Consider the following 115,343-nt stretch of genomic DNA (forward strand, 5'->3'; position numbering starts at 1 on the left):
GCAACTCGGCGTCGAGGCCCGGGCGCTGCGAGAAGGTGTCGAGCACGCTGCTGCGCACGACGGCGGCCGCCACGTCACCGCCACCGTGGCCGCCGGCACCATCGGCGACGACGCAGATGACGTAGCGGTCGTCGTTCCAGTGGCCGTAGGTGTCCTCGTTGTACGAACGCCCGCCCTGCTTGGACAAGGTCACGATTTCGATTTCCACCCCGCTCTCCTCTCTGTCGTTGTTGCCTCGTGGCTTTCGTGGGTACCTGCGCTATTTGCGACCCGCCTTCAGTCGCGCCATCTGCTCGTCATAGGCCTGCACGAAGGCCTTGCCGAACAGGCTGTGGAAGTCGTCCTCCGCCTCTGCCGCGATGCCGCCGTAAAGCGAGACGAATTCATCCCACAGCTTGGCCTTGCGATTGCTGAAGAAGGCGTCGAAGGCGGACTTGGAGACGATCTTCTTTTCCAGCTCCGCGGGCGTGAAGCGCGCGAGCACGTGCGCCAGCGCGGCGCGCATGCCGACCATCACGCCGAACTCGTGGGCGCGCAGGTCGTCGTAGGCGTCGCGCATCGCTTCCTCGGGGCTCATGAAGCCGCGCACGCCGGTGCCCAGCAGGTGCGCCAGCGCGACCTCCGCCGTGGGCGAGAACTTGAGCGGATTGTTGGCCTGGGCCGCGATCATGGTGAGCTCGGCCTGCACGCCGCGCTTGACCTCCTGGCGGGCATGCAACAGTTGCAAGGTGCCCTCGGCCGCGGTGCGCAGCAGCGCGCCGATGCGCTCCATGAGCTCGGGCGTGAGGGCCGTCGGCATCTGGTGGTTGCTGTTGACGCCGCGCAGGAAGGCGGCGAACAGGACGTCGTCGGAGGCGGGTGCGGCGGCGGGTGCTGCCGACGCGGCCGGGGCCATGGGCGTGGGTGCAGCGCGCGGGGTGGCGGCAGGCGGTGACGCCATGGGCGCGGTGCGCGGCGGCGCGACGGGCTTGGCGACCGGGGCTGCGGGTGGCGGCCCCAGCAGGTTGGCAAAGGGATCGTCGTCGGCATCGACCGGGAGCCTGCGGCCCGACGGGCTGGTGGCCGGCTCGTCGATCAGGTCGCCGAACAGGGGCGTGGGCACGGTGGGATTCGCGCCGAGGTCGTCCATCAATGAGCCACCGCTGGCGCCGCCGGGTGGGACGACGCCCTTGGGCGGCGTGTAGCCGAACTGGCCGATCGGCACATGGTCGCTGCGCGGCGCGGCCACCGGCTTGGGCGTGGCTTGCAGGGACGCGAGCGGATCGACGTTCGACGACAGGTTCGGTTGCACGAGCAGCGCGCCGAGCGGGCTCTCGCCGAACGGATCGCTGCCGGGGCCGCTGCCGCCGAGGCCGCCGAAGAGCTCATCGATGTTGCTGGCGGGGCCGGGCAGCAGGCCGAGGCCGGAGAGGTCCTGGTTCGCACTGCCGGCGGGGGGTGGCGGAGCGGCCGAGCCCAGCAGGTCGGCAAAGGGATCGGCTTCGAGCGCGTGGCCGCGCAGCGGGTCGTTCCCGCCCATCGGATCGGGGAAGAACAGCGGGTCCACCGGCGCAGCGCGGCCGGGTCGGGCCGCTGGCGGCGGCGGGGGTGCAGCGGGTGGCGACAGGCCTGCGAGCAGATCGGCAAAGGGGTCGTCGTCGGTGGGCAAGATTGCACCAGGCGACGGCGCCAGGCTCGAATGCGACGGAGGTGCAGCCGGGGCCTGCGCGGCGGCGGTGTCCTGGACGCTCAGGACGAAGCTTCCGACGACCAGTTTGTCGCCATCGGCCAGCGGCGCTTCCTTGCCGGCACCGACCGAATGGCCATTGCTTTGCAGCGGATTGGCGCCCCGATCGACGATGAAGAACCGGCCTTCACGCCAGAGCACCTGGGCATGCACGCGCGAGACGGTGCGGTCGGGATCGTCGAGCACCAGCGTGTTGGTGTCCGCCCGCCCGATGGTGCCTCCCGCCGGCCCGAAGCGGGCGGAAATGGGCCGATCTGGCGGCTGGCCTTGCCGCGAGACCACAGCGATTTGAATCATGGACCGGCTCCCGGGCGACGCCCAAACACCCCTCGCGCTCGCAGAGGCGAAGCTCTCAGGGAGTATTCATTTCAGGGAGGCGGTTGGCAATCTCGCCGTTAGAGGTATGCCGGGCCGGCGCATGGCGCGCGTCAGGGTTCCAGCGCTTGCACATCGAGAACCTGTGTCCGGTGCCACAAGGGCCCGAAGCTGCGCTCGACGTAGGTGACCCGCACCCTCTGCCCCACGCCCAAGACCCGGCTTGCCACGGTATTCGTTGAATAGAGAACGCGCTCGGCTCGCCCTTCCAGTGCAATTTCCAGGACGTCGCTTTCTGCGATGTTGATTTCCGTCGGCGTCCGGAATCCGCGCGAGGCGCCCGGTTGATGTTGCACGTACTTGTCGGCGGCCCGAGCGTCTTTATTCAGGATGGTGCCGTACCCCGTTTGCTGGTTGACCGGCCGGAGAAAAGCAAACCACACCGCGATGCCAATCGCACCAAAGATGATTGCCAGCACGACATACAACTTGATCATGGGACGGCCCGTCCAATCTCAAATCAATACCAACGCCATGCCTGCGGCACAGCCTCCGCGAGGTACCACTGCCAGAATGCCCGTCGCTTTCCTGCAGCGTTTTCCTGTTCCCATGGCGCAGCACCCGCATGCGCGATGGAGGCATAAAAACCTGCATCCCATTGATCTGGATCCAATTGCTGGTCGCACGAGGGCGCATTGAGAGACTGCGGCGTGAACTTCTCGTCGCCGAGCGCCGTAGCGAGCACCTGGCAAGTCGCAAATCCGGCGGCCGCCTCCACTGACTGGATGTTCGAGAGTTCGCTCCAGAATGAATTCCTCAGCATCCAGGCGGCCTGGAAGTCCGCATGGCCAGCCAACCATTTCTCGGCGACGGCCAGCATGTGCTGCGGCTCCTGGTTGGCGGGAAAGTCCTTCGCCCAGACAGGCAATACATGCTCGGCCGTCAATATCGCCAGCCTCAGCCTGCGCCTCGAACCCAAGGCCAGCACAGGCTTGCCGTTTTCGACAACTGTCGGCCCCATGGCCGCCCAGATGGCCTTTCTTTCTGGCAGTCGGAGTTCGCCATTGCGATCCTGACCGAGCGCATGGCGGGCGACCTGAATGGCCACTGCAAGTTCCTGCGAGGGTGCCATGCCGGATTCCATTGGATTTCACTCCGGCTCGCCCTGGTTCGGATAGTAGATGTGCGTTCCATCCGGGCTGGTGATGACCACGGGTTGCCCCGAGTTGTTGGCGAACTGCTGCAGCCCTTCGCGACAAGAGTCGCAGGGCGCCTTCGACACGCCCATGGGCTCACCCGTCGTCGCGCCTTGCATTTCCCCGTGGCATGAGTTGTAGCTTCCGGGGTCGCCCCGGTCCATGAAGGCCGGATTGGCGGGCGCAAAGTCGCTGCCGTGCGCGACCTTGACGTCGCCGGACGGCACATGGTCCTGGCCTGCCACGCGATTGGTGCCGCTGCCGAAACTCTGGTCACCCGCCACGCAGATGGTCTTGCCGCAATTGCTCCCCTCCAGGCCCTGCGCCATTTCCGTGGCCTTTGCAAAATTGATCTGCGACTGGTCGGCCTGCTCCTGGAGATGCGAAGGAAGACCCTCGTCGTCATGCGGTGCCGTCATCATGGCCTCCCACATGTTCTCGGCATCCTCTTCGGGACAGTGGAATCCGTCCTCGGTTTCCTCGCCCAGGCCCCGGACGTCCGCGACGAGCAGCGGATTGGTCCGATACGCATAGAGATTGAACCCACCCTTGAGGCCCCACGGATCGCTCTGCAGATACCGGCCCAGTCGGGCGTCGTAGTAGCGGAACCGGTTGTAGTTCAGGCCGGTTTCAGCATCGAAGTAGTGCCCGGGGAATCGCAGGTTGAATTCGATCTTTTCGCACTGGGTTTCCGTCGAGCCGAAGGGTGAGACGAGCGCACGCCAGACTTCATCGCCGGCATCGTCCTCGATCAGGCGGCACGCTCCGATCTGGTCGGAGAACAGCAGGTAGCGTCGCCCTGATGCGGTATCGGCGTCGATCGATTCGTAGTCCAGGAATGCAAAAGGACACAGGGCCAGGGAATCCGCATAGAGGTAGATGCGCAATTTGCCGGTCGGCCCGACTTCCGCGATCAACTGGTCGGTATTCCAGTAGAACTCGGTCGATCGATCCTTCCAGACCTTGCGGGTGCGCCTGCCGAGCGCGTCGTACTCGGCGAGCCAGTTGCCATCCGGCGTCTCCACGCCCGTCAGGAGATCACGGCTGTCATAGGTGTAGTGGATTTCGCCATCGAGCGTCCTCCTGGATTCGATGTGATTCCTGTGGCTATAGGAGAAGGCGCATCCATTGGCGGCCACGAGTCGATTGCCGTCGCGGAGCACCACGCCGTTCAAGCCGGGCTGGACCAGCAGGTTGTCCGCCAGGTCCATCTGGTATTCCTCGACGCGCCCCGCTGCGATTCGCCTTCTCAAGCGATGGGCGCGGTCGTACTCATGGCGGATCTCGCCGAGGCGGCTGTCTTCGACGTGCCGGAGTTCTCCCTCCGCCGACCAGCCATACCGGCGGCGCCATGCCTGTCCGTTCCTGCGCTGGGCGTACTTGAAGAGGCAGCGTCCCATGTTGTCGAACTGCGAAGTCTCCTGGCTGCCGTTGCAGAGCTTCTGAGTCACGAGGCCGCCTTCGCGGAATCGAAACTCGTGCCGGCCTTTCATCGGGTCAACGACCGTCCATGCGGTTTTTCCGTGCTGCTCGCGGCGAACCGGGAAGCGCCCGAACAGGAGCGATTGCGTGAACTTTCCCCATTCCCTGTCTGCCAGCTCCACGCCAAGCCCGTTGCGCTTGTCCAGCACGCAGTCACCGAGCACGTCGTACTTGAACTCGGCTCGATCCTTCTTCGTTGCGGCGACCACCTTGCGCCCGAAAAGGTCGTACTCGAAACTGTGCTCGTCGCCCGATGCAAGGGTGCGCTTGCTCCGAAGGTTGGCCGCCCCGATCTCGATCTTGAGCAACGGATTGCCGTCGCCGTCATGCTTTTCCAGCAGGTTGCCGACGGCGTCACGAACGTAGGTCTCGCGCACCACGCCATGCCGCCGGACTTCGATCAGCTTGTCTTTCAAGTCGTAGGAATACTCGCTGGTGGAACCTCCAGCGTCCGTGCAGGTCGCGACCTTCCCGCCCGAGGTATAGGTAAACCGCACCTTCGCGCCCATCGGATTCGTGAGCGCCGTCTTGAAATGCCAAAGGCCGCACTCCTGTGCCCAGGACGCGCCATCGAAGTCCTTGAACTGCGCGAGGTTGCCTGAAGCGTCGTAGCGCCACTCCCGTCGCGCCCCCGCGTCGCCGAATTGCGCGGTGAGCTTGCCCAGCACGTTGAACACCCTGCCCGCCTTCGGTTCAGGCCACCACAGCCCGCCCAGCGGGCGGACGTCGAATTGCGCTTCGAGCTCGTCACGCCGCAGCGGTTCCCGTTGACAGAGAACCAGGTCCAGGACTTCCGGAGGCAGCGGCAAGGCCCGTACCGAGGCTTCGCTGGCGAGCGTGATTCGCCGTGTGTTCAAGAGCTTGCCGAACGCATATTCCGCGGCGTTGCTGGCGACACGATGGAAGTCCGGGTCCGGCGAGTTCGGCCCTTCCGGCAATGCGATGCGTTGGCGCCTGGCGTTGATCTTCGCAATCGGCGCACCGGCCGCGTCGAAGATGTAGCGCGTGACGTTGCCATTGGCATCCACCTCCTGCGCAATCCGTCCGGCCTTGTCCCGCACGAAGCTCTGGGTGCCGCCCAAGGGGTCGACGATCCGGGTCAGGCCCGCGTCATCGAAGGAATAGGTCCAGATGCCGAGATCAGCGCGCGTCACGCGGGTCACGTGCTGTTGATCGTCGTAGTGGAGGGCCACGCCGTCGACCCGTTGATCGCCCACCGCCTTGATGCATCGGCCGCGTTGATCGTAGGCAAAGTGGAAGCTGAAGCCTGTGCGCCCCACGCGCCGGACCATCCGGTTCTGGTCGTCGTAGTGGAAGGCGTAGCCATGGCCGGCCCCGTTGCGCGTGGCGACCAGGTTCCCGCGCTCGTCGTACCGGTAGGCAACCAGCAGCTCCTGCGAGCCGTCTTTTTTCTGAAGGATCAGTCCGTCGATCCGGCCTTCCGGCGTTTCAAAGACGACGATTCGCCGACCTGCGGAGTCGTTGACGTGTTCGAGTCCGTTCTCCACGTTGTAGCGGAACTCGATCTGGTGCTGGCGCTGGAACAGGCGCGCGAGCCGGGCGGGCTCTGCCGGATGATGGAAACGGAATTCCATCGCCGGCTGCCCGTGATGAAACAGGTGGTAGATGCGGATCGACACGCGACGCAGCACGAAGCCGTGCGCCTTGCATTCCGCGCCGTCTTCGGTCAGAGGCGGAAAGCCGTGGATTCGCCCGAAAGGCGCGATGTAGCTGATGCCGTCCGCATCCAGGCGCAGCCTCCTGTCGAAGTCATGCGTATGGCCCCAACCCATGGCGCCGCGGCGATGGCATTGCGAACTGTCGTAGAGACGCTGCCACCAGAACTCCAGCGGGCCGGTGAGCCGGAAATCCAGTGTCTGGTCGAAGTTGGCGCCGGTGATGACGTCCACCGGATCGCCCACCGCCTGCGCGGCATGGCGCCATCCGACGGGGCAATGCGCTACGGACATGCCTTGGGCCCCACTTTCTCGCTCTCGGCGGGAGACTGCGCCTTGTAGCGCTTCAGCCGATTGAGCAGCGCATCGGCCGGATTGGGGATGTTGATCATCGGGAATCCGCCGATGAGCACGGTGGCATGGCTGGGATCGATGATGGCGCCGATGCTTCCTGTCGGCGGGAGCGTCGGGTCCTTCCACATGGTGGCCTCGACCGCCATCTTTGCGGCATCCGCCGCCATCTGGGCAGCCGCCATCGCGGCCGACAAGGCCTTCGCCGAAGCCATTGCGGCGTCGTCTTCCACCGCCGCCTCGGCGATGTCGGCGGCCATGCCCAGGCCGCCCGCGACGTAGCCACCGACGGCCACCGCCTTGCTGACGGCGCCGGCCGCCTTGCCGATCGCCGCCAGTGCCCTGCCTGCGGGGATGCTGGGCGCCTCCGGTATGTTCTTGCAGGCCTGGCAGATGTCGCCGATGCGTGCCGCGCGCATGCCGCCGATGAACACGTTGGACGAACCGGTCTTGATCTTGAACCACGCGGGCGGGATGCCGCAGCAGGTCGGCGCCAGGCCGATGTCCTCCACGCGGGCTGCCGGAAGGTAGTTGATGAGCACACGCGGCGTCACCCCCAGCGTGACCATCCCAAGGCTCGGGAGCGGCGTTGGAGGAATGGGTGGCGGGCCGCTGGGCGGATGGGTCGGGTGGCAGTGCGGCGTGCCGAGGTAGGGTGACAGCAGCGTTGCCGCGGGCAGGCTCGGAAAGATGGCCGCAAGGGGCGCCGTGAGGTTGGCAAAGCCCACGTCCAACATGTCCTTGCCCATGTTGAATGCACCCAGCAGCGCACCCACGGTCTGCTGCGTTGCCCGCAGCGTTCGCGCGGCCACCTGTCCGCCCGTGGGCGGCGGGCCGCCCGGCTTGCTCGGGCTGGTGAGGTTGGCCCAGGCGTCGCGGGTCTGGCCCAGCGAATGTGCCCAGCGCGTGCCGACGCCCATGACTTCGCCCGGCGTGCCAGCGGCGCGTGCCCAGGGCGACGTCTGGTCGCCCGTCACGCCGCTCGCATGCTGACTGACGGCGAGGCCGAGATTGCCGAACGAGCCGTCACCCATGCCCATGATCGTGGTCCCCCGCAGGCTCCGGCGTCCCTGCATCGCGGCCCAGCGCCGCCAGATAGGGATCAATCGCCAGTGCCTTGTCGTCCTGGCCTTGCGCCACGTACACGCCGCGCAGGCGCTCCAGGCAGTCGCCGCACAGGTCGGTCTCCTCGAGCTGCGCGGCGATCACCGTTCCCGCGAACCAGCTCTGCTCGGCTTCCGCGAGCTTGCCTTGCTGCTCCTGGGCATAGCCGCGCTGCAGCAGCGCTCGCGCCTTCAGCGGGCCGTCGCGCGACAGCACCGCCAGTTGCTGCGTCACGTCCCAGTAGCCTTCGGCCTCGTCCCACTGCTGGTGCTCGGTGCGCAGGTTGGCCAGGCTCAGGACGACGTTCAGCAGCACCTGGATCGACGGGTAGCTGCCCTGGCTCGCGGGAATGAGCGCGGCCTGGTAGGCATCGTTGGCCATCGAGGTCTCGCCCATGCGCTCGTAGACCTGACCCATGCCAAGCATGGCCAGCGCGGCCATGGCGTAGCTGTTCATGGCGCCGTGGTAGCGGAAGAGCAGCGCGTACTTTTCCAGCGCCATTGGATGGCGGCCGAATGCGAGGTCGTTGCCGGCGGACACCAGCAGGGAGGACATGCGTTCCGGCAGCGGCAGCGTTTCGTCGGCAGCCTCGTCCTCGATGCTTTGGCTGAGGGCCTGCACGCTCAGGTCGGGCGCGAAGTGCTGCACCCGCGGTGCGCCGCCCAGCGCGTTGGACAGTTCCGGGGCGGCGGGGTCGTCGCGAAGGATGAAGCGAAGGTGGTGGCACCAGGGCAGCGGGAAGCGGTGCGCGATCACTTCGCTCATCAGGTTGGCGTAGGCCAAGCCATCGTCGATCTTCAGCGGGAAGAAGCTGAGGACCGCCAGCGCACCATCCGGCACCGGCAACAGCGCGCGGCAGAACTTCGCGAGCTCGCGCAGGCGCAATGCCGGCACAGTGTCCGCAGATTCGACGACGGCCGGCATGGGTGGCCAGGGCGTCATGCCCTCCTTCTCCATCAACAGGCGGACCGCGCCATGCTTCGCCGCGAACGCGTTGTGGATCGCCTCGGCATAGGACACGCCGTCGACGAAGGCATCGGTGAAGGTCCAGAAGAAGTCGGCGCCACGCTCGGCCTCGATGCCGTCGAGCATCGTCAGCAGCGGCAGCGCGTCGGCCTCGGTGGCGCTCAGCACCAGCGCCACGTCATCGCGCTGTGCGATGAAGTCGCCGAGGCGGGACGAGACGCTCGCGAGCAGCTTTCTCATGGCAGTCGCTCATCAATTGATCTTCACCACCGCGCCGGTGATCTCGTGCATGCCGACCGCCGACGCATTGATGGCCGCGCCCGAGACGTTCACCTTGGCCTTGTCGCAGGTCACCTGCTGGTTGCCCACGCCGAGCTGAGCCTGGGTGCCGCCGCTGAAGACCACGTTGGGGGCCGAGCCCTTGAGCTCTGCATCGCCGATTTCCGTGATCTTCTTGCTGAGGATCGTGACGGTGCTGGAGCCGTCGATCGTGATGTTCACGCCCTTCAGCGTGATGGTCCCGTCCTTGGCCATCCACAGGTTGCTGGAACCCGTGTGCAGCTGGATGCTCTCCGTGGCATGGATGTAGACCGGGCCCTTGACGGTGGTCGTCTGCGAGGTGTCGTAGTCCTCGGTGAGCGCCGCCTTCACGTGGTAGTGCGCGGTGCCGGTGGCCACGTTGTGGTCGTAGGTGCCGGTCGAGATCTTGATGGCGGTGTTTCCCTTGATGGTCTCGGTGTGCGTGCCGGTCCGGACCTCGATGGTGCGGTTGCCGGTCTCGACGATGTGCTTCTCGTCGTGCTTCACGGTGGTGTTCAGGTCGTACTGGGCATGGACGACGATCTGTTCCTTGCCCGCGGTGTCGTTCATCGACATCTCGTTGTAGCCCTTGCCCTTGTGCGTGTTGGTCTTCAGGCCGCTCACCACCGCATCACCGGGCAGCGAGTACGGCGGCATGCTCTCGCCGTTGTAGAAGCGCCCGACGATGATGGGCTGGTCCGGGTCGCCCTCCAGGAAGTCGACGATCACCTCCTGCCCGATGCGCGGGATGCTGACCGAGCCCCAACCCTTGCCGGCCCACGGCTGCGACACGCGGATCCAGCAGGAGCTGTTCTCATCGCGCTTGCCGTAGCGGTCCCAGTGGAACTGCACCTTCACGCGGCCGTACTTGTCGGTCCAGATCTCCTCGCCGGACTTGCCCACCACGATCGCGCATTGCGGGCCGGGCATGCGTGCGCGCGGCGTCAGGCGCGGCGGGCGCCAGTGCATGTCGATGGGCAGCAGCGTGAGCAGGAACGCACTGCTCCCCTGGATGCCTGTGCGCAGTTCCGGCAGTTCGTCGATCAGGTCCTCGAAGGCGCGGCGCGAATCTGCATTGACGGCATCGTCGTCCAGCGCGCATTGCAGCACGGCCACCAGCGAACGTGTGGCATCGGTTGGATGGAGCCCCTCGTAGCCCGGGTGACTGGCCACGAAGGTGCAGCCGGCGATGACGTATTCGCCGTCGTTCGAGCCATCGCCATTGCCCTTGTATTCGAAGCGCTTGCCGACGGCCACGTCGGGCCAATGGGTGAAGGCCCAGTGCCGCTGGCGGCGGCCGACCAGTTCGTCGACGCGCACGGTGGCGATGCTGTCGGTGTCGTCGCCGTCGATGTAGCCGCCGGGAAACTCGAAGGCCTCCAGATCGGCCAGTTCGTGCGCGTCAGGGTCGCCCTTGTCCGCGCTGAGCTCCTTGCTGACGACGGTGAAGTCGTTGTCGCGCGAGGCGAACTTGCCGGTGTCGAACTGCCGCATGCTGGCAAAGCGCGTGACCTCGTTGAAGCGCGATTCGCTGCTGCCGTGCGGATCGAATTGCAGGGTGTCCGCGGCCGGCAGCTTGTCGTGCGCGAGGTCGATCGCGTCGGACAGGTGCATGGTGCCCGGCGCATCGTGGGCGTCGAACCAGTAGTAGATGCCCTCTTCCTCCAGCAGGCGCGACAGGAAGGCATGGTCGCTCTCCTGGTACTGAACACAATAGGTGTGCGGCTTGTGCGCGCCGATCACGTCCTTGGACTTGAGCTTCTTCAGGCGCTTGATGGGGCTGTCCTCGAGCACATCCTCCATCACGGCGAGCACCTCCTTGTCTTGGAGGATGCGCGAGTTCGTGCGCTTGGTGAGCAGCCAGAACCAGGAGCGCAGCGTGATGCGGTATTCGAAATGGCGCCCGACGCTGTTCAGCCGGATGAAGCGCGTCGCATGGCCCTGGCAATGGCGCTCATGGGCCGTGCCCTCGCTGTCCTGGAACTGGATGACGATGTCGAAGGCATGGCCGAGGATGTCCTTGGCGGTGATGGCGCCGCTCTCGGACAGCACCGTGAGTTCGTAGAAGGAGGCACGCGAGAGCCCTTCATGCCCAGCGATGCTCCAGAACATCAAGTCCGATGCGACAGGCGATTCGCTCCTGATCTGAAATTCGGCGGCCACTGCGTCCATCCCTTCGTGCGGAAGTAAGTGCACACGAGGTAACTATGGGCGGAGGTCCGGCGATGGTCCATACCGCCTCTGTCATTGGCCGATGAACGTACTCACGCAAGGGGATGACAGGCGCGGGGAACGGTGGTCCAGTCACATGCTGGACCACCACAGCCAGGCGGACACTGCGCCGAAGATCAGCGCGATGAGCAGCCAGGTGCGGCTCGCCGGGCCGAGCTTGAAGCCCTCGCGCGAGATGCGCCAGAGGGCGGCGATCAGGAACACCGCGGCCAGGGCCGGGAGGAGGAACTTTGCCGCCATGGGGTCAGCCGCTCATGGCATCCAGCCAGCGCTGCTGGCGCCAGGCGGGCGCGCTGGTGGGGAACAGTTTCGTCCCGGGATTCATCAGGCAAAGATGCAGGGCTGCGGCCTTGCGCTGGCGCTGAACGCCGGTCTTCAGGATGGACAGGCAGTGCGCCGATGTGGGCGGCGCGCCCATGAAGTACCGGGTGCCCTCGGTGAAGCGATGGCTGTTGGCCTGCCACCACCCCTGGACCTTTGCCGCGTCGGGCCACGGCAGGCCGTCGTCCTCGTCCATGGCGACGCGTTCGTCGTCAGGATCGTCGCTCGGCCCTGCGGCTTCCCCCTCGGGCGGCTTGCGATCCAGTCCGAGCGCCACGAGATCCACCCCGCACATGTCGCGAAAGGCCTCGCCCGCGAGGCGCGCGAGCGTCGCGTCCTCCATTTGCCGGATCAACCATGCAAGGTAGTGGACATCGCCCGCGGCGCCGACGCACTGCACCAGCAGGCGCGAGGCGACACCGCTGCGCGCCACCGCACCCAGCAGAGTGCGCACCTGGGCAGGATCCACCAGCCTGCACAGGCACTGCAGCGCCGCGCGTCGATGCGGCCCATCGGCCAGCGCCGATTCGCGCAGGGCGCCGATGGCGGCGCCCCGGTTGCCGAGCAACACCGCGGAATGCGCGGCTTGAAACCGGCACTCAGCATCTTCGTCGCCCAGGGCCTTGATGCAATCCGCGAGCAGATCGGTACGCCCCAGTTCGCCCGCCGTGCGCAGGCCGCGCGCGCGCAACACGGCAAGGTCATCCGACAGGGCCGCGTCCAGGAACTTCAGCGGATCGATCCGGTGCATCGCACTGGCGACGATGCCGGCGCATCGCCTGTCGGCATGGCTCGACGCCAGCAGTTGCCTGACCGTTCCCCGCAGGTATTGGGCGGAAACCCAGCCGAATGCCGAACGCAGGCCGACGCCGAGTTGCGGCATGGATTCGGCCGCCGGAAAAAGCGATTCCAGTCCCGCCGCGTTGCCGTCCTCGATCATGCGCACCGCTGTCGCGAACATCTGTCCGGCACTGCTGTTCGACAGGGCCGCCAGCGACTCCTCCGACTGCACGCAGTGGCGCGCAGCATCGCCCGCCAGTGACAGGGCCCGGGCATGGGCATTCAGGCGTTGGTCCAGGAGCGCAAGCGCCCTCAAGCCGGAATCCGGCGCATCGAGCCGCCCGGCCCGCAGGCCCCAGAGAAAACCCATCTCGTCGACGTGCTGGCCAAGGATGCGGCGATAGTCCTCGGACACCATCGCCTTGGACCGGACTTGGGGCGCGGGACAACTGCTCGCTCGGACGGCGGTGAGCGCGGCACGCTCGCCCGATTCGCTCGATGCGACGACCATGAATCTTGTCTCGGGAGGCGCGTCCCTCAGCCAGAAGGCACCGAGCCCGATGTTCATGGCCGCGGACACGGCCCCGACATCGCCGAGGCAGTCCGCCGGGTGCATGAGTTCGGGCGCCATGCCCCTTGCATCGAGCACGCGGATGCTGGCCAAGCCCCACTCCAGCGCGCGGATGTTTTCGCCGTTCAGGTCGCAGTAGATCCTGCCGATGGTGCTGTCGTAGCCTGAAGGCCCGGGTGGCAGCACCGCGCGCAATGCCTTCGACAACGCCACGGCGCGGGAATGGTCCGGCGGCGCATCCTGCGGCTCGGTCCCCTGGAAGCTGTGACGCTCGATGTGGCACAGGGTCGGCGCACCGCGCTGGACAGCGCCCGGCGGCGACTCCACCACGAGGAACGCCGCAGCCTCGCCCGGGATCAGGCCGTCCACCTGCAGCTCGGTCTTCAGGCGGTCGCAGCGTTGCAGCCAGCGCAGCACGCGCAACTGGATCAAGGTGTCGGCGCCCCCGACGAGGCAGATGGCCCGCTCGCGTCTGGACAGCACCTGGCCGGCCATGGCCAGAGCCGCCATGGCGCCCGCCGGCCCCGCGAACACCTCATGGCAGATGACATGGGCCGATGGCAGCGACAGTTGCCGCAGGAACTCTACGAAGTACGGTCCCTGCGGTTCCAGCCGGTAGCCTTCACGGTCTCGTGAAGGCTGCGTCCAGAAGATGTGGCACTCCAGCGGACCGAGCGCCGGGTCCAGATGCGCTTGGTCGAGCGCCTCCTTCGCAGCACGGAACGCGAAATCCCAGAGGCGCCGCACATGGCCGTGCCTGGGATCGACGTCGATCGCCGGGCAACCGACCAGTTCGTTGCCACCGCGATCCGGAATGCGCAGCACATGCATTTCCGAGATGCCGCACTCCAGCGATGCGGCGGCGCCGTGCGCATCGTCTCCCAGCGCGCTCACGAGCCCGAAGCCGGTGAGCGCCAGTTGCGGCGCGAATGCGAGGTCACCGGGGCGCATGCGACAACCTTTGCAAGGTGGAAAGGCGGATCGGGAAGGCCGTGACCGTCTCGACATCGAGGATCTTGGCCGGGCATTGAATGGGGTGTCGCCACACCATGTGGAACTTGTTGTCGTCCGGCATGAAGGTGAGCGTGTCGAGCGCCGCCAGCCTGCGCTGCGGCTCGCCGATGCGGAACTGCACGCTCAAGGCCAGGGCCTTGCCCGGCAGCGAGAAGCGCAGCGGGCCATGCGGCGAGACACCCACCAGCTCGACGGCTTCGTCGCCCTGGAGGTAGGGCGAACATCGAAGGTCCGGATGCGATGCCTGGAAATACCGATGGTCGAAATCATGCGGCGGAAGGGGAAACTGCTCCTCCTTCCATGCCTCGTCATAGGTCCCGACGAAGGACTTGCGCGGTTGCCAGTTGCCGGGCACGAACCCGAAGCCTTGTGGCGCCGGCCGATCGGACCAGCTCGAGATCAGGTGCGACGGATCCTCGATGTTTGGCAACGGCGACCCACTGTCCGGCGCGTCGACATGGAATCCGACACCCGCTGGGTTACGTTCCTCCTCGGTCTCTTCCGCGCTGCCGCCGAACGCGCGCTCGTAGACCAGCGGCATGCGCGTGAACGGCTGGGCCTCGGAGATCGACAGGCCGCCCAGGCCGCGTTCCCAGACGCGATCGCCGATCACCAGCAGGCGCTTGCGCACCGGGCCCACCGTCAATGTCACCGGCATCCGCGTGGCCGCGGTGCCGGCCATCGCGTGCGCGTGGCCGACCAGGCCGATATCGGTGGCCGCCTTGTACAGCGCCGCATCGGAGGCGGCGACGACACTGGAGCGGCCCGGCTCCCCCAGGAAGACATCCGCGAGCGTCACGGCGTCCTGCTCGGGCGCCAAGCTCACGTTGCCTTGCAGGTCCACCAGGCAGGTGGCCTTGATGACGACCACCAGCCGGAAGCGACCGTCCGCATCCTGCGCGGGCAGCATTTCTCCCTGGAAGCCGGTTTGATTGACGAGGACGGACACGAAGTACGCTGCCGCTGCTAGCGCTTGCGCCGGATGAGCCGCTTCAGGCGATCTCGTTGCGCTTCCAGCAACTTGACCAGTCCGTCGTAGCGCGTCAGCTCGCCATCGTCCCACCAGACCGCCTTCATCTCGCCGTTCTTCTTGACCGTGTTGGTGTCGAACAGCAGGGCATGATTGGTGTTCAGCGCAATCGCGAAGACGATGGCTTCGACCGGTACGGGCTCGCCCTCGGCCCATTGCTCGCCCTTCCATTGGTGGACGTACCGTGCGTACTCGCCTTCCATCTGCTGCTGCACCGAGAGCAGGTCCATGTCCGAGAAGAAGCCGGTCCATCCATTGCAGATTTCCAGCAGGTCGCGGTAGGACGGCGGCAGCTTCGTGCCGAGATGCGCCTCCAGGGCATCGATCTCGGCCGGGGTGGCCGGCGCATTCATGGTCTGCACCTCGTGGACGCCGAGTACCTTGTTGTACTTCTCGGTGAGCTGGAAGATCTCGTCGACGAGGGACTTGAGCGCTTGGTTCATGGCATTCGATCCAGGAGATGAGGGTCGTGGTCGCGGCCGCTAGCACTCGGGCGCGCAATTGGCCGCCGACACGCCGGTCAGGTGAGTGACGTTGCCCCGCTTGTTCAGCTGCGTGCCGATGGACTTGTTGACCGCGGCGTCGAGGATCATGAAGGGACCCTCCGGTTTGCCACCGAACTGGATCTCCTTGACGTGGTCAGCGTTGGTCGGTCGACCATTGTTTTCGGCCCGACCCGGCACGGGGCGCATGCATTCCGCCGCATAGTTCGTTCCGCCGGATTCCGCGTACTCCTTGGCGCACTTGTTCCCCTCGTACCGGGCATCTTCATAGCGCAGCCGCATCTTGGAACCATCGGGAGCCTTCGAGATGTTCCTCAGCCCCTTGCTACCTGCGGCCTTGGCTCGCGTGTTCATGCGGCGGATCTTCGAGCAGGCCTGCTCGCGCTGGCACTTCGTCCACTTCGAACTGCATCGGATCTCTATCGGCCCGACAACCTTGACGATTGTTCCTTGCGGCATGACAGTCCGTCCCTACAGCAGCGCCGGACCCATGGCATTGAACGAGGCGCTGCCGTTCTGCTTCATCGGGTCCATCTTTCGCGGCACGTTCTGCCCCTCGATCTTCACGTCGAACGAGTAGTTCACGAACATCGCCTTGCCCCGGTTGACGTTGGAGACCACGCCACCCGCCGACCCTGCCTCGTCGCCCTTGCTGGCGCTGAAGTTGGACCCCTTCAGCATGATGCCCTCGCCGTCGGCCTTGACCGTGGTGCTCGTGTCCGCGGCGTCCGAAGATTGCGCGATGTTCGGATAGGGAATCGGCACGGGACCGGCCGGCGATGGCGTCTTGCAGACGTCCGGGAAGGCGATCGACATGCCGTCGCTGCCCTTGTGCACCAGCGTCCACGGTTGGTTGGTTCCCACGGTCACCGACATCCGTCACCTCCTCAGTTCAATTGGATCGCACCGCCGCGGATCCTGTTGAGCCCCGCGGAATGGCTCAGGACGTATTCGCCCTGGATCAGCACCTTGCCCGCCTTGGTGAGCGTGATGCTGGCCTTGCCACAGCGCAGGACCATTTGCTCCTTCGCGCTGACGACCAGCCGTTCGCCGTCCACGTCGAGCGCCGTGCTCGAGGGCGTCGCGGCAGTCGACGGGCCGACGCCCGTGCGGACGACACCCATCACGATCGGCCGGCCCGCATCCCCATCCTCGTACATGAGCACGACCTGCTTGCCGACGTGGGAGGCATCGAGGTCGACCACCGAACGGGCGCGCATCGCGCGAGACGCGCCCTGTGCGCCGGCCCGGACCAAGGCGGTCCCGCCGTCGTTGCCCAACGCGACCAGTTCTCCGAGCGCGACGCCCTGGCCCACGGCCTCGGCCCGCAATGACGCGGGCGTCGCGGGTGCCTCCACCAGCGCGCGCATGATCTCGGCGCCCTCGTGCGCTTGCGGGATCGCCCATGGAAGTCCTGCTTCTCTCATGCTCATGGCTTCTTCTTTCAGTTCTGCAAGATCTTCGAGCCCTTCATCACGATCTCGCTGCTCGCCTTGGCGCTGATCTTTCCAGAGCCTTCGATCATGATGTCCTTGCCCTTGATGGTGATGGTGCCGTCCTTCTTCATCGTGATGCTGGCACTGCCGGTGGTGATGGAGATCGAGTCGCCGGCATCGATGACGAGGTTCTTCGCCACCTTCAGCGAATCGTCCTTTCCGACCTTGGACGAACGGGCGCCGGCCACCTCGCGCGACTCATCCGCGCCGATCTTGGTGGTCAGCGCGGCGCCGACCTCGAGCGAGCACGCCGATCCGACGCTCGTCGATTGATCCGCGCCCACGCTGACCGTCTGGCTCGCCCCCACGGTGACCGCCTGCGCCGCACCCACCGTGATCTCCTGCGCCGCGCCCACCGTGATCGTCTCGTTGGCACCTACCGAATGCGTGCGCTGCAATGCCACGGTCGCCGTCTCGTTCTTCGACACGGTGATGCTGCGATTGCCGCCGATCGAAATGGTCTCGTTGATGTCCACCGTCTCCGTCCGGTTCTGATGAATCGTGATCGTCTCGTTCTTGTCCACCGTCTCCGTCCGCATCCCATGCACCGTGATCGTCTCGTTGTTGTCCACCGTCTCGGTCCGGTCGTGCTTGATGTGCGAGGTCTCGTCGTGGTCGATGGTCTTGGTGCGGTCGTGCCCCACCCAGTGCGTCTCGTCGTTCTCGACCTCGATGTCCTGGTTCTTCTCCGCATGCAGGTAGACCTGCTCGCTGCCCTTCTTGTCGTCGAAGCGGAACTCGTTGCAGTTGGCCGCGCTGCCCTTGGGGGTGGAGCGCGTGCGGAAGCCGCTCTGGGTATGGGAGTCGAAGGGCTTGGGCTGGTCGTCGTTGTAGACGCGGCCGATGATGATGGGGCGGTCCGGGTCGCCGTTGAGAAAGTCGACGATCACCTCCTGGCCGATGCGCGGGATGAAGTAGCCGCCCCAGCCCTTGCCGGCCCAGGGCTGCGACACGCGCACCCAGCAGGTGGACTTCTCGTTGCTCTCGTCGTAGCGGTCCCAGTGGAAGTGCACCTTGACACGGCCGAAGTCGTCGGCATGGATCTCGTCGCCGGCAGGGCCGACCACGATGGCGCTTTGCGGGCCGGGCATGACCACGCGCGGCGTGAGGCGCGGTGGCCGGAAGGGCGTGTCGGCCGGCAGTGCGGTGAGCATGAAGGCGCTGTTGCCGCGCATCGGCGCGATGAGGTCCGGATGGCCGCGGATGAGGTCGTGCAGCGCGGCCTCCCACTTCGCATTGATCGGGTCGTCGTCCAGCAGCTCGAGCACCACATGGCCCAGGCGCTGCACGTTGCCGTCGTTCTCGCTCAGGCCTTCGTAGCCCGGATGCGTGACGACGAAGGTGCAGGCGGCGCAGAGGTAGTCGGTGTCCGCCTCGCCCATCGGATGGCCGTGGAAGGTGAAGTCCATGCCGGCCGCGATGTCGGGCCAGCGCGTGAAGGCCCAGTTCACGCGGCGGCGCGCGGCCAGCTCTTCCATGCGCACCTTGCCGGCGTCGTCGGTGTCGTCGTTGCGGAAGAAGCCGCCGGGGAATTCGAAGGCTTCCAGGTCGGCCAGCTCGTGCGTGTCGGGGTCGGCCTTGGTCGCCTTGAGCTGCTTCTTGACGGCCTTGAAGTCGCTGTCGCGCGCGTCGTACTTGCCGGTGTCGAGGCGTCGAGAATCGACCCAGTGGCTGATCTCGTTGAAGCGCACCTCGCTCGCGCCGAAGGGGATGTAGTTGAGCGTGTTGCTGACCGGCAGCTTCTTGTGCGCGACGTCGCTGGCGTCCGCCAGGTACATGGTGCCGGGCGCGTCGTGCGCATCGAACCAGTAGTAGATGCCTTCGTCCTCCAGCAGGCGCGACAGGTAGTCGTAGTCGCTTTCCTGGTGCTGCACGCTGTAGCGCAGCGGGTTGTGCGTGCCGATGACCTTGTCGGACTTGACTTTCTTGAAGCGCTTGATGGGGCTGTCCTCGAAGGTGGCGTCGAGGATGTCCAGCACTTTCTTGTCCTGGAGGATGCGCGAGTTGAGGCGCTTGGTGAGCAGCCAGAACCAGGAGCGCAACGTGAGGCGGTATTCGAAGTAACGGCCCACGGCGCCCTTGCGCATGAAGCGCACCGCATGGCCCTGGCAGTGCCGCTCGTGCTTGCCGCCGTCCTTGTCGAGGAACTCGATCACCACGTCGAAGGCGTAGCCGAGGATGTCCTTGGCATCGATCTTCTCGTTGGTCGACAGCACCGTGAGTTCGTAGTGCGAAGGACGCGACAGCGACTCCTGGCCGACGATGGTCCAGAACATGAGGTCGGCATTGGCCGGCGAATCGCTCTTGATCAGGAACTGGAGATCAGTCGCCATGGCATTGCCTTCCATGCGGGTGTGCCATCAGGACGAATGAGCCGGCGCGGTTTCGCATGATGTGTGTGTCTGCTGCTCAGGTTGGCGCGGTTGCGGGTGCCTTGCGCGCCGAGACCACGAAGCCATCGACCGGCTTGTCCGCCTCCAGGCGCAGGTGCGCCGGTTGCGCGTCGATGGAGGTGAAGCCGGCCGCACCCAGCACCGCGTGCAGATAGCTCGCGCGATGGGCATAGCGGCCATGCGGGTTGAGGTGGAAGTCCAGTCCTTCGGCGGCGTCGTCGGGGATCGCCTCGACGGTGAAGACCAGCCAGCCACCCAGCCTCAGCGCACGCGCGGCGGCGCGCGTCACGGCGGCCAGGTCGCCGAAGTAGCAGAGCGTGTCGGCGGAGACGATGAGGTCCAGCGACTCGGCGGGCTCGCCCTCGATGAAGGCGGTGAGCTCGGCCTTGTGCAGCGCGTGATAGACCTGTCGCGGCTCGGCCCGGGCCAGCATGCGGGCCGAAAGGTCGACGCCGACCAGGCGCCGCGCATGGGGCGCGATCAGCGGGCCGCACAGGCCGGTGCCGCAACCGGCATCGAGCACGTCGAGTGTGCCTCGGGGCTCGCCGAGCAAGGCCGGCAGGGTCTGCGCGATGAGTTGCGGCGCGCGATAGCTGAGCTTGGCCAGCTTGGCATCGAAGCTGTCGGCGAAGCCGTCGAACACGCTTTCAACGTAAGCATCGGTGGCGCGCTCCGGCACGCCCTGGCCGGAGCAGGCAGCCAGGTGATGCAGGGCCTCGGGGTTGCCGGGTTCGTCCTTCAGCCACTCGTGGTACACCTGCGCCGCTTCGTCGAAGCGGCCGAGCATGTAGTAGGCCAGGCCGAGCGCCTGCCGTGTCCGGCCGTAGCGCGGCTTCAGTTCCAGCGCCTTGCTGAGCGCCTCCAGCGCCTCCTGGCTGCGCAGCAGGTTCTGCAGCAGCACGCCGAGGTTGGTGTGCGCGTCGATGTACTTCGGATCGAGTTCGACGGCGCGCCGGTAGGCCGCCTCGGAATCCGCGAGGCGGCCTTGCTGGCGCCGCAGTACGCCGAGGTTGTTCCAGATGTCGGCACGGTCCGGCCCGAGGCGCACGGCCTCCTCGTATTCCGACGCGGCCTCGTCGAGGTGGCCGGTCTCGAGCAGCACGTTGCCGAGGTTGTTGTGCCAGTCGGGCAGGCTGCTGTTCATCGCGAGCGAGCGGCGGATCAAGGCGAGCGCCCGGTCGCTCCGGCCGCGCTGGTGCTGCAGTACGCCCATGAAATGCAAGGTGTCCGCATGGTCCGGCGCCACCGCGAGGATGCGTGCGTAGACCTTCTCGGCATCGTCGAGCCCGTTGGCGCGGTGCATGGCAATCGCGAGCTTCAGCGCATCGTCCAGGCTGACTTCCTTCGCGGGCGTGAAGCCCCGCGGAAGTTGCTGGACCTGCGCGACCGGGTGGCGCCCGATGTGTTTCTTCTTCGTCTTCATGTCCAGTCGTCGTCATCGTCGCCGCCGCCCGTCATCGCCTGGCGCCGCTTGCTCATGGCCTCCTTCAGCACATCCTTGACCTTCGGCTCGAGTGCGCTCGACTTGCCCGTCCACTTCTTGTCCTTGTCGATGGCGGCGCCCTTCGGATTGATGATGCCGGTGCTGAAGTTCAGGTAGGCGTATTCGGGGCGGATGGCCAGGCCGGTGTTGTCGAATTCGATGCGAAACCTGTTCTCGGTGAAGCGCATGTTCGAGAACGGCGGCAGCCCGACCGTCATCGCTTCTTCTTCCCAGCCGTAGTGGTACAGCACATGACCCGTCATCACCCGCCAGGCATGCGTGAGTTCGTGCGCGAGCACGACCGGCAGCGGCAGGTGCAGCGGGTTCTGCGACATCGGCAAGTGCTTGACATGGTCGTCGCTGTAGTTGAGCTTCTTGTGGTTGAAGGCGATGTGGCAGTCGCTGCCCGGGCCGGGCGTGAGGAAGTCGTAGAGGTAGGCCCGGACCTTGGCGTCGGTGTTCGGATCGATCGGCTTCTTGCCGTTCTCCATCTTTTCCAGGTCGCTCGACGACACCCCCAGCAGCTTGGCCACCGCGTCGCGGCTGAGGAAGCGGGGCCGGGCCCGGCCAATGCCAAAGAAGCGCTGCACCGTCGATCGCCCGCTCAGATCCTGGCAGGCGCGGTCGAGCACGCGCTTCAATTCGACCGCCTTGCCGTAGGGCTTGTCAAGGGCCACCACCATCGAGGCTACGACATCCTCGCCGCCCTGGTACGGACCATCGTCGAGGCCCCAAGTGCGGTAGATGTCGACCACGTGCCCGCTGGCGTTGATCTCGCTGAGCAACGAATTGCCCATGTTGGTCTGCTTGATGGCATCCAGCACCTTGCGGGTGGTGTCGACGAAGTCGGTGGCCTGCGTGCCGGTCAGGGTCCCATGACCGCCCTGGCGCGTGCGGCCGCTCTTGATGCAGATGCCGGTACTGTAGATAAAGGACATGCCTTGGCTCCTTCGCCCTCAGAAGGCGTAACTGAATTCGTTGTTCTCGACGCCTACCTTCACCCGCTCGATCGGCTTGCCTTCCATCATCCGGTTCAGGAACTCGCGGCTGATGTCGGGCAACATGGTGTTGGTGAGGATGGCGTCGATCATCCGGCCGCCCGATTCGCTTTCGGTGCAGCGGCTCACGACGAGCTTGACGACGTCGTCGCCGTACTCGAAGGGGATCTGGTAGCGCGCTTCCACCCGCTTCTTGATGCGCTTGAGCTGCAGCTCGACGATCTTGCCGAGCATCTCGTCGCTGAGCGGGTAGTACGGGATGGTCACCAGCCGGCCCAGCAGCGCGGGCGGGAAGATCTTGAGCAGCGGATCGCGCAATGCCTTGGCCATGCCATCCGGGTCGGGCATGAGTTCCGGGTCCTTGCACATGCTGGCGATGAGATCGGTGCCGGCGTTGGTGGTGAGGATGATGAGCGTGTTCTTGAAGTCGATGCTGCGGCCTTCGCCGTCCTCCATGAAGCCCTTGTCGAAGACCTGGAAGAAGAGCTCGTGCACGTCGGAGTGGGCCTTCTCCACTTCGTCGAGCAGCACCACGCTGTAGGGGCGGCGGCGCACCGCCTCGGTCAGCACGCCGCCTTCGCCGTAACCCACGTAGCCGGGTGGCGCGCCCTTGAGCGAGCTGACGGTGTGCGCCTCCTGGTACTCGCTCATGTTGATGACGATCATGTTCTGCTCGCCGCCGTACAAGGCTTCCGCGAGCGCGATGGCCGTCTCGGTCTTGCCGACGCCGGAGGTGCCCGCGAGCATGAACACGCCGATGGGCTTGCTGGGGTTGTCGAGGCCGGCGCGCGAGGTCTGGATGCGCTTGGAGATCATCTCCATCGCATGGTCCTGGCCGATGACGCGCTGGGCCAGCAAGGTGGGCAGCTTGAGCACGGTCTCGAGCTCGTTGCGCTGCATGCGGCCGACGGGGATGCCGGTCCAGTCGGCGACGACGGAGGAGACGGCCTGGGCGTCTACCGAAGGCAGGATGAGAGGCGTCTCGCCTTGCACTGCTGCGATCTTTCCTTGCAGTTCATGCAGTTCCTTGAGCAGCGCCTCCCGGTCTTCACTCCCTCCCCCGCTGGGGGAGGGAGTGAAGAGTCCACGGGCTTGTTGCCCGCACGCAGCTTGCCCCGCAGATCCAGCAGCCTGTCCACCAGGTCCTTCTCTTCCTTCCACCGCGCATTGAGCTTCTCCAACTCCCCCTTGGCCTCCGCCAACAGGCTCTGCGCCGAAGCCGAACGCTTGCTCACATCGATGCCGATCGCTTCCTCGCGCGAAATGATCTCGCTCTCCACCGTCAGCGCCTCGATGCGCCGCGTGCAGTCCTCCACCTCCGGTGGCATCGCATGCTGGCTCACCGCCACGCGCGCACACGCCGTGTCCAGCAAGCTCACCGCCTTGTCCGGCAACTGCCGCGCCGGGATGTAGCGATGCGAGAGCTTCACCGCCGCCTCGATCGCCTCGTCCAGCAGTTGCACGCGATGGTGCTTCTCCAGCACGCTGGCCACGCCGCGCAGCATGAGGATGGCCTTGATCTCGTCGGGCTCCGGCACCTGCACCACCTGGAAGCGCCGCGTCAGCGCCGGGTCCTTCTCGATGTACTTCTTGTACTCGGCCCAGGTCGTCGCGCCGATGGTGCGCAAGTTGCCGCGCGCGAGTGCAGGCTTCAGCAGGTTGGCCGCATCGCCCGTGCCCGCCGCACCGCCTGCGCCGACCAGCGTGTGGATCTCGTCGATGAACAGGATGATCGGCGTCGGCGATGCCTGCACCTCGTCGATCACCTGGCGCAGGCGTTGCTCGAACTCCCCCTTCATGCTGGCCCCGGCTTGCAAGAGCCCGATGTCCAGCGTCAGCAGCTTCACGTCCTTCAACTGCGGCGGCACATCGCCGCGGGCGAGCCGCTGCGCGAAGCCTTCCACCACCGCCGTCTTGCCGACGCCCGCCTCACCCGTCAGCAGCGGGTTGTTCTGGCGGCGTCGCATCAGGATGTCGACGATCTGGCGGATTTCCTCGTCCCGCCCGGTCACCGGATCCATCTCTCCCTTCTTCGCCTTCTCCGTGAGGTCGACAGCAAACTTCTTCAGCGCATCGCCCTTGCCCATCGCGGCCGGGGCCATCGCGCCTGTGTCTTCACCGGGGGCGCCGCTGCCCATGCCGGTGCCATCCTGCGCGCGCATCTTGGCTTCGGGCGAGGGGTCGCAGATCTTCACGAAGTTGTCGGCCAGGTCTTCCACCTTGACCTTCTCGAACTGCTTCGACAAGCCGAAAAGCGGATTGCGCAGGCTCTGCGTCTTGAGCATGCCGATGAGCAGGTAGCCGGTGCGCACCTGCGCCTCGCCGAACTGCAGCGTGGCATAGGTCCAGGCGCGCTCGATCGCATTCTCGATGTGCGGCGAGAAGTCGCTGATCGCCGTGGCGCCGCGCGGCAAGCGGTCCAGCGCGGCCGTCATGTCCTTGGAGATGGCCGAGATGTCCAGCGAATAGTGCTGGATCACGCGATGCAGGTCGGAGTCCTGCGCTTGCAACAGTTGCGCGAACCAGTGCTCCAGTTCGACATACGGATTGCCCCGCATCTTGCAGAACACCGTCGCGCCCTCGATGGCCTTGTAGCAAAGCGTATTGAGCTTGCCGAACAGGGCGGTGCGGCTGATTTCACTCATGGTGTATGTGCTCCGTGTCGAGTCATGACGAATGAGGTCATGGGTTATTGAAGAGCGACCGCGCGCGCAGTGAGCGCATCACCGTCGATGCGAACGTCGGCCGCATCGCGCTCGCGGGGCCGTTGGCCGAGCCAGGAGACCCAGCCCAGGCGCGGTGCATTGCCTTTCTGCCGGCCCAGCCGCGTGGCGGGCACGTCATCCTTCTTCAGGACCAACTGCGCGTCCCAGTACAGCTCGTTGCCGAGCAACTGTTGCATCCAGCGCAGCAACTCGGGCCGCGCTGCGCCGCCGGGCAGGAAGCCGAGGTAGCGCTCCAGCGACAACGGCCCCACATGCAGTCGCACGCGGTGCTGCCGGTCCCATGCGCGCTGTCCCAGCATCGTGCCCATGCCCATCGCGCAGGACACGCCGCCGCGGCCCAGTCGTGTCAATTCATCGGTGGGCAGGCGCATCCAGTGGCCGACCCACGGCTCGAGCTTGATCGGCACGCCGAAGTAGCTGCACAGCACCCGCTCCACGCCTTCGGCGCTGTGGACCTTGCGCGTGAGCCAGCCGGAGAAATGCAGGCGCGCATCGTCGGGGATCTCGTCGCGCTCCTGCCGCGTGGCGGTACCGATGCCGACCAGCGCACCCACGCGCTGGCGAAACTTGTCCTCGCCCGGCCGGTCCAGCCACACCGCCGGCCGCGACTCGGCCCAGGCCCGGTAGAAGTACAGCGAGAAGCGATGCAGGAAAGTGTCGAGGAAGGCCAGCCAGGTCGGGTCGGCATGGTTGTTGGTGCGCTCGCGGATGAAGTCGCTGAGGTGCACCGGCAACGGGCCGTTGGGGCCGAGGTAGCCGAAGAACTGCTGGCGCAGGCGCGGCGGCTGATGGGCGGTGGCGGGCTCGAAGCGGCTGAGGCTGGCCGGCGCGAAAGACAGCGAGGGCTCCTGCCCGACACGCACCGCCTCGGCACTGGGCAGCAGGGCGTGGCCCCAGCGCGGCTTGGGTGAGGCCAGCGCCTCCAGACGTCGCATCACCGCGAAGAAATCGTAGGCCCAGGGCTGGCCCGACATCGCATGCAGCCGCGCACCGACCGTCTCGCGCTGCGTCTGCGGCGTCGCTGCTACAGGATCTGGCGCGTTCCGCACATCGGCCTCCATCGCATGGTCTCGCCGCGCCCCTGCACGCTCAGCACCGTCTCCACAAAATGATTGACCTCCACATGCCGCGCGAGGAAGTGCGACAGCACCGCGCCGAACAGGAAGGCGCTGTGGCCATGGAAGGCCGTGCGATCCACTTCCAGCGTCACCTCCAGCCCGCGGCCGAAGGCGATCGGCCCGGGCAGCGGCAGGCGGCGCGCCACCGGCTTGGAACGCACCGACAGCAGCCCGCGCACCTGCCCCTGGCGCACGTCGTCGGCATGCACCGCGTAGAGCATCAGCATCTCGCGCAGGGCCGCGGCGCCCTGCTGCGGCGTGCTGTCGGACAGCGACAAATAGTTGAGCGCGAGATGGTCGATCACGCGCCAGCCCAGCCCCTGGCTCACCACCGGCGACACCGGCCGCGACGGCCCGCGCACCATGCGCACGCGCTGCACCGGAAACGAGTCGATGCAGTCGAAGTCGTTGTCGCGGCCCAGCGGCATCAGGAGCGGCAGGTCGCGGTTGGTGACCAGTGCCGTCACCGCCAGTTGCCGCAGCGAGCCGGCGAACGGCGCCTGCTGTGGATCGACGATCTGCATGTAGACCTCGGAACCGATGTGGCTGCTGCGATGGCCTTCGGCGCGCTGGCGCACCGACTGCATGCGCGGTTCGCGCGTGGTCGTGTAGTAGGCCGGATGCGTCTGGCGCGCGCCATGGAAGGCGGCATAGAAGGGCTTGAAGGGCTGCTCCGGCGCCTCGTCCGCGCCGGGCGTGCCATGGCCGACCACATCGGTCACGGTGTGCACTTCGAAGTCCTGCGGCCGCGTGCGGTCCGGCAGCAGGTGGAACTGGCTCACACCCTCGGTCACCGCCACGCGATCGAGCCGCTTGCTGAACAGGTTGACCACGGGCACGCAGTGCAGTTGCACGTTGTCCGCGCTCACCAGCCGCTCCAGCGCCGCATCGCCGCGCGTGAACAGCACCACGATCTCCACGTCGGGCACGGTGATGGTCGCGAGCACCTCGCGCAGGCCGGTGAGCCGCACGAACTGGAAGCGCTGCGGGAACGCGAAGTACTCCTGCACCAGCCGATGGCCGGAGAAGCCCGTGGCCGTCACCGGCAGCAGCGCCTCGTCGTCACCGAAGCCGACCGGCTCCACCACGCTGCCCGGCAGCCGGCGGATGGCACTGGCTGCCGCGCCGGTGGGCAAGCCGTTCGCGCCCAGCGGCTGCACCAGCACGCCGGCGGGCTTGCCGAGCAGGCATTCGTGCAGTTGCCAGGCCACATCCTCGGCGCCGCCGAGGTGGATCAGCAGTTCATCGAGCGGGAGCTGGTTGAAGTTGAGATTCGCCGAGGCATGCAGCGCGATGCGCAGCCCCCCACGGATGTCGCGCGCTTGCGGATGCTGGGCCAGTGGCAGGTCCGGCGCATAGGTGAAGTACTGCGCCCGCTTCACCTCGACGGGCCACACGCGCAAGGCGCTCGCGGTGCGGAATTCGCAATGCGTGTTCTGTCCCGCCGCTTGCCGTGCGCGCAGGCCGCTGCCGCGCGGCAAGGTGGGGCCGACAGCCAGTGCCGCATCGTCCGGGTCGATGGCCATCTGCACCACCGCCATCGAGGGCGTGGGCGCCATGAACTGCGGATAGACGATGTCGAGCAGGTGCCCGGTGAAGCGCGGGTATTCGGCATCGAGCTTGAGGCCCACGCGTGCCGAGAGGAAGGCGGTGGCCTCGATGAGGCGCTCGACGTAGGGGTCGGCCACCTCTTGCCCGTCGAAGCCGAGCCGGCGCGCGATCTTCGGAAAGGCCTGTGCGAACTCGGCCGAGCTTTCGCGGAAGTAGCGGAGCTCCTGCTCGTACAAGCCCAACAGCCGCGGGTCCATTGCTTACCGCCTGGTAACGTTCATGGTGCCGAGATGTCCTCGATCTCGAAGCGCCCTTCCTCCAGGTCGATCCGGCTTCGCATCAGGAACTCCAGCGGCACGGGCTGCGCCCAGAGCATGCCGCGGATCTTGAGCCCGATGCGGTTGTGCGATTCGAGGACCGAGCCTTCCATGACGAGTTCCACTTCGAGTGTGCGAGGCAGGATGCGCGGCTCGAACTGCAGGATCGCGTTCTTCAAAGCCTGTTCCATGCTGACACGCTGCACAGAGGAGGTGAACTGGCCGGACAGCATAGGCAATCCGTAGTTCAGCACCGAGCGTGCGGCGTTGGGATAGCGCTTGTCGTCGTAGGCGAGGCCAAGCGCCGTTGCATTGAACAGCCACGACAGGTCACGCAGCACCGCCTGGCGCAGCGCCTGCCGCGTGAGGGTGCGCTTGTCGTCGCTCTCGCGCTTCTCGTGGGGCGCGTCGTCGATCAGGCGGTCGAGCAGCGAGGGCTGCAGGCGCTCCTGTGCGATCTGCTGCTCAGTTGCCACCGCCTTCTCCCGGGCCTTGCGCCGCTTCGGTGCCGGATGCGGTTGCCGCAGATTCTTCGCCGAAGGTGATCTCGCGCACATCCATCAGCGCATGGTCGCCGGCATCGCTGCTCAGCATGCGTTGCCCAAGCCCGGCCCATACCTCGGGCTGCAGTTCGCTCCATTCGGTCTTGCGCGCCAGCAGCAGTTCGCCGTCGATGCTTTTCTCGGTGCCCTGGTAGCGCGTGGGAATCAAGGCCAGCGATTCACCGCCGTTCTCGAACAGCAGGTTGGCCGGCAGCCAGACGCAGTCGCGCAGGTCCACCGGTTCCTCGATGCGCACGGCCGAGAGCCGCGCGAAGGGCACCCAGTAGTACTTGCCATTGACGAAGGCCTCGAGCACCGGGCCGATGCGCATGTCGGCATCGGCCAGCCATTCGAAGGGCGCGCCGTCGATCGTGCCACCCACCGCGGGCGCGGCATCGAAAGCGCGCTCGCGCAGTTGCCCGGCCAGTTCCAGTTCACCCGTGCCACGCCGCAGCAGCGACTCGATCAGCAGCGCGAGCCACTCGTCGGGCTGGCCGAACACCATCGGCGTCTTCTTGCCGGCGAAGACGTTGGCGCGCAGGCCTTCGCATCGGATCGCGTCACCGTAGACCTGCTTCATCGGTATCGCCAGCGCATCGAGTTCGGCGGCCACGGTCAGTTGGTTGAGCGCGCGTTCCCACTTGCCGAGCACGCACAGCAGCTGGGCCATGAAGACACGCAGCTTGCTGTCGGCCGGCTTGGCCTTGATCTCGTCGGTGAGGGCCTTGAGCGCGCCGGCCGGGTCGTTGGCCAAGAGGAGTTCCGCGGAGCGAGTCATGTGTTGCCTTTCGATGGGATTCAGGAGTTCGCCAAGACGCAGGTGCGGACAGCGCCCCGTAGGCCGGTCTTCCCTTGCGGCGCGGAGCGGATCTCCAGCTTGCGATAGTTGAAGTAGATGATTTCGCGAGGTGCCCGAGGCGAACCGCCAGTGATGAAGGCCTGCGTGTCGATGCGTGCCTCGCTGAGCACGAACTCCAAGTTCGGCTGCAACTCGAACGAGCCGTCGCCGCTGGCCTTGAACACCGAGATGGTCGCGGTGATGTCGGTGGCCTGGTTCTTCAGCAGGCTGGCGATGGAGGCCGTGGCCGCATCGCAGTCGCGCGCCACGATGAACATGCTGGCGCGCACCTGGCCCTTGCTTGCGCCCGGCGGCGTGACGACGTGGGCATACGAGTAGTAGCCGCCGATGGGCAATCGCGCCTTGCCGTCCTCGAACTTGCGCGCACCGTCGCCCTCGATCACGGCGCCCTTGCTTTCGAGCAGCATGTGGTAGTCGGTCTGCGTGTCGCCGGCCATCGTCTCGAGCAGGCGCAGCGCCTCGTCGGGGTCGAGTTTTCCGTCCATGTTGAAGCTCATCTGGGTCTCCTGGTTTCGGGTTTGTTCGTGTGGGGTGCTACGGCCAGCGAACCATCGCGGCGTAGACCTGACGTTCCTTCGACGCTTGCGGCAAGCCGCGCACGCGGACCTCGGGCAGGGCCGCTTCCGCCTCCTGCCCGCGCAGGCCGAACATGCGCGGTGCGCTCCACGGCGCGGCCGGACTGGCCAGCACCAGCAGGCGCGCGCCGGCGTCGAGCGGCGGCAGGTCGAAGCGCTTGGCGGCCGGGGCTTGTGGCGTGCCGCGCTCGAAGCGGTTGGTCTCGCTGCTTTCCTCGGGGAAGACGGTTTGCGCGGCGCCGCGCGCATCGAGCGCGACGATCACCAGGTCGAGCGACTGGCCGCTGGTGTTGCGCACCGCCAGCGCGGCGCGTTCGGCGCCGGCGGGCGGCTGCAACTTCGCCTCGGCCTCGCGCACGGGAGCGTTGCGCACGAGGCGCGCGCCTTCGCGGATTTCGAGTTGCGCATCGAAGCCGTCGAGTTGTCCGTCGCCGGCCAGCGTGTGGAGTTGTAGCAGCCACTTGAGGTGCGCCAGGGCTTGCAGGCGTTGCCGCAACGCGGCTGCATCGGGCAACGTGGTATCGGTCGTGGTGGCGGCCATGCCGAGCATGGGCGACAGCAATTCCAGCCGCTGCCCCGCCGCGCCAAGATCGGTCCAGCGCACATCCGCATCCCCCTCGCGCACGGTGCGCAGCGCGGCCGGCCAGGCCAGGCTGATGCCGGCGGGCAGGGGCTTGTCGGCGCGCACGCGGAGCACGACAGACTCGGGCGGGTCCACGGGTGTGATGGCCCAAAAGGTCGTGCCGGTCAATGCGGCCAACGTGGGCGGTACGTCCAGGCGGGCATTGCCGAGCGTGGTCTCCGACAGCTCCGATGGCGCGACGCGCACGGTGCCGTCCGCCAGCGTGGCCAGCACGCGCACCGGCTGGCGCGGGTCCAGGCCATCGAGCCGACCCACCGCCAGCGTGAGCTTGTCGCCCATGCGCTGCGCGCTCCACACCGGCCGCGTCGACAGGGGCTGCAGGCTGTTGGCGAACAGCGGCAAATCGAGGTTGCCCTCGGCCACGGGGGACGGCAGCTCGCGTTCCGGAAAGCGTGTCTCCAGTTCCTCGATGACAGGCGGATAGAGCGCCAGCACGCCGTTGTAGAGGTCTCGCCAAGTTGCAGGTTTTCGCTGCAAGGCCTCGGCCACGGCCCAGGTCAGCAGGCCTTGCGGGCGCCCGCTGCGGTCCTTGCGCGGCAGGCGCAGTTCGGGCGTGACCTGGTGGCTTTCCGAGGCGAAGAAGGCGACGTAGCGGGCGCGCGGGATGTTGGTCACGGGCGGCACGGAGGACGACGGCGAAGGCGCCGCATCGCCACGCACCAGCCGGTCGGCCTGGATGCCCCGAAAGCGCACTTCGTCATCGGCCGGCTGCTCGACTTTCACGGCCCTGGAACTGCGCGTCAGCGATGCCGCCGAACAGGTATCGAACACCGACCACACGAACACGTTGCGCGCGAGGAAGGCGCCGATCCACGCATCGAATTCCACGTCCCGCACGCCGCCGGGCAAGGTCCTGTCGACGCCGACCTGGCCGCGCACGTCGCGCGCAAGGAAGTTCTCCGCCAAGCCGTCGGGCTCCTGGTAGGCCTTGGTCGCATCGCGCAGGCGCGTGCCGTGGCCGGAGAAATAGAGCAACACGAAGTCACCGCTGCGCGCCCGCTCCAGCAGACGGCCCAAGGCTTCATGGATGCGCTGCGCATCGGGCAGCCCGGCGCCCTCGATGCCGTCGGCCAGCACCGTGATGTCGGGCGCGGCGAAGCCTTGCTTCAGCAGCACCTCGCGCATCAGCAGGACATCATTGCGCGGCGCCTGCAGCCACAAGGCCTGCGGCTGGTTGACGAGTTCCGACACGCCCACCAGCAAGGCCCGTTGCGCGCTCCACGTTGGCATGCCCGCTGCGATCAGCAGCGCGCCCATGAGCCAACGTGCAAGGCGCGACATGGTCATCTCGCTGCCCGCCCCTCGGCCACGCGCACGGCCTGCACCAGCGCGGAGTCCTGCAAGGCGGCCAGCGCACCGACCGGGTCGGCCGCGTACAACTGCCACGCACCCGTCACGTCCGGCCCGCCGACCACGTCGACCGAGGCAGCGCGCATCGCACGGCCGGCTTCGTCGAGCGTGACGCCAGCCTTCCACAGCACGACCAGGTTGGCCGCAGGCGGCGCGGAGGGCTCGGTGGCCACGGAGCGAAAGCGCACCTCCTCGTCCTGCTCGGGCCGGTTGAACAGGCCCATGTTCTGCGCGACGAAAGCCAGCGCCAGCACGGCAAAGGCCGGACGCACCCATCGATCGGCAGAGAACCACTGGCGCAGCCGCGTGCCCCATCCGGCCTCATCGGCCCACGGGTGGGAAGACAGCGCCGGTCCGGCCGGCGCGGTGGCGGCCTGCGCCGAGTTGTCCGGCACGGACGCACCCAGTTGCTCGGCCGCATCGCGGTACAGCGCCTGGTATTCGCTGCGCGGATCGTCATTGCCGAGCGGCGTGCCCGAGAGCACCGAGAACACGCCCGCAACGGTGCGTACGGCGATGAGGCCCGGCGCGGGATCGATGGCCGGTGCCTGCTGCGTCGCCCATTCATCATGCACCGCGCGGATCGCGGCCAGCCGCGTGGCCGACAACTCGCCCTGCACGCGCGCGCAGAGCTGCGGCGCGGCCGTCAGCGTGACCGGGTTCCAGGCCTGCACCACGCCGAACAGCGGCTCGAAGGGTTCGTCGCCGGGCTCCAGCAGCACGTCGTGGGCCGACGCCCAGTCGGCCTCGCCGGCCGCGATCCAGCCCTGCCAGCGATCACCGCCGATGCACTTGTCCAGCAGCACGCCGAGCAGGCGCCCCTCATGCACGATGCTCAGCAGGCGGCCCGGCGCCCAGCGGGCCGGGAAGGCGCGCTGGGCCACGGCTTCGCGGCGCCGGGCGAGTTCTGTGAGGGGCATCAGCAGGTCTTCGGCGATGCGCGACGGCTGCGTTGCAGGTGGCGTCTGCGTGCCGGGCGGCGGCGCGACGGCCTGCACGGTGTCATCGGCCTGCGCCACGTTGCGCTCGAAGGCGCGGCGGATGAGGCCGAGCGGGGGCCAGAGTTCGGTGTGCGTCACGGGGTGGTGTCCTGAATTGGGTATGTCTTCAGGCATAAGACGCTTCAGCACCGAGGATTTCGAAGACCCGCAGGATGACGCCCATGTTGTCGGGCGCGATGGCGATGCCCAGGGTCTGCGTGAGCCACTGGCCCAGCGTGGTCTTCGCGTAGTCGGCCGGCAGCCCTTCGCGCTTGTGCACCAGGCCCAGCCGGCCCGCGCGGTAGTGATACGAGGCGATGGCATGACGCGAGGCCACGCCGGACAACGCGTTCTCGCGACCAAAGCCCTCGCACAGGAGGATGCGCTCCGGCTCGGGCAGCGAAGCGATCAAGGCGCGCGCCGCGGCCTGCACCGCCGGGCCGCTGAGCCCGTGATCGGCCAGCACCTCGAAGCCGACGCCGTCACCGTGGCGGTCGAGCTGGTCTTCGAGCTGCGCCTCCGTCACCTGGTCGCCGATCGACAGCCTGCGCCGGAAGCTGCTCGCGCGCGTGCAGTCGATGAGATAGCGACGGAAGTAGGCGCACAGCGCGAAGGCGCTCGACGGGGCGCTGTGGTTGTCGCCGGTGCTGCCGTTGTCCTCGGCTTCGTCGGGGTCGGCATCGAGGCGCAGCACCTTGACGTAGATGAACTGCGCCACCAACTCCTGCCGGCCTTCGCCGAGCACATTCAACTCGGGCGGATTGCAGCCTTGCAACGCCCCACCGACGATGACGTACATGCAGGCGATCTCCTTCGGCCCGAGCGCATGCCGGCGACGCCACAGGCGCACCAGTTCCACGCTTTGCTCGGGGGAGAGGGTTTCCTGCATGTCGATCTGTCAGTCATCGACGCAGAGGCCTTCTTCCGGCACCAGGCACTGCGGCAGGTCGGCCCCCGCCGCGCCGCCGCGTGTGCGGATGGTCGTGCTGGCGGCGGCTGCCACGGCCTGGCCGCGCGGCAGCAGGATCCAGAGCTGGCCGCGCTCCTTCATGCGGCGCGCGTTTGTCGCGGCCTGGGTGCCGTTGCCGAAGAAATAGTCGGCCCGTACCGCGCCCCGGATCGCGCCGCCGGTGTCCTGCGCAATCGTCAGTCGCTGCATCGGCTCGCCGGTGCCCGGCGTGCGCGTCGACACGAACACCGGGTAGCCCAGCGGCGTGCTGCGCGGATCGACCGCGATGGAACGGCCCGCCTGCAAGGGCACGCCGAAGGCGCCCACCGGCCCGGTCGCGCTCGCGCCGCCGGCCGATTCCTTGAAGAACACATAGCTCGGGTCCTTGATGCCGGAGCCGATGACCGGGCCGCTGGCGGCACGTCCCGGCACGATCACCGCGCCGCTCTGCTCCGGCCGCGCCAGCGTGAAGCCGCGCACGCGGATGCCGGCGGTGTTGTCGGTGCCCGCGTCGTCATCGTCGTTGTCCAGTTCCAGCTCGATCGCGCCGCCGCGCGTGCGCACCTTGCTCGCGGGCTGGCCGTTCTTGTTCTGCGCCAGCGTGGGACGGAAGGGCTGGCCGTTCTGCTCCGCATAGGCCACGCGGATGATCTCGCCATTGGACAGGCGGATGCGGCCGGAGCCCTGGATCTGCATCTCGTACAGCGCGGTGGCGCTGCTCACGAAGGCGAGCACCTTCGCGTTGGGCGCGCCGCGCGTCTCGATCTCCTCGCGCGTGAAGTACGGCAACAGTTGCCTACCCTGCGCGCGCAGGCGCACCTTGCGGTCCAGCGTGTCGCGGGTGATGGTCGACAGGTCGAGCGAATAGAGGCCGGGCGAGCCGAGGTCGCGCGTGTTGAATGAGCCAGTCTGGATCGTCACGTCGCGGCCCTGCACGCGCGCCGCGACGGTGGCATTGCCGGGCGGCAGCTTGCGTGCATCGACGAAGAGCATGTCCTCCGGCGTACCGTACACAGGATAGATGTTGGGCGGCGAATAGTTGCGGCTGCCGGTGATCTCGGGCTCGAAGTAGCCGGTGACCACGCCGTCGGGGCGCCGGTCGTCGTCGCGGATCTGGTAGACCGAGAACTCGCGTTCGTAGAAGCCTCGGATGGCGGCGCTGTTCTTCGGGTCGACCGAGGCGGTGCGGCTGCAGATCTCCTTCCATTGCGCACCGCGTCCGGTCAGCACCTTGCAGCTGCCGAGGAAGGCTGGCCAGCCTTCGGAGAAATCGTCGCGGCCCCATCCCGGCAACGCGTCGTAGCCGACCGATGTGTAGGTGGCCAGCTGGGTCGAGAAGGTGCGCGACTGGCCCGCCACGCTGGCGCCCGACGCCGCGCCGGAAGTGGTCGGGCGCGTGGCTGCGTCCGTCGTCCCGGCCGTTGTCGCGGGGGGCGTCGCCGGTGCGGGACCGATGTTGAAGGTGCTGCCCGTGGCCGGGGCAGGGCTGGCAGGCCTGGCCGGCGCAGCTGCGGGTGCGGACGGGGCGGCCGCCGTGTTGGCGGCGGGTGGCGCGGAGGCACAGCCCGCGAGCCAGGTTGCGGCGAGCGCAATGGCACCCAGGGCGAACCGGCACGCGGTGCTTCGGCCGACGGGCCGGGACAGATGCGAGGGCGGGAGTGACAGGTCTTTCATGGAAACCTCCTTGCTGCTGGAAGAGAGGCGGCCCGGGCTTCTGGCCACGGGCCGACGCTTTGCAGACGATTACTTCTCGGTGATTTGGAAAAGCCCGACGCCGTACACGTCGTTGCAGGTGGTGCTCGGCGGCGGACAGTTCGGCCGGCCGAGCAGGGGTGGCGGTCCGCTGCCGCGCGCGGCCTCCAGCGCGGCGAGCACCGACAGCGGGAACTTGGGAAACACGCCATCGGTCTGGATGCCGGTGGCGCTGAAGTCGCGCTCGTACTGGCTCACCAGCACCGCGAAATGGTCGATGCCGGCCGGACCGCCCGCATCCATCGGCCATGACGCGCGCGGCAGGGTGATGGCGCTGCCGGCCGAGACCTTGTTGTACTTGTCGAGCAGGTTGGGAAACAGCTGGTACATGCCGCCGTCGGTGGACAGCAGGAAGACGTACGCATAGCCGTCGCGCCTGCTGCGTATGTCGAAGGACAGCTTGTCCTTGCCGATGAGCACATCGGCCTTCTTCGGCGTGGCCGTCACGTCGAAGCCGGGCGTGGCGCCCTTCGCCAACGATTGCAGGGACTCCAGCGGCGTGACCGGCGGCGGCGGAGGTGGTGGCGGGGGCGGTGGTGGAGGCGGTGGCGGCGCGGGTTCCGGCGCCGCGCTGGTGCCCCCCGGTGGAGGGGCCGCGGCGATCTTCTCGGCCTCGCCGCCCTTGTCGCCCGTACCTTGCTGCGACCACCACCAGCCGCCGCCTCCGAGCACCGCCAGCCCGAGCACCGATGCGATCGCGATCGCCTTGCCCTTGCCGCCCGAAGGCGCCGGCACCGCCGACGCGGGCATCGGCGCGGGCGTGGTGCCCAGCGGCACCGGCCGGCTGGCGGGCGCAGGCGATGGCACCTGCGGGCGTGCACCGGGCTGCACGATGACCGTCTGCCCGCCATCGAGCCCGAGCATCGCGCGCATCTCCGCCATCGACTGCGGCCGATGCTCCGGGCGCACGGCCAGGCCGGCGTCGATGGTGGACAGCAGCTGCATGCTGTAGCGCTGGCGCAGCGTCTCGTTGTTGACCAGCGGCACATAGCTGTCGGCCAGCAGTCGCGCCACTGAGGGCGGCGGCGCACGGCCGGTCACCGCAACGTGCATCACACCGGCCAGCGCATACACGTCGGTCCATGCGCCCTGCGTCATGTCGGGCACCTCGGCGTACTGCTCGATCGGCGCATAGCCCGGCTTCAGGATCACGGTGATGGCATGCGTCATGTCGCTGATGACGCGGCGCGCTGCGCCGAAGTCCAGCACCACCGGGCGGCCCGATCCTTCGAGCAGCATGATGTTGTCGGGGGCGATGTCGCGGTGGTAGCAATGCTCCGCGTGCATCACGGCCAGCGCCTGCGTCACGCCGTCGAGGATGCGCAGCAGCCAGGCCTCGTCGACGCCACCCGGGGTGTCGCGCAACGCTTGGCGCAGCGTGTCGCCGCGATAGAGCGGCATCACCATGTAGGCGGTGCCGCGGTCGCGCAGGTAGTCGATCACCTTGAGCAGCGAGGGATGGTCGAACTTGGCGAGCAGCCGGGCCTCCTCCAGGAACTTGCTCATGCCCTCGTCGAAGGTCTCGCGCTGCCGCTCCGACTGCGGCGCCACGCTGCCGTCGAGCTGCCGCGTAGACAGCTGCATCGGCAGGTATTCCTTGATCGCGGCCACCCGCTCGAGCTTGTGGTCCCACACCTCGTAGACCGCGCCGAAGCCGCCCTGGCCGATCAGCCGCTTGACCTCGAAGTCGGCGATGCGCGCGCCGGGTGGCAGCACGCCGGCGTCCTGCGATGCGGGCGGCGCGGAAGCACGGGTGGCGGGCGGGATGGTGGTGACGTCCTTGTCGGGTGCGGGCGATGTGGCCGGCGGCACGACGATGGTCGTCGCGTCTTGCGGGGCGCCAGTGCTCAAGGTCGGGCCGGTCACGACCTGCGTGCGGTCGTCCGCATCGTCGTTGGGGCGCACGGTCTCGTCGCTCATGTCGGGCGAACCTCCGAAACCTCGAAGCCGAACAGGGCTTCGAACCGGTCGCCCAGCGGCAGCTCGCGCACGGTCATCGGCAGCACCTCGTACGCGTCAGGATCACAGCACCAGCTCGACTGGCCCGGGCGCGGGACACGTACCGGCTGCGCCGTTTCGGACACCGGCACCTCGGTTCCGAACAGGCGCGTCAAGGCTGCATCGAAGCCGGTCGCATCCAGGTCCTGTTCGAGGCCTTCCAGCGCAGCCTGGCCGGCCGAGGTCCACCACTTGCGCATGCGCGCGCTGGCCTCGTCCTCGGACAGACCGCCAGGGATGTCGAGTTCCTCCGCGATCGTGAAGGGAAAGTACCGGCCGACCCTGTCGACCGACGGCATCAGCACACCGATCCAGGCCTTCTCGCCGGCAATGCCCTCGCCCAGCAGGAAGAACCACAGCGGCCCTTCGAGATAGCGTTCGACCCAATCGGCCTCATGCTGCTCGCGCAACTGCATCAGGCCCTTCTGAAGCCAGTCGTCCCACTTGGCGAGGAAGTCATCGGGCCAGCGCCGGTGCGCGAAGTCGCCCATGCCCGGCAGCTTGCCGAACCAACCTGGAACGGTCGCGTCGTTCACAACCCCTCCGGGCATTGGAACTCGCGCAGCTCCTTCAGGCGGATCGGATGCTGCACGCTGTTGGTCGTCACCTCGAAGCGCGCGGTGCGGGCGCCGATCTGGAAGGTGATGAAGAATTTTTCCGGTGCATCGCCGGCCGCGAGCTGGCCGTCGTCGAGCGCGCGGAACAGCGCCCACGGGCCATCGACCGCCATGCCGGAAGGTCCGCTGGCCGACGGCGGGCTGACCTCGATGCGCACCGTGTTGCTGCCCTTCGGCCCCGGCCACTGGATGGCCATCGGCACCACCGGGCCGTGCGAGTACTTCACGAGTTGCCCGTCCACGTCGAGCGTGAACTGCGTGATGCTCGCGTCCATCTCCACCGGCTTGAAGTCCAGCCGCATCGACGGCCCCTTGCCGCCGGCGCGGAAGAAGATGTCGCGGATGCGCGCGGCCCGCTCGAACTGCGCCAGCGATGCGGCACTCACCGCAGGCCGCTCCGCCACCGGCTTGTAGCGCCACGGCTTGGTGCTCGTGTCGACGATGGCCAGCAGTCGCTTCTGGAAGAAGTCGTCCATCAACCCGCCCGGCCCGAAGAAGGTGCCGAAGTCGTCCGGCAGCACGTCGCGCTTGCTGCCCTGCACGAAGGGATAGCGCCCCGCGATGGCGCGCACGCAGAAGTCGGTGACCGGCTTCAGGTCCTGCGCGAGGTTGCCGATCTCGGCGGCGCGGGCCTGCACCGCGCCCGACTGGCTCAGGTTCTCGACCATCGAGCGCACCGGCTCCGGCAGGCGCGCGGCCGGCGCCTTGATCGCGGCCACCGCATCGCCGGGCGGCGGCGCGGTGCGGTTCTTGACCGCGGCATCCACGGCGGTGAGGTAGGTGTTGACGTCGGCGAACATCTTCACCGCGTCATCGATGGGCGCGGGGCCGCCGGGCGTGGCCGGCAGCACGAACTTGCGCAGCGTCTCGAAGTGGTCGTCGACGATGCTCTCGATGCGCTTGCCCGCCGCCACCTGCTGCGCCTTGGGATCGCCGCCGCCGAACAGGTCTTCCAGGCCCTTGCGCGTGTTGCGCACGGTCTCGGTCGCCTTGCTCACGACGTCCTTGCCGGCCTCGGGCGGGATCAGCGTGGTCTCCTTGACCACCGCCGTGAGGAACAGCACCAGCGGCGAAGGCTTGTTCGACAGGATGCGCGAGGTCTCGATGTTCTTGTCGAGCCCGCTGCCGCGCACCACGCGCACGTCGGCCAGCAGCGCGTCCCAAACCTTGTTGTATTCGTCGAGGTAAAGCCGCCGCACGCGGTCGGTCAGCGCGCCGAGCCCGGCCGTGTCGCGCGCGACGTCGGCCGCGCTGCGGTTCAGGCCCAGCACCCACGGGTCTTCGCTGGCGAGCAGCGCGGTCTGCACCGTGACCTCGGACTGGAAGCGCTTGTGATAGCCGTCGTAGGTGAACATGCCCGGCACGCCTTCGGTCAGGGGCTTGCCGCTCACGCGCTCCAGCACCAGCGGACCCGAGGGGCCGGCGGCATTGGCCGGGCTGAAGTCCGGGATGTCCTTGCCGATGCGCTTGCGCTTGAGCCGGCTGAACACGCGCTGCTCCAGCGGATAGCTCGCGAGCAGGGCGCGCACGTTGCGCACCAGGTTCTCGTCCATCTTGAGCGGCGAGCGCGGCGGGCCTTGGGCGATCAGCACGTCGAGCTGGTCTTCCAGCAGCTTGCGCTGGTCCTCGGGCACGCCGCGGTCGATGTTGCGGCTCCAGTCCAGCGTGATCCAGGCCTTGAGCGCATCGGCGTCGAAGCGATCCGGCTGGTGCAGCATCAGGTAGGTCTTGAGCGCCTCGTAGGTGAACTCGAGGTTGTCCTTCTGCGCGGTGCGAAGCTGGTCCTCGATGCGCTTGGCCAGTTGCGGCAGGAAGACTTCGTTGAGCGCGCGCTGGTGCGCGAGGTTGGCCGCCGCGTCGAGCTTGTCGCCTTGATAAAGGCCCAGGCCCATCGACAGCGGCGCATCGCCGTTGTTGTTCTCCTGCGTCTCCCAGATGTTGCGCAGGCCTTGCAGCACCGGCGCGACTTCGATGAGGTTCTGCACGCGCGAAGGCACCGCCGCCAGCGTCTTCTTCGCGGGGTCGATGCGCGCATCCACCGACTTCAGGTACTCGACGTTGCGCCAGCTGCTGTAGCCCCAGGCCGCCAGCAGGCCCAGCGTGACCAGCGTCATGGCCGAGACCGCGGCAAAGCGCAGCGTGTTGCGGCGGCGCTCCAGTTTCACGTCGGCGCCGGCCAGGCGTTGCTCGGGGAACACCACGTCCTTCAGCAGCGTGGTGAGGAAGTAGCTGCGCCCACTGCTCTTCTGCGGCGGCAGCATCGCGCGCTCCAGCCCGAAGTTGCGTGCCAGGCTGCCCATCACGCGATCGATCGGGCTGCCTTCCTGCGTGCCGCTGGTGAAGTACACGCCACGCACCCAGGGCGGCTGCGCGAAGCGCGAGCCGGTGAAGACCTGGTCCAGCAAGTCCTGCAGCAGCGGGCCGACCGATGCGAACTGCGCCGGGAAGCCGAAGATGGCGGCGCGCTTCGTCCCGTCGGTCTCCTGCTGCATGCGGTCGATGAGGCCGTTGTTGACGCGGTCGTGCAGCAGGCCGAACTCGCGCTGGAACGCAACGCCCACACCCTGCTCCGCGAGCTGTCCGCCTTCATCCGGCGGCAGCGTGAAGCCGAACACCTGCGCCCGCTGCTCCTTGCCGAGGTCGGCGAAGTATTCGGTGAAGCCGTACAGCAGGTCGCTCTTGGTGACCAGCACATAGACCGGCAGCCGCGTGGTGAGCTTGCCGTCCAGTTCCAGAAGGCGCGCGCGGATCGACGCGGCCAGCGTGCTGCGCGCCTCGGTGTCCTGGCTCAGCAGGTCCTGCACGCTCACGGTGAGGAACACGCCGTTCAGCGGCCGGCGCGGACGCACCTTCTTCAGCAGGCCCAGGAAGCCTTCCCATGCACCCTTGTCCTCGGCCTGGTGGCTGTCCTGCGTGGTGTAGCGGCCGGCCGTGTCGATGAGCACGGCTTCGTCGGTGAACCACCAGTCGCAATTGCGCGTGCCGCCCACGCCCTTGATCGCGCCCGGCCCGAACTTGTCGGCCAGCGGAAAAGACAGGCCCGAGTTGACCAGCGCCGTGGTCTTCCCCGCACCCGGCGCGCCGATGAACACATACCAGGGCAGGTCGTAGAGATAGCTGCCGCCCGAGAGCGACAGCCAGTCGCGCAACCCCGGCTTCTTGCCGGCCGCATGCAGGCGCATCTGCTTGAGCGTGGCCACCGCATCGCTGAAGCGGGTGTCGAGGATCTTCTGCTCGGCGCTGCCGGGCTCGGCGGCGGTGGCGGCAACGGGCGCCTGCATCAGGCCCTGGGTCAGCACCGCGCTCGCCTTGCGCGCGCGCCAGCGCCGCAGCACCGCGCGCAACAGCACGATGAAGACGATGACGCCGATGGTCACCCAGCGCCACAACTCCGGCTCCAGCGGCGCCAGCGAGCCGATGCGCACCAGCGGCCCCACCCACCAGATCAGCACGCCGACGATGACGAGCGCGAGGATGGTGAGCAGCACCGGATGAAAGATCCAGCCGAAGATCTTCTTCATGGCTTGGCCTCCACCTTCACCGCGTCAGGGTTCGGGGTCAGCAGCACGATCTCCACGCGCCGGTTGCGGGCCCGATTGGCGGGCGTGTCATTGGGTGCGACGGGCTCGGCATCGGCCTTGCCGTCGGAGCGCATGCGGGCCGGATCGACCTGCGCTGCCAACGCGGTCTTCACCGCATCGGCGCGTGCGGCGGACAGGTGCCAGTTGCTCGGGAAGCGCAGCGAGCGGATCGGCTGGTTATCGGAGTGGCCGGTGATGAGGACGTCGCCCTTGACCTCGGCCAGTGCGTCGCCGATGCGCTTGAGCACGGGCAAGGATTGCGGCATCGGCTCGGCGCTGCCGGAGCCGAAGAAGGAGTCGCCGCGCAATCGAACGGTGCTGCGGTCTGCCTCGTCGGTCACAGTGACCAGTCCCTGCTTGACCTCGGGCTCCAGAAATTTCGCGAGCCGAGGCGCCTTGGCGAGGATGGCCGGCGGCGCGATCTGCACATTGGGCACGCGCAGCGCGGACACGGCCGCGTAAGTGCTGTCCGAGCGGTTGTTCAGCGAGATGCGCAGGCCGAACCACACCAGCGCCAGCAGCAGCGCGAAGGCCGCGCCGAACACCCACAGCGGCAAGGCGTGCCGCAGCTTCGTCGTGCCCGCGCCCTGCCCGCGCCAGTGCGGCGACAAGTCGGTCTCCAGCGGCGGGCGGTCCTTCTTGATGAGTTCGGCGAGGCGCGCACGCACGGTGTCGAGCTGCGCACGGCCGTTCTCGATCACTCGATAGCGGCCCTCGAAGCCCAGGCCCAGCATGCAGTAGATGAGCTCCAGCAATTCGCGATGCTTGGGCACGTCCTGCGCCAGCTTGGCCAGCAGCTGGAACACCTTCTCGCCACCGACCGCCTCGTTGTGGAACTGGATCAGCAGGCCCTGCTTGTTCCAGCCGGCCTGCGCGCCCCAGGGCGTGTTGGCCACGGCTTCGTCCAAGGCGGTGCAGAGGACATAGCGCGAGGCCAGCACCGCTTCGTTGGACACGCCCGCGCGCCGCGCATTGGCGTCGAACTGGTTGACCGCCTCCGCCGTAGACGCCCGCAGCGCCGGCACGTTGGGCGCATGCACCAGCGTGCGCAGCCGCGCCATCAGTGCCAGCAGCTTGCCGGCCGCCGAGACCAGCGGATTGAGCAGCCCGAGCTCGCCGATGTCGACCGATGGCGTGTCGCCGCCCCCGCCACCCGGCGGTGGTGGCGGCATCTGCCCCGGCATGCGCGGCTTCGGCTTGATGACCGTGCGCTCGGACTCGAAGGCGGCAAACGGGTCGGGTGTGGACATGACGTTCAATGCCGATGTGTCTGTTCAAGGTGCGCACACCGTGCGCGGGGTGCGGGGGAGGCCATGAGCTATGACCGGATGGCCCAGAACGCCATGTCGAGGCCCGGGAAATCGCCCGCGATGTGCATCGCGACGCCGCCGGACTTTTCAAGCTGCCGCCACAGGTCGCTGTTGCGCGTTTCCAGCTCGAAATAGTTGGCGCCCGTGTGGAACGGAATCTGCCGCGGCGCCACCGGCATCGGCAGCAGCGCCACGCCTGGCAGCGCCAGCGTGACCAGGTCGCGGATGCGCTCGACCGGGCCGATCTTCACCTGCAGCGGGAAGCGCGCGCGCAGCGCCTCGCTCGGCATGTTCGACTGCACCGCCAGCACGAAGGTCGCGTTGCGCTGCAGTTCCACGTCCGGGATCATCGCCACCTGCACGCCACGCCCGCGGTCGTGCAGGTCGATGCGGATGGCCGACTGCTCCAGCACCATCGACAGGCTGCGCCGCAGGTCGTCCATCACAGGTCGAAAGCTGACGGCCAGGTCGTCATGGATGTACGGCCCGAAGCGCGTCACGCGGCGCGAATCGCGGAAGGTCGCGAGATCCCCGGCCAGCGCCAGCGCCTGCTCGAAGAAGTGCTGGGGGTGCAGCATCGCGCTCTTGGCCAGGTGCGCGAACAGCGGCTCGTTGCGATTCACGGTCTGCAACAGCAGGAAGTCCGCGATCTCCGACACGCCGCCCGTGCCACCCTGGGTCATGCGCCCGGCCAACGCCTCGCCGCGCTGGCGCAGCAGCCCCAGCAGTTCGTCGAGCCAGGAACGCACCACCGCATGGCCGGCCACGTCGAGCAGCGGCGGGATCAGTGCGCGGTCGAGCTGCACCTGGTTGTCCACGCGGCGCTCCGTCACGCGGGCGACGTTGATCGTGGTCCAGGCATCCGTGGTGTCGCTCGCGCGCATCAGGCGCGTGTGCAGCGCACCGAGCTGCACGGTGGCGGTGCGGTCGCCGGAGGTGTTGGAATCGGGCACGTCGACTTCCAGCACGCGGTGCCGCACCAGGTCCTCATAGCCTTCGGCATCGGCCTCGCGCGCGCCCGCACGGCGCAGCGGCAGGGCCAGCACCACGGCCTCCTCGCGCATGGTGGGCGGGATGTCGATCGGCTCGGGCAGCGGGTCGATGGCCGGCATGTCGAACACCGTGCCGTCGCCGAACACGCCCACCGCGCGCACGAGCGCGAGCTTGCCGAGCGTTAGCGCGGCCGCGTCGATTTCCAGTTCGGCGAACCCCCAGGCATAAGGCGTGGTGGTGCGCAGCAGCAGGTGCCGGGCATGGTCTGCGTGGCGCTCGCTCTGCTGAAGGTGCTGGGGTTGCAACAGCATCCCCTCGCTCCAAACCACTTTTGTTCGCCAACTCATCCGCGCTCCGTCCACGGCAGGGGTTGCCTAGAAGCTGGCAGTGTCCGACGCTTGGGCGGGACGGCAAATCTGGCTAACGGCTTAGCGGGTCCGGGTTGGTCTAGTGCGAAGGCACTAGCGGGAAAGCCCCCTCTTTCCCGGGCGCGGTCGACGGGCGCAGGTCTTGGAGTTCACTGCCACAAATCCGAAAATGACGCCACACATTCCTCAACACCCCACCCGGAGTTCGACGAGTCATGAAACCAGGTGTCTTCGTCAATCTGGACGATCTCCAGCATGCACTCGATGTCGTCAGCATGACGCCTGATTTCGGGAACGCAGCCTACGTTTCGCGGGTGACCGGCGAGGTGCACATGTGGTCGGACGCGGCCGATTTCGACCCCTTGCCCGTGGACGTCGAGGACGACAGCCTCTACATCGCCGTGCCTGACAAGCGCGAACTCGATCTCGGGCAGCAACTCGTGTTCTCGTTCGTCGAAGAGCACCTGGGTGCTTCGGCGGACGCCGTCCGGGACATCTTCCGCAAGCGCGGCGCCTACGGAAAGTTCAAGGACCTGCTCGATCGGAGAGGCCTGCTGCAAGCCTGGTACGACTTCGAAGCCGCTGAAACCGAGAAGGCCTTGCGTGCATGGGGTGAAGAGAACGGCCTTGCCATCGGCGACGCGCCGGGCAAGGATGCGGGCTGACGGCGCGTTGCGCCGCGGCCTCTGAAAGGCACCCGCGTCTGGAACATGTCACCACGACATCGACTCTGAGCACGATGAACCCCACACACCACCCCCGGGGCCTGCCGAGGCGCGCCCTCTCCGCCGCGATCGTCGCCCTGCCCGCCCTGTGGCTCGGCGCCCGCGCCCAAGCACCCACCGCCCGCCGCGCGACGCCCACGCAGACGGAGGGCCCGTTCTACCCGGTAGCCCTGCCGGCCGATTCGGACAACGACCTGCTGCGCAACGGCACGCTGACCTATGCCGCCGCCGAGCCGACCTGGGTCGACGGAACTGTCACCGACCTGGACGGCCGCCCGCTCGCCGGCGCCCTGGTGGAAATCTGGCAATGCGACGCGCAAGGCCACTACCACCACCCCGGCGACGGCGACCGCGCCGACCGCGCGTTCCAGGGCTTCGGCAAGGTCGCCGTGGATGCGCAGGGCCGCTACCGCTTCCGCACGATCCGCCCCGTGGCCTATTCGGGCCGCACGGCGCACATCCACGTCAAGGTCAAGCTCGGCACGCGCGAACTGCTGACGACGCAGCTCTACGTCGCCGGCGCGCCGGGCAATGCGCGCGACTTTCTCTGGCGCAGCATGTCGGAGGAGGCCCGTGCGGCCCTCACCGTTCCGTTCGAGAAAGGGGCGGATGGGTGGAAGGCGAGCTTTCCGATCAGCGTGCAGGCTTGAGCGAACACGTCAGAAGCCACCTCGCCGGCGCGGCTGGCACTTGGCACGGCCTTCAGGCTCTGGAGCGCCAGATGATGGGCCGACCGCTGGATGACCGGTTCGATACGCGCATGAGCATATTCACGGCATTATTGGCATAATGCCTCAATACGCCAACAGATTGCCTTTCATGCCCCAACTTGCCGCCCTCGCCGATCTGCCCCGTCACAACACCTCCATGGTCAGGAACAAGTGGGGTGACATTGTTCGCCAGGTCCATCAGACCGGCAGTGTTGCGATCACCAACCACTCCAATGTCGAGATGGTCCTGCTCGATGCGGAAACCTATCGGCAAGTCACGGATGCGTTGGCGGCCATCAAGGCGCGGGAACAGTCCATGCTGGACGAACTGGCGTCGCGGTTCGACGCGCGGCTCTCCGTGTTGCGCGAGCCGGACGCGCAGAGCAAGCTGGATGCGTTGTTGGCTTCGCGTGGCAGGTTGGCCCAGCCTCCGAAGGCTGGCGCCACGTTCTGACAGGGCGCCAAGCCTTCATGTCGACGTCGAAGAAGCCGGCGCCGCCGCGCCCGTTCATTTTCGTCCTGGCCGGCGTCAACGGCGCCGGCAAGAGTTCGGTCGGCGGCGCCATGCTGCTCGAGCACGGGCTGACCTGGTACAACCCTGACAGCTTCGCGCGCGAACTCGCGCAGTCGGGTGTGCCCTTGGAAGAGGCCAACGCCCAGGCGTGGCAGCACGGCAAGGAACTGCTGCAGAAAGCCATTGCCGAGGGCGCCAACCACGCGCTCGAAACGACCCTGGGGGCCAACACCATGCCGGCGCTGCTCGAACAGGCAGCGGCAAGCCACGCTGTCGTGATGCTGTTCTGCGGCCTGGAAAGCGCGGAGATGCACATCGAGCGCGTACGCCTGAGAGTTACCCAAGGCGGCCATGACATTCCGGACAACAAGATCCGTGAGCGCTGGACAGCGTCCCGACTCCATCTGATCAAGCTCATGCCCCACCTGGCGAGACTGCAGGTCTTTGACAACAGCGCCCAGGCGAAGACTGGCCAGAAGATACCGAACCCGATCCTCGTGCTGGAAATGTTGGACGGTGTGATCGTGCTCCCGGACCTTGAGAACAAGCGCGCCCTCGAATCGATCCCGGCATGGGCCAGGCCGATCGTCCAGGCGGCCGTGGAACTGCAAATCTCGTCCGGGCAGTCCGCACCGCCGAGACCGCGGACACGCCGCGCACAGAAGAATCAGTGATGCCGCGGGGGCTGCTTGTGTCCCCGGTTGCGCGCCAGGCGCGGCCTTGGCGCCTGCCCCGCTGCTCAGACCCAGCGCCTGACCGCAGCCACAGAATCCGTCGGCCCGGTGTTGAAGCAGATCCGCGCACTGCCAGCATGCCGGTGCACCACATTGACCAGCTTCTCGAACAGCAGGAAGTGATCCACCGAGGTCCGCACACCCGCGCCGATCAGCACCACGTCGAACTGCTGCGCCGCGAGCGTCTTGCGCACAGACTCCTCCGCCGTCGCGCCCAGGTCCACCAGGCAGTACTGCGCCTCGAACCCTGCCTGGGTAAAGCTCGCCAGATCCGCATCGAAGGCGGCGTACAGCTTCTCGGGCGTGAGGCCCGGCCACTTGCTGTAGTCCACGACGGACGGATCGAAGCCGATCAGAAGAACCTTTTGCGCCGTGCTCATGTCTGCATCCCTGTTTTGATTGGTGAGCAGCCATTCTGCAACGTCCTTAACGCACGATCTTGTCCGCCCGGTCCAGCAACGCGCGCGGCACCGCCAGCCCGATGCGGTTCGCGGTGTTCAGGTTGATCACCAGCTCGAAGATCGTCGGCTGCTGGATCGGCAGGTCGGCCGGCCGGGCACCCTTGAGGATGCGGTCGACGTAACGCGCGCCATCGGTGCCTTCGGTCGTGTAGCTGGGCCCGTAGGCCATCAGGCAGCCGTTCTCCGCGTAGTCGCCGCGCGCGCAGATCGACGGCAGCTTGCTGTCGATGGCCAGTTCCGCGATCAATCGCTGGTTGGAATTGGCGACCGGATTCAGCGTGATCCAGACCGCATCGTTGCGGGCCTTCACCGCCTCCTTGAACGCCCCCACATAGCCCTCGACGCTGCTGACCTGCATCGAATACAGCGCCATCCGCAACTTCTCCGCGGGTTCCTGGCTGGCCTCCCATTGCGGAATGGAACCCGGCGCCTTCGGGTCCCACAGCACGGCCACGCGTCGGGTCGCGGGCAGGAGTTCCTTGAGCAGTTCCAGCCGCTTGCCGGCCAGGATGCCGGCCACGTTGGTGACGCCGGTGGCATTGCCGCCCGGCCGCGCGAGGCTTTCGGCCAGCCCGGAACCGACCGGGTCGGTCACGCCCATGAAGACAATCGGCACCGTCGAGGTGGTCTTCTTCGCCGCCACCGCCGCGTTGGAGGTCACTGCGACCAGCACGTCGATGTCCATGCGCAGCAACTCCATGGCCAGGGTGGGCAACCGCTGCAGGTCGGCGCTTTCGTGGCGGTAGTCGATCTGGATGGTCTGGCCTTCGACATAGCCGAGTTCGCGCAGGCCTTGGCGAAATGCCATCAGGCGCGGTGCGTCGGCGGAGGCCGAGACGGCCGCAAGGTAGCCGATGCGGGGGACCTTCCGGGACTGCACCTGCGCCTGCGCCTCGGCGAGCGGGCCCGCGGCCAGCACCAGCAGGCAAAGAAGCAGCCACCATCGGTTCCAGCTCATCGGAGACTCCTTGCGGTCGACCGGTGTCTTTCCAGTGCGCTACGCACCGGTCGCGGCACATTTTCAGCCGGGAAGCCTCAGATGTGGATATCCCCTTTGGCGCAGAACGCCAGGCTCATCAGCCACCCGCGCGGTGCACGTATTGCTGATATGCCGGCAGCGCAATCGCCGCCAGGATGCCGATCCCCGCCACGCCAAGGACCAGCAGCACGCCCCAGAAGGACCAGCGCTTCTGCACGCGGTTGAAGTGCTCCAGGCTGTCCCAGCGCTTGTTGCGCCAGGCCAGTTCCCGGCCCTTGACGCCCAGGTAGATGGCCACGATGAATCCGATGTACGGAACCAGCGCCAGCAGGCCGATCCACGTCCGGTTGAACGGCGCCCAGATCCAGTTGAACAGCAGCGCACCCCAGCTCCAGCCCTTCACGCCCTCGGGCACCACGATCTGGCTGCCGCCGCCGGAGTTGTTCTCGCCGTCTGGCACAAGGTCGAGGTCTGCACGTGGGGCTGCGTAGGGGTTGCTGCTCATGGATCACCTTGTCATGACGGTTGCGAAATTGTCATTTGAAAGTGTCCCGGAAACCGCGCCCCGCCTCACTCCGGGAATGCTCCCGCGTTGTGCGAGCGCTACGCGGAGGCCATCCAGAGCATGCCGACGCCCAGGCCGATGAAGCACGCGGAAACCAGCAGGAACCACCACCAGAGGAAGGTCGGCCTGGCAACAGTTGCCGGCCTGCTTCTTTCGCGAACGACCGCCATCGCACCGAACAACAGCGCGACCAGCACGCCCAGCAGGAAGGCCCCCGGGAGCCATTCGTGCGGCATGCCCCGTGCGGCCAAAGCGCCGAGGATGACGCACCCCGCGAACGCAAATCCGCGGTGACGAAACTTCGCTTCTCCAGGGACGAGCGATAACGTGGTTGACACTGCCGACATTTCTTCCTGCGCCTTGATGGGGGTAAACCCAGCAATGTACCCGCCGCGAACGCACTGAACCCAGGCAAGGCCGCGGAGCTTTGCACGATCGGTGTGCCCATGAAGGCATGGGGACCGGGAGATGGCCTCGATCCCGCCGACCCGGTCCGCGGCTCAGCGCTCCAGCAAGATTTGCAACATGCGCTGCGGATTGGACAGGAAGTCCCGCGTCACCTGAAAGTGCTCCGTGTCCTCGTACGCGACCCTCGAGATGCCCTCATGGCCGCATTGGTAGATCCATGCGTTCGGATACGCCATCAGGATCGGCGAATGGGTGGCGATGATGAACTGGGAGTTGTCCAGGACCAGGTCATGCATGCGGGACAGCACCGCCAGTTGCCTTTGCGGCGACAGCGCGGCTTCGGGCTCATCGAGGATGTACAGCCCCTGACCACCGAAGCGCTCCGTCATCAAGGCGAGAAAGGATTCGCCATGCGACTGCTCGTGCAATGAACGTCCGCCGTAGGAGTCGACGATGAGCGGCCCTGCCGTTGGATCCTCGTCGAGCTTCTCGATCTCCGTAGCCACGTTGAAAAAGCTCTCGGCCCGCAGGAAATAGCCGTCGCGCGGCCGACGCACCCCCTTGGCGATGCGCAGGTATTCGTGCAACTCCGAATGCGAGCGGCGCGTGCCGAAGTTGAAGTTCTTCGTCCCGCCCTCCGCATTGAAGCCCAGAGACACCGCGATCGCTTCCAGCAGGGTGGACTTTCCGGAGCCGTTCTCGCCGATGAAGTACGTCACCTTCGGGTGCATCTCGATCTGCTCGAGCGAGCGGATGGCCGGCAGGGAGAACGGGTAGCGGTCGAAGGATTCGACCCTGTTCCTCAGGAGGGTGATGCGGCCGACGTACTGGGAAGCAATCATGCTTTCCGACGAGTTGAGCAAGCGACGCTCATACAAAGATCAAGTACAGCACGCCGTAAAACAGCAATGCCACAACAATGGAACAGACGACTGACGCGGGCAATCGAGAGAGCGGGATGGCCTTTTCACCGACCCTTCTCGCTGACAGAGTGCCAGCGACCAAGGCGATGGTGCCAACGAGTACAGACGCGATGCTCGCCAGCAAACATAAGACGAAACCACCCAATGCCAAGGTGCCACGCAACGGCTCATAGGCTTCATACAGGACCCAGCCAACAGCGGGCCAGAGAATCAGTACCAACGAAGGATCGGGCGATCTGCTGGGCGGCCGTCTTGAAGCGTTCATCGCGTCATGATTCATTTCGCTACTGACTCTGGATAGAAGGCACCTGAGCCGGCGGCCCTTCTACAAGAGACGAATCGAGCACCGCCTCTTCGATTGCCGTGCACAGCGTGCCGCAACCAACGATCGTTGGAAGCACGAGCAACAGGACGCTGAAGCGCATTGGCACGACCCGTCTGTTGAAGCTGCGCTGCGACTAACCAAAGATCGTGGGCCCCGCCAGTCCGGCTTGCGCTACCCCTTACGCAAACACATCCGACACATACCGCCCATGCTCATGCTCCATGCGATCGGCCCATTCGTTGGCGGTCGCATCGTCGCACTTGGTCGCACGCTGGTACATCTTGAGGAAGGTCTCGCGCACCGCGGGCGCCATGCGCTTGCCGTCGCCGCAGACGTAGAACTGCGCGCCTTCGTTGAACAGGTTGCCGATCTCGATGCGGTCCTGCCACACGCGGTGTTGCACGAACATGATCTCGCCTTCCGGCTTGGCCGAGAACGCGGGCCGCATCTCGACCACGCCAGCAGCTTCCCACTTGGCGAACTGGTCGCGATAGAGGTAGTCCACGTCCGGATCGTCCACGCCGAAGAACAGCAGCGCACGGCCCACCTCGCGGCCGGCGGCCTTCTGTGCGGCGCGCTCCTGCAGGAAGCCACGGAAGGGCGCGACGCCGGTGCCGGCACAGACCATCACGACCGGCGTGCGCGGGTCCGTCGGCGGATGAAAGCCCGATTGCGAAGGCCGCACCGCGACCGACAAGCGATCGCCCGCCTGCAGACGCGAAAGGTACGAGGACGCCACGCCCTCGAAGCGCCCCTGCCCCGACATGGCCGGCACATCGAGCACGGCCACCGTCAGGCTGGCTTCCGCCTCGTTGGCCAATGGTGAAGACGAGATCGAATACTGGCGCGGGCGCAGCGTCGGCAGCATGCCGAGGAAGCGCGCGAAGCCGATGTCGCAGGACTGTGCGCGTTCCAGCAGTTCCAGCAGGCTCACACGCTTGCCGAGCACTTCGCTTTCATAGACGTCCTCGGCGGCGAGCCGCTCCAGTTCCTTGCGTTCTGGCGGGCACGGCGTGGCCTCGGCCAGTTGCGCGACCTGCGCGCGCGTGACGGGCTGGGCCAGTTCCACGTAGCCCGACAGCACCTCATACGCGGCCACCGGATAGTCGCCCGGCAGCGTCGCGGCGGCGCCCGCTTGGCGATGGATGACGATCTGCGTGTCGCTGGCCAAGCCGAAGCGCTTGAGCGCACGCGCCACGATGGCTTCGGGGTTGCGCGGCAGCACCGACAGATAGTCGCCGGCCTTGTAGCGCATGCCTTCGGGCAACGCGATCTGCAGGTGGCGCTTGGAGCGTGCGCCGGCATGGGCGATGTTGACCAGTTCGCGGTTCTCGACGATCACCCCCTGTTCCAACTCGTGCAGTTGCAATGCCCGCTCGCGGCCGGAGGCGAGGATCTCCACGTCGAAGGTCGGCGGGGCGGTCTTCTCGGCCACGGCGTGGCCCAAGCCCTTGCCGAGGTCGGACCAGAAGCTGTCGTACCAGGCATCGAAGGCGCCGAAGAAGTCGCCGCCCGCATCGGCCTCGCCGCGCGCAAGCAGTTCCTTGCCGCCGGCCGCTGCCAAGGCCGCATCGATGCGCTTGGGAATCGCCTGGTAGGTGCGCGCCCATTGGCGGTTGCCGCAACCGAACACCGCGAAGTGCAGGCCCGCGAGCTCCCCGGCCTTGCGCGACTCCACCCACGAGAGGAACTTCTTCCCGTTGTCCGGCGCCTGCCCTTCGTAGGAGGCGGTGACGACGACGACCGTCATGCCCGGCGTCAGCGTGCCGACGAAGTCGTCCATCTCCGCCACCGTGGCGGCATAGCCCTGGCGTGGCGCGTCGGCCGCGATGCGCCGCGCGAACATCTCGCAGGAGCCAGTGTTGCTGCCGTAGAGCACGGCCAGGCGCGGCGCGTCGTCCTTCAGTTGCACTTCCTCGGGCTTGTCCTTGAGGACCGCTTGCGTCACCGACGGCAGCGCGCTGCGCATGGTGAGGCCGGTGCCACGGCGGCGCGCGCGCATGAACAGGCCATGCGGCTTGATGGTGAGCGTCTCGGCCACTTCCAGCTGGTAGCCCGGATCGTTCTGCACGATGTCGAAGCGCTGCAGCATCATCGCCAGCACGATCTCCGCCTCCTGCATCGCGAAGGGCCGGCCGATGCAGGCGCGCACGCCGTTGCCGAAAGGCTTCCAGGCATTCGGCGGCAGCTTCTCGGCCAGCTCGGGCGCAAAGCGTTCGGGCTTGAACTCGTCGGCATCGTCGCCCCACACCGCCGGGTCGCGATGCAGCATCGGCGCCAGCACCAGCGCCGTGTCGCGGGCGCTGAGGTCGTACTGGCCGCCCAGCTGGGTGTCCTTGATCGGCTTGAGCGAGAAGGCCGGCGCGGTGGGCCACAGGCGCAGCGTCTCCTGCAGGATCTGCTCGAGGTAGCGCAGCTTGGCCAGGTCTTCCACGCGCGGATGGTTGTTGCCCAGCACCTCGTCGACGATGGCCTGCGCCTTCAGCATCACATGCGGATTGGCCAGCAGCAGGTGGCAGGCGAAGGACAGCAGGCCGCTGGTGGTCTCGTGGCCGGCGATCAGGAAGGTGACCAATTGGTAGCGGATGTTCTCGTCCGACAGCTTCTCGCCGGTGACCGGGTCGACGCCGTTCATCATGACGTTGAGCAGGTCCTTCTTCTCCAGGCCCTTGGGGTCGGCACGCCGCTCGACGATGACCTGGTCGGCCACCTGGGCCAGCAGCTTCTGGTCGGCCTCGTAGCGGCGCTTGGTCGCGACCATGAGGCCGGACACCACGTTCGGCCGCCGTCCGCGCATGCCCGCCTCTTCCAGCGCGCCGGTCATCGCCGCGACGAAGGGATGCATCTCGTTCTGGTAGAAGCTGTTGAAGCGCACGTCGAAGGCACACAGCGCGATCGTGTCCAGCGTGAGGCGGGTCATGTTGTCGACCACGTCGATGGCGGCAGAGGGGCCGAAGCGCTCCCACTTGATGAACATCTGGTCGGCGATGTCCACCATGCGATCGAACATCGAGCGCACGCCCAGCGGCCCGAAGGCCGGCATCAGCAGGCGGTGCGCCTTGGCCCAGTTGGCCTCGCTGTTGTAGGCGGTGAAGAGGCCGTCGCCGGCGAAGTCGCGGATCTCCTTGAGCGGGCCGCTGATGCGCTTGACGAAGCGCGACTCGTCGCAGAGTTCATTGACCAGTTCCTGCGAGCTGACAACATGCACGTCCTTGCCGGCGAGCGTGAGCTTGTAGATCGGCCCGTACTCGCGGGCCAGGCGCATCATGCTCTGGATGGGCGCCTTCGAATCGACCTCCCCGAGGTTGCCCAACAGGAGCTTCATCGGTGGTTGCGGGACGGCGGTTTTCCCCGGGCTCTTGGTCTTCATGCAAATTCTCCGTTGGTGTGGCTTTCGGGCGTGATCATGCACCAACGGAGACCGCCCGGGCACCTTCTTACTACATCATGCCGCGCGACTTTCGCGACACACGAGGCCGAGGCGCGTGCAGTCAGGCGAGGTTGACGCGCATGCCGGCCGTCTCGGCATGGCGCTCGCGCACCCACAACACGAAGCCGCAGGCGAACACCACGACCTGCGTGCCGATCAGCAACGCGAAGCCCGCGAAGAACCCGGACCCCGCCGTCGCGCCCGCGCCCGTCGACATCGCGCTGATGACGCCGCCCATGAGTGCCGGCATGAAACCTGCCACCAGGCTGCCCGTGCCATTCACCACGCCGAAAGCGCTGGCCACGTGCTCCGGCCGCGAACAGTACTGCACCGTGCTGGGAATGGCCGGGCTCATCAGGCCCCAGAAGAAGTTGGCCGCGATCAGGCTGTAGGCGGCCGTGTACGGGTCGTGCACGTTGATCGCCAGCAACACCGACAAGGCCACGCCCGCGCTTGCCGCCATGAAGATGAAGGGCACGTGCCGGCGCTCGATCTTGTCAATGACCACGCCGCCGAGCAGCACCGCGAGCACCGTCGCATATTGCGGCAGCGAGGCCAGCCAGCCCATCTCCTTGAGCGAGAAGCCGCGCGCCTCCTTCAGGTAGGTCGGCAGCCAGTTGCTGCTGCCCCAGAGATAGGCCAGCGCCGCCGCCGTCAGCAGGGTGATGAGGACCAGGTAGCGCGTGTGCAGCGCGCCCTTCACGATGTCGCCGACCTGCGAGAAGGCCGCGCCGATCGACTCGGGCTTCTTCATGGCCGCATAGCTCGCCGGCATGTGCACGAAGGCCAGCACCAGCGGAATGCCGACCGCGATGTTGATCAGGCCGAGCACGTAGAAGGAGGTCTCCCAGTGGTAGCTGGCGAGCAGGTAGCCGATGAACGGATAGCCCACCGCCAGGCCCAGGCCGGTGCCCATGTTCACGAAGGAATTGGGCTTGCCGTTCTCGCGGCTTTCATAGTGGGCCTTGATGTACGAGGAGGCCAGCGAGAACAGCGGGCCTTCCGACACCCCCAGCAGGATGCGCGAGGCCAGCACCAGCCCGTAGCCGTCGAACCACGGCGTCATGAAGGTGACGACACCCCAGAGGATGAGCCCGTACACCAGGCTCCTGCGCACGCCGAACAGCGCCGCGCAGAACGGCGTCAGCACGAAGGCCGACACGCCATAGCCGACCATGAAGGCGGTGGCCAGCAGGCCCTGGCTCACGCGGTCCGATTTCTCGATGCCGATGTGCGCGAGGAAGCCCGGGTCGGTGATCAGCACCGCGATGTTGATCCGGTCGATGTAGGAAATGGCGACGATGATGAACAGCGTGATGACGCCGTACCAGCGGAATGTCCTGGCCTGCATGGCTGTGCTCCTTGGATGCTTAGAAGGCGACGCGCACGCCGGTCTCGCCGCCGGTGGACGCGTGGTTCGGTGAGGTCGTGACGCCGGTCAATGCCTGGCTGGCGCCATTGCTGTTGGTCAGCCGTGCGACGGTGGCGTAGACCGCCGTGCGCTTGGAGAAGTTGTAGACGTAGCCGAGCGCGAGCTTGGACGTCGTCGGGTCCGGCACGTTGCCCACCGGCTGTCGCACGTAGCGCGCATACGAGGCCTTGATCTCGCCGGGTCCGACCGGCAGGATGAAGCCCAGCAGCGCCCCCTTGCCATCGACGGCGCCCAGCGACTCGACGTAGTACTCGCCCATGACGCGCAGGCCCATGAGTTGCTCGAATGTCCAGGACGCGCCCAGGTTGGAGACGCGCAGGTCGCCCGTCGCGTAGGTCGTGAGGCCGGTGGCGATGGAGACATGGAACGGGCCCGACTGGTAGCCCAATCGAATGCCGCCGTAGCGGCCGTCGTTCTTGTTGGGCACCGGAAGGGCGCCCGGCGTTGCGGGCAGCGTCGAGTTCGAGATGTTCTCACCCATCGCGTACATCACGCTGCCGTAGAAACCACCGAGGTTGGCCGGCAGGAAGTAGCCGATGCTGTTGGATGCCCGGGTGCCGGTCGGCGCCTGCAGGCCGCCGAGGCCGGAGAAGTAGAGCTGGTTCGCGCCGATGCCGCTGCCGGTGCCGAAGGGGTCGAAGAGCGCGGTGTTCCAGAAGGTCGGCGTGTAGTCGCGGCCCAGGCGCAGTTCACCCAGCGTGCTGCTGGTGAGACTGACAGTCGAGCGACGGTTGAAGGTCTGGGTGCCCAGGCCGGCGGTGCCGTTCAGCTGGTTGTTGGTGTTGCTCGGAAAGCCGGTGCCGGTGTCGTTCATCAAACCCTCCTCCAGCCAGAACCCGGCCGACAGGCCGCCGCCCAGGTCTTCGTTACCGCGAAAGCCCAGCCGGCTGAACGAGTTGGCGCTGTTGGTCAGCTGCCACCTGCTCGTGGAGGCCGGTCCCGATCCGGTCGTGTAGGTGACGGCGGCATCGACCACGCCGAACATCGTCAGGCTCGACTGCGCGCAGGCAACAGACGTGACAAGGCCTGCGGCCGCAGCCGCACAAATCTTCTTCATGTTTTCTTTCAGTTCCTGGGAAGGGGACGCGGACTCAGATGTCCAGTACCAAGGGGCCACGCTGGCAGCGCGAGACGCAAATCATCATGGTCTTGTTGGCCGCCCGTTCGGCCTTGGTGAGGATGCCGTCGTGATGATCGACCTCGCCCGACAGCACCCGGGTTTCGCAGGCGCCGCAGACGCCTTCCTTGCAGCTGTGGTCGGGGTTGAGGCCGGCGTCGATCAGGCTGTCGAGGATCGATTTGCCCGGTGGCACTTCGACGCTCTTCTTGCTCTTCGCGCACTCGACCACGTAGCTCTCGGTCGCGCTCGGCGTCTCCACATGCACGGCCGCGAAGCGCTCGATGTGGGCGTTGGCATAGCCGAGCTTTTCACACGTCTTCTCGAAGTTGTCGAGCATCGGCGTGGGGCCGCAGCAGTAGTAGTGGCTGTCTGCGCCCTTGTCGGCGAGCAGCGCGGCGAGGTCGGGCGGCGCGCCCTTTTCCTCGTCGAAGTGCCAGGTGAGCGTGACGCCCTTCTCCGCCGCCAATGCCGCGATGGCTTCGCAGAACGCGGCTTCCTTGCGGGCCCGCGCGCAGTAGATGAGTTCCACCGGCCGGCCGATCGCGACCAGGCGCTGCAGCATGCACCAGATCGGCGTCACGCCGATGCCGCCGGACACGAGCACCGAGCGGCCCGCCTCCTCCTGCAACTTGAAGTTGTTGCGCGGCACCGAGATCGGCAGCGTCATGCCCACGCGCAGTTGCTGGTGCACGTAGCGCGAGCCGCCACGGCTCTTGCGATCGTTCAGCACGCCGACGACATAGCGCTGGCGGTCGGTCGACGGATTGCACAGCGAGTAGCTGCGCACCAGTCCGTTGGGCAGGTGCAGGTCGATGTGCGACCCGGCCTCGAAGGCGGGGAAATCCACTTCCGACGAAGCCGGGCGGAACTCGACGCTGACGATGCCGTCTGCCTCGTAGCGCATCGTGTGCACAAGGGCGTTCAGCGTGGGAGAAGACATGGCGGAAGACCTCGAAGGAAGGGGGTTCGCGGAAGCGGTGTCGTCGGCTGTGCGCTCAGGCCGTGGCCAGGGCCGGCTCCGACGCTTCCAACTGTTGCGTGGCCAGGCCGCGCAGGTGGCGGCGCAGGCGCACCACGCCCAGGTCGTGCTGGTAGAGCTGCTCGTGCTGGTTGGCATCGGGCTCCATGTTCTCGATCAGCACGCGGTCCTGCTCCAGCACATGCCAGTGGCGTGCCTCCAGGCGGTTCTTGTAGAGGAAGCGCCAGGTGTCGCGCTGCCAGCCCGGCGCCAGCTTTCGCACGCGCCAGTGGAAGGCGCAGGAGAGCGTGGGCGAGATCGGCGTGTAGCTGCCGACGATGATGAAGTTGCCGCCGGGGCCGCCGGTCTTCGGATACGGGATCTCCAGGCGCATCCAGTGCACGCCGGTGTCGGCCCATTCGGTCCAGTCGAAGTTGACGTTGCGCTGGCCTTCCTTCTCGAACACGAAGCCGGTGTCGGTCGCGCGGATGCCGAACTTGGCCGTCGAATCGCCCTCGGCCATCGAGTGCGACTGCTTGTGCAGGAAGGTGCCGTGCATCGGGTCCATCACGTTGTCGAGCACATAGCGGTAGTCGCCCTTCCACTCGGCATAGCAGAGGAAGCTGGAGTATTCGGCGTCGTCGGTGAGCTGCTCGGGCAGCACCAGCGGCGGCGGCGTGTCGACCGATTCCTTCGAGTTGTAGAGCCAGACGGCGCCGGCCCTTTCTTCCACGTGGAAGAAGCGCGTGGCCTGCGCGCCTTCGAGCTTGCAACCCGGGCTGCCGGGCACGCGCGTGACGACGCCGTCACAGCGCACTTCGACGCCGTGGTACGGGCAGGAGAGGCGGTCGCCGAGGATCACGCCCTGCGACAGCGGCGCACCGCGGTGCGGGCAGCGATCTTCCAGCGCATGCAGCTTGCCGCTGTGGTCGCGCCAGAAGGCGAACTTGCGGCCGAGGCGGCGCAGTGAAACGGGCGACTCCTTGATGAAGCTCGTCGGGCAGATCGGGTACCAGAGGTCCTTCAGGCCGATCTCGAGCAGCTGGTCGACCGGGGTGATGGGGATGGTGGTCATGGTTGTTGTCTCCTCAGGCGCCGAGCACGGCGATTTCTTCACGGTAGATGGCCTCGGTCCAGGCCTTGCCACTGGGGCTGGCCAGGCCGCTGTCGTTGAGTCGCTCGACCAGGCCGGGAAGGTCGTGCACACCCGCGGCAAAGGCGCGTTCGATCGCGTCGCCCAGCAGGTCTTCGTAGGTGGTGGGGGTGCGCGTGCGCGCCTGGTGGGGATCGAGATAACGGTCGGTCATGGTTCGCTCCATCGAGTGAGGTGGTGGGGTTTGTCTCTTGTGTTATTCGGCGACGATGTTCCGGGCCTTGATGATTCGCGCCCACACTGCGGTCTCGTCGCGCATGGCAGTGGCGAATTCGGCGGGCTTCATCGTGGCCTCGGTCATGCCTTGCGCCTTGAGGCGTTCGGCGACGTCGGCTTGGGCCAGGATCGCGGCGGCGTCCTTGGCGAGTTGTTCGACCACGGCGGGCGGTGTTCCTGCCGGTGCCAGCAGGCCGTACCACGAGGTCACGTTCACGCCCTGGATGCCCTGCTCGGCGAGCGTCGGGATCTCGGGTGCGACGGGGCTGCGCTTGGCTTCGGTGATGCCGAGCGCGACCAGCTTGCCGCTGCGGATGAAGGGCAGCGTGCCCGGCAGGTTGCTGAACATCAGCGGCACCGAGCCGCCCATCACGTCGTTGATGGCGGGTGCCGTGCCCTTGTACGGAACGTGCAGCAGATCGACACCGGCCTGCTGCTTGAACAGCTCGCCCGCGAGGTGCAGGCCGCTGCCGACGCCCGGCGAGGCATAGGACAACGTGCCGGGCTTGGCCTTGGCCATCGCGACGAGTTCCTTCGCGCTCTTGATGCCCGCGTTGGGCGCGGCCACCAGCACGTTGGGCGCCTTGGCGAGCATGGTGACGGGCGCGAAGTCCTTCTCGATGTTGAACGGGAAGTTCGGCATCAAGGTCGGGTTGATCGTGAGGTTGCCGGCCGGCACCACGAGCAGCGTGTGGCCGTCGGCCTTGGCGCGCTTGACCTTCTCGATGCCGATGTTGCCGGCCGCGCCCGCCACGTTGTCCACGATGGCCGGTTGGCTGTAGCGCTTGGCGAGGCCGTCGGACAGGATGCGGGCCAACGTGTCGACCGGCCCGCCTGGCGGGAAGGGCGAGACGATGGTGAAGCGGTCGGCGGCGAGTTGCTTCTGCACGTCGGTCGTCTGCGCATGGGCAGTGCCCAAGGCGGCGAAGGCGATCAGGGCGGCGATGAGGATGCGGCGGTTCATGGTCGCGTGCTTCATTTCTTTTCGGTCAGGAACTTGCCCTGCGGGCCTTCGACGTTCTTCTGACGGCGCGTGTTGCCATCGAGCCCGCCATCGACGGCCCATTCGGCGAACACGGTCGGACCGGGTTCGAACTCGCGCGGCTGCCAATCGGCCGTGAGCTGGTCTTCATCGGCGTAGTACTCGATGAGGCCGCCGGCCGGGTTCTTGAAGTACCAGAAGTAGGCGGACGACACCGGATGGCGACCCGGGCCCAGTTGCGTTTCCCAGCCGCGGCGCGAGAAGTGCAGGCCACCGCCGAACACTTCATGGATGTCGCGCACGGTGAAGGCCACATGGTTCAGGCCGCGCTTGCCCGAAGGCAGTTGGAGCAGGAACAGGTCGTGGTGGCCACCGTCCGGTGCGCAGCGCATGAAGGCGCCGCGGTTGGGATAGCTGTCGGAGGACACGAAGCCGAAGTTGTCGCGGTAGAAGGCGCTGGTCGCCAGCACGTCCGTCACGAAGAACACGACGTGGCCGACTTCGATGGGCGTGGCGCGTTCGTAGATGGGCGCAGGCTGGTTGATGCGCGCCTTGCTGTTCCAGGTGTTCATCGCGCCGCAGTCGATGTCGATGGCGTGCTTGCGCGAGACCTGCAATCGAACCGCGAGGCCGTTCGGGTCTATGCAGCCGATGCGGCGTGCGCCCTCCACGCTTTCATCGAAGAAGCCCGGCGCCTTCGCGATGGCGGCGGCGTAACGGTCGAGGTCCTCATTGCTTTCCACGCCCCACACGACTTCGCGCAAGGTCGGCCCCCCTTCCATGGCGGGCGGCAGGCCCGGCTTGTCGAGCGAGGCGACGACGACGCGGCAGCCGTTGAGGCATTCGAAGTTCAGCACGTCGGCGGCTTCGGACTTCAGGGTCAGGCCCCAGTCGGCGAAGAAGGTCCTGCACGTCGGCAGGTCGTCCGACACGTAGGTGATCTGGTCGATTCCAAGGACGCTCATTTCAATTGCTCCATGCGCGATGGGTCACGCCGGCCCACGGCAGCGGTTGCTCGTTCGTGCCCCAGTACATGCTCTTCTGCTCCATGTACTGGAAGATCCCTTCGCGGCCCTTTTCGCGACCCAGGCCGCTGTCGCGCCAGCCGCCGAAGGGCGTGGACACCGAGAACTGCTTGTAGGTGTTGACCCAGACCGTGCCGGCCTGCACCGCGCGGCCGATGCGCCAGGCGTGCTTGAAGTCACGGCTCCAGACGCCGGCAGCCAGCGCGTAGATGCTGTCGTTGGCCTGTTCGATCAGCGCTTCCTCGCTGTCGAAGGGCATCGCCACCAGCACCGGGCCGAAGATCTCTTCCTGCGTGGTGCGGGCGCTGTTGGTCAGGCCTTCCAGGATGGTCGGCGTGTAGAAGTAGCCCTTGTCGAGGCCATCGCCGTGCGGGCGCACGCCGCCGGTGCGGATGTGCGCGCCTTCGGACACACCCAGCGCCACATAGCGCTCGATGCTTTCGCGATGCTTGGCCGTGATCAGCGGGCCCATCTGCGTTTGCTCCGAGGCCGGGTCGCCCACGCGCAATGCGTTCGCGAATTCGGCCAGCCGCGTGACGAACTCGTCGTAGATCGAGCGCGCGACAAAAAGGCGCGAGCCCGCGATACACGATTCGCCCGACGAACTGAAGATGCCGTAGAGCACGCCGCTCACCGCATGGTCGAGATCGGCGTCTTCGAGCACCATGGTCGCCGACTTGCCGCCGAGTTCCAGCGAGACCGGCATCATCTTGTCGGCCGCGATGTGCGCGATGTGCTTGCCCGTGGTCGTGCCACCGGTGAAGGACACGCGCTTGACCAGCGGATGCTTGGTGATCGCATCGCCGATGACCGAGCCCTTGCCCGGCAGCACGCTGACGATGCCCTTGGGCACGCCGGCCTCTTCGCAGATGCGGGCCAGTTCCAGCGCCATCAGGGGCGTGACTTCCGCAGGCTTGACGACGACCGCGTTGCCTGCTGCCAGCGCCGGTGCCAGCTTCTGCGCTTCGCTCGCGATCGGCGAGTTCCACGGCGTGATCGCGGCGACCACGCCCATGGGCTCGTGCACGCTCATCGTGACGAAGGGGCCGCGCGAGGGCGTGATGCTTTCTTCGAGCGTTTCCAGCGCGGCTGCGAAGAACTGGAAGGTGCCGGCCGCGCTCGCCACCAAGGCGCGCGTTTCGTTGATGGGCTTGCCGTTGTCCAGGCGCTGCTTCTGCGCCAGCGTCTCACTGTTCTCGCGGATGAGGTATGCCACGCGATGCAGCACCGCGGCGCGCTCGTGCGGCAGCTTCTGCGCCCAGCCGCTGGTGAGGAAGGCATGGTGCGCGCGCTCAATGGCTTCATTGACGTCGGCCAGGCTCACGGCATTGAGGCGCGCGATCGGCTCGGCCGTGGCCGGGTAGAGGCTCTCGTAGACATCGCCGCCACCGAGGCGCCATTCGCCTGCGATGTTGACGGGAAGGAGTTCGGAAGAAAACATCGTGGTGTCCCGGTGATTCAGATCGCCATGTGCGCAACGCGATTGCGCATCGCGCGCACCGCGCTGTAGACGGTGAGTGCGGAGGTCTTGGGGTTGGCGGCCAGCGCCTTGTTGCGCATGGTCAGTTCGAAACTGCCGAAGGCGCCTTCGGCCTCGACCACATGCACGTTCTCGGTGACGGCCGGGTCGGCGATCAGGCGCACGCGGGTGAGGTCCAGGCCCAGGCCCGCCAGCGACACCGTGGCCGCGACGTTCGCGTTCTTCGGATAGAGCGATGCGGCCTCGCGGGCGCTGCCTTCGAAGATCACGGTTTCGAGTGCCAGCGTGGCGAGGTCGCGGCCCTGTTCGGCGGGCGTGCCGGTCCAGGCATGCGGCGGCTTGCGGCCGGTGTAGCGCACGGCGTCGAGGCCGCCGGCGCGGGCCGCAGCCAGTGCGTCGATGGCGCCGATCGCGCCAGCGATCAACTGCACCTGCGTGCCGCCTTCGCTGGCTGCGCGTTCGAGTTGTTCCGCGAGCCCCGCCGCCGACAGCGCGCCGACCGATGCCACGATGCACGGCGTGCCGCGCTTCAGGGCCGGCAGCACATGCTCCTCGATGGCGGCGTGACCGGCCGCCTCGACGACCAAGTCGATGCCGGCCAGCGGCACGCGCGTCACGATCTCGACGTCGGGCGCCAGATCAGCGACCGCCTTGCGGGCAGCCGCCAAGCCGACCTCCGGCACGACGATGGCCACGACCGCCAGGGTCGCATCGCCCTTGAGCAGTTCCAGCATCGAGGTGCCGATCGCACCGCAGCCGATGAGTGCAACGCGCATCATGGCCGTGCGCTCACTTGCCGGCGACCGCAGCCGCGCCGAGTGCGGGGATCTGCGTGACGGTGTTCGTCGGCGGGCCTGCGAAGGTGGCTTTGAAGCCGCCGATGGAGAGCATGTCGATCTCGAGCAGGAACGGGCCCGTCGTGCCGACGGCCTTGGCCAGTTGACCCGGCAGCTCGTCCAGGCTCTTCACGCGTGCATGCGGCAGCGCGAGCGACTTGCACAGCAGTTCGTAGTCGGGTGTGTGCAGTTCGGCATAGCAGCGGCGGCCGCCGTATTGCGCGTCCTGGATGTTCTTGATGACGCCGTAGCTCTTGTCGTTCATCAGCACGATCACCATGTCGGCCCGCTCCTGCACCATGCAGGCGAGCTCGCCCAGGTTGAGGATGAAGCCGCCGTCACCGGCCAGGCAGAAGGTCTTGCGGCCCGATGCGGTCTCGCTCGCGCCGATCGCCGCGCCGATGGCCATGGGCATGCCCTGGCCGATGCCGCCGCCGGTCGCATGCACGCCCGCGCTGGGTTCGAACACGCGCAGCTCCCGATTGCCCCAGGTGCTGTTCGACACGGTCACGTCGCGCACCCAGTTGAAGCTGCGACCAGCGATGGCCTGGATCTGCTTCACGAGTTCGGCATACGGGCCGAGTCCGTCGCGCAGCGTGGCGACGGCCTGGTCGTGCGCGGCGCGCAGGTCCTTCAGCAGCGCCGGGTCGGCCTTGTACTTCGCGGCTTCGAGGCGGTCTGCGAGGCCGTTGAGCGCAAGTTCGGAATCGCCGCAGACGAAGGCTTCGGTCGAATAGCCACGGCCTTCCGCGGCGGCATCGGCATCGATGCGGTACAGCGGGCGCGGCAGCTTGAGTTCGTACTTCAGCGTCTCGTTGCCGCGCAGGCGCGAGCCCACCACGAGCATCGCGTCGCAGCTCTGGTAGAGCGCCTCGACCGGCTTCTGGATGTTGTACGCGCCGAGCGAGCCAGCGTCGTCCTCCGGCACCGTGCCGCGCCCCTGCGTGGTCGTGACCACGCCGAAGCCCAGCTTCTGCAGGCGGCGGATAGCCGCACCGGCATGGCGCGCACCGCCGCCGACCCACAGCATCGGGCGCTTGGCATTCGCGAGTTGGGAAGCCAGCGCATCGAGCCCGGCAGCGGACGGCACGGCCGCGTCGATCGGCAGCGGCGACAGGTCGGCCGGCATCGTCGTGAGTGCCGACTGGATGTCGATCGGGATCTCGACACTCACCGGGCCGGTCGGCGCCGTCAGCGCGACCTGCACCGCGCGCTTCAGCGTGCCGAGCACCGTCTCCACGCTGCGCACGCGGAAGGCCGCCTTCGACACCGCCTTGAGCATGGTGAGCTGGTCCGGCGCCTCGTGGATGTACGACATGCCCTTGTCGAGGTACGGCGTCTCGATCTGGCCCGTGATGTGCAGCAGCGGCGCGCCGGCCGTCAGTGCCTCGACCATGCTGCCGGCGATGTTGCCCGCGGCCGGGCCGGTGCTGGTGATGCACACGCCCAGGCTGGCGGTCGAGCGCGCATAGGCGTCGGCCATGTTCCCCGCGCCGGCCTCGCCACGCGCCGAGATGAAGCGGATCGCGCCGCGCTGCGCGAAGGCATCGAGGATCGGCATGTTGTGGATCGAGATCACACCGAACGCCGCCTTGACGCCGCACTGTTCGAGGAAGGCCGCGACGACGGCGCCGACGGTGACATTGGTCTGCATATCAGAACTCCAGCGAGATGAATTTGAAGGCGCATGCGCAAGCACCGGCGCACGCGAGGCGGGAAACACCGTGGAACCGGCTTTGCCGGGCCACTGGTGTTGCCCCCTCGAGGGGGTACTCGGCGACACGAAGTGCGCCGATACGGGGGTGGGTCAATTCAGGCATGGCGGGAATGGCCTCCGGAAATGTCGAGATGGCTGCCTGTCGTGTAAGAGGACAAAGGCGTTGCAAGAAAAAGAATCGCGCGGGCGGCTTCGATCGGAAGCCCCAGGCGACCCAGCGGAATGTGTTTGTCGTGCGCGAGCTGCTGGCTCCAGGCCGCCCAATCGAGCGACTTGTCCTCGCGCGCATCGAAGCGGCGGCGCCATTGGCCGGACTCGATCAGCCCGATCAGGATGCCGTTGACGCGCACGCCTTGCGGCGCGAATTCGGTGGCCAGCGAGCGCACCAGGTTGAGCAGGCCGGCACGTGCGGCAGAGGTCGCGACCATGTGCCGCTCGGGCTGGCGCGCGAGCAGCGAATTGGCGCAGACGATGGCGGCATCGCCGAGCACCGCGCTTTGCGCCGTGAGCTGCGGCAGGAAGGCGCGCGTCGGGTGGATGACGGAGAAGAACTTCAGGTGCAGCTCGTCGGTCCAGGCCTTGTCGTCGGTGTCGGCGAAGGTGGAGACGCGGCCTTGGCCTGCGTTGTTGATGAGCATGGATGCGGGGCCCAGCGCGGCTTCGCACTGGGCCGCGAAGCTGCGCATCGCGCCGGCATCCAGCACGTCGCAGGTGCGGGCGAAGATCTTCGCTTGCGGCCGCGTCGCGCGCAGGCCGGCCACGGCGCTGTCGAGGCGTTCCGCATTGCGGCCGCACAGGGCGACGGCGGCGCCGCAATCGAGCAGCAGTTCGACGGTTGCCAGGCCGATGCCGGACGAACCGCCCGTCACCACGGCCACGCGGCCCGCGAGTGCATGCGGCGAGAAGAAGCTGGAGGAGATGAGCGGCGAGGTCATGTTGCGAGGTTTCTGGAGTCGACTCAGGCGCGGTCGCCGCCACGCAGCGAAACCACCTTGTTCGCGGCCATGGGCGAATAGTTCAGCAAGCCCGAGATGTCGTCGGCGGTGCTGCGCACGCGTTGCACCATCTCGTCGATGCGGCTTTCGTCGATGTGGTCGGAGGTGATCGTCGAGCCCAGTGCCGCGACGATGTGCCCCGTGTGATCGCGCACCGGCGCGGCCACGCTGGAGATGTTGGCTTCGAAGAAGCCTTCGCCCAACACATAGCCGCGCTGGCGGTCGCCTTGCACCATGTCGAAGAGTTCGTTCACCGTCTTCGGCGTGCTCGGGGAAAAGATCTCGAGCTTGTCTTCCGGGTACAGCGCGCGCAGTTGCGGCAGCGTGAGGTCTTCCAGCAGGATGCGGCCGAGGACCGTGGCATGTGCGGGCAGGCGCGTGCCCACCGAGACCTGGCTGATGAAAGGCGAAGGCGGCGCCACCTTGGCCACATAGACGATGAAGCGGCCGTCGCGCACCACCAGGTTGCACGGCGTGCGCAGGTCGTCCGACAGGCGTTGCAGCAGGGGCATGCCAAGCTGCGTGAGTTCGAGCGAGTTGAGGTATTCGAAGCCCAGGCGCAGCACCGCCAGGCCGAGGCGATAGTCGCGCCCGCCGTCGGTCTTCTCGACGAAGCCCATGTTCTCCAGCGTCGTCAGAAGACGGAACACTGTCGAGCGCGGCAGGTCGAAGCGCCGAGCGAGTTCGGGCGCGGAGAGCGTGCGGTTCTCGCGGCTGAATTCGCAGAGCACGCGCAGGCCGCGTTCGAGCGCGGGCACGTTGTAGCGGTCCGAGCCTTCGTCCATCGCATCGTTGGTCATGTCGTTTCCTTCTTGTTGTTCGTGTTCAAGCGGCGAGCACGTCGCGCAGCAGCGCGGCGACGGGTTGCGGTTGTTCGACGTAGCTGGCGTGGCCAGCGTCGGCGATCAGCTCGAGCGGCACGCCGCACTTGGCGGCGACTTCGGCACAGCCCTGCGGCGGGGTGACGATATCGAGCGCACCGCAAGCCACGCGCACCGGCATCGCAGGCGGCAAGTCGGCCAACAGGTCGCCGCCGCACAGCAGTTCGACCGCCTGCCTGTAGCCCGAATCGTTCAGCCGCGCCATGTTCCAGCGCACCCATTGGCGTGCCGTGTCGTCGGCGTGGGCAGACAGCAGGCGACGGTCGCCCTGCGCGGCCATGCCGGCGATGCCGATGTCGTCCAGCGCGGCAAGGCGCTGCTGGCGAACGCGGGCGCTGTCCGCTGCGCGCGAGCCGTAGCCGCTGGCGGGGCTGATGAGCAACAGTTGCCTGATGCGCGCGGCCAGGGGCGAGCCGGGGCGTGACGCGAAGCCCGCGGTGATGGCGCCGAGCGAATGGCCGACCAGCACGAGGGATTCGAGCCCCAGTGCATCGACCAGCGCATGCAGGCGATCCGCATAGTCCGCTGCTGTCGGGACCATCGAGGCCACCGGCGTCGATTCACCATAGCCCGGTGCATCCCATGCGATGACGCGCGCATCGGTTTCGAGCAGCAAGGCCGTCTCCAGCCATGACGCCGCACCCGATCCAATGCCATGCAGGCAAACGATGGCCGGGCCGCTGCCGCATTCGCGAACGCTCACGACCGCGCCACCGCGCACCGGCACCTTGCGCGCCGGAAAGCGCGCATCCAGGCGTGCCAGTTCCGAAGGCGCAAGGGCAGCGTGTGGGATCACGGTGGCGTCGTTCATCGCGGGCCTCTTTCAGCGCTTGATCTTCGCCAGCGGATGGTCCGCCGGATAGGTCGGCGTGACCGGCTTCTGCGCGCCGAGCATCACGCACATCAGCGCGTCCTCGTCACCGATGTTGATCTCCTCGCGATAGACGCCCGGCGGCACCGAGATCAGGTCGCGGTCGGTCATGATGGTCTCGAAGCGCTCGCCGTCCTTCTCGATGACGACCTTGAGCTTGCCGCGGATCAGGAAGAACACTTCCTCCACGTCGGTGTGCAGGTGTGGCGGGCCTTCATGGCCGGCGGGGATCACCATCGTGGAGAAGGTGAAGTTCTCGGCCGGCACAGTGTTGACGTCCTTGGCGACGCCGGTGCCGCCGGTGCCCACGTAGCGCATCTGTGCGCGGCGGAACTTGGGGTCGAAGTCGGCCTGGAACTTCAGCGCATCCCAGTCGTACTTGCGGGTCGAGTAGCGCGCGATGCGGGTGTTCATCCACGCTTCGAGGCTCGTGCCTTCGGGTTGCACCAGCGTGCTGCCGGTGGCCACTATCTTCTGTTCGGACAAATCGCTCATCGAAAACTCCTTGGGCTAAAAATCAGTTCATCACAAAGCCGCCATTGACGGCCAGCAACTGGCCGGTCACGAAGCGCGACAGGCCGGAGAGGGAGAACAGCAGCGCGCCGCAGACATCGGCCGCCTGCTGCTCGCGCGGAATGGCACGGCCTTCCAGGTACTTCTGGTGGCGCGCCATGGGCACGTATTCGGTGGCCTCGACCAGCGTGAGGCCGGGCGCCACGGCATTGACGGTGATGCCGTCGCCACCCCATTCGCGGGCCAGCGAACGGGTCATCGAGATGACCGCGCCCTTGCTCGAGGCATAGGCGAGCAGGTTCGGCGCGCCCCAGAGCGCGGTGTCGGAAGCGAGGTTGACGACGGCGCCGCGGCCACTCGCGGACAGCGCCGGCTGGCAGGCGCGGCTCATGAGCCAGGTGCCACGCACGTTGACGTCCATCACGCGGTCCCAGGTGGCGATGTCCAGCGCATGCGCATCCTTGCCGCCAGAGTTGGTGATGGCAGCGTTGTTTACGAGGCCGTCGAGGCCGCCGAGCGCCTGGACCGCGGCGGCGGCACAAGCTTCGATCGATTGCGGGTCGCACAGGTCCACGGCCAGCCCATGTGCGCTGTAGCCGGCATCGCGCAGCGACTGCGCCTCGGCCTGCGCCAGGTCGGCCAGGATGTCGGCCAGCACCACGCGGGCGCCGGCCTTGGCGATGCACTTCGCGAAGGCCAGGCCCAGGCCGCGGGCGGCGCCGGTGACGAGCACGCGGCGGCCGGCCAGCAGGTTGGCGGGCACCTCGTCCAGCAGGGCCTGCAGGGTGTCGAGGTTGGGGACGGCTTTGATGTCGGTCATGGGGTACTTGCGTGCTGGGAGGCGTTGCGGTTCAGTCGGCCTGGATGCCGAGGTCCTTGATGACCTTGCCGAGACGTTCGAAGTCGGCGGCGTTGGTCTTGGCGAGCGTCTCCGGCGAGCCGCCCAGCGGGATCGCGCCGAGGGTCTCCATGCGCGCCACCACGTCGGGCATCTTCAGGATCTCGTTGAAGTGCGCGTTCAGCGTCTTCACGATGTCGACCGGCATGCCCTTGGGGCCGAACAGGCCATGCCACGCGCCGACCTGCAGGCCCTTGTAGCCCAGCTCCTCGAAAGTCGGGACGTTGGGCGCGAGCGGCGAGCGCTTGCTGTCGGCCACGGCCAGCGGGACCATCTTGCCGGCCGGGAGGTAGGGCGCAACCGGCCCCAGCGTGATGTAGGTGAGCGGCACATGGCCGCCCAGCACGTCGTTCACGGCCGGCGCCACGCCGCGATAGGGCACGTGGCGCAGGTCGATGCCGGCGGCCTTGTTCACCAGTTCGCCGAGGATGTGCATCGGCGAGCCGCTGCCCGGGCTCGCATAGGAGAGCGGACCGGACTTAGCTGCGGTAGCGACGTCCTTGAAAGTCTTCAGGCCCGAGCCGGAACTCGCGACCAGGACCAGCGGCAGCGTGCCCGTCTCGATGATCGGCGTGAAGCCGTTCAGCACGTCATAGCCCGCCGAGCCGGGCTTCAGCACGAGCTGCGCGATCGAGAAGGTGCTGGGCGCGAGCAGCAGCGTGTAGCCATCGGCGGGCGCGCGGGCCACGAAGCTGCTGCCGATGACACCGCTGGCGCCGGGCTTGTTGTCGACCACCACGGGCTGGCCGAGGCGGCTGGACAGCTTTTCGCCGAACAGCCTTGCCAGTGCATCGGTGTCGCCGCCGGCCGGATAGGCCACGACCAGCGTGATCGGCTTGGAGGGATAGCCCTGGGCCACGGCCGGCGCAGCTGCACCAGCCGCAGCGGCGGACAGTGCGAGCGCGAGGACTTGGCGACGGGATGCTTTCATCATGTTTGGCGACCTGTGCGAAAAAAGAGTGCGAGCTGTGTGCCGATCTGCGGAAATCCGGGGCTGGGGCGTGGGCCGAAATCTTCCGAATCTGTCGACTTTGTGTTTTACTAATGAAACAGTGTTTTATTTGCGAAACGACAGGACGAAGTTTAGGGTCGACCCTGTGCGCCTGCATACGGGTAAACCCTTCTTTTTCGCGATGCGGCGGGGTAAAAAAAGTTGTAGGACAGATGGGGCGGAAAGAGCACCGGGCGCGCGCGTCAGGGCCTCGCCCAACCATCAGCGCAAGGAAATTGCCGCGCGGTCGCGGCGTTCAAACCGCGATCGCGTGACCCACGACGCATGAAGCCAGTGCAGGCAATGTCTGTTCGTGGGCACCCGCGGAACCGGCTTTGCCGGGCCGCTGGGTGCGCCCCCTCGAAGAGGTGCCGCAGGCGCTGCGGGGGTGGGCTACTCTTTCAGGCCTTGCGCGAGGAAACCTGTGCGCTCTGCTGCAGCAAAGCCATGTCGAGGATCTCGATGCGCCCATAGCGCACCGCGATGGCGCCCTGCTTCACCAGCACCTGCAGTTCCTTGCTGAGCGTGGGCCGGCTGATGCCCAGCATCATGGCCAGCGTGTCCTGCGAGGTGCTGATCACGCTGCGCAGCTCGGTGCTCTCGGTCATGTCGCCGTGCGCCAGCAGGACCAGGCGGCGCACGATGCGTTCATGCGTGCTCTGCAGCACCGAATCGCCCACGAGCCCCGAGGCCAGGCGCACGCGCATCGCCAACAGCCTGGCTACCGCCTGACTGAAGGCGGGGCGCTGCATCAGCTGGCTGAACTTGTCCGGGCTGACGACCAGCACGTCGGTGTCGATGGCGGCGATCGCCGTGTTGGTCCGCGGCGCGCCTTCGAGCACGGCCACCTCGCCGATCCAGTTGCCGGGCTCGATGATGGTCAGGATCGCCTCGTTGCCATCGGGGTGCAGCACGCACAGCTTGAGCAGGCCGCTGACCAGGCCGAAGAAGCCGCCCGTGGACGCATTCACGGCGTCGCCCTGCTGGTACAGGAATTCGCCCGCCGCGAGATGCCGCGGCGTGGTGGCGGCCAGCAACGCCTCGGCCTCGGCCGGGGGCAGGGCCTTGAACCACGGGTTGTCGGCGAAGACGTTCATGCGGGGACTGCGCGGGGACGCATGGAAATGACGCCGCTCGAGTTTGCATCATCGCGCCGCCATGCCGCCGCATGAATCGCCTGAAGATCCGTCGAGCCCGGGGCGCCGCCGGGTACGAGGACGCGGCGTGCGCCGCAAGGTCGAGGCGCCTACTGCACTTCGAGCTTGGCCGCGACCATCATGCGTTCGGTCGTCGCGATCTCTGCCTTCATCGCGGCAGTGAACTGCTCCGGCGTGCTGGCCGCGACGTTGGACGCGCCCGCGGCTTCGAGCTTGCCGCGCACCTCGGGCCGGTCCAGCGCCTGGCGCACCGCGGCATTGATGCGCGCCACGATCGGGGCCGGCGTTCCGACGGGCACCGAGAGGCCGCCAAAGGCCACGATGACGATCTGGCCCAGGCCGGCCTCGGCCATGGTCGGCACGTCAGGCAGCTTGGGGCTGCGCTTGGCGCCGGTCACCGCCAGCGCGCGCAGCTTGCCGCCTTGCACCTGCGGCGCGGCGACGGACAGCAGCGGCAGGCTGAAGTCGACTTCCTTCCCGATCGTGGCCACCACGATCGAGGCCGCGCCCTTGTACGGCACATGCACCGCCTTCACGTCGTTGGCGCTCAGCATCAACTCGGTGGCCAGGTGCGACGGGGTGCCGACGCCGCCCGAGCCGTAGCTCAGCTTGTCCGGGTTCTGCCGCAGGCTGGCCAGCAGTTCCCCGGCGCTGCGGATGCTGGAATCGGCCGGCACCACCAGCATCGCCTCGGCCATGTTGATGAGCGAGACATGCGTGAAGTCCTTCAGCGCATCGAAGCCCGGCGCCTTGTACATGCGCATGGCCGCCGCCGTCGGCGAGCCGGCAAAGAGCCAGGTGTAGCCATCGGCGGGCGCGTGCGCGGCCATTTGCGTTCCGACGTTGCCGCCCGCACCGGGCTTGTTGTCGACGATGACCGGCTGGTGGAGGATCTCGGCCATTGCCTCGGCCACGACACGGGCGGAAGCGTCGGGCGCGGAGCCGGCCTGGTAGGGCACGATCCACTTGATGGGCCGGGCGGGCCATGCCTCGGCGGCCTTCTGGGCGAGCACCGGACCGGCGGCCAGGACCAGGGCGGCGGCGAGGGCGCCGCCAATGAAGTTTCTGCGCATGGTGGCTTTCAGATGACGGGGTTCAGGCGATGACGCGGGGCGCGGGCGTTTCGCCGACGGCGCCCATGGTGGAGGCTGCCTCGGGGCCGCCGACGCGCTCGATCATCTCGGCCTGGTCGGCCTTGGCCAGTTCGTCCATCGCCTCGGGGTCGCAGATGGCGCGCAGGGCCTGCTCCATCACGCGCAGCCGGTCCGCGTAGGCGGGGTCGCCGGCCAGGTCGTGCAGCTCTTCCGGATCGGCCTCCAGGTCGAACAACTCGGGCTGGTAGCGCACGTAGTAGTGGTACTTCCAGCGACCCTTGCGCAGCATGAAACCGGCCGTGTTGCTGCCGCAGGCGTGGTATTCGCTGAAGATCGTGCGCTCGGGTTGGTCGGGCTGCTGCGACAGGTCGATCAGGGACAGGCCGCTGCGCTCGCCGATGTGCGGCGCGGGGTCGATGCCTGCGGCTTGCAGGATGGTGGGGAACAGGTCGAGCAGGTCCACCGGCGTTTCGCACACACCGGGCTGCACGTCCGGGCCGGCGACGATCATCGGCACCGAAACGCTTTCCTGGTAGAGCGTGCTCTTGCCCCAGAGGCCGCGTGCGCCGAGGTTGTCGCCATGGTCTGCCGTGTAGACCACGGTGGTGCTGTCGCGCAGCCCTGCCTCGTCGAGCGCGCCGAGGATGCGGCCCACGTTGTGGTCGAGGAAGCTGCACAGGCCGTAGTAGGCGGCGAAGGCGGCGAGGCGCTCCTCGGGCGAGTTGAACTGCGACTCGCTCGGCGCGAAGTCGTCGTACGCCTGCACCCACGGATGGCGGCGATAGCCGGTCGAGGGGTGTAGCTTGACGGGCGGCAGCTTGTCGAGCGGATAGAGGTCGTAGAACGCCTGCGGCGCGACCAGCGGGAAGTGCGGCGCCACCAGGCCCACGTAGAGCACGAAGGGCTCGTCGCGCGTGGCCGCCTCGGCCAGCCAGTCGGTGGCGATGTCGGTGATCTCTCGGTCGTAGTCGGTGTAGGGCGATTCGCCGGGGCCGATGTACTTGCCGAGCATGCGCCGGCCGCCGCCGGTCTTCTTCAGGAACGGATCGCGGATGGCGCCCCACACCATGCCGTGGCCGCCGACCACGTGCATCGGTCGCAGTTCGTTGTCGAAGCCGGCATGGTCTTCCTCGCTGCGGTAGTGCAGCTTGCCGATGCTGTCCACCCGCACGCCGCGCTGCTGCAGGATGTGGCCCCAGCCGGCCGGGTCGCCGGTGTAGGGCGCGGCATTGTCCCAGTGGCGGGTCTGGTGCACGCGCAGGCCGGTGGCGAAGGCGGCGCGGGCCGGCACGCAGATGGGGCTGGGCGTGTAGGCGTTGGGGAAGCGCGTGCCGCGCGCGGCGAGCGCGTCGAGGTTCGGCGTCTTCACCAGCGGATGGCCCGAGCAGCCCATGGCGCGCGGATCGTGTTCGTCGGACATGATCACGACGACGTTCTTGCTCTTCATTTGTCTCACTCCAGGCATTGGTGGCGAGGCCACTGCTACGGGCCCTCACGGTCGCTGGAGTATGGAAAAACGGCGCCGTCGCGGTCCAATACCGTTTGCACGGCCGCGCCATAGGTTTTTCGCTATGCCCCGAGCCAACGCCCTTGCAAGGTGCCCGCCTCCAGCAGGTGCGAGATGGTGTCGCGCAGGGCCTGGCGCGCGGCCTCGGCGGCGGGCGTGAGAGGCGCGCCGGCCGGCCACACGATCGATTGAACGCGCGCCAGCGCCGGTTCCTCGATCGGCACCGACTGCACCTCGTCGTGCGGCGCGGCCACCGCCAGGAAGGCGTTACGCGGCAGCAGCGCGAAGGCCAGCCCTTCGCGCACCACCGGGCGGATCAGTTCGGGCTCGTTGAACTCGTAGCGCACGTTGAGCGGACATTGCAGCGCGAGGGCGACGCGCTCGATCAGCTTGCGCAGGTCATGGTCGCGGCCGAGCGTGACGAGCGGTCGCGCGCCGATGTCGGCAAAGGCCATGCGCTCCAGTTCCGCCGGAAAGCTTCCCTGCGCGCCAAACAGCGCGAACTGCTCCTCGTAGACCGGGTCGCATTCGAGGCCCGGCAACTCGAAGGCATTGGGCATCAGCGCCAGGTCGATGCGGCGCGTCTCGACCAGTTGGCGCGCTTGCAGCGATGCGCCCGTCTGCAAGGACAGGCGTACCTGCGGGTACTGCGCCTCCATCAAGCGGTACAGCGGCACCACCAGCGCGCCGGCCACCGCGCTCGCGATGCACAGGCGGACCTCGCCCTGCGGCGTGCCGGTGGCGGCGGCCACTTCATCGGGCAGCAACTCGAGTTGCCGCAGGATCGCGCTGGCCCGGTCGAACAGGCGTCGGCCAGCCGGCGTGAGCGTCACGCCGCGCGCATGGCGCTCGAACAGCGGCCGGCCCAGTTCGCGCTCGATGGCCGACATGTGCTGGCTCAAGGCCGGCTGCGCGATGTGCAAGGTCGCCGCCGCCTGGCTGATGTTGCCGGCACGGGCGATCTCGACGAAGTAGCGGAGTTGGCGGGGTGTCACTGCGCGGGCAGTCTAGCGGCGCCGCTGGGATCACCACGGAAACTGCTACGCAGAAACCGGCGCGAACTGCCTCTGTTTTTCAACCGCCGTTCGCGCGATATTCAGGCGCATGTCAATCCTCCCCCGTTCCGTCCGTACCGTCCTCTGGAGCTTCATCGGCCTCGGCGGCCGCCGCGCGGATGCCGATGCGCGCACCGAGGGCGTGGGCATCCTGACGCTGGTCGGCGTCGCGCTGGTGCTGGTGCTGCTGCTTGTGGGCGGCCTCATCGCGCTGGCCCGGTTCGTCGCGGGGGCGTAGCGGTCCGCGGTACTGCCGGCCTGCGGACTGCGAGCCCTCCGCGCAGGTTGAACCCGCGCGGCTTTTGCGCTGTACTGCGAGACAGGCACGTTTGGTGCTGACACCTTTCCGCCGCCGCTCCGGCACACGAAAGACCCCATGCTGCCCAGACCCATCGGCTCCGTCCTCATCGCCAACCGCTCCGAGATCGCCATCCGCGTGATGCGCGCCGCCTCCGAAATGAACATGCGCACCGTCGCGATCTATTCGCGCGAGGACCGGCTGGCGCTGCACCGCTTCAAGGCGGATGAAAGCTACCTCGTCGGGGAAGGCAAGAAGCCGCTGGCGGCCTACCTCGACATCGACGACATCCTCGGCGTGGCGCGTGCCGCCCGGGTCGACGCGATCCACCCCGGCTACGGCTTCCTGTCGGAGAACCCGGACTTCGCGCAGGCCGTGCTCGATGCCGGCATCGAATGGATCGGCCCGCGCCCCGACGTGATGCGCACCCTCGGCAACAAGGTGGCCGCGCGCAATGCCGCCGTGGCCGCGGGCGTGCCGGTGATGCCGGCCACGGCGCCGCTGCCCTTGGACCTGGCTGAGTGCAAGCGCATGGCGGCGGAGGTCGGCTATCCGGTGATGCTCAAGGCCAGCTGGGGCGGCGGCGGTCGCGGCATGCGGGCGATCCAGGGCGAGGGCGAACTCGAAGGCGCGCTGGCCGCGGCGCGGCGCGAGGCGCTGGCCGCCTTCGGCAACGACGAGGTCTACTTCGAGAAGCTGGTGCAACGCGCCCGCCACGTCGAGGTGCAGATCCTCGGCGACACGCATGGCAACGTGGTGCACCTTTTCGAGCGCGACTGCACCGTTCAGCGGCGCAACCAGAAGGTGGTCGAGCGCGCACCCGCGCCCTACCTCGACGAAGCGACGCGCCAAAGCCTTTGCGACAGCGCGCTGAAGCTGATGCGCGCGGTCGACTACACGCATGCCGGCACGGTCGAGTTCCTCATGGACGCCGACACCGGCAAGTTCTATTTCATCGAGGTCAACCCGCGCATCCAGGTCGAGCACACGGTGACTGAACTCATCACCGGCATCGACATCGTCAAGGCGCAGATCCGCATCAGCCAGGGCGGCCGCATCGGCCTGCGCGAAGACGAAGCCGGTGCTGACGGCAGCGTGACGCAACGCGCCACCGGTGTGCCACCGCAATCGGAGATCAAGCTCAACGGCCACGCGCTGCAATGCCGCATCACCACCGAAGACCCGGAGAACGGCTTCCTGCCCGACTACGGGCGGCTCAGCGCGTATCGCAGCGCGGCCGGCTTCGGCATCCGGCTCGATGCCGGCACGGCCTACGGCGGCGCGGTCATCACGCCCTACTACGACTCGCTGCTGGTGAAGGTGACGGCCTGGGCCCCCACCGCGAAAGAGACCATCCAGCGCATGGACCGCGCGCTGCGCGAGTTCCGCATCCGCGGCGTCGCGTCGAACCTGCAGTTCCTCGAGAACGTCATCAACCATCCGGGCTTCGCCGCCGGCACGGTGACCACGCGCTTCATCGACACCACGCCGGCCCTGCTGGAGTTCACCAAGCGGCGCGACCGCGCGAGCCGGCTGCTCGGCTTCATCGGCGACGTGACGGTCAACGGACATCCGGAGATGAAGGGGCGCAAGCTCCCCGAGCTGCCCTTCATCAAGCCGGTCCTGCCCAAGGTCGACCTGGCCACACCCATCCCGCCCGGCTCGCGCGACCGCCTGCGCGCCCTCGGCCCCAAGGGCTTCGCGCAATGGATGCTGGACAGCAAGCCGGTGCTGATGACCGACACGACCCTGCGCGACGCTCACCAGTCGCTCTTCGCCACGCGCATGCGCACCGCCGACATGCTGCCGATCGCGCCCTTCTATGCCCGCGAGCTGCCGCAGTTGCTGTCGCTCGAATGCTGGGGCGGCGCGACCTTCGACGTGGCCATGCGCTTCCTCAAGGAAGACCCATGGCAGCGCCTGGCGCAGTTGCGCGAGCAGGTGCCCAACATCCTGCTGCAGATGCTGCTGCGCGGCGCCAACGGCGTCGGCTATACCAGCTATGCCGACAACGTGGTGCGCTTCTTCGTCAAGCAGGCGGCCGCCTCGGGCATCGACCTGTTCCGCGTGTTCGATGCGCTCAACTGGGTCGAGAACATGCGCGTGTCGATCGATGCGGTGCTGGAATCCGGCGCGCTGTGCGAGGGCGCGATCTGCTACAGCGGCGACCTGTTCGACCCGTTGCGGCCCAAGTACAACCTGGCCTACTACACCGGCATCGCGCGCGAGTTGCAGAAGGCCGGCGTGCACATCCTGGCCATCAAGGACATGGCCGGCGTCTGCCGGCCGCGCGCCATCACGGCGCTGGTCAAGGCGCTGAAGGAGGAGACCGGGCTGCCGGTGCACTTCCACACGCATGACACCAGCGGCATCGCATCGGCCTCTGTGCTGGCTGCTGTCGAAGCCGGCTGCGATGCGGTCGACGGCGCGCTTGATGCGATGAGCGGGCTGACCTCGCAACCCAACCTGTCGAGCATGGCCGCTGCGCTGATGCACAGCGAGCGCGACCCGGGCCTGTCGCAACACGCGCTGCATGCCGCGTCCACCTATTTCGAAGGCGTGCGCCGCTTCTACGCCCCCTTCGAGAGCGACATCCGCGCCGGCACTGCCGACGTCTATCGCCACGAAATGCCCGGCGGCCAGTACACCAACCTGCGCGAACAGGCGCGCTCGCTCGGACTGGAGCACCGCTGGACCGAGGTGTCGCAGGCCTACGCCGACGTGAACCGGCTCTTCGGCGACATCGTCAAGGTCACGCCCACCTCCAAGGTGGTCGGCGACATGGCGCTGATGATGGTCGCCAACGACCTGACGCCTGCCGACGTGGAGAACCCGGCGCACGAGATCTCCTTCCCCGAATCGGTGGTGTCGCTGTTCAAGGGCGAGCTGGGTTTTCCGCCGGACGGCTTTCCGGCCGCGCTGTCGCGCAAGGTGCTGAAGCTGGCCGATGGCATCGCGCCGCCGGCGGCCTACCGTCCCGGCGACGCCTTGCCGCCGGTCGACCTGGAGGCCGCACGCGCACAGGCCGAAGCCGATGCCGGCATGCCACTCGACGACTGCCAGCTCGCCAGCGCGCTGATGTACCCGAAGGTGGCGCGCGACTTCCACCAGCACCTGAACACGCACAGCGACACCTCCGTGCTGCCGACGCCGACCTTCTTCTACGGCCTGCGCTTGCAGGACGAGGTGGCGCTGGAGATCGATCCCGGCAAGACGCTGCTGGTGAGCCTGCAAGGCATCCACGACGACGAAGCGGCCGGCGCGGTCAAGGTCCAGTTCGAGCTCAACGGCCAGTCCCGCACCGTCCAGGTGGCCAAGGCCGGCGCCACCGCGGCGCTCAAGCGCGAGGTGGCGCAAGCGGGCAACCCGCGCCACGTCGGCGCGCCGATGCCGGGCGCCATCGTCACCGTGCCAGTGCAGGCCGGCCAGTCCATCCAGGCCGGCGCCACGCTGGTCTCGCTGGAGGCGATGAAGATGGAGACGCACATCGTCGCCGAACGGGATGGCGTGATCGAGCGGGTGCTGGTGAAGCCGGGGGATCGGGTGCAGGCGAAAGACTTGCTGCTGGAGTGGAAAGCAGGAGGCTGAGGCGGGCATCCGGCACGACCGGCGCAGGAAACTTCCACGGCAACCGTGAGAAATGTCGCAAAAAAGGCACCCCGGCGTCCTCGCAACGCCCCAATTGATAAGTTGCGAACAGTTCGACCGCCCCTGAGGCCGGCATTATTGGTACCTCCTCGTTTACTTTGAGGTCCGAAGCCCCGTCCTGAAGCCAGCGCTCTTGCGCCAGGGAACGGAATCACCCCGGGCCACTGCAACGCAAGATGACTTCACGCCCCTGGCTCGCCTCCTACGGGAGCCTCCCGACCGGGATCGATCCCGACATCCATCCTTCGGTCACCGCATTGGTCGAAGCCGCGATGACACGCTACGGCGGCAAGACCGCCTTCGTCAGCTTCGGCCAGCGCTACAGCTACACCGAGATCGACGCGATCTCGCGCAACTTCTGCGCGTACCTGCAGAGCATGGGCGTGCGCAAGGGCGACCGCGTGGGCGTGATGCTGCCCAACATCGTGGCTTTTCCGATCGCCCTGCTGGGCATCATGCGGGCCGGCGCGGTGCAGGTGAACCTGAACCCGCTCAGCACGCCGGACGAACTCCAGCACCAGTTGAAGGACTCGGGCAGCAAGTGCATCGTGCTGCTCGCCGAGGCCTTGCCGATGCTGGCGGAAGTCATCGCCACCACGCCGGTGCGCCATGTGATCGTGGCCCATCGCCCCTCGCAGGGCGACGCGCTCGGCTGGAAGCCCGGCACGCCGGATCGCATCGAGGGTGCCGTCGGCTTCCCCGACACGCTGCGCATCGGCTCGCTTCTGCCGCGCCAGCCCGTGGAACTGGACGGCGACGACCTGCTGTTCCTGCAATACGCCGGCGGCACCACCGGCCCGTCCAAGGGCGCGGCGCTGTCGCACCGCAACCTGGTCGCCAACACCGAGCAGTTGAAGGCCTTCCTGCCGCATGCCACGCGCGACTGCGAGGAAGTCGTGGTCACCGCGCTGCCGCTATATCACATCTTCGGATGCACGGTGAACTTCATGAGCTACTTCTCGATTGGCGCGGAGAACTGGCTGGTGAGCAATCCGCATGACATGGACGCCCTGGTCGGCACGCTGAAGCAGGCGCGGCCTACCGTCTTCGTGGGCGGCAACCCGCTGTATGTGGGCTTGATGCAGCACCCTGGCCTGGCCGAGGTCGACTGGTCGCGCCTGCGGCTGTCGGGCGCCGGCGGTGCGGCGGTCGTCGCCGACATGTCGGAACGCTGGCAGGCGATCACTGGTTGCTTCATCCGCGAGGGCTATGGCATGGCGGAGACCTCGCCGGCGCTGTCGGTCAACCCGCCCTCCATCGAGGCATTCAGCGGCCACGCGGGCCTGCCCCTGCCCTCCACCGACATCAAGCTGCTGGACGACGAGGGCCTTGAAGTACCGGTCGGCGAATCGGGCGAGATCTGCGCGAAGGGCCCGCAGGTCATGCGCGGCTACTGGCAACAGCCCAAGGCCAACGCCGCCGCCTTCACCGAGGACGGCTACTTCCGCACGGGCGACATCGGCCAGTTCGATGAACGAGGCTTTCTCAAGGTCATCGGCCGCAAGGAAGACGTGGGCCGCCAGTGGGTGCGCTGCGCTGCCGCGCAGCCCGCCTGATCGAACTGCGGCCTCCGCAGGCCGTCAGGTCACCGCGCCGCGCCGGTCGATCTTGCGGCTCAATACGATCGAGGTCTGCGTCTTCTTGACGCCCTCGATCTGGCCCAACTGGTCCAGCAGCGCGTCGAGCTGCTCGGGCGTGCCGCAGCGCAGCAGCACCATGTAGTCGAACTCGCCGCTGACCGCCCAGACCTCTTCCACCTCGGGCAGGCGTTCGAGCGCGCGCATCACCGCCGATGCGCCCTTGGCATTGACGCTCAGCCCGCAGAAGGCGCGCACCACTGCCTGCTCCAGCCGATGGCCGAGCCGCACGCCGTAGCCCGCGACGATGCCTTCGCGCTCCAGCCGCGCGATGCGTGCGACCACCGTGGTCCGGGCGATCTTCAGCTTGCGCGCGAGGTTGGCCGCCGGCTCGCGCGCGTTAGCCTGGAGCAGCGCCAGCAGGTGATGGTCGAGGTCGTCGAGTCGTGAATCCATGGGTCGGCCTTGATGCAACTGCGCCGATTGTGGCGTTGCCCGCACAGCTTCCGCGCACACCACCATCGACATGACGAAAGCGCTCGTCGATTCGACGAAGCGGCGCGCGCTTTCGACGTTCTGCACGCTGGCATCTGCCAGCACCCGCTTCCAGAATTCTTCCATCGGGCACGGTGCCTGAAGGAGAACGAACATGACCACCCGGAAGCGCAACGACATCCACAAGGTCCTGGTGCTGGGCGCGGGCAAGGTCGGCGGCACGGTGGCCGACATGATTGCGCAGCACCATCGCCTGCCGGTGACGCTGGCCGATGTGAAGCCCGGCGCGAGCCACGACAACGACGCGCTGGTGCGCCGCATCGCGCTGGACGTGGAGAACGACGAAGCGCTGCGCACGGCGCTGTCTGCACACCAGGTGGTGATCAACTGCCTGCCCTTCTACCTCGCGCAACGCGTGGCCACGGCGGCAGCGATATGCAGCGTCCACTACTTCGACCTGACCGAGGATGTCGCGGCCACCCGGGCAATCCGCGAACTCTCGCGCGAGGCCACCTCCTTGCTGATGCCGCAATGCGGACTGGCGCCCGGCGTGATCGGCATGCTCGGCGGCGAACTCGCACGCGACTTCGACGAGCTCTACGACCTGCGGCTGCGCGTGGGCGCACTCACGCGCAACGCGACCAACAGCCTGCGCTACAACTTCACCTGGAGCATCGACGGCGTCATCAACGAGTACTGCAACCCGTGCGATGCCATCGTCAACGGCCAGCTTGTCTCGGTGCAGCCGATGGAAGGGCACGAGACCTTCACGCTGGATGCGGAAGCCTTCGAGGCCTTCAACACCTCGGGCGGCCTCGGCACCTTGTGCGAGACCCTGAAGGGCAAGGTGCGCAACCTCGACTACAAGACGATCCGCTATCCGGGCCACCGCGACGCGATGGACTTCCTGCTGCACGACCTGCGCCTGATCGAGCGGCGCGACCTGCTGCGCCAGGTGCTGGAGCATGCGGTGCCACACAGCCGTGAGGACGTGGTGATCCTGTTCGCGTCGGCCTCGGGGCTGCGCGACGGGCGCTTCGAGCAGGAGACGCGGGTGTGCCGCGTGTTCGGTTCGGTGCTGCGCGGCAAGGAGCGCACGGCCATCGAACTGACGACGGCCGCGGGCGTGGTCGGTGTGTTCGAGTTGCTGCTGCGGGGCCAACTGCCGGCCAAGGGATTTGTCGGCCAGGAGCAGGTGGCGCTCGCGCAGTTCCTCGGGACGAAGGTCGGGCACTATTACGGGGGTCTGGGCGGCTCGCCCAAGGCCGTCGCGCAGCGGGATGAACCCGCGCATGCCTGATCCAATGCATCGAGGAAGAACCATGAGTGAACTGCTGTCCGTATTGCAGCGCTGCGGCATCGCGCCGGAAGAAATCGAGGGGGGCACGCTGGGCGTGCGCTCGCCGATCGATGGGGCCGAGTTGGCGCGAGTGCGCGAGACCACGCCCGGCGAAGTCGACGCGTTGATCGCGAAGTCGAAGGAAGCCTTCCAGCAATGGCGCCTGGTGCCCGCGCCGGTGCGCGGCGAACTGGTACGGCTGTGGGGTGACGAGCTGCGCCACGCCAAGCGCGACATCGGCTGGGTCGTGTCCATCGAGGTCGGCAAGATCACCGAGGAAGGCCTGGGCGAGGCGCAGGAAGGCGTCGACATCTGCGAGTTCGCGCTGGGCTTGTCGCGCCAGTTGCATGGCAAGACCATCGTGTCGGAACGGCCGGGGCATCGGATCATGGAGCAGTACCACCCGCTCGGCCCGGTGGCTGTCATCACTGCGTTCAACTTCCCGAGCGCGGTGTTCGCCTGGAACGCCGCGCTGGCGCTGGTGTGCGGCGATCCGGTGATCTTCAAGCCGTCGGAGAAGGCGGTGTTGTCAGGGCTCGCCACGTTCAAGGCGCTGGAGCGAGCCATCGCGCGCTTCGGCGATCGGGCGCCGGAAGGGCTGGCGCAGATCGTGATCGGCGGCGCGTCGCTGGCGGAAAAGCTCGTCGACAGCCCGGCGATTCCGCTCGTCTCGGCGACCGGCTCGACCCGCATGGGCCGGATCGTCGGGCCGAAGGTGGCGAGCCGCTTCGGCAAGCGCATCCTTGAACTGGGCGGCAACAACGCGATGGTCGTCACGCCCGCGGCGGACCTCGACATGGCGGTGCGCGCGATCCTCTTCAGCGCAGTGGGCACGGCGGGCCAGCGCTGCACCTCGCTGCGCCGCCTGATCGTGCATCGAGGCGTCAAGGATGCGTTGCTGGGCAAGCTGCTGCCGGCCTATGCGAGCTTGCGCATAGGCAACCCGCTGACCGCGGGCACGCTGGTCGGGCCGCTGATCGACCAGCGGGCCTTCGATGCCCTGCAACACGCGATCGCGACCGCGAAGGAGCAAGGCGGCAAGGTGTTGACGGGCGGCGAGCGCGCACTTGAAGATGAATTCCCGAACGGCTGGTACGTTCGCCCCGCCATCGTCGAGATGCCCGCGCAGACCGCGATCGTGCGCGAGGAAACCTTCGGGCCGCTGCTCTACGTCATCGCGTACGACGACTTCGACGAGGCCATCGCGATCCACAACGACGTCCCGCAAGGCCTCTCGTCCTGCATCTTCTCGAACGACTTGCGCGAAGTCGAGGCCTTCCTCTCGGCGGCCGGCTCCGACTGCGGCATGGCCAACGTGAACATCGGGCCGAGCGGCGCGGAGATCGGCGGCGCCTTCGGTGGCGAGAAAGAGACCGGCGGCGACCGCGAGAGCGGATCGGACGCGTGGAAGCAGTACATGCGGCGCACGACCAACACCATCAATTTCTCGAAGGACCTTCCGCTCGCGCAAGGGATCACTTTCGGCTGAATCCGACGCGCCCGTGCGCCGCCGAAGTCCGCCATTCCTGCATCGGACAATGGCGGCCCAATGAAGAACACAGTAGCCATCCTCGGCGCCGGCATCGTCGGCGTGTCCTGCGCACTCGAACTGCAAGGGCGCGGCTTCGACGTCACGCTGCTCGACCGCACGTCGCCAGGCCGCGAGGCCTCCTACGGCAATGCCGGCGTGCTCGCCCGCAGTTCGCTCGTGCCTTTCAACAACCCCGGACTCTGGGCCTCCTTGCCCAAGCTGCTGAAGAACACCTCGGCCAGCTTCCGCCATGACCCGGCGTTCATCGCCAGGAACCTGCCCTGGGCGTTGGGCTTCCTGTCGAGGGCGCGGGCGAGCGCCTTCGAGGAAACCGCGACGGCGCTCGATGCCTTGATCCGGCTTTCGGGCGAGGCGCACCGGCGGCTGCTTGTGGAGGCCGGTGTGGCCCATCGCTTGCGCGAGACCGGCTGGGTGTTCCTCTACCGCTCGGAGGAAGCGTTTGCCGGCACCCGCCTGTCGCGCGAGACCTACGAGCGATTCGGTGTCGCGACGCAAGCGCTCGACGCACACGAGTTGGCCGAACTCGAGCCGTCCCTGAAGCCGATCTTTCCGCGCGCGCTGTGGATCAAGGATGCGGCCTCGGTGGACAGCCCGGGCCGGGTGGTCGAGGCCTATGCCCAACTGTTCATCGCACGCGGCGGCCGCATCCGGCAAGCCCTCGTCGACAAGATCGAGCGATCGCAGGCCGATGCCTGGCGCATCGTCGAGGAAGGCGGCACGGTGCATGAAGCCTCGCGCGTGGTGCTCGCGCTCGGCCCGTGGACCCGCGAGTTCGCGAAGAAGGCGCTGGGCTTGCATGTGCCAATGGCCTTCGAGCGCGGCTACCACATGCATTACGGCGCGGCGGGCGGCGCATCGCTGCGGCGGCCCATCTACGACACCGGCGGCGGCTATGTGCTTTCGCCGATGGAGCAAGGCCTGCGTCTTTCCACCGGCGTGCAACTGACCGCACGCGATGCGCCGCGCAACCTCGTGCAACTCGAACTGGCCGAGCGTGCGGCGCGCGAGGCGTTTCCGCTGGACCAGCGCCTCGAAGCCGAGCCCTGGCTGGGCAGCCGCCCGACCCTGCCTGACAGCCGGCCGATCATCGGCGAATGCACGGGCCATGCAGGCCTGTGGCTCGCCTTCGGCCACCAGCACATCGGCTTCAGCACCGGCCCCGGCACGGCGGCGCTGCTGGGCGCCATGATGGCCGGCGAGCCTTGCGCCTTCGATCCGGCGCCGTTTCGCGCGTCACGCTTCCAGTTGTGAACTTTGGTTCTCGGATGCCGCGTCTTGGTGAATATTCACATTGAAAAGGGCGGGATTGTGCGTAGCAGTGGGCGCACGGAAGGCACTTGGGTCGGTACAAAATCGCGCCGGCGCCCTGACACATCCCCGCGAGCCGGAACCCGTCCACCGAGCATTCCATGACGATCGTCTACGAGTCCGCCCGAGATACGCACCATTACCAGGAGCGATTCCAGTTGCCCTGCGTGGCGCCCGCGCCGTTCGTCCGGCCCGGCGAACGGGGCCTGTTCGTGCGCCGTCCGCGCGGCGACCGGGGCGGCGCGTCACCGGATTCACGCTACGAGGCTGCGCTGGGACGCTGGGGGCTCATTCCCTTGTTCGCCGGCTCGCAGGACTATCCCGCCACCTTCGAGGCGCGCGGCGAATCGGCATCCCGCGAACGCGATTTCCTGCAACCCTGGAAGCGCGGCCACCGCTGCATCGTGCTGGCCGATGCGCTGTATCGCCGCGGCGAGAACGACCAGCGCATGGTGCGCGTGACCCGCGCCGACGGCGAACCGCTCGCGCTGGCCGGGCTCTGGAACGGCTGGCGCGCGCCCGACGGCCAATGCGTGGAAAGCTTCGCGCTGCTCACGCTGCCCTCGGAAGAGCAGCCGGGCGAACGCCGGGCCGTGTTCCTGCGCGAGGGCTGGCTCGACGACTGGCTGCACTGCCCGGTGGAAGAGGCTGCCGCCTGCCTGCGGCCCTACGACCTCGGCAAGCTGCTGCGCACGCCGGTCGACGAAGCCCCGCCGCGCGAAGTGGCGTAGCCCTGCGGCCGGCACTCGCCTGCCGTTTCATGAAGAGGGATTCCCTGCAACGAAAATGGCGCGTTCAAGGAATACGACCCCATGACCGACGAATCGACCCAAGCCCCCAAGCCCCCGCTGCCCGACCACCTCTCCATCGACCCGCGCAGCCCGCACCATGTCCCCGCCGTGTTCGAGCACGACATCGGTGTGCGCTTCAACGACAAGGACCGGCTCGACGTGGAGGAATACTGCGTCAGCGAAGGCTGGATCAAGGTCCCCGCCGGCCGCGCACTCGATCGCAAGGGCAAGCCGCTGCTGATCAAGTTGAAGGGGCGGGTGGAGGTTTATTACCGGTAGCAGGAACTCTCGCCCTCTTCCTGTCGCCCGCTTCCATCAAACGGCACCCGCTCTCGGGTGCCGTTTGTACTTTGCCGATGCGCCGGATGCCGCCGGCGACTCAAAGCAGGCGTAAAATATAGCCTTGATGGAATAGTCTTCAGGGGGAATAATGTCCAAGAAGTGGGAGGTGGAGTACACCGACGAACTTGGAGAGTGGTGGGCCGAGTTGACCGAATCCGAGCAAGAGTCCATCGACTCATCGGTGCGGCTGCTTGAAGCGAAGGGGCCGAACCTTGGCTTCCCTCATAGCTCCGGGATTGGGGGTTCGAGACACTCGCACATGCGTGAACTTCGCGTGCAACACGATGGTCGGCCGTACCGGATTCTTTATGCGTTCGATCCTCGCCGCAGCGTCATCCTGCTGATCGGTGGCGACAAGACCGGCAATGACCGCTGGTACGACATGTATGTGCCGATGGCCGACAAGTTGTACGACACGCACCTCGAGACTTTGAGAAAGGAAGGGAAGATCAATGGCCAGGAAATTCAGTGAACTTCGCGCCAGGATGTCGCCAGAGGCGCAGTCGCGCGCAGCCGCGCGCGCCGAGGCCACGCTCGTGGAGATGCAGCTTCAAGAACTTCGCAAGGCCCGCCAAGTGACGCAAGTCGAAGTGGCAAAGGCCATGAACGTGGAACAGGCCGCCGTATCAAAGTTGGAGCGCCGGGAAGACATGTACGTCAGCACCCTGCGCCAATACGTCATGGCGCTGGGCGGTGAACTGAAGTTGGTGGCCTCGTTCCCGGATGGCGACATCCAGGTGCACCCGTTTGAATTGGCGCACTGACGAAGCTCCTCTCAAGCTCCGTTGCGGATAACACCGAACTCGCGGAGCGGGTCAAGCGCTCGGCGTCGCCGCCCGCCAACGCCGCAGCCTTGTCCTATGCGGTGCCCCGGCAACGCGGGTATTCCGAACACCCCCAGAAGTCCTTGCCTGCGTTGGCACCCTTCTTCGCCGTCCGGCGCAACATTGGCTGGCGGCACTTCGGGCAGGCCGGCGCTTCCTTCGCGGCAGCTTGCGCCGCGACGGCCTGAGCCGGGGCGGCAGGTGTCGGAGTAGCTTGCGGCCTTGGCTTGACTTGGGGAGTCGGCACAGCCGACGCAGACGGCCTGGACGCCTTGGCCTGACGCAGCATCTGCTGCAGTCGCGGTCCATCGATCAACTCGATATTGCGCCCCATGGCGAACTCCTGCGCGTCGACCGTGAACCTCCCGGAGGTCACGACGAATCCACCAGCAGCACCGCTCGCGGCCATCACCCCATAGAGGTCGCGAATGACAGGCACGGACACCTTGAAAGCGCGCCATTGCTTGCATTGCACGAGGTACTTCTCGCCGTCCATGCGCAGCGTCAGATCGATGCCGCCGTCAGGACCGGGGCCGTCGTTCTCCAGCACGCGGTAGCCCTGCAAGCGGAAGCCCTCCCCGACCAGCATCTCGAACTCGCGCCAGGTCATGTCGTCCAGGCTGTCCGCTGCCTCGGACCGGGTGACGTTTTCGACGAGCGTGCGGCGGGCATGCCGGCGCCAGGCGGATACAACGGCGGCAATCACGCACAGGGCGGGGACCAGGTACTGAAAAATGCCCGCAACGGCGGGCCAGATGGATGCAACCATTGCGCCCGCCAGTTCGCCGGGCTTCACCGCTGTGAGCGTGTGAGTCGTTGCAGCCTTGTGCAAGAGCAAATAGCTGACCAGTGCGAGGATCAGGCCCACGTACCACGGCAGGCGCGAGACGAGGTCGATGAAGTCTTCGGCGGGGCTGGATTTTCTGCGGCGTGGCATGCCAAGACGAGTTATTGAGTTTGTTACCAAACTGTAACAGGACGGCCATTGGGATCCTGTGTTGGAACCACGCATGGCAAGGGACGAGCACACCGATCACCCCCAAGCCCGGCATGCGGTGCGGTGGGGTCGACCCTTGTGCGCCGCCAAGCAGCGCAGCGTTTCGCGGACAAGGGCTTGCAGCTGTCTGAGCCGAAGGCGAGTTCTGCAAGACCCCGCGAAACGTGAGCAGCGCAGGGAAGCCCCGGAGGGGCCGGTGCAGTAGGGTCGGCCACGCCGCACCGCGTGCCCGGCGTGCCTCAGGAGGTGGTGATCTGGCCCGATTCGCGCAAGGCTGGGAATTCAGGCCAACAAGCCACGCCCTTCAGCAATTCAAGGCGCCGCATCCCTCAAAACCCCCACCTGCTCCGCATACCCGCTCTCGATGCGCTGCAGCCGCGCCTGCCGGGCCGCCTCGTTCACCCACTGCCCCGTCAGCGCGTTCTGCCTGGCCAGTTGATAGGCCAGCCTGGCCGCGGGCAGCAGCGACGCGTTGTCGGCCGCCACGAATCCCGCCAGGTCGTGCAATGACTTCAGCGTGACCCGCTCGCTGTCGCCGACCTGCCCCTTGCCCCTGCCGTAGGCGACGAGAAAGGCCTGGACCTTGCGCTGGAACTCCTGCGGATACGCGCGCCGCACCACGATCTGCGCATGCGGGATCAGGTCAGACTGCCACACGACTTGCAGCCGCTGCGCCTCGGCCGGGAATTGCTGGGTGAAGCGCTCGAAGTCGGCGGTGTTGTTGGTCGCGACATCGGCTTCGCCATTGGCAACCGCCAGCGCCGTGGCCTGGTGCGTGCCCACCACTTCACTGCGAAAGCGCGTCTCCATCGCGATCTGGTTGGGCAGGAACAACTGCAACTGCGGCACGATGAAGCCCGACACCGACCGGCTCTCCCCGCGCGCCAGGCGCCAGCGCCCGGGGTCGTCGAGGATTTCCTTCAACGTGGTGGGTGGACCGACCTTGCGCGTCAGCAGCGTGGCGCGGTAGCCCGGCAGGCCATCGTGGCGCGTGACCTGCGCGACGACCGTCATGCGACGCTGGCTCACGGTGTCCAGCGCCATCTTGCCGGACAGGAAAGCCATGTCGACCTCGTCGCGCTCGATCGCGCGCTCCAGCGCCTCGTACGAGCTGACCGAGAGCACCGCCACTGGCCGCCCCAGCACGCGGCTCATGTCGGCCAGCAAGGGCTCCCAGTCATTGCGCGACTCGAAAGCCCCGCCGAGGGGCAGAATGCCGAACCGCACCGGCGCCCCGCTGGGGGGTTGTGCCGACGCAGGCTGCGCCGCCATGAACAATGCGAGGCAGAGCGCCATGGCATGGACGATGACAAGACGCATCCAATCCACTCGGCGATGCGTAACAGCCAGGCCAGTGGGGCGAACAATGGAAAGCTGCATCGATGTTCGGGTCGGGTCCGGTAGCCAAAAAGGAAGCACGGGGACCACAATTAAATACTAACTTGTGACGTTTTTGACTACCTGACACCTCAACCCTGTGACACCTGACGCCGCGGCCCCCTCTCCCTCGCCGGCACTTCCTGCCCGTGCGCTGCGCACGCTCACCCAGTTCTCGCTGGCGCAGCAGCTGGTGCTGCTCGCCCTGCTGCCGGCCATCGTGGCCACGCTGGGCGCCATCGCGGTGCTGACCCGGCAGCACCTGGGCAGTGTCACGCACCTGATGCAGGCCAACGGCCAGACGGTGGCGCTGCAAGTCGCGGCCATGGCGCAGACCCCGCTGGCGCGCATGGACCGGCGTGCCCTGCTGCGTGCCGCGCAGTCCGGCAGCGCGCAGCCGCAGGTGCAGCGCGTGCAGATCTGGACCAGCGATGGCGAGATCGTGGCTGACGCGGAGAGCCCCCAGTCCGCCAAGGCGGAAGGACTGCAGGTGGTGGCCGCGGTCGTCAGCGACGAGGGCGGCCCCATCGGCAAGGTGATGGTGGAGATCAGCCTCGAAGCCGTCCAGAAGGCCAGGAACAACGTCTGGCTCAACGTGGCCGGGGTGCTGGCGGCCAGCCTGATCGGCGTGGGGCTGGCGGCCTGGTGGGCGGCGCGGCGCATCAGCGCGCCGATCCGCGAACTGGGCGAGGCGGTGGACCGCCTGGGCGCCGGCAAGGAGGCCAGCGTGCAGATCACCGGCACCACCGAGGTGCGGCGACTGCAGCACGGCTTCAACCAGGCCGCACGTGCCCTCGGCGAAAGCCAGCGCCTGCTGCAAAGCCGCATCGCCCAGGCCACGGCCGAGCTGGAAAGCAAGAACCAGCAGCTCGAGGTCGCGAGCCAGGCCAAGACCCGGCTGCTGGCCGCCGCCAGCCACGACCTGCGCCAGCCGCTGCATGCGCTGACCCTGTTCTCCGACGGCCTCTCCAACGGAGAGACCGACCCGCTGAAGCTGCAGCGCATCGAGCACATCCGCGAGTGCGTCGATTCGCTGGACCGGCTGTTCTCCGAACTGCTGAACCTGTCGCAACTCGATGCCGGCGTGCTGCAGCCGCAATGGATCGACTTTCCGCTGGACCGCCTGTTCGACGAGATCAGCCGCAACTTCCGCGCGGTGGCCGAGCAGCAGAACCTGCGCCTGGTGGTGCGCAAGACCGACCTGTGGGTGCGCTGCGACTACGTGATGCTGTCGCGCATCCTGAACAACCTGGTCTCCAACTCGCTGCGCCACACCCACGAGGGCGGCGTGCTGATCGGGGCGCGTCGCCGCGGCAAGGGGGTGCGGATCGACGTGTGCGACACCGGCATCGGCATCGCGCAGCAGCACCAGAAGCGGGTGTTCGAGGAGTTCTTCCAGATCGGCCCGGCGCGCAGCACGGGCGCACGCGGCATGGGCCTGGGCCTGTCCACGGTGCAGCGACTGGCCAGCCTGCTGAACACACGGGTCGAGCTCAGCTCGGTGCCCAAGCGCGGCACCGTGGTGCGCGTGATGGTCCGCGCCGCGCTTCCCGCCGAGGCGGCGCCGGTGTTGCAGGCCGGCAGCACCGGCAGCCCCGAGGGCGAGGCCAGCCTGGTCGGCGTGCGAGTGCTGGTGATCGACGACGAGCGCACCATCCTGGAAGGCCTGCAGGTGGTGCTGACGAACTGGGGCGCCGACGTGATGGCCGCGCAAAGCCGCGAGGAGGCGCTGGCCCTGGCCGACCAGTGGGACCGACCGCCTGACGCGGTGGTGAGCGACCTGCTGCTGCGCGAGGGCGACAACGGGCTCGACGTGCTGGCGGCGCTGGAACGCCATCCGCGCGGCATCGGCGCGGCCACGGCCCGACTGCTGGTGACCGGCGAGACCAAGCCGGACCGCCTGCGCGAAGTGGCCAGCGCGGGCGTTGCGGTGCTGTACAAGCCGGTGTCGCCACGCGTGCTGCGGCAGGCCATTGCGGCGCAGCTTGCGGCGCTGGCCAGCGGCGCAGGGCATTGAAGCACGCGGGTTTCCACGCGCCCATGCCATTCGGCATAGATCATTCGGCCGATCCGTTGCGGTGCCTCCGCAGCATCCCCAAGCAGGGGCTTGCAGACATAACTCGTCTGCCTTATCGCGCAACCGGCGTGCGCTCCTTACATTGGGTTCAACGATCACTGCATTGCAGTCCATGTCCCCCACACCCTTTGTCGCCGCTGGTTGCAAGGTATGGCTCACGCTATGCCTGGCGCTGCTGTTGGCGATGCCGGCGCGGGCTTTCGGGATCACGGTGCTGCAAGCCGATGACCTGCCGGCGCATGCGGAGTTCGTGCGGCAGTTGAAGGACTCACAAGACCCGAGCGGCGGCTTCGCGCTGGTGCGCGTGGGCCCGCAGGGCATCGCCACGGCGAACGCCGACATGGCGGCTGTCGAGGACGACCGTGTCGGCGGCGGCGTAAGAACGCGCAGTGCGCGGGCCAACAACACTGGCACGGGCGCCGTGCCGCCTTCGATCACCATCGCGGTCGGCCTCGATGCTGCCAAGGCCGCGCTGGAGCGGCCCGGCACCGACCCGCTGGTACTCGCGATGCTGAGCCGGCTGGACTATGAAAGCCTCAAGGCCAACCCCGCGCTGCGCCGGGTCGACCGTCGCGTCGGCGTGCTGCTGCGCGACCCGGCCATGGCCGACGCGGTCGCGCTGGTGGATGCGGCGTTGCCGCGCAAGCGCCGGCTCGGCATCGTCGTCACCGACGAGTCGGAACCGCTGCTGCAGGACGTGCGGCGTGCCACCTCCGGCTGGGACCTGCAGGTGGAATACGCGGCCGATCCGCGCTCGCTGGCCCGCGCGCTCAAGGTGGTGCTGCCCAGGAGCGATGCGCTGCTGGTACTGCCCGACTTGATCGGCGACGACCAGGCCGCCACGCTGGCCGTGCTGCGCGCTGCCGCCACCGCCGGCGTGCCGGTGTTCGGCGCGAGCGATGGGCTGGTGCGCTCCGGCGGCCTGGCGGCAACGGTGTCCACGCCCACCCTGCTCGCGCGGCAGGCGCGCATCCTGGGCCGCAAGGTGATGGCGGGCGGCGGCGCCGGCGCCCCGCTGGTCGAGTCGGCCACGCCAGCGACGGTGCGGGTCAACGCCACGGTCGCCCGGGCCCTGGGCCTGCGCCTGCCGGACGAGCGCGAGCTGACCGAACGCGTCGCGGCGGTGAGATGAAGGCCCGCAGCCCCGGCCGGGTCACGCGCAGCACCGCGAGCCACACCGAATCCGCCGCGCTGCAGCCGCAGCGCGCGCCGCTGGTGGTGAGCGGCAACCTGCAGCACGACCTGTTGCGCCTGGGCCTGGTGCCCTGCGCCGTCGCGGCACTGGCGCTCACCACCTGGTTCACGCAAAGCCGGCTCAGCGCGCTGGACGCGGCCTTCAATGCCGAAGGCCAGGCCGTGGCGCTGCAGGTGGCCGCGATGTCGGACCTGAGTCTCTACGCGGGCGACGTGCCGGCGCTGCAGAACGTGGCCAACGCCGCCTTGCGCGGCGGGCAGGTCACGCGCATCGAGATCAGCAACAGCGCCGGTGTCTACGTCAACGCCGGGCGCAACACGGCGCCGGTGGACCAGCTGCGCGTGTACACCGCGCCGGTCACCCTGCGCGAGGCATCGCGGGCCACGGCCTTCTCGCCCGAGGGCGCGAGCACCGCCGGCGAAGCGCCGATCGGGCTGGTGCAGGCCTTCCGCGACACCACCACCTACACCCGGCAACGTACCCTCTCGCTGATGACCGGCATCGGCATCGCCCTGCTGACCCTGCTGGTGGCCTGGGCCGCGGTGCGGCACATGGCGCGCACCGTGACACGCCCCTTGCGCCGCATCTCGCGCACCGTGGCGCAACTCGAGGCCGGGCAGTTCGATGCGCGCTGCGAAGTCGTCGGCAGCAAGGAGTCGCCCAAGCGCGGGCATGAACTGGCCTGGCTGGCACATGACATCAACCGCCTGGCCGAGCGCCTGCAGCGCAACCAGCAGATCAGCGAGGAACGCGTGCGCGAGGCCACCTCGGTGGCGCTGGAACGCATGGCCGAAGCGGAGCAGGCCGCGCTGTCGCGCGCCCGCTTCCTCGCGGCGGCCAGCCACGACCTGCGCCAGCCGCTGCATGCGATGGGCCTGTTCATCGACGGCCTTGTGGCCACCGCCAGCGCCGCGCAACGACCGGCGGTGCAACGGCTCCAGGAAAGCACCGGCTTCATGGGCGTGCTGCTGGACGACCTGCTGGAGATCTCGCGGCTCGATGCGCAGGTGCTGACCCCGAGCATGACCACCGTGCCGCTGGCTTCGCTGTTCGACCAACTCGCCGCACAGCATGCCGCGCAGGCGGCCGAGGCGCGAGTGAAGCTGATCTGGAAGCCGCGCGGCATGTCCGTTCGAAGCGATCCGGGCCTGCTGCAACGCGTGCTGGGCAACCTGGTGTCGAACGCGATCCGGCATGCGCCCGACCGCACCGTGATGGTGGTCGCGCGACGCCGCGGCGATGGCGTGGGCATCGAGGTGCGCGACAACGGCGTGGGCATCGCGCCGATCCACCAGGCGCGCATCTTCGAGGAGTTCTACCAGGTGGCCAACACCGAGCGCGACCGGCGCCAGGGCTTCGGCCTGGGGCTGGCGATCTGCGCGCGTATCGCGGCGCTGCTCGGCACCCGCATCTCGCTGCGCTCCGCCTTGCAGGCGGGCAGCACCTTCTCGCTCAAGCTGCCGCGTGCCGAGGGCGCGCCCACACCGGTGCGCCTGCCCGAGGCCAAGCCGCCGACGCAACTCGCCGGCCTGCACTGCCTGGTGCTGGACGACGACCCGGTCATCCTCGATGGCAGCCGCACGCTGCTGTCGCAATGGGGCTGCAGCGTCGACTGCGTGGCCACGGCCGCCGAGGCGCAGGCCCTGCTGGCCAAGCCCGGCAAGCCCTTCGACGCCATCCTGTGCGACCTGCAACTGGCCGGCGACGACGACGGCCTGAGCGTGATCCGCAGCGCCCGCAACCTGCAGCCGGACGCGCTGGCTGTGCTGATCTCCGGCGCGACCGGGCCGGACGTGCTGCAACGGCTGCGCCAGGAAGGCGTGCTGCTGCTGACCAAGCCGGTGGCGCCGGCGAAGCTGCGGGCCTTGCTGTCGACGCGGCGGGTGGCGGTGTCGGCCTGAGCATGCTCGACCCCAAGGCGCTTCAAGACATCCGCCCTTTCGTCGCCACGCCGAGCTACGGCGGCATGCTCAGTACGATCCACGTGCGCAGCCTGCTCGGGTTGGTCAACCTCGCGTGGACGCATGGCTTCTCGATGCAGACGCGCTTTCTGGATGGCGACAGCCTGGTCACGCGAGCGCGCAACCGGCTGGTGGCGGAATTCATGGCGGACACGCGCTGGACGCACCTGTTCTGGATCGATGCCGACATCGGCTTCGAGCCCGAGGCCGCGTTGCGCCTGCTGCTCGCCGGGCGCGAGGTGGTGGCCGGCATCTATCCGCGCAAGACCGATGGCTGGCCCGCCGAAGGCCTGCACTCACCGATGCCGGCGGGCAGCACGCGCGCCGACTTCGAGGCGCGGCATGCGCAGTTCCCGTTCAACGCCCTGCCAGAGGCGCGCACGGTCGATGCGGATGGCTTCGTCGAAGTGCTGGATGCGCCCACCGGCTTCATGCTGATCGAGCGCTCGGTGTTCACGCGGCTGGCCGAGGCCCTGCCCGAGCTGCGCTACACGCCCGACGCGGCCCTCGACCCGCGTGCCGTCGACTGGCCGCACTATCGCTTCTTCGACGTGATGGCCGAACCGGGCAATGGGCGCTACCTAACGGAGGACTACGCGTTCTGCCGGCGCTGGCAAGCCATCGGCGGGCGTGTGTTCGCTGACACTCGGTCGCGGCTGGAGCACCAGGGGTTGCGTACCTACACGGGTGATCTGCAACGGGCGCTCGAGGTGCGCGCGGGCATCCAGCGCTGAACTTGCGCCGCGGTCCGAGGCATCTCCTGTCTAAAAGTCCGCACACCCATTGCGCCGATCCGTGTTGACGCAGTTCAGCAGGTTCGGCCGTGAGCGCACGCGCGACCATTCGCGCGCCAGCACGTCGCCGCCCTGGTCGGCGCGGTCGCCGTCGAGTGCGCCCGTGGCCAGGCAGATCGGCGCCTGGCCGAGGTTGCGGTCGTAGACGTAAGTAGTGGGTTCCTCGCGCAGCACGTCCGGCTTGGGCAGGCCGGAGAAGTCCGTGCGCCGGGGTGGCGGCACCACCGGGCCGTCCGGCCGGCGTGGCTCGACGATTGGCGCCTCCGTCACCGTCAGGCGCCCGGGCGTGACCGTGAAGGCATAGCCCGCGGGCGATACGAAGTTCACGCCGTCGATCGTGTAGAGGCCCGGCGGGCTGTTGCGGTCGGCCAGGGACCTGAGGGTGCCGTTGAACGAGGCATTCGAATCGCCAAGGATCAACCCGGTCACGCTGAAGACGAAGGGCGGGTTGTCGGTCCCGGCCTGGCGGGTCGCATCGTTGATGACGACCGCGGCCGTCGGTTGCTGCGCATAGATGAAGTGGTTGTCGGTGGTCGACACCGTCACCGCGCAGAGGCCGAGGTAGGCGCAGCTGTAGTAGTTGGGCAGCGGCCCCGAGCCGACCAGGCCGCCGCGCGTCTCGCCGACCCACGTGTTGGCCCACACGCGCCACGGCGCGCCGCTGAGGGTGAAGTTGCCCGGGTTCTGGAAGGTGCCCGCCGCGACCAGGTCGGCCGAGGTGGTGCTGCTCACGTTGCCGGCCAGCACCAGGTCGCCGGTCAAGGTGCGCACCAGCACCTGGTTGGCCGCCATCGATGTCGTCGTCACGGGCTGCGGCAGGTTGCCGGCCGCATCGAATCCGGTGACCGTGACCGAGCCGATGGCTACGCTGTCGGCATCCACGTAGGTGAACCTGCCGGCCGCGCCGCCACCGACCGTGTCGGTGCTGACGTTGTTGGCCGGGTTGTCGAGCACAACGTCGCCGCCGGTCGAGAGCGCCAGCAGCTTGCCCGCCGTGATCGGCGCGCCCGCGGCCTGCGTGATGTTGCCGCCGCTGATGAGGCCGATCTGCGTGCCCGACACCGGCGCGTTCAGCGTGATGTTCCCGCCGCCGCCGTTCTGCAACGTGAGGTTGGCGATGTTCAGCGGGCCGACCACATCGATGTTGGCCGCATGCGCATTGCTGCCGACCACGAGGGTCTGCCACGACATGTTGGCGAGCGTGTCGGCCGAGATCGCGAAACCGTTGGCCGCCGCGCCACCGATGGCGATCGGATTGGCCGTGCGATCGACCGGCGTGGCCACCAGCGCATCCGGCGTGCCCGCGACGTTGACGCCGCCCGGGCGCAGGTTCAATACGGTGCCCGCAATGACGGTCGCCCCCTCGTCGTGTGCGCCCACCGACAAGGCGTCGGTGGTGCCATTGTTCGCGGCGCGCAGCACCACGACGTTGTTGCCGGTCACGAGCGCTCCGGGTGCGCCCGGGATCTCCTGTTCGGGCAGGGGCGCCGTCGCCCCTGCGATCAGCACGCCCGCACCGGCACCCGTGGTCTCACCGGTGATGGTGATATTGCCGGTGTCGGTGGCCACCGCCGAACGGCTGCCCAGCAGCACGCCGTTGTCCGGCGGGGTGCCCTCCCCGCCGGCCTGCCGCAGGCCGTTCACCGTGATGTTGCCGCCCACGCTTTGCAGGGTCGCCGTGGCGCCGGAGAACTCGGCGGCGTTGATCTGCACGCCATGGCCAGGCGTGGAGAAGGTGTTCGCGGCGAAGCTGCCCACGCCGGTGAGCGTGATGCCGCCGCTTGTCGTGAAGACGCCGGTGGGCGCCTGGTTGGTGGTGACCACGATGCCGCTGCCGAGGGTGCTGGTGCCGAGCACGTCCACGTTGCCGGTCGAGGAGCTGATGACGGAGGCGTTGATGAGCACCGCTCCCGAGGTTTGCGTGAAGCCGTCGGAAGCCCGGGTGTCGCGCCCGACCAGCGACACGTTGCCGCCCGGGTTGGCATCCTTGCCGCCCGTGTAGGTCACGAAGCCCGATGCCGGATTGGTGATCGACAAGTTGCCCGCGCGCGTGTCGATGGTCGAACCGGCAATGCAGATGACGCAGCCGCTGAAGTCCTGCTCGCCCTGCACGCCCTTCATCGTGACGTTGCCGCCGTTGCTGTAGATCGCGCTGTTGTTGAACAGGCTGACCGATCCGCCGGTACCGGCGGTCGCGGCCTGGTTGTTGGCATCGGCATTGAGCACCACGTTGAGCGGTCCGCCCGTGTCGGCGGAGGCGATGACCGAACCGCCGTTCAACTGGATGCTGCGATTGGCATTGAGCGTGAATGTGCGCGCGCCGGCACCGGTGTAGAGGATCTGCGCGCCATTCAGGAAGATGTTGCCCCCGCCCGCGGGGCCGACGCCGAGGACGCCGGTGTTGATCGTCACGTCGGTGCCGCCGTTGAGGACGTTGCTGACGTCGGTGTCCTGGATGGTCGACGCGGCGATCGGTGTGAAGTTGCCGTCGTCGGGCAGGGTGGCGGTGGCCACGCCCGGGGCGATGGTGACGTCGAACGGGTCGATCAACCAGTTGCCGGTGGTGCCCTTCGGCGCGGACGCGTCGACCTTGATGCCCCGGACATCGAAGGCCCCGCCCGAGGTTTCGATGGTCCCGCCGTTGCCGCCGGATTCCCCGCCCCTCGCCTCGAAGGCGCCGTAGGCCAGGATCGTGTTGTCACCCTTCGCGAAGATGTTGCCGGCATTGCCCACCGCTGAATTGGCACTCGCCGCGATGCCCACGGTCGTGTCGATGGCCAGCACGCCGCTGGTTTCCGGGCCGTCGGCGCCGATCGCGTGAATGCTGATGTTGCCGGCCTTGCCGGCGCCGCTGCTGTCGATCACCACGTTCCGGTTCGGGTCGCCCTCGAAGCCCTGGGCGCCCTGGAGCCAGATGTTGCGACCCTGGATGGTGATGTCGCCGCCGGGGCCGGTCGTGCTCGCGGTGCTGATCAGCGTGGCGGTGTTGGCAGTCTCGAAGACCGGCGCGCGCGCCGTGGTGAAGTCTCCTTCCCCCCGGGCCACTTGCACCCGCACGCTGGCATCCTGCCCGTCGATGGTCAATTTGCCGCCTTCCGCCGTCAGGCTCCCGGTGGAAATATCGACCGCGAACGGATTGCCGAAGGGCTGGATCACGAGGCCGTTGACTTCGTCGTTGGCGACGGTGAACGAACGGCTCGGCACCTTGCCCAGCACGGTGAGTTCCTTGCCCTTGCCGGCGGAGATCGTGCTGTCGAAGAGGTCGATGCCCCCTCCGGCCCCGAAGGTGTTGCCAGAGGCCGCGGCATTGGCGAGGAAAGCCTGGTCCTTCGCCACCGCACTGAAGTCGCTCGCAGTGCCTTCGAGCTTGACATTGCCACCGGTCGCGATGGTCGTCGAAGACAGCGCAATGCCGGTGCCGCCGTCGAGGAAATCGAGGACGGTTTCACCGGTCATGCCGGCCACCCAGTTGCGCGAGTCGCCGACCAGGTGGATCGTGCCGGTGGCCGACCGCAGCGTCGGCACCAGGTCGGAGGTGACGTTGTAGGCCGCGAACGCGTCGATGCCGGTGGCGCCGAGGCCGCCTCGGCCTTCGATGGTCAGCGCTCCGGAGCCGGTGGTCACCGTGCCTCCCGCGATGAAGACGCCCGAGCCGCTGTTGGTGAAGGTCAGCTGTCCTTCGCCGACGTTGAAGGCGTCGAGCAGCGAATAGCCCTCGCCGCGCATGCTGATGCTGCCGCCGCCCGTGCAATCGGCCTGGCCACTGCCGCAGGTCGACACGGTGCTGCGACGCAATTCGATGCCCGACGTGTTCTGCGTCTGCACGATCGGCTCGCCACCGCCGGTGAAGGTGACGAGTCGCTGGTCGCCGACGGCACGCCCCTTGTCGGGGTCCGACTGCCCGTAGAAGCGGATGTTGCCGCCGTTGGACTGGATCGTGGCGCCACCGGTGGCGACGGCATTGCCCTGGGCATCACTGTCGAGGTTGACGCTCCCGAGCAGGATGGCGCCGCCGGGCGGCATCACGGTGGTGACGGGCGGCGGCTCCAGCGAGCCCTTGGAGTTCGCATTGAAATCGACGTTCAGCGCGCCCGCGCTGGACGCGATCACCGAACCGTTCTCCATCTCGATGTTGCGCTGCGAATTGACCGTGAGCGTGGCCGTGCCGCCGGCATCCTTGATCACCTGGCCGTTCTGCGCGAAGAGGACGCCGAAGCCCGGCGAATCGCCGACGGCGGTTGCCTTGCTTTCGAGGACCACATCGGTGCCCTTGCCGAGCGTGTCGCCGATCGTCTTCGTGTTCACCGTGCTGAGCTGGTCGAAGGCGGTGGCTTCGTCGGGCGAGCGCACGCGCAGGTCGGTGTCCGAACCCAGGGTCCAGCTGCCGTTGGCGCCGTTCGCACCGCCGTGGGCATCGAGGCTCACCGTGTGGGCCACGGTGACCGTGGCGCCGCGGGTCGTGATGCTGCCGCCGCTGCTCTGCACATCCGCCGCGCTGGCATCCAGCGTCCCGCCGACCTGGACCACGCCGCCGACGCCTTCCAGCACGATCTCACCATTGCGCTGCGTCATCGACTGCGCGCGCACGGTGCCGGTCTGGTTGATCACCGTCTGCGCGACCGCGGCGATGTCGACGCCCGCCTTCAGATTGACCCGTCCGCCATCGGCCTGCAGCGTGCCGCTGTTCTCGACCAGCGCCTTTGCTGCGTCCGCGGAGACCACGAAGGTGGTGAGCCCGTCGCCATTCGCATCGATGCCGATCTGCGCGGAGCGCCCCGACAGCAGTGCGATGGAGCCTTGCGCCACATTGATCGTGCCGGTGTTGCTGACCTCGCCGCCCACCAGCGCCACGGTGCCCCGCGCGCCGCCCGTGATGGTGGTGTTGTTGGTCACCTTGCCGGTGCTGTCGGCGACGCCGCCGAACTTGTACTGCCCCGCCAGGAAGTCCGAGTCGCTGATCGCCAGCGTGGAGGCCACCAGCCCGCCCACGTTGACGGTCGAGCCCTGCGCGAAGGTCACGCCGCTCGGGTTGACCAGGAAGATCGTGCCGTTGGAACGCAGCGAACCCATGATCTGGGACTCGCCGCCGCCCAGCACGCGGTTGAGGATCACGCTCTTCGGTCCGGGCTGGTTGAACTGCACCGTATTGCCGACGCCGATCGAGAAGGTGGCCCACTGCGCCACGTCGCGCTGGTTGAGCTTGCCCTGTGTGATGACGGTCAACGGGGAGCCTTCACCGGCGATCGAGAGATTGGGCGAGGTCGTTGAAAAGCCCGTCGGGACCTGCGCCAGCGCCGACCCGCATCCCATGCAGACGAGCGACATCGCGAGCGGCCGCAGCACTGGAGTCTTGTGGAATGGCTTCATGTCAGGTGTTCCTAGAAGCTCTTCTGCGCTTGAATGTAGAAGCGCGGGTCATGGCTGCCGCCGTCGGTGCTGGGCGGCGTGCCGTCGCGCCAGGCGATGGTGGCGTTGATGGAGAAGTTGCCGGGCCGCGACCACGAGACGCCGAAGCCGGCGCCGCGCAGGCTGTGCCAGTTGGCGCCGTCGAAGATCGTCGGCGTCTTCACGATCTTGCCGCGCGCCGCGTCGTAGAAGAGGAAGGGCGTGATCTCGTCGTTGAAGGACCAGCGCCATTCGACCGTGCCGATCACGCCCTGGTCGACCAGCAGGTCGCCCGAGGAATAGGCCCGCACCGCACGCGCGCCGCCCAGCGACAGCTTCTCCGAAGAGTCCAGGTTCTTGCTGGCCCACTGGCCGCCGACCGAGACGTAGAACGAATGCCGCGGGATGATCGCCTGCAAGCGCGAGATCTGGGCCGTGAGCTTGGTGAAGTCGCCCTCGGTCTTGTGGCCGGCCTCCAGCTTGTCGTTGAGAAAGCTGGTGGAATCGAGCAGGCTCAGGTCGCCGAAATAGACGTTGCCGGAGCTGGCCGTGTAGCCGCCGCCGAAGATCTCGTCGCGCTTCTCCCAGGTCCAGCCCAGGCCGATGCCCTGCACGCGCTTGTGCGAGGTGACGTCGACCGCGCGGTACTCGTCGGTCAGGTTCTTGCGGTCCATCGACAGCCGCAGGAACAGGTTCTGCTGGCGCTGGCGGATCAGCGGATAGTTCAGCGAGATGTCGTACACGTCGGCCACGCCATGCGCATCCAGCGGCTCGAACTGCCCGCCCAGTTCGTAGTTCACGCGTGCGATGCCCATGCCGGCACGCAAGCCGCTGGTGCCCAGGGGCGCCTCGTAGGAGAGCCGGCCGAACTGCAGCTCGTTGCTGTTGGACAGCAGGATGCGCGCATCGAGGTTGTCGCCAATGCCGAAGGGGCTGAGCCAGCGCACGGTGCCACCCGCGCGGTAGCGGCCCGATTCCTCGGTGCCGTGGTTGTCGGCCTCCGCCTGGAAGGCCCAGCGGCGGGCCGGCGTGACTTCCACCGTGAGGTCGCTGGTGCCGGGTGTCAGGCCTTCCTGCAGGCCGGAGGCGGCGCGCATGCCGGGCTGGTCCGACAGCAGCAGCATCGCGCGCTCGTAGCTTTGTGCGTTGACGGCCTGGCCGGGCTGCAGGTCCGACAGGAAGCCCCGCACGCGCGCCTCGCTGATCGGCGCGTCAGGTGCCACCAGCACGTCGACCTTGCCCAGCTTGCCCTCGATGACGCTGATCTCGACCACGCCATCGCGCACCGTCTGCACCGGCACCACGGCGGTCGCCAGGAAGTAGCCGCGTGCGCGGTACAGGTCGGTGATGGCCTTGGCCAGCGCCTCCAGGTCGGCCAGGGCGACGTCGCGGCCGATGTAGGGCTGGGTGGCCGACTTGAGTTCATCGGCCGACAGCGCCTGCGCGCCGTTGAGGCGGATGTCGTTGAGGCGGAAGGTCGGAGGCGGCGCGGGTGTGCGCGGCAGGTCTTGCGGCATGGCCGCGCCGGCCGGGGGTCGTGCGGCCTGCGCGACCTGGCGATTGCAACTGTCGCAAGGGTTCTGCGTAGGCAGCAGGGCGGTGGGTGCGGCCTGCTCGTCCGCCGCATGCGCGCGTTGCGCCGCCAGCAGCCACAGCATCGCGCCCGCGACGACCACGCTCGACGCCACCGCCACCTGCCTGCGCTTCGTGCGTTTGGCGCGCACAGTGAGCGGCTGGGTCATCTTCTTGTTGTCTTGGACTTGCATGCTCAGCTTCCGACAGTCAGGCGCCAATTGCCGATGAGGTTGAAAGGAGCCCAGAAGAAGGGATGCGACATGGCGGGGTTCTTCAGCACCGCCAGCTGCCCGGCCTGCATCGCGCGCTGGATGTCGCGGCCCTTGGCCAGCTCGGCATAGAGCGTGGTCATCAGCACCTCGGTCGCGTCGTCGGACACCGACCACAGCGAGGAGATCAGGCTGGAGGTGCCCGCCGAGAGGAAGGAGCGCGTGAAGCCGAGCACTTCGTCACCCGTGGCCACGCGGCCCAGCCCCGATTCGCAGGCCGACAGCGTGACCAGCGCGCTGCGTTGCAGCGGCAGGTCGAGGATCTCGTGCGCCTCCAGGAAGTTCTGCTTGCCGCCCTCGTTGGCCAGCAGGATGCGCGAATACAGCGGATCGATCTGGTCGGCCTCCGCATGCGCGGCGACGTGGATCAGGGGCGACTTGCCTGCCGCCTCGCGGAATTGGGTCTTGGTGGCGGCGGCGCCCATGTAGACGTTGTTGCGCGGGAAGACCGTGGCGATCTCCTTGACCTCAGCAGCGGCGCCCGGCAACTCGTGCTGGTCATCGATGCGCGGATTGCCGAAGGCGGTCAGTTGCGCATCGACGCGCGGCGTGGTCTGCGCCAGCTGCACGGCAATGCTCATCGAGGGCGCGACCGACACCGGATGCGTCTCGATCAGGTACTGGTTGTTGAGTCGCAGCGCCTGGAACGGCAGGTAGTGCAGCGGACCGTGCGGCACGATGATCAGCCGCACGCCCGGCGGCAGGTTGAGCGGGGCGAGCAAGCCGGTGCCCAGCTTCTCGGCATTGACGACCGTGTTGCGGCGTGCGCGCAGCACCTGGTTGCGGAAGCCGTCCACCAGTTCGTTCAGGTCGTCGCGCGTCACGGCCACGCTGACGGACTTGATCTCGTTCGGGCCGACCACCCACACCTGCAGCCGGTCGGGCAGCGAGTGGAATTCGATGACGCGTTCATCGGCCTTGAGTGCGCGTTGCAAGGTGGGCAGGTCCGCCGTGGCGGTGGCCTCGTCGCTGACCCTTGCCCGGCCGCGCACCGCGTCCAGCAACGCACGCGAACGGCTGCGTTCGCTGACCTCGAAGGCCGCGCGCGTGTTGCCCACGTCGCTGTAGATGCTGACGCCGCGCTCGAAGACCTGCTGCAGGTCGGAGAACAGGCCCATCTTGAATTCTTCACTGCGGAACTTGGAGCGCACGCCGTCCACGCTGGAGAGCGCCTTGCCCACGGCGACGGAGGCCGCCGCCTTGTCGCCCCGCGCCAGCTCGGCACGCGCCACGCCGTCCCAGGCCCAGAGCTGGTAGTAGCCGGAGTCGGTGCCGACCGGACGCGTGGTGAGCTGGCGGTACAGGGCCGCGGCTTCGTCGGGCTTCTTCTCGGCCAGCAACAGGCGTGCGCGGGTGCGCTCGAGCTGGGCTGCGAGCTGCGGGTCCGCTGGCGGCGTGAGCTGGTCAAATAGTTGCCGCGCGCGGACCGCGTCACCGGATTCGATGAGCGCGTTGACCAGCGACGATTGCACCAGCGGTGCATATCGCTCGGAGCTGTTGGCCAAGGCGGTCTCGTAGCTGGCCACGGCGCCGGCGTAGTTGCCGCGCCGTGTCAGCACATCGCCGATCACCTTGTTGGCCGGGCCGACCACGAGCTTCGGATCCTTGGCCTCGTAGACCAGCGCCTGGCGCGCGAACTCCTCGGCCTTGTCGAGCTGGCCGGAGTAGCTGTAGACGATGGCCAGGTCGCGGTTGGCCATGGCCTGCAGGTCGGGGTTGTTGGTGGCCTGCGCCACATGCAACGCCTTGCTGGCCGCACGCACGCTCTGGCGGAACTCGCCCTTGTCGGCCAGCGCCACCGCCTGGCTGCAGTACTGGTAGCCGGACAGCTTGATGTTGTCGTTCGCGTACAGCACGGCGCCGTCGTTGCTGAGCGCAAGGATGGTGTCGGTGTCGGCCAGGCGGGCCTTCTCTTGCTGGGCCGCGATGGCCTCGGCGTCGCGCGGGGCGGCGGCGGGGCGCGTGGCCGTGGCGCGTGTGCCTTGTGCCGTGGCCCAGGTCACCGTGCCAAGCAATGCGGCGGCCACCACCATCGACATGGGCCACCCGTGGCGGCGCTGTTCATGCAGCGTGCGACGCCGCGTTTGTCTCGAGAACCAATTCATTGGACCCCCACGCGAGATCTGCAGCCGCGCGCTTGCTTCACGCGCTATCGGCGTCGCAGAAGTGCGCGCCCGCTCAGACCTTGTCGGGAAAGTCTAGGAGGGGGTCGATGGCACCGCTATTCGCAATAAGCCATACCGCATACGGCTTAATCAATCGGGAGGAAATCACGGGTGTTTGCACTGCGAGGGTATACCCCCGAATTGCCGCTATGCAGGCACGGCATCCACGTTCGCGCGGTCCCAATGGCGATGCTTGGCAATCGCCGCAACGAAGGCCTGCGCCACTTCCTGCGCGGCCGTGTTGTCGCCCAGGTTGTTGACCGGCGTCGCAGCCACCACCACGCCCGCCGGCGCTGCCTCCGTGCCAGGCCCGATGCCCAGCGAAGCCAGCAACGCCACCCCCTCGCCCACGGTGCAGATGGCCTTGCAATGCTTGTAGGCCTCCAGCACGAAGTGCACCGCGTCACCGTTGCGCGCCATGGCCTCGGCGCCTTCCTTGCCGGCCGGCACCAGCACCGCATCGAACATCACCGACGGGCTGTTGATGAAGGTCGCATCGACATCGATCTGCCGCTTCGATGCGCTGGTCACGCTGCCCAGCCGCGGACCGACCACCTTGCATTGCGCGCCGGCATGCTCGATGGCCTCGCGGATCGGCTTCAGCGAGGCGGAGTCGACGCCGTCGGCCACGAGGATCGCGACCTTGCGCGTGCGCACCGAGCCGTCGCCGGTGCCGGCCATGCTGAGCGCGGGCGACTCTTCAACGGCCATGCTGATCCTGAAGTCGCGGAAGCCGGCGCGGCCGGCCGCGGCCTTGGCATCGGGCGCGCCGATGCCCAGCGGCTCGGCCACGCGGCGCGCGAGCTTCTCGTCGACGTGGGCCAGGTTGTCGACCATGCGCTGGCGGATCGACGGGACTTCCAGCTTGGACAATTCGAAGCGGAAGGCCGCGATGATGTGTTCCTTCTCGGCCGCGCTCTGGCTGTTGAAGAACAGGCGCGCCTGCGTGAAGTGGTCGTCGAAGGACGGGCTGCGGCGGCGCACCTTGGGCGGGTCGATCTCCTCGGGGAAGGACTGGAAGCCCTTGCTGCCGCCGTCGACGCGGAACTCCTGGCCGCTGGCCAGCGAGTTGGGTTCGTACGCAACCTGGCCGCGCGCGATGGTCTGGCGGTGCATGCCGTCGCGCTGGAAGTTGTGGAAGGGGCACACGCCCTTGTTGATCGGCAACTCGTGGAAGTTGGCGCCGCCCAGGCGCGAGATCTGCGTGTCGGTGTACGAGAACAGGCGGCCTTGCAGCAGCGGGTCGTTGGTGAAGTCGATGCCCGGCACGACGTGGCCCGGATGGAAGGCGACCTGCTCGGTCTCGGCGAAGAAGTTGTCGGGGTTGCGGTTGAGCACCAGCTTGCCGATCTTCTGCACCGGCACCAGCTCCTCGGGGATCAGCTTGGTCGGGTCGAGCAGGTCGAAGCCGAGCGAATGCTCCTTGTCCTGCGGAATCATCTGCACGCCCAGTTCCCATTCGGGGAAGTCGCCCTTCTCGATGGATTCCCACAGGTCGCGGCGATGAAAGTCGGCGTCCTTGCCGGCGATCTTCTGCGCCTCGTCCCAGGCCAGGCCGTGGATGCCGAGCTTGGGCTTCCAATGGAACTTGACGAAGTGCGACTCGCCGCTCGCATTGACGAAGCGGAAGGTGTGCACGCCGAAGCCTTCCATCATGCGCAGGCTGCGCGGGATGGCGCGGTCGCTCATGGCCCACATCAGCATGTGCGTGGTCTCGGGCATCAGCGAGGCGAAGTCCCAGAAGGTGTCGTGCGCGCTGGCGGCCTGCGGCATGCCGTGGTGCGGCTCCATCTTCACCGAATGGACCAAGTCGGGGAACTTCATCGCGTCCTGGATGAAGAACACCGGGATGTTGTTGCCCACCAGGTCGTAGTTGCCTTCACGCGTGTAGAACTTGACGGCAAAGCCGCGCACGTCGCGCACCGTGTCGGCCGATCCTGCCCCGCCGGCCACGGTCGAGAAGCGCACGAAAACGGGCGTCTTCTGCTGAGGGTCCTGCAGGAAGTCGGCGCAGGTGAACTGCGACATCGACTTGTAGACCTGGAAGTAGCCATGCGCCGCGGAGCCGCGTGCATGCACCGCGCGCTCGGGGATGCGCTCATGGTCGAAGTGGGTGATCTTCTCGCGCAGGATGAAGTCTTCCAGCAGCGTGGGGCCACGCACACCCGCCTTCAGCGAGTTGTGGTTGTCGGGGATCTGCAAGCCCTGGTTGGTCGTGAGCTGCGCCACCGGCTCGGCGGTGTAGCGCGCCAATTGCTCCTGCTTGCCGTTGGCCGGATCGGCGGCGGCTGAGGAGGCCTTGGGGCGACGACCGCTGGCGGCCTTGTTTTGAGCAGTCATGGAAAACCTTGTGTTGGGAACAGCGTGCCTTGGGGCACGAGGCGGAGAGAAAGTCAGCTGGCTTCGGCGTCGGAGTCCAGGAACAGGTCGACGGCATTGACGAAGGCCACCGCGCCGACGAGCGCGGCCAGGAAGGCCACCACCCACACCAGCGCGTCGTCCACCCAGGCACTACCCAGGCCACTCAGCAATGCAGAAAGCTCCATGAAATGCTCCGTTGGAGGTTGAAACAATCGATCAGGGGGATTCGCACATCGCTGCAGGGGACCTCAGGTGTCTTGCGAGCGAGCAACGATCTTCCCGGCAAGTGAGTCCATGCACCGTAGTGGCCCGGCGGCGCACGTTGTCAGCACGGCGAGTCGCTGCAGGTAGGAGAGGGCCGACGGACATGCGTCGCCGCCTACGCGCGTTCGGGCAACGGACACCCCGCTGCCTGTCGCCGCCGAGGACTACGATGAGTCGCATCTCCAGGGGCCGGCATCAATCGTGCATGCGCCCTTCCATCTCCTCCACACAGGGAAGCGCGTCATGCACATCCAGATCGGTTACGACATCGAGATCGGCGTCAGCGCACCCACCGCGTTGATCTACATGCTGCAGGTCCACCCCTCGCGCGAGGGCGACCTGGTCGGGCGCGAGAACATCACGCTCAGCCCGCCGTTGCGCACCGACCACTACCTCGACGCCTTCGACAACCACTGCGCCCGCGTGCAGGTGCCGCAGGGCGTGAGCAGCGTGCGCCTGCGCAACCGGGCCGTGGTGTACGACACCGGCTGGGCCGATCCGGTCGACTATGGTGCGCAACAGTGCGCTGCTGCCGATCTTCCGGTGCCAACGCTGATGTATGTGCTGCCCAGCCGCTACTGCGAGGTCGACAGCGAACTGCTGCCCTTCGCCTGGAACCAGTTCGGCAACACGCCGCCCGGATGGCACCGGGTGCAGGCGATTTGCGACTGGGTCCACAACCACCTGCAGTTCGACTACCAGCGCGCCCGCGCCACGCGCACCGCATTGGACGGCTACCGCGAAGGCTACGGCGTGTGCCGCGACTTCACGCACCTCGCCATCACCCTGTGCCGGTGCATGAACATCCCGGCGCGTTATGTGACCGGCTACCTGGGCGACATCGGCATTCCGCCGGTGCCCTATCCGATGGATTTCAGCGCCTGGTTCGAGGTGTGGCTCGGCGACCGCTGGTACACCTTCGATGCGCGCCACAACACGCCGCGCATCGGTCGCGTGGTGATCGCGCGCGGGCGGGATGCGGCGGACGTGCCGATCACGATGGTCTTCGGCGCGAACTCCTTGCAGCGCTTCGAGGTGACCACCGAGGAAGTGTTCCTCGAAATGGCCGCCTGAAAACTAGAGCTTTCGGTCGCTCGTCACCGCGAAGTAGAACCACTCGGTCCCGGCCAGCGCCTCCGGGTTCGGGAACACGATGAAGCCGTCTCTGTCGGCTTTCAGCACGGCACCATCCGCGCGCATACCAATGACCTCGCCGGCCGCCACCGGATCGAAGGTGGCCCATTCGCGGGCGAACTGGTCCTCGTCGTCGAGGCGGTCGGTGACGCTGACCAGGCGCAGCAGCACCGGCGGCTCGCGTACCGGCGCGGGCTCCGACACCATGCCCAGCAGGCGCAGGGCCGCGTGGATGGCCTGATAGGCGACCTCGGGTGCGGCCGGGTCTTCATGCTGGCCGCATTCGAGCGTGACGCCGTAGCCGCCGCGGCTGCGCATGTATTCGTTGGTGCCCCAGCCATAGGCCAATGCGGCTTCATCGAGGGGCTCGCCAGGGTTGCGCTGCTGCAGGCCGGCGGCGTAGATGTCGAGCCAGCCCTCGACCACGCGCGTGGTGCCCAGTTGCAGGGCGAGCCGGCCCTCTTCCTCCGCGCGTGCGAAGGGCTCCAGCGTGCCGTCGTTGTTGCGCGGGCCGATCATTGCGAAGGCATCGCCGGCGCTCTGGAAGGAATGCAGGTCCAGCAGCACGTCATGCTGGTCGAGCAGCGGGCACAGGACGTCGGTGAGGCGGGCTTCGTAGTCGGCCGGCTCCTCCCCCTCGGGCGTGGGCTGGAACAGGCGGTTGAGGTTGCGCTCGCCCTCGCGCCGCAGCAGCCGGCGCGCCAGCGGATTGGCCACCGGCACCATCGTCAGCGTGCCGCGCAGGAGCTTGACGCTGCCCTCGTCCAGCTCCGAACGCAGGCGCTCCATGCCGACGGTGCCGCAGGTCTCGTCGCCATGCACCCCGCCCATCACCATCAGGCGCGGCCCGGGCTCGAGCGCGGCGAAGGCGTGGATGCGCAGGACATCGGATTCGGGGGTGGGTTCGGGGGTGGGTTCGGGCATGGGCGTGGACATCGCAGGGCATCCTACAACCGTGCGCCCGCGGCTCCTACCCCCTCCGAGCACTCGCCGTGGCACAAGCAGGGTGAACTCAGGAGCACAACACCATGGCCAACCCCAGCAAGACCACCCGCGAACGCGGCCACACAAAGGTCGAGCAGGACGGCGAATCCGTCCCCAAGCTCCCGCACGAACTCGACCAGTCCTCGGACAGCCAGCAGAACGTCGACGGCACCGCGCCCAAGGTCGGCCGCCAGGCACTGGAGGACATCGAGCGCGGCCGCGTCGACACCGACCGCGGGCCGGTGACCGATCGCCTCTACAACGAGAAGGTCAAGCGCTGAGCGCATAGCTCTAAGGGAAAACGCCCCCGCCAATCGATTGAAGATTTCCCCATCGCCGCATAGGCTCGCGGCGATGGAACGACTTCCCCCGCTCAATGGCATCAAGGCCTTCGAGGCCGCCGCGCGGCACCTGAGCATCACCCTGGCCGCCGACGAACTGAGCGTCACGCCCGGAGCGGTCAGCCGGCAGATCAAGTCGCTGGAGGAGTCACTCGGCATGAAGCTGCTGGTGCGCGGGCATCGGCAGATCTCGCTGACGCGCCAGGGCGGCGAATACTTCAAGGCCGTGACCAAGGCCTTCGACGACCTCAAGGAAGCCACCCGCAAGCTGCAGCGCCGCAGCCCTCGCAAGCAGCTGAAGATCCGCGCCTACACCACCTTTGCGATGCGCTGGCTGATCCCGCGGCTGTCGGGGTTCCAGGCGGCCAACCCCGGCATCGAGGTGCTGCTGACCGCGTCGCTGGACGAAGTGGATTTCAAGAAGGAAGACATCGACGGCGCGATCCGGCTCGGCGACGGGCAGTGGCCGGGCGCGCACTCGCACCGGCTGGTGGACAACATCCTGCTGCCGGTGGCCGGCCCGGCGCTCGTGAAGAACGGGCCGCCACTCAAGAAACCGGGCGACCTGAAATCGCACACTCTGCTGCACTCGATCGCGCGGCCCGACGACTGGGCGCATTGGCTGGACGTGCATGCGTCACGCGCCGGCATCGATGCGCGCTCGGGCATGACTTACCAGAGCTCGGCGATGTCGTACATGGCTGCGGCCGAGGGCCAGGGCGTGGCCATCGCGCAGCGCTTCCTGGTCGAGGGCGATCTGCGCGAGGGCCGGCTCGTCGCGCCCTTCAGGCAGAGCGTGGACATGGGCGACTACACGTACTACCTGCTGACACCGGCGCATCGCGAGGAAGGCAAGAACATGCGGCTGTTCCGCGAGTGGTTGATGGCGCAGCTGGAGGCCCAATTGGGTTGAGGCCTCACGCACCCACGAAGCGTGGGGCGCGCCGTTGCGCGAACGCCTCCTTGCCTTCGCGACGATCGACGGAATCCCGCAAGGTGCCCCAGTACAGCTCGGTGAGCTGCTGCGCATCCGCATCGCTAAGGTGCGCCGTGCTCCGGGCCAGCCGCTTGATGGCCTGCACCGCCAGCGGTGCGTTCGCAGCGATGCGCGAGGCCAGCGCCGTCGCGCGGTCCATCAGATCGGCCGGGGCGCACAGCTCCGACACCAAGCCCATCTGCTGCGCCTGCGTCGCATCGATGCGCTCGCCGGTGAGCGCCATCTGCATCGCATGCGCGGCCGGCACGGCGCGCAGCAGGCGATGAACGCCGGACACGCCCGGAACCGACCCGACCGCCGCTTCCGGCAAGCCGAAGCTCGCCGTCGTCGAGGCGATGCGCATGTCGCACTGCAAGGCCAGCTCCAGCCCGCCGCCCAGGCAGTAGCCGTTGATGGCGGCGATCATCGGCTTGTGAAGCTGGAGTTCGGACAGGTCCATCAGGCGCACATAGACACCCAGGTTCGTCGCGATCTCGGTCGATGCGAACAGCCCTTGCGCATAGCTCGCGGACACGGCGGGCGCACCCTTCAGGTCGGCGCCGGCGCAGAAGGCCTTCTCGCCCGCGCCGGTGATGACCAGCACGCGCACCGCATCGTCGTCTCGCGCCTCGCCGATGCGCGCGCGCAGTTCGCGCAGCGCCTCGATGCTCAGCGCGTTGTGCGCTTGCGCCCTGTTCAGCGTGAGCCGAGCCACGCCTTCCTGCATCTCGTACAGCACGTTGGTCATGACTGCCTCACACGCTCGCCGACGAAAGGCTGCGCCCGCCGCACACATAAAGCGTCTGCCCCGTGACATAGGAAGCCGCGGGGTCGAGGAAGAACTCGATCGCCAGGGCAATGTCGTCCGGCGTACCGATGCGCTTGACCGGAACCGTGTTCTTCAAGTTCGTCTGTACCTCGTCGGTAAACGTGCGGAACAAGGGCGTGTCGACGATCCCCGGCGCCACCGTGTTCACCGTGACGCCCTTGGCCGCGAACTCGATCGCCAGGCTGCGCGTGAGGCTCACCACGCCGCCCTTGGCCGCCGAATAGTTGGCCTGCCCGAAGCCGCCCAGCCAGGCCCGCGACGAGATGTTGACGATGCGGCCGAAGCCGCGCTCCACCATGCCGGCGAGCACCGCGCGGCAGCACAGGAATTGCGAACGCAGGTTGGTGCCGATGACCAGGTCCCAGTCGTCGTCGGTCATCTTGAGGAAGCGCGTGTCGCGCACCGCGCCAGCGTTGTTGACGAGGAAGTCGACCTTGCCGAAGCGGTCCGCCACCGTCGCCACCGCGGCGTTGACTTCTGCCGAGTTGGTCAGGTCGACTTGCACGCCGAGCACGTCGAGGCCCTTGCCACGCAGTTCCGCCACTGCGCCATCCAACGCGGCCTGGTCGCGATCGAACAGCGCCACCTTCATGCCCTGCCGCGCAAGACGTTCGGCGATGCCCAGGCCGATGCCGCGTGCGGCGCCGGTCACCACGGCCACATGGTTCGTGTCGAATCGGGCCATCTCACACCCCCAGCAAGTGGACGGAGGACGCGGCATGGTCCACGCCCGCGATACCGCCGCCGGTGCATTGCGCCAGTCCGACCTTTGCACCCTCGACCTGCCGCGCACCCGCACGGCCCTGCAGTTGCCAAGTGAGCTCGACCATCTGCGCCACGCCTGTGGCGCCCAGCGGATGCCCCTTCGCGAGCAGCCCGCCGCTCGGGTTCACCGGCTGCCTGCCACCCAGTGCCGTCGCGCCCGAATGCAGCAGCGACACCGCCTCGCCATGCGCGGCCAGACCCAGCGCTTCGTAGTACAACAGTTCGGCAATCGTGAAGGCGTCGTGCAGCTCGACCACGTCCACGTCCTTCGGAGAAAGCCCGGCCTGCTCGTACGACACGCGCGCGGCGCGTGCCGTGATTTCGGCATCGAGGATGTCGTCGCGCGCACCTTCGCGCAGGCCCGACACAACGGCCGACGACAGGACTTTCACCGGCTTGTTGGCACTGCCGCGCTTCGTACTCAGCACCACCGCGGCCGAACCATCGACCTGCGACGGGCAGCACTGAAGCAAGGTCAGCGGGTCCGCGATCATTCGCGAAGCCAGCACCTCGTCGAGCGTGGTCTCCTTGCGCTGCTGCGCATACTCGTTGAGCGCACCATGGCGGCGGTTCTTCACCGCCACCGCTGCCAGGTCGCGCGGGCTCGCGCCGCGTTCCGCGATGAAGCGCGTGCCGCGCATCGCATAGACGGCAGGCAGCACCATGCCGGCCGTGGCGTACAGGTCCGTCATCGCATCGTTGCGCTGCAAGGGAATGGTGCCGCCGCCGAGCGCGGTCAGTTGCTCGATACCGAACACCAGCACCGTCTCGTACTGCTCGGCCAGCATCGCATGGCGCGCCAGGTGCACGGCGGTGGCGCCGCTGGCACAGGCGTTCTCGACGTTGTAGACCGGGATGCCGTTGAAGCCGAGGTCACGCACGATGACCTGCCCCAGGATCATCCCGCCGAGCACGTTGGCGCAATAGATCGCCTGGATGTCCTTCGGCTGCACGCCGGCATCGTCCATGGCGCGCAGGATCGCAGCCTGCGCAAGCTCGGGCGCCAGCGTGCCGGTGTGGCGGCCGAAGGGCGTCATCGCGGCACCGGTGATGTAGACGTCCTTGCTCATGGCGCGCTCCCTTCGATGCGGTCGAACACATAACCGAAGGCCGCGTCCGGCACCGCGCGGTAGCGGTCGCCGATGGCGGGCCGTTGCGCACCCTGCAGGCGGCCGAAGATCCGCACCGGACCCGGCAGGTCGACGTAGCCCAGGGCGAAGGGCGGCTCGCCGCTCTTGGGGCTCGGATGGATGACGGTGAAGCTGTAGACGGCGCCTTCGCCGTCGAGTTCGACGAGCTCGTGCGCATCGTCGAGCGGCGAGCTTTCAACGTAGGGCGGGAACGCGATGGCGCCCGTGGCCTTGTGGCGAGAAGCCAGCAGCGCGCTCGATGCGCCGGGGCTCCAGATGGATGGCAATGGCATGGCAGGGTCTCCGGGGATTGGCCGGCGATACAGCCGGGGTTGGAGGAATGTTCGGTCAACGACGTCCTGCGCTCAACCGACAAATCGGGCCGTTCGCTTGAACAAATCTCAAGCAAAAAGCGAAGGCCATCGTGCATCAGCTTTTCTCAATCGAAGCGCCTGAAATATCGATTGCCCGTGCGGCGTTTCCCCGCAACCATCGACGCATCCGTGGCCCTTCACGGGCACCTGAAAGGAACGCAATGGAGACACCGATCCCGACCGCATTGCACGACGACTTCGCCCTCGATGGCCGCATTCGCGGCAACCCGTTGCTGGACGACCTCGACGTGCGCCTCGGCCACATCCGTCCCGGCGAATGCACGCTCACGCTGGACCTCGGCGCGCGCCACCTGAACCGATCGGGCAGCCTGCAAGGGGGCGTCTCGGCCACCCTGCTCGATGCCGCTTGCGGCTATGCGGGCCTGATGACCGGTGACGACACGCCGCTGAGCCAGGGTGTCACGGTGATGCTGTCGATCTGCTACCTCGGCCGCGCGAGCAGCGGCCGCGTGCATGCGACCGGCCGCGTCGTCCGCTCGGGCCGCAGCATCTTCTTCTGCGCAGGCGAACTGCGCACTGGCGCCGGCGACCTCATCGCCACCGCGCAAGGCAGCTTCAAGCGCATCACCCACATCCCCCAGGAGACACACCCATGAGAAACGCACTCGACGGCCTGACCGTCATCGACTTCACGCAGATCGGCGCCGGCCCCACTTGCACCATGCTGCTGGCCGACATGGGCGCACGCGTCATCAAGGTCGAGTCCCCTGCCGGCGACATCGGCCGCACGCTCGGCCCCGGCTGGGTCGGCGAGGACGCGGCCTTGTTCCACGGCTTCAACCGCAACAAGCTCGGCATGGCGCTGGACTTCAAGAAGCCCGAGGGCCTGGCCATCGCACGACGCCTCATCGCCACAGCCGACATCGTCGTCGAGAGCATGCGCCCCGGCGTGATGCAGCGCGCCGGGCTTGCCCATTCGCAAGTGGCGGCGCAGCACCCGTCGCTCATCTATTGCTCGATCTCCGCCTACGGCCAGCAGGGTCCGTATTCGCAACGTGCCGGCGTCGATGGCGTGCTGCAGGCCGACTCCGGCCTGATGAGCCTGATCGGCACGCCCGACGGCGAACCCTGCAAGGTGCAGGCCCCCATCGTCGACGTGACGACCGGCTACCTGGCCTGCATAGGCATCTTGGCCAAGCTGCAGCAACGTAGCCGCGACGGCCGCGGCGGGCACCTCGACGTGAGCCTGCTGAATTCGGCGCTGGCCTTGCAGCAGTCGTCAATCACGAGCTACTTCGCCGACGGCGAGCCGCCCGTGCCGAGCGGCAGCGCGGCGCCGTACTCTGCGCCCAACCAGGCCTTCGAGACGAAGGACGGCTGGCTCATGGTGGCGGCCTACAGCGTGGAGCGTTGGGCCGCCCTTTGCGAAGTGCT

94 protein-coding genes and 1 pseudogene (2 of these 95 cut by a window edge) are annotated in these 115,343 nt (G+C 67.5%); 23 read left to right on the forward strand and 72 right to left on the reverse strand.

Annotation, left to right across the window (positions count from 1 at the left end; translation table 11 throughout):
- The 33 genes and pseudogenes from WKW79_RS25090 to tssK all read right to left on the reverse strand — a co-directional run.
- Positions 1–208 carry the 5' end (the start) of a PP2C family protein-serine/threonine phosphatase gene (locus WKW79_RS25090; protein WP_340337938.1) on the reverse strand. 557 nt of this gene lie to the left of the window's left edge, so only the first 208 of its 765 coding nucleotides appear in the window; its start codon is at positions 206–208; its stop codon lies beyond the left edge, outside the window.
- Between the two features lie 51 nt (positions 209–259).
- Positions 260–2,023, reverse strand: a complete 1,764-nt coding sequence (gene tagH / locus WKW79_RS25095) for a type VI secretion system-associated FHA domain protein TagH (protein WP_340337939.1) — start codon at positions 2,021–2,023, stop codon at positions 260–262.
- 131 nt (positions 2,024–2,154) lie between these two features.
- Positions 2,155–2,538, reverse strand: coding sequence for a hypothetical protein (locus WKW79_RS25100; protein WP_340337940.1), 384 nt, complete (start codon positions 2,536–2,538; stop codon positions 2,155–2,157).
- A 23-nt stretch (positions 2,539–2,561) separates the two neighbouring features.
- Entirely contained in the window at positions 2,562–3,185 is a 624-nt protein-coding gene (locus tag WKW79_RS25105; protein WP_340337941.1) for an Imm5 family immunity protein, read from the reverse strand.
- Positions 3,186–3,191: 6 nt separating this feature from the next.
- Complete coding sequence (locus WKW79_RS25110; RefSeq protein ID WP_340337942.1) at positions 3,192–6,689, reverse strand: RHS repeat-associated core domain-containing protein; 3,498 nt, start codon at positions 6,687–6,689, stop codon at positions 3,192–3,194.
- Positions 6,680–7,780: a PAAR domain-containing protein gene (locus WKW79_RS25115; protein WP_340337943.1), complete on the reverse strand. Its 1,101-nt coding sequence runs from the start codon at positions 7,778–7,780 to the stop codon at positions 6,680–6,682. Before WKW79_RS25115 ends, WKW79_RS25110 begins: the two co-directional genes overlap by 10 nt.
- The gene (locus WKW79_RS25120; RefSeq protein WP_340337944.1) at positions 7,773–9,056 is read right to left on the reverse strand and encodes a tetratricopeptide repeat protein; all 1,284 of its coding nucleotides are present in this window, start codon (positions 9,054–9,056) and stop codon (positions 7,773–7,775) included. Before WKW79_RS25120 ends, WKW79_RS25115 begins: the two co-directional genes overlap by 8 nt.
- Before the next feature lie 12 nt (positions 9,057–9,068).
- On the reverse strand, positions 9,069–11,279 hold the full coding sequence (locus tag WKW79_RS25125; RefSeq protein ID WP_340337945.1) for a type VI secretion system Vgr family protein: 2,211 nt from the start codon (positions 11,277–11,279) through the stop codon (positions 9,069–9,071).
- 141 nt (positions 11,280–11,420) lie between these two features.
- Positions 11,421–11,588 (reverse strand): hypothetical protein, encoded by a 168-nt coding sequence (locus WKW79_RS25130; protein ID WP_340337946.1) that lies wholly within the window; start codon positions 11,586–11,588, stop codon positions 11,421–11,423.
- 4 nt (positions 11,589–11,592) lie between these two features.
- Positions 11,593–13,971: a TIGR02270 family protein gene (locus WKW79_RS25135; protein ID WP_340337947.1), complete on the reverse strand. Its 2,379-nt coding sequence runs from the start codon at positions 13,969–13,971 to the stop codon at positions 11,593–11,595.
- Entirely contained in the window at positions 13,958–14,983 is a 1,026-nt protein-coding gene (locus WKW79_RS25140; RefSeq protein WP_340337948.1) for a DUF2169 family type VI secretion system accessory protein, read from the reverse strand. The genes WKW79_RS25135 and WKW79_RS25140 overlap by 14 nt, the downstream gene beginning before the upstream one ends.
- Positions 14,984–15,000: 17 nt before the next feature.
- Positions 15,001–15,507 (reverse strand): SMI1/KNR4 family protein, encoded by a 507-nt coding sequence (locus tag WKW79_RS25145; protein ID WP_340337949.1) that lies wholly within the window; start codon positions 15,505–15,507, stop codon positions 15,001–15,003.
- A 39-nt stretch (positions 15,508–15,546) separates the two neighbouring features.
- The gene (locus tag WKW79_RS25150) at positions 15,547–15,921 is read right to left on the reverse strand and encodes a hypothetical protein (RefSeq protein WP_340337950.1); all 375 of its coding nucleotides are present in this window, start codon (positions 15,919–15,921) and stop codon (positions 15,547–15,549) included.
- Between the two features lie 117 nt (positions 15,922–16,038).
- Positions 16,039–16,431 (reverse strand): DUF4150 domain-containing protein, encoded by a 393-nt coding sequence (locus WKW79_RS25155; protein ID WP_340337951.1) that lies wholly within the window; start codon positions 16,429–16,431, stop codon positions 16,039–16,041.
- A 23-nt stretch (positions 16,432–16,454) separates the two neighbouring features.
- A complete protein-coding gene (locus WKW79_RS25160) occupies positions 16,455–17,000 on the reverse strand; it encodes a DUF6484 domain-containing protein (protein ID WP_340337952.1) in 546 nt (181 codons plus the stop codon).
- Between the two features lie 11 nt (positions 17,001–17,011).
- Positions 17,012–19,396 (reverse strand): type VI secretion system Vgr family protein, encoded by a 2,385-nt coding sequence (locus WKW79_RS25165; protein ID WP_340337953.1) that lies wholly within the window; start codon positions 19,394–19,396, stop codon positions 17,012–17,014.
- Positions 19,397–19,472: 76 nt separating this feature from the next.
- Positions 19,473–20,879, reverse strand: coding sequence for a tetratricopeptide repeat protein (locus WKW79_RS25170; protein WP_340337954.1), 1,407 nt, complete (start codon positions 20,877–20,879; stop codon positions 19,473–19,475).
- Positions 20,876–21,877, reverse strand: coding sequence for a M91 family zinc metallopeptidase (locus WKW79_RS25175; RefSeq protein ID WP_340337955.1), 1,002 nt, complete (start codon positions 21,875–21,877; stop codon positions 20,876–20,878). The genes WKW79_RS25170 and WKW79_RS25175 overlap by 4 nt, the downstream gene beginning before the upstream one ends.
- An 18-nt stretch (positions 21,878–21,895) precedes the next feature.
- Positions 21,896–24,582 (reverse strand): annotated as a pseudogene (tssH, locus tag WKW79_RS25180) (type VI secretion system ATPase TssH).
- 44 nt (positions 24,583–24,626) lie between these two features.
- Positions 24,627–25,712: a type VI secretion system baseplate subunit TssG gene (tssG, locus tag WKW79_RS25185; protein ID WP_340337956.1), complete on the reverse strand. Its 1,086-nt coding sequence runs from the start codon at positions 25,710–25,712 to the stop codon at positions 24,627–24,629.
- Positions 25,688–27,589, reverse strand: coding sequence for a type VI secretion system baseplate subunit TssF (gene tssF, locus WKW79_RS25190; RefSeq protein ID WP_340337957.1), 1,902 nt, complete (start codon positions 27,587–27,589; stop codon positions 25,688–25,690). The genes tssG and tssF overlap by 25 nt, the downstream gene beginning before the upstream one ends.
- A 20-nt stretch (positions 27,590–27,609) precedes the next feature.
- On the reverse strand, positions 27,610–28,125 hold the full coding sequence (gene tssE / locus WKW79_RS25195) for a type VI secretion system baseplate subunit TssE (RefSeq protein ID WP_340337958.1): 516 nt from the start codon (positions 28,123–28,125) through the stop codon (positions 27,610–27,612).
- Positions 28,115–28,969, reverse strand: a complete 855-nt coding sequence (locus WKW79_RS25200; RefSeq protein ID WP_340337959.1) for a type VI secretion system accessory protein TagJ — start codon at positions 28,967–28,969, stop codon at positions 28,115–28,117. The genes tssE and WKW79_RS25200 overlap by 11 nt, the downstream gene beginning before the upstream one ends.
- Positions 28,970–28,989: 20 nt before the next feature.
- On the reverse strand, positions 28,990–29,547 hold the full coding sequence (locus tag WKW79_RS25205) for a hypothetical protein (RefSeq protein ID WP_340337960.1): 558 nt from the start codon (positions 29,545–29,547) through the stop codon (positions 28,990–28,992).
- Positions 29,548–29,584: 37 nt separating this feature from the next.
- Positions 29,585–31,549 carry a caspase family protein gene (locus WKW79_RS25210; RefSeq protein ID WP_340337961.1) on the reverse strand — a complete coding sequence of 655 codons (1,965 nt, stop codon included), beginning with the start codon at positions 31,547–31,549 and terminating at the stop codon, positions 29,585–29,587.
- Positions 31,550–31,551: 2 nt separating this feature from the next.
- A complete protein-coding gene (locus tag WKW79_RS25215; RefSeq protein WP_340337962.1) occupies positions 31,552–32,697 on the reverse strand; it encodes a hypothetical protein in 1,146 nt (381 codons plus the stop codon).
- 28 nt (positions 32,698–32,725) lie between these two features.
- Positions 32,726–33,487 (reverse strand): hypothetical protein, encoded by a 762-nt coding sequence (locus WKW79_RS25220; protein WP_340337963.1) that lies wholly within the window; start codon positions 33,485–33,487, stop codon positions 32,726–32,728.
- Positions 33,488–33,496: 9 nt separating this feature from the next.
- Entirely contained in the window at positions 33,497–35,221 is a 1,725-nt protein-coding gene (mltA, locus tag WKW79_RS25225; protein ID WP_340337964.1) for a murein transglycosylase A, read from the reverse strand.
- Between the two features lie 69 nt (positions 35,222–35,290).
- A complete protein-coding gene (locus WKW79_RS25230) occupies positions 35,291–37,219 on the reverse strand; it encodes a protein kinase domain-containing protein (RefSeq protein WP_340337965.1) in 1,929 nt (642 codons plus the stop codon).
- On the reverse strand, positions 37,216–37,833 hold the full coding sequence (tagF, locus tag WKW79_RS25235) for a type VI secretion system-associated protein TagF (RefSeq protein ID WP_340337966.1): 618 nt from the start codon (positions 37,831–37,833) through the stop codon (positions 37,216–37,218). Before tagF ends, WKW79_RS25230 begins: the two co-directional genes overlap by 4 nt.
- Positions 37,830–41,435 (reverse strand): type VI secretion system membrane subunit TssM, encoded by a 3,606-nt coding sequence (gene tssM / locus WKW79_RS25240; RefSeq protein WP_340337967.1) that lies wholly within the window; start codon positions 41,433–41,435, stop codon positions 37,830–37,832. The genes tagF and tssM overlap by 4 nt, the downstream gene beginning before the upstream one ends.
- Positions 41,432–42,745: a DotU family type VI secretion system protein gene (locus tag WKW79_RS25245; protein WP_340337968.1), complete on the reverse strand. Its 1,314-nt coding sequence runs from the start codon at positions 42,743–42,745 to the stop codon at positions 41,432–41,434. The genes tssM and WKW79_RS25245 overlap by 4 nt, the downstream gene beginning before the upstream one ends.
- A 68-nt stretch (positions 42,746–42,813) precedes the next feature.
- Positions 42,814–44,145: a type VI secretion system baseplate subunit TssK gene (gene tssK / locus WKW79_RS25250; RefSeq protein WP_340337969.1), complete on the reverse strand. Its 1,332-nt coding sequence runs from the start codon at positions 44,143–44,145 to the stop codon at positions 42,814–42,816.
- A gap of 236 nt (positions 44,146–44,381) precedes the next feature.
- Here tssK and WKW79_RS25255 point away from each other — a divergent pair, with 236 nt between their 5' ends.
- From WKW79_RS25255 to WKW79_RS25270, 4 genes are all read left to right on the forward strand, one after another.
- On the forward strand, positions 44,382–44,831 hold the full coding sequence (locus WKW79_RS25255; protein WP_340337970.1) for a hypothetical protein: 450 nt from the start codon (positions 44,382–44,384) through the stop codon (positions 44,829–44,831).
- Positions 44,832–44,905: 74 nt separating this feature from the next.
- On the forward strand, positions 44,906–45,541 hold the full coding sequence (locus WKW79_RS25260) for a dioxygenase family protein (RefSeq protein WP_340337971.1): 636 nt from the start codon (positions 44,906–44,908) through the stop codon (positions 45,539–45,541).
- Between the two features lie 169 nt (positions 45,542–45,710).
- The gene (locus tag WKW79_RS25265) at positions 45,711–46,055 is read left to right on the forward strand and encodes a type II toxin-antitoxin system prevent-host-death family antitoxin (protein WP_340337972.1); all 345 of its coding nucleotides are present in this window, start codon (positions 45,711–45,713) and stop codon (positions 46,053–46,055) included.
- Between the two features lie 17 nt (positions 46,056–46,072).
- A complete protein-coding gene (locus tag WKW79_RS25270) occupies positions 46,073–46,789 on the forward strand; it encodes an ATPase (protein ID WP_340337973.1) in 717 nt (238 codons plus the stop codon).
- 65 nt (positions 46,790–46,854) lie between these two features.
- On the opposite strand, the gene WKW79_RS25275 is transcribed toward WKW79_RS25270, so the two are convergent.
- The 26 genes from WKW79_RS25275 to WKW79_RS25400 form a co-directional block, all read right to left on the reverse strand.
- A complete protein-coding gene (locus tag WKW79_RS25275; RefSeq protein WP_340337974.1) occupies positions 46,855–47,229 on the reverse strand; it encodes a hypothetical protein in 375 nt (124 codons plus the stop codon).
- Between the two features lie 46 nt (positions 47,230–47,275).
- Positions 47,276–48,268, reverse strand: a complete 993-nt coding sequence (locus WKW79_RS25280) for an ABC transporter substrate-binding protein (protein WP_340337975.1) — start codon at positions 48,266–48,268, stop codon at positions 47,276–47,278.
- 118 nt (positions 48,269–48,386) lie between these two features.
- Positions 48,387–48,794, reverse strand: a complete 408-nt coding sequence (locus WKW79_RS25285) for a hypothetical protein (protein ID WP_340337976.1) — start codon at positions 48,792–48,794, stop codon at positions 48,387–48,389.
- Positions 48,795–48,892: 98 nt separating this feature from the next.
- On the reverse strand, positions 48,893–49,090 hold the full coding sequence (locus WKW79_RS25290) for a hypothetical protein (RefSeq protein WP_340337977.1): 198 nt from the start codon (positions 49,088–49,090) through the stop codon (positions 48,893–48,895).
- A 264-nt stretch (positions 49,091–49,354) separates the two neighbouring features.
- Complete coding sequence (locus tag WKW79_RS25295; RefSeq protein WP_340337978.1) at positions 49,355–50,104, reverse strand: AAA family ATPase; 750 nt, start codon at positions 50,102–50,104, stop codon at positions 49,355–49,357.
- A gap of 584 nt (positions 50,105–50,688) precedes the next feature.
- A complete protein-coding gene (locus WKW79_RS25300; RefSeq protein ID WP_340337979.1) occupies positions 50,689–53,880 on the reverse strand; it encodes a bifunctional cytochrome P450/NADPH--P450 reductase in 3,192 nt (1,063 codons plus the stop codon).
- A gap of 121 nt (positions 53,881–54,001) precedes the next feature.
- Positions 54,002–55,291: an MFS transporter gene (locus tag WKW79_RS25305; protein ID WP_340337980.1), complete on the reverse strand. Its 1,290-nt coding sequence runs from the start codon at positions 55,289–55,291 to the stop codon at positions 54,002–54,004.
- Positions 55,292–55,310: 19 nt separating this feature from the next.
- Positions 55,311–56,429: a porin gene (locus WKW79_RS25310; RefSeq protein ID WP_340337981.1), complete on the reverse strand. Its 1,119-nt coding sequence runs from the start codon at positions 56,427–56,429 to the stop codon at positions 55,311–55,313.
- Positions 56,430–56,463: 34 nt separating this feature from the next.
- The gene (locus tag WKW79_RS25315) at positions 56,464–57,432 is read right to left on the reverse strand and encodes a PDR/VanB family oxidoreductase (protein WP_340337982.1); all 969 of its coding nucleotides are present in this window, start codon (positions 57,430–57,432) and stop codon (positions 56,464–56,466) included.
- A 55-nt stretch (positions 57,433–57,487) separates the two neighbouring features.
- Positions 57,488–58,525 carry a Rieske 2Fe-2S domain-containing protein gene (locus WKW79_RS25320; protein WP_340337983.1) on the reverse strand — a complete coding sequence of 346 codons (1,038 nt, stop codon included), beginning with the start codon at positions 58,523–58,525 and terminating at the stop codon, positions 57,488–57,490.
- Positions 58,526–58,538: 13 nt separating this feature from the next.
- Positions 58,539–58,757: a recombinase-like helix-turn-helix domain-containing protein gene (locus WKW79_RS25325; RefSeq protein WP_340337984.1), complete on the reverse strand. Its 219-nt coding sequence runs from the start codon at positions 58,755–58,757 to the stop codon at positions 58,539–58,541.
- A 42-nt stretch (positions 58,758–58,799) separates the two neighbouring features.
- Positions 58,800–59,783 carry a Bug family tripartite tricarboxylate transporter substrate binding protein gene (locus WKW79_RS25330; protein ID WP_340337985.1) on the reverse strand — a complete coding sequence of 328 codons (984 nt, stop codon included), beginning with the start codon at positions 59,781–59,783 and terminating at the stop codon, positions 58,800–58,802.
- A gap of 11 nt (positions 59,784–59,794) precedes the next feature.
- Complete coding sequence (locus WKW79_RS25335) at positions 59,795–60,766, reverse strand: VOC family protein (RefSeq protein WP_340337986.1); 972 nt, start codon at positions 60,764–60,766, stop codon at positions 59,795–59,797.
- A gap of 1 nt (position 60,767) precedes the next feature.
- On the reverse strand, positions 60,768–62,267 hold the full coding sequence (locus WKW79_RS25340) for an aldehyde dehydrogenase (RefSeq protein WP_340337987.1): 1,500 nt from the start codon (positions 62,265–62,267) through the stop codon (positions 60,768–60,770).
- A 17-nt stretch (positions 62,268–62,284) separates the two neighbouring features.
- Positions 62,285–63,085, reverse strand: coding sequence for an aspartate dehydrogenase (locus WKW79_RS25345; protein ID WP_340337988.1), 801 nt, complete (start codon positions 63,083–63,085; stop codon positions 62,285–62,287).
- 10 nt (positions 63,086–63,095) lie between these two features.
- A complete protein-coding gene (locus WKW79_RS25350) occupies positions 63,096–64,796 on the reverse strand; it encodes a thiamine pyrophosphate-binding protein (protein WP_340337989.1) in 1,701 nt (566 codons plus the stop codon).
- Positions 64,797–64,954: 158 nt separating this feature from the next.
- On the reverse strand, positions 64,955–65,794 hold the full coding sequence (locus WKW79_RS25355; protein WP_340337990.1) for an SDR family oxidoreductase: 840 nt from the start codon (positions 65,792–65,794) through the stop codon (positions 64,955–64,957).
- 23 nt (positions 65,795–65,817) lie between these two features.
- Positions 65,818–66,654: an IclR family transcriptional regulator gene (locus tag WKW79_RS25360; RefSeq protein WP_340337991.1), complete on the reverse strand. Its 837-nt coding sequence runs from the start codon at positions 66,652–66,654 to the stop codon at positions 65,818–65,820.
- Between the two features lie 25 nt (positions 66,655–66,679).
- Complete coding sequence (locus WKW79_RS25365; RefSeq protein ID WP_340337992.1) at positions 66,680–67,546, reverse strand: alpha/beta fold hydrolase; 867 nt, start codon at positions 67,544–67,546, stop codon at positions 66,680–66,682.
- A 12-nt stretch (positions 67,547–67,558) separates the two neighbouring features.
- Complete coding sequence (locus WKW79_RS25370) at positions 67,559–68,101, reverse strand: cupin domain-containing protein (RefSeq protein ID WP_340337993.1); 543 nt, start codon at positions 68,099–68,101, stop codon at positions 67,559–67,561.
- Positions 68,102–68,123: 22 nt separating this feature from the next.
- Complete coding sequence (locus tag WKW79_RS25375; protein WP_340337994.1) at positions 68,124–68,939, reverse strand: SDR family oxidoreductase; 816 nt, start codon at positions 68,937–68,939, stop codon at positions 68,124–68,126.
- 31 nt (positions 68,940–68,970) lie between these two features.
- Positions 68,971–69,948 (reverse strand): Bug family tripartite tricarboxylate transporter substrate binding protein, encoded by a 978-nt coding sequence (locus WKW79_RS25380; protein WP_340338058.1) that lies wholly within the window; start codon positions 69,946–69,948, stop codon positions 68,971–68,973.
- A gap of 461 nt (positions 69,949–70,409) precedes the next feature.
- Positions 70,410–71,105, reverse strand: coding sequence for a Crp/Fnr family transcriptional regulator (locus WKW79_RS25385; RefSeq protein WP_340337995.1), 696 nt, complete (start codon positions 71,103–71,105; stop codon positions 70,410–70,412).
- Between the two features lie 149 nt (positions 71,106–71,254).
- A complete protein-coding gene (locus WKW79_RS25390) occupies positions 71,255–72,238 on the reverse strand; it encodes a Bug family tripartite tricarboxylate transporter substrate binding protein (protein WP_340337996.1) in 984 nt (327 codons plus the stop codon).
- A 22-nt stretch (positions 72,239–72,260) separates the two neighbouring features.
- Positions 72,261–73,706: a sulfatase family protein gene (locus WKW79_RS25395; RefSeq protein ID WP_340337997.1), complete on the reverse strand. Its 1,446-nt coding sequence runs from the start codon at positions 73,704–73,706 to the stop codon at positions 72,261–72,263.
- 122 nt (positions 73,707–73,828) lie between these two features.
- The gene (locus WKW79_RS25400; protein WP_340337998.1) at positions 73,829–74,761 is read right to left on the reverse strand and encodes a LysR family transcriptional regulator; all 933 of its coding nucleotides are present in this window, start codon (positions 74,759–74,761) and stop codon (positions 73,829–73,831) included.
- 109 nt (positions 74,762–74,870) lie between these two features.
- Here WKW79_RS25400 and WKW79_RS25405 point away from each other — a divergent pair, with 109 nt between their 5' ends.
- The 3 genes from WKW79_RS25405 to WKW79_RS25415 all read left to right on the forward strand — a co-directional run bounded on the left by WKW79_RS25405 (position 74,871) and on the right by WKW79_RS25415 (position 80,323).
- Entirely contained in the window at positions 74,871–75,059 is a 189-nt protein-coding gene (locus WKW79_RS25405; RefSeq protein WP_340337999.1) for a DUF2970 domain-containing protein, read from the forward strand.
- A gap of 138 nt (positions 75,060–75,197) precedes the next feature.
- Positions 75,198–78,707 carry a pyruvate carboxylase gene (locus WKW79_RS25410; protein ID WP_340338000.1) on the forward strand — a complete coding sequence of 1,170 codons (3,510 nt, stop codon included), beginning with the start codon at positions 75,198–75,200 and terminating at the stop codon, positions 78,705–78,707.
- A gap of 236 nt (positions 78,708–78,943) precedes the next feature.
- Positions 78,944–80,323 (forward strand): AMP-binding protein, encoded by a 1,380-nt coding sequence (locus WKW79_RS25415; protein WP_340338001.1) that lies wholly within the window; start codon positions 78,944–78,946, stop codon positions 80,321–80,323.
- Positions 80,324–80,347: 24 nt separating this feature from the next.
- On the opposite strand, the gene WKW79_RS25420 is transcribed toward WKW79_RS25415, so the two are convergent.
- Complete coding sequence (locus WKW79_RS25420) at positions 80,348–80,800, reverse strand: Lrp/AsnC family transcriptional regulator (RefSeq protein WP_340338059.1); 453 nt, start codon at positions 80,798–80,800, stop codon at positions 80,348–80,350.
- 193 nt (positions 80,801–80,993) lie between these two features.
- Between WKW79_RS25420 and WKW79_RS25425 the strand changes: the two genes are divergently transcribed.
- The 7 genes from WKW79_RS25425 to WKW79_RS25455 all read left to right on the forward strand — a co-directional run bounded on the left by WKW79_RS25425 (position 80,994) and on the right by WKW79_RS25455 (position 86,935).
- Positions 80,994–82,139, forward strand: a complete 1,146-nt coding sequence (locus WKW79_RS25425; protein WP_340338002.1) for a saccharopine dehydrogenase family protein — start codon at positions 80,994–80,996, stop codon at positions 82,137–82,139.
- A gap of 22 nt (positions 82,140–82,161) precedes the next feature.
- Entirely contained in the window at positions 82,162–83,667 is a 1,506-nt protein-coding gene (amaB, locus tag WKW79_RS25430) for an L-piperidine-6-carboxylate dehydrogenase (protein WP_340338003.1), read from the forward strand.
- A 60-nt stretch (positions 83,668–83,727) separates the two neighbouring features.
- Positions 83,728–84,981: an NAD(P)/FAD-dependent oxidoreductase gene (locus WKW79_RS25435; protein WP_340338004.1), complete on the forward strand. Its 1,254-nt coding sequence runs from the start codon at positions 83,728–83,730 to the stop codon at positions 84,979–84,981.
- A 158-nt stretch (positions 84,982–85,139) separates the two neighbouring features.
- The gene (locus WKW79_RS25440) at positions 85,140–85,769 is read left to right on the forward strand and encodes an SOS response-associated peptidase family protein (RefSeq protein ID WP_340338005.1); all 630 of its coding nucleotides are present in this window, start codon (positions 85,140–85,142) and stop codon (positions 85,767–85,769) included.
- 81 nt (positions 85,770–85,850) lie between these two features.
- Entirely contained in the window at positions 85,851–86,108 is a 258-nt protein-coding gene (locus WKW79_RS25445; RefSeq protein WP_340338006.1) for a DUF3297 family protein, read from the forward strand.
- 151 nt (positions 86,109–86,259) lie between these two features.
- Entirely contained in the window at positions 86,260–86,643 is a 384-nt protein-coding gene (locus tag WKW79_RS25450; RefSeq protein ID WP_340338007.1) for a type II toxin-antitoxin system RelE/ParE family toxin, read from the forward strand.
- On the forward strand, positions 86,624–86,935 hold the full coding sequence (locus WKW79_RS25455) for an XRE family transcriptional regulator (protein WP_340338008.1): 312 nt from the start codon (positions 86,624–86,626) through the stop codon (positions 86,933–86,935). Before WKW79_RS25450 ends, WKW79_RS25455 begins: the two co-directional genes overlap by 20 nt.
- A gap of 94 nt (positions 86,936–87,029) precedes the next feature.
- Here the strand turns inward: WKW79_RS25455 and WKW79_RS25460 are convergent, their stop codons facing one another.
- Together WKW79_RS25460 and phnD are read right to left on the reverse strand one after the other, a co-directional pair.
- Positions 87,030–87,932: a restriction endonuclease gene (locus tag WKW79_RS25460; RefSeq protein WP_422823965.1), complete on the reverse strand. Its 903-nt coding sequence runs from the start codon at positions 87,930–87,932 to the stop codon at positions 87,030–87,032.
- A gap of 372 nt (positions 87,933–88,304) precedes the next feature.
- On the reverse strand, positions 88,305–89,312 hold the full coding sequence (phnD, locus tag WKW79_RS25465) for a phosphate/phosphite/phosphonate ABC transporter substrate-binding protein (protein WP_340338010.1): 1,008 nt from the start codon (positions 89,310–89,312) through the stop codon (positions 88,305–88,307).
- Positions 89,313–89,469: 157 nt separating this feature from the next.
- On the opposite strand from phnD, the gene WKW79_RS25470 reads away from it, so the two are divergent.
- The 4 genes from WKW79_RS25470 (at position 89,470) to WKW79_RS25485 (ending at position 95,336) form a co-directional block, all read left to right on the forward strand.
- Positions 89,470–91,386, forward strand: a complete 1,917-nt coding sequence (locus WKW79_RS25470; RefSeq protein WP_340338011.1) for an ATP-binding response regulator — start codon at positions 89,470–89,472, stop codon at positions 91,384–91,386.
- 172 nt (positions 91,387–91,558) lie between these two features.
- The gene (locus WKW79_RS25475; RefSeq protein WP_340338012.1) at positions 91,559–92,578 is read left to right on the forward strand and encodes an ABC transporter substrate-binding protein; all 1,020 of its coding nucleotides are present in this window, start codon (positions 91,559–91,561) and stop codon (positions 92,576–92,578) included.
- Positions 92,575–94,542, forward strand: a complete 1,968-nt coding sequence (locus WKW79_RS25480; RefSeq protein WP_340338013.1) for an ATP-binding response regulator — start codon at positions 92,575–92,577, stop codon at positions 94,540–94,542. The genes WKW79_RS25475 and WKW79_RS25480 overlap by 4 nt, the downstream gene beginning before the upstream one ends.
- A gap of 2 nt (positions 94,543–94,544) precedes the next feature.
- Positions 94,545–95,336, forward strand: a complete 792-nt coding sequence (locus WKW79_RS25485; RefSeq protein WP_340338014.1) for a hypothetical protein — start codon at positions 94,545–94,547, stop codon at positions 95,334–95,336.
- 30 nt (positions 95,337–95,366) lie between these two features.
- Here the strand turns inward: WKW79_RS25485 and WKW79_RS25490 are convergent, their stop codons facing one another.
- From WKW79_RS25490 to WKW79_RS25510, 5 genes are all read right to left on the reverse strand, one after another.
- On the reverse strand, positions 95,367–100,763 hold the full coding sequence (locus WKW79_RS25490) for a two-partner secretion domain-containing protein (RefSeq protein ID WP_340338015.1): 5,397 nt from the start codon (positions 100,761–100,763) through the stop codon (positions 95,367–95,369).
- Between the two features lie 11 nt (positions 100,764–100,774).
- A complete protein-coding gene (locus tag WKW79_RS25495) occupies positions 100,775–102,547 on the reverse strand; it encodes a ShlB/FhaC/HecB family hemolysin secretion/activation protein (RefSeq protein ID WP_340338016.1) in 1,773 nt (590 codons plus the stop codon).
- 2 nt (positions 102,548–102,549) lie between these two features.
- Positions 102,550–104,664, reverse strand: coding sequence for a CHAT domain-containing protein (locus WKW79_RS25500; protein ID WP_340338017.1), 2,115 nt, complete (start codon positions 104,662–104,664; stop codon positions 102,550–102,552).
- Between the two features lie 273 nt (positions 104,665–104,937).
- Entirely contained in the window at positions 104,938–107,130 is a 2,193-nt protein-coding gene (gene katE, locus WKW79_RS25505) for a catalase HPII (RefSeq protein WP_422823964.1), read from the reverse strand.
- A 53-nt stretch (positions 107,131–107,183) separates the two neighbouring features.
- Positions 107,184–107,336, reverse strand: a complete 153-nt coding sequence (locus tag WKW79_RS25510; protein ID WP_340338018.1) for a hypothetical protein — start codon at positions 107,334–107,336, stop codon at positions 107,184–107,186.
- Positions 107,337–107,658: 322 nt separating this feature from the next.
- Here WKW79_RS25510 and WKW79_RS25515 point away from each other — a divergent pair, with 322 nt between their 5' ends.
- A complete protein-coding gene (locus WKW79_RS25515) occupies positions 107,659–108,489 on the forward strand; it encodes a transglutaminase-like domain-containing protein (protein ID WP_340338019.1) in 831 nt (276 codons plus the stop codon).
- A gap of 3 nt (positions 108,490–108,492) precedes the next feature.
- Here WKW79_RS25515 and WKW79_RS25520 read toward each other — a convergent pair whose 3' ends face one another.
- Entirely contained in the window at positions 108,493–109,473 is a 981-nt protein-coding gene (locus WKW79_RS25520; protein WP_340338061.1) for a succinylglutamate desuccinylase/aspartoacylase family protein, read from the reverse strand.
- 104 nt (positions 109,474–109,577) lie between these two features.
- Here WKW79_RS25520 and WKW79_RS25525 point away from each other — a divergent pair, with 104 nt between their 5' ends.
- Entirely contained in the window at positions 109,578–109,814 is a 237-nt protein-coding gene (locus WKW79_RS25525) for a hypothetical protein (RefSeq protein ID WP_340338020.1), read from the forward strand.
- A 73-nt stretch (positions 109,815–109,887) separates the two neighbouring features.
- A complete protein-coding gene (gene gcvA / locus WKW79_RS25530; RefSeq protein WP_340338021.1) occupies positions 109,888–110,787 on the forward strand; it encodes a transcriptional regulator GcvA in 900 nt (299 codons plus the stop codon).
- A gap of 4 nt (positions 110,788–110,791) precedes the next feature.
- On the opposite strand, the gene WKW79_RS25535 is transcribed toward gcvA, so the two are convergent.
- Genes WKW79_RS25535 through WKW79_RS25550 form a run of 4 tightly spaced genes read right to left on the reverse strand, consistent with a single transcriptional unit; the run spans position 110,792 to position 113,867 of the window.
- Complete coding sequence (locus WKW79_RS25535) at positions 110,792–111,598, reverse strand: enoyl-CoA hydratase/isomerase family protein (RefSeq protein WP_340338022.1); 807 nt, start codon at positions 111,596–111,598, stop codon at positions 110,792–110,794.
- Positions 111,599–111,605: 7 nt separating this feature from the next.
- On the reverse strand, positions 111,606–112,364 hold the full coding sequence (locus WKW79_RS25540) for an SDR family NAD(P)-dependent oxidoreductase (protein WP_340338023.1): 759 nt from the start codon (positions 112,362–112,364) through the stop codon (positions 111,606–111,608).
- A gap of 1 nt (position 112,365) precedes the next feature.
- A complete protein-coding gene (locus WKW79_RS25545; RefSeq protein WP_340338024.1) occupies positions 112,366–113,514 on the reverse strand; it encodes a thiolase family protein in 1,149 nt (382 codons plus the stop codon).
- The gene (locus tag WKW79_RS25550) at positions 113,511–113,867 is read right to left on the reverse strand and encodes a Zn-ribbon domain-containing OB-fold protein (protein WP_340338025.1); all 357 of its coding nucleotides are present in this window, start codon (positions 113,865–113,867) and stop codon (positions 113,511–113,513) included. The genes WKW79_RS25545 and WKW79_RS25550 overlap by 4 nt, the downstream gene beginning before the upstream one ends.
- A 242-nt stretch (positions 113,868–114,109) precedes the next feature.
- Between WKW79_RS25550 and WKW79_RS25555 the strand changes: the two genes are divergently transcribed.
- Both WKW79_RS25555 and WKW79_RS25560 read left to right on the forward strand, forming a co-directional pair.
- Entirely contained in the window at positions 114,110–114,565 is a 456-nt protein-coding gene (locus WKW79_RS25555; RefSeq protein ID WP_340338026.1) for a PaaI family thioesterase, read from the forward strand.
- Positions 114,562–115,343, forward strand: the 5' portion of a protein-coding gene (locus WKW79_RS25560; protein WP_340338027.1) for a CaiB/BaiF CoA transferase family protein. The gene runs 448 nt beyond the window's last position; 782 of the gene's 1,230 nt are visible here — the first part of the coding sequence; the start codon lies at positions 114,562–114,564; the stop codon falls past the right edge of the window. Before WKW79_RS25555 ends, WKW79_RS25560 begins: the two co-directional genes overlap by 4 nt.

Source organism: Variovorax robiniae (assembly GCF_037889955.1).
In the GTDB taxonomy this organism is placed as follows: Bacteria; Pseudomonadota; Gammaproteobacteria; order Burkholderiales; family Burkholderiaceae_C; genus Variovorax; species Variovorax robiniae.

Bases quoted from the DNA above. Each gene is read 5' to 3' on its own strand.
- WKW79_RS25310 (WP_340337981.1), bottom strand. From the start codon at position 56,429: ATGAAGAAGATTTGTGCGGCTGCGGCCGCAGGCCTTGTCACGTCTGTT.
- WKW79_RS25205 (WP_340337960.1), bottom strand. From the start codon at position 29,547: ATGAGCTTCAACATGGACGGAAAACTCGACCCCGACGAGGCGCTGCGC.
- WKW79_RS25435 (WP_340338004.1), top strand. From the start codon at position 83,728: ATGAAGAACACAGTAGCCATCCTCGGCGCCGGCATCGTCGGCGTGTCC.
- WKW79_RS25325 (WP_340337984.1), bottom strand. From the start codon at position 58,757: ATGACCGACCGTTATCTCGATCCCCACCAGGCGCGCACGCGCACCCCC.
- WKW79_RS25535 (WP_340338022.1), bottom strand. From the start codon at position 111,598: ATGACCAACGTGCTGTACGAGATGCAGGAAGGCGTGGCTCGGCTCACG.
- WKW79_RS25450 (WP_340338007.1), top strand. From the start codon at position 86,260: ATGTCCAAGAAGTGGGAGGTGGAGTACACCGACGAACTTGGAGAGTGG.
- mltA (WP_340337964.1), bottom strand. From the start codon at position 35,221: ATGAAAGACCTGTCACTCCCGCCCTCGCATCTGTCCCGGCCCGTCGGC.
- WKW79_RS25345 (WP_340337988.1), bottom strand. From the start codon at position 63,085: ATGATGCGCGTTGCACTCATCGGCTGCGGTGCGATCGGCACCTCGATG.
- WKW79_RS25540 (WP_340338023.1), bottom strand. From the start codon at position 112,364: ATGGCCCGATTCGACACGAACCATGTGGCCGTGGTGACCGGCGCCGCA.
- WKW79_RS25220 (WP_340337963.1), bottom strand. From the start codon at position 33,487: ATGCAGGAAACCCTCTCCCCCGAGCAAAGCGTGGAACTGGTGCGCCTG.
- WKW79_RS25385 (WP_340337995.1), bottom strand. From the start codon at position 71,105: ATGAACGTCTTCGCCGACAACCCGTGGTTCAAGGCCCTGCCCCCGGCC.
- WKW79_RS25245 (WP_340337968.1), bottom strand. From the start codon at position 42,745: ATGTCCACACCCGACCCGTTTGCCGCCTTCGAGTCCGAGCGCACGGTC.
- WKW79_RS25330 (WP_340337985.1), bottom strand. From the start codon at position 59,783: ATGAACCGCCGCATCCTCATCGCCGCCCTGATCGCCTTCGCCGCCTTG.
- WKW79_RS25110 (WP_340337942.1), bottom strand. From the start codon at position 6,689: ATGTCCGTAGCGCATTGCCCCGTCGGATGGCGCCATGCCGCGCAGGCG.
- WKW79_RS25485 (WP_340338014.1), top strand. From the start codon at position 94,545: ATGCTCGACCCCAAGGCGCTTCAAGACATCCGCCCTTTCGTCGCCACG.
- WKW79_RS25415 (WP_340338001.1), top strand. From the start codon at position 78,944: ATGACTTCACGCCCCTGGCTCGCCTCCTACGGGAGCCTCCCGACCGGG.
- WKW79_RS25365 (WP_340337992.1), bottom strand. From the start codon at position 67,546: ATGAACGACGCCACCGTGATCCCACACGCTGCCCTTGCGCCTTCGGAA.
- tagH (WP_340337939.1), bottom strand. From the start codon at position 2,023: ATGATTCAAATCGCTGTGGTCTCGCGGCAAGGCCAGCCGCCAGATCGG.
- WKW79_RS25120 (WP_340337944.1), bottom strand. From the start codon at position 9,056: ATGAGAAAGCTGCTCGCGAGCGTCTCGTCCCGCCTCGGCGACTTCATC.
- amaB (WP_340338003.1), top strand. From the start codon at position 82,162: ATGAGTGAACTGCTGTCCGTATTGCAGCGCTGCGGCATCGCGCCGGAA.
- WKW79_RS25375 (WP_340337994.1), bottom strand. From the start codon at position 68,939: ATGACCGACATCAAAGCCGTCCCCAACCTCGACACCCTGCAGGCCCTG.
- WKW79_RS25525 (WP_340338020.1), top strand. From the start codon at position 109,578: ATGGCCAACCCCAGCAAGACCACCCGCGAACGCGGCCACACAAAGGTC.
- WKW79_RS25275 (WP_340337974.1), bottom strand. From the start codon at position 47,229: ATGAGCACGGCGCAAAAGGTTCTTCTGATCGGCTTCGATCCGTCCGTC.
- tssK (WP_340337969.1), bottom strand. From the start codon at position 44,145: ATGAGTTGGCGAACAAAAGTGGTTTGGAGCGAGGGGATGCTGTTGCAA.
- WKW79_RS25200 (WP_340337959.1), bottom strand. From the start codon at position 28,969: ATGACTCGCTCCGCGGAACTCCTCTTGGCCAACGACCCGGCCGGCGCG.
- gcvA (WP_340338021.1), top strand. From the start codon at position 109,888: ATGGAACGACTTCCCCCGCTCAATGGCATCAAGGCCTTCGAGGCCGCC.
- WKW79_RS25170 (WP_340337954.1), bottom strand. From the start codon at position 20,879: ATGAAGACGAAGAAGAAACACATCGGGCGCCACCCGGTCGCGCAGGTC.
- WKW79_RS25165 (WP_340337953.1), bottom strand. From the start codon at position 19,396: ATGGCGACTGATCTCCAGTTCCTGATCAAGAGCGATTCGCCGGCCAAT.
- WKW79_RS25160 (WP_340337952.1), bottom strand. From the start codon at position 17,000: ATGAGCATGAGAGAAGCAGGACTTCCATGGGCGATCCCGCAAGCGCAC.
- tssF (WP_340337957.1), bottom strand. From the start codon at position 27,589: ATGGACCCGCGGCTGTTGGGCTTGTACGAGCAGGAGCTCCGCTACTTC.
- WKW79_RS25500 (WP_340338017.1), bottom strand. From the start codon at position 104,664: ATGTCGATGGTGGTGGCCGCCGCATTGCTTGGCACGGTGACCTGGGCC.
- WKW79_RS25515 (WP_340338019.1), top strand. From the start codon at position 107,659: ATGCACATCCAGATCGGTTACGACATCGAGATCGGCGTCAGCGCACCC.
- WKW79_RS25150 (WP_340337950.1), bottom strand. From the start codon at position 15,921: ATGAACACGCGAGCCAAGGCCGCAGGTAGCAAGGGGCTGAGGAACATC.
- WKW79_RS25360 (WP_340337991.1), bottom strand. From the start codon at position 66,654: ATGACCAACGATGCGATGGACGAAGGCTCGGACCGCTACAACGTGCCC.
- WKW79_RS25370 (WP_340337993.1), bottom strand. From the start codon at position 68,101: ATGAGCGATTTGTCCGAACAGAAGATAGTGGCCACCGGCAGCACGCTG.
- WKW79_RS25455 (WP_340338008.1), top strand. From the start codon at position 86,624: ATGGCCAGGAAATTCAGTGAACTTCGCGCCAGGATGTCGCCAGAGGCG.
- WKW79_RS25425 (WP_340338002.1), top strand. From the start codon at position 80,994: ATGACCACCCGGAAGCGCAACGACATCCACAAGGTCCTGGTGCTGGGC.
- WKW79_RS25175 (WP_340337955.1), bottom strand. From the start codon at position 21,877: ATGTCCTTTATCTACAGTACCGGCATCTGCATCAAGAGCGGCCGCACG.
- WKW79_RS25115 (WP_340337943.1), bottom strand. From the start codon at position 7,780: ATGGGTGACGGCTCGTTCGGCAATCTCGGCCTCGCCGTCAGTCAGCAT.
- WKW79_RS25315 (WP_340337982.1), bottom strand. From the start codon at position 57,432: ATGTCTTCTCCCACGCTGAACGCCCTTGTGCACACGATGCGCTACGAG.
- WKW79_RS25480 (WP_340338013.1), top strand. From the start codon at position 92,575: ATGAAGGCCCGCAGCCCCGGCCGGGTCACGCGCAGCACCGCGAGCCAC.
- WKW79_RS25230 (WP_340337965.1), bottom strand. From the start codon at position 37,219: ATGAGCGACGAGACCGTGCGCCCCAACGACGATGCGGACGACCGCACG.
- WKW79_RS25410 (WP_340338000.1), top strand. From the start codon at position 75,198: ATGCTGCCCAGACCCATCGGCTCCGTCCTCATCGCCAACCGCTCCGAG.
- WKW79_RS25475 (WP_340338012.1), top strand. From the start codon at position 91,559: ATGTCCCCCACACCCTTTGTCGCCGCTGGTTGCAAGGTATGGCTCACG.
- WKW79_RS25320 (WP_340337983.1), bottom strand. From the start codon at position 58,525: ATGACCACCATCCCCATCACCCCGGTCGACCAGCTGCTCGAGATCGGC.
- WKW79_RS25300 (WP_340337979.1), bottom strand. From the start codon at position 53,880: ATGAAGACCAAGAGCCCGGGGAAAACCGCCGTCCCGCAACCACCGATG.
- katE (WP_422823964.1), bottom strand. From the start codon at position 107,130: ATGACTGCTCAAAACAAGGCCGCCAGCGGTCGTCGCCCCAAGGCCTCC.
- WKW79_RS25550 (WP_340338025.1), bottom strand. From the start codon at position 113,867: ATGCCATTGCCATCCATCTGGAGCCCCGGCGCATCGAGCGCGCTGCTG.
- WKW79_RS25255 (WP_340337970.1), top strand. From the start codon at position 44,382: ATGAAACCAGGTGTCTTCGTCAATCTGGACGATCTCCAGCATGCACTC.
- WKW79_RS25395 (WP_340337997.1), bottom strand. From the start codon at position 73,706: ATGAAGAGCAAGAACGTCGTCGTGATCATGTCCGACGAACACGATCCG.
- WKW79_RS25520 (WP_340338061.1), bottom strand. From the start codon at position 109,473: ATGCCCGAACCCACCCCCGAACCCACCCCCGAATCCGATGTCCTGCGC.
- WKW79_RS25260 (WP_340337971.1), top strand. From the start codon at position 44,906: ATGAACCCCACACACCACCCCCGGGGCCTGCCGAGGCGCGCCCTCTCC.
- WKW79_RS25270 (WP_340337973.1), top strand. From the start codon at position 46,073: ATGTCGACGTCGAAGAAGCCGGCGCCGCCGCGCCCGTTCATTTTCGTC.
- WKW79_RS25105 (WP_340337941.1), bottom strand. From the start codon at position 3,185: ATGGAATCCGGCATGGCACCCTCGCAGGAACTTGCAGTGGCCATTCAG.
- WKW79_RS25460 (WP_422823965.1), bottom strand. From the start codon at position 87,932: ATGCCACGCCGCAGAAAATCCAGCCCCGCCGAAGACTTCATCGACCTC.
- tssM (WP_340337967.1), bottom strand. From the start codon at position 41,435: ATGAAGAAGATCTTCGGCTGGATCTTTCATCCGGTGCTGCTCACCATC.
- WKW79_RS25340 (WP_340337987.1), bottom strand. From the start codon at position 62,267: ATGTTTTCTTCCGAACTCCTTCCCGTCAACATCGCAGGCGAATGGCGC.
- WKW79_RS25285 (WP_340337976.1), bottom strand. From the start codon at position 48,794: ATGAGCAGCAACCCCTACGCAGCCCCACGTGCAGACCTCGACCTTGTG.
- WKW79_RS25290 (WP_340337977.1), bottom strand. From the start codon at position 49,090: ATGCCGCACGAATGGCTCCCGGGGGCCTTCCTGCTGGGCGTGCTGGTC.
- WKW79_RS25495 (WP_340338016.1), bottom strand. From the start codon at position 102,547: ATGCAAGTCCAAGACAACAAGAAGATGACCCAGCCGCTCACTGTGCGC.
- WKW79_RS25420 (WP_340338059.1), bottom strand. From the start codon at position 80,800: ATGGATTCACGACTCGACGACCTCGACCATCACCTGCTGGCGCTGCTC.
- WKW79_RS25100 (WP_340337940.1), bottom strand. From the start codon at position 2,538: ATGATCAAGTTGTATGTCGTGCTGGCAATCATCTTTGGTGCGATTGGC.
- WKW79_RS25335 (WP_340337986.1), bottom strand. From the start codon at position 60,766: ATGAGCGTCCTTGGAATCGACCAGATCACCTACGTGTCGGACGACCTG.
- WKW79_RS25265 (WP_340337972.1), top strand. From the start codon at position 45,711: ATGCCCCAACTTGCCGCCCTCGCCGATCTGCCCCGTCACAACACCTCC.
- WKW79_RS25145 (WP_340337949.1), bottom strand. From the start codon at position 15,507: ATGAACCAAGCGCTCAAGTCCCTCGTCGACGAGATCTTCCAGCTCACC.
- WKW79_RS25510 (WP_340338018.1), bottom strand. From the start codon at position 107,336: ATGGAGCTTTCTGCATTGCTGAGTGGCCTGGGTAGTGCCTGGGTGGAC.
- WKW79_RS25280 (WP_340337975.1), bottom strand. From the start codon at position 48,268: ATGAGCTGGAACCGATGGTGGCTGCTTCTTTGCCTGCTGGTGCTGGCC.
- WKW79_RS25305 (WP_340337980.1), bottom strand. From the start codon at position 55,291: ATGCAGGCCAGGACATTCCGCTGGTACGGCGTCATCACGCTGTTCATC.
- WKW79_RS25445 (WP_340338006.1), top strand. From the start codon at position 85,851: ATGACCGACGAATCGACCCAAGCCCCCAAGCCCCCGCTGCCCGACCAC.
- WKW79_RS25390 (WP_340337996.1), bottom strand. From the start codon at position 72,238: ATGCGCAGAAACTTCATTGGCGGCGCCCTCGCCGCCGCCCTGGTCCTG.
- WKW79_RS25350 (WP_340337989.1), bottom strand. From the start codon at position 64,796: ATGCAGACCAATGTCACCGTCGGCGCCGTCGTCGCGGCCTTCCTCGAA.
- WKW79_RS25440 (WP_340338005.1), top strand. From the start codon at position 85,140: ATGACGATCGTCTACGAGTCCGCCCGAGATACGCACCATTACCAGGAG.
- WKW79_RS25355 (WP_340337990.1), bottom strand. From the start codon at position 65,794: ATGACCTCGCCGCTCATCTCCTCCAGCTTCTTCTCGCCGCATGCACTC.
- WKW79_RS25490 (WP_340338015.1), bottom strand. From the start codon at position 100,763: ATGAAGCCATTCCACAAGACTCCAGTGCTGCGGCCGCTCGCGATGTCG.
- WKW79_RS25380 (WP_340338058.1), bottom strand. From the start codon at position 69,948: ATGAAAGCATCCCGTCGCCAAGTCCTCGCGCTCGCACTGTCCGCCGCT.
- WKW79_RS25210 (WP_340337961.1), bottom strand. From the start codon at position 31,549: ATGTCGCGCCTTGCACGTTGGCTCATGGGCGCGCTGCTGATCGCAGCG.
- phnD (WP_340338010.1), bottom strand. From the start codon at position 89,312: ATGCGTCTTGTCATCGTCCATGCCATGGCGCTCTGCCTCGCATTGTTC.
- WKW79_RS25545 (WP_340338024.1), bottom strand. From the start codon at position 113,514: ATGAGCAAGGACGTCTACATCACCGGTGCCGCGATGACGCCCTTCGGC.
- WKW79_RS25135 (WP_340337947.1), bottom strand. From the start codon at position 13,971: ATGCGCCCCGGTGACCTCGCATTCGCGCCGCAACTGGCGCTCACCGGC.
- WKW79_RS25405 (WP_340337999.1), top strand. From the start codon at position 74,871: ATGTCAATCCTCCCCCGTTCCGTCCGTACCGTCCTCTGGAGCTTCATC.
- WKW79_RS25555 (WP_340338026.1), top strand. From the start codon at position 114,110: ATGGAGACACCGATCCCGACCGCATTGCACGACGACTTCGCCCTCGAT.
- WKW79_RS25130 (WP_340337946.1), bottom strand. From the start codon at position 11,588: ATGGCGGCAAAGTTCCTCCTCCCGGCCCTGGCCGCGGTGTTCCTGATC.
- WKW79_RS25295 (WP_340337978.1), bottom strand. From the start codon at position 50,104: ATGATTGCTTCCCAGTACGTCGGCCGCATCACCCTCCTGAGGAACAGG.